At 46.6% G+C, this 115,343-nt stretch carries 112 protein-coding genes and 1 pseudogene (2 of these 113 running past the window's edge); 42 read left to right on the top strand and 71 right to left on the bottom strand.

All coding sequences use genetic code 11. The features are described 5' to 3' along the window. Positions 1–327, bottom strand: the beginning of a protein-coding gene (gene fabL / locus ACINLD_RS19375; protein WP_077735282.1) for an enoyl-[acyl-carrier-protein] reductase FabL. It extends 426 nt beyond the left edge of the window; the window shows 327 of its 753 coding nt (coding positions 1–327); it begins with the start codon at positions 325–327; the stop codon falls past the left edge of the window. Between the two features lie 82 nt (positions 328–409). On the opposite strand from fabL, the gene ACINLD_RS19370 reads away from it, so the two are divergent. Further along, entirely contained in the window at positions 410–634 is a 225-nt protein-coding gene (locus ACINLD_RS19370; protein ID WP_026589515.1) for a hypothetical protein, read from the top strand. Positions 635–659: 25 nt separating this feature from the next. Here the strand turns inward: ACINLD_RS19370 and mutY are convergent, their stop codons facing one another. Further along, entirely contained in the window at positions 660–1,742 is a 1,083-nt protein-coding gene (gene mutY / locus ACINLD_RS19365; RefSeq protein WP_410207122.1) for an A/G-specific adenine glycosylase, read from the bottom strand. A 216-nt stretch (positions 1,743–1,958) separates the two neighbouring features. Here mutY and ACINLD_RS19360 point away from each other — a divergent pair, with 216 nt between their 5' ends. Then, positions 1,959–2,942 carry a metal-dependent hydrolase gene (locus tag ACINLD_RS19360; protein ID WP_026589517.1) on the top strand — a complete coding sequence of 328 codons (984 nt, stop codon included), beginning with the start codon at positions 1,959–1,961 and terminating at the stop codon, positions 2,940–2,942. On the opposite strand, the gene ACINLD_RS19355 is transcribed toward ACINLD_RS19360, so the two are convergent. The 5 genes from ACINLD_RS19355 to ACINLD_RS19335 all read right to left on the bottom strand — a co-directional run bounded on the left by ACINLD_RS19355 (position 2,939) and on the right by ACINLD_RS19335 (position 8,455). Next, positions 2,939–5,524 (bottom strand): YfhO family protein, encoded by a 2,586-nt coding sequence (locus ACINLD_RS19355; protein WP_077735284.1) that lies wholly within the window; start codon positions 5,522–5,524, stop codon positions 2,939–2,941. The two genes, ACINLD_RS19360 and ACINLD_RS19355, sit on opposite strands and share 4 nt — an antisense overlap. Continuing rightward, the gene (locus ACINLD_RS19350) at positions 5,521–5,922 is read right to left on the bottom strand and encodes a GtrA family protein (protein WP_077735285.1); all 402 of its coding nucleotides are present in this window, start codon (positions 5,920–5,922) and stop codon (positions 5,521–5,523) included. The genes ACINLD_RS19355 and ACINLD_RS19350 overlap by 4 nt, the downstream gene beginning before the upstream one ends. Further along, the gene (locus tag ACINLD_RS19345; RefSeq protein WP_026589520.1) at positions 5,891–6,850 is read right to left on the bottom strand and encodes a glycosyltransferase family 2 protein; all 960 of its coding nucleotides are present in this window, start codon (positions 6,848–6,850) and stop codon (positions 5,891–5,893) included. Before ACINLD_RS19345 ends, ACINLD_RS19350 begins: the two co-directional genes overlap by 32 nt. Positions 6,851–7,062: 212 nt before the next feature. After that, the gene (locus ACINLD_RS19340) at positions 7,063–8,169 is read right to left on the bottom strand and encodes an FAD-dependent oxidoreductase (protein WP_077735448.1); all 1,107 of its coding nucleotides are present in this window, start codon (positions 8,167–8,169) and stop codon (positions 7,063–7,065) included. Between the two features lie 28 nt (positions 8,170–8,197). Then, positions 8,198–8,455, bottom strand: a complete 258-nt coding sequence (locus tag ACINLD_RS19335; RefSeq protein ID WP_026589522.1) for a YfhJ family protein — start codon at positions 8,453–8,455, stop codon at positions 8,198–8,200. Positions 8,456–8,584: 129 nt separating this feature from the next. On the opposite strand from ACINLD_RS19335, the gene ACINLD_RS19330 reads away from it, so the two are divergent. Both ACINLD_RS19330 and ACINLD_RS19325 read left to right on the top strand, forming a co-directional pair. After that, positions 8,585–8,734 carry a small, acid-soluble spore protein K gene (locus tag ACINLD_RS19330; protein WP_003179924.1) on the top strand — a complete coding sequence of 50 codons (150 nt, stop codon included), beginning with the start codon at positions 8,585–8,587 and terminating at the stop codon, positions 8,732–8,734. Positions 8,735–8,760: 26 nt separating this feature from the next. After that, entirely contained in the window at positions 8,761–8,931 is a 171-nt protein-coding gene (locus ACINLD_RS19325) for a YpzG family protein (RefSeq protein WP_077735286.1), read from the top strand. A gap of 28 nt (positions 8,932–8,959) precedes the next feature. On the opposite strand, the gene ACINLD_RS19320 is transcribed toward ACINLD_RS19325, so the two are convergent. Then, positions 8,960–9,274: a YfhH family protein gene (locus ACINLD_RS19320; protein WP_026589523.1), complete on the bottom strand. Its 315-nt coding sequence runs from the start codon at positions 9,272–9,274 to the stop codon at positions 8,960–8,962. A gap of 4 nt (positions 9,275–9,278) precedes the next feature. Next, entirely contained in the window at positions 9,279–10,070 is a 792-nt protein-coding gene (gene recX, locus ACINLD_RS19315; RefSeq protein ID WP_077735287.1) for a recombination regulator RecX, read from the bottom strand. Between the two features lie 65 nt (positions 10,071–10,135). Between recX and ACINLD_RS19310 the strand changes: the two genes are divergently transcribed. The 4 genes from ACINLD_RS19310 to ACINLD_RS19295 all read left to right on the top strand — a co-directional run bounded on the left by ACINLD_RS19310 (position 10,136) and on the right by ACINLD_RS19295 (position 12,255). Further along, positions 10,136–11,038, top strand: a complete 903-nt coding sequence (locus ACINLD_RS19310; RefSeq protein WP_410207121.1) for a TIGR01777 family oxidoreductase — start codon at positions 10,136–10,138, stop codon at positions 11,036–11,038. A gap of 234 nt (positions 11,039–11,272) precedes the next feature. Continuing rightward, positions 11,273–11,812, top strand: a complete 540-nt coding sequence (locus tag ACINLD_RS19305) for a GNAT family N-acetyltransferase (RefSeq protein WP_026589526.1) — start codon at positions 11,273–11,275, stop codon at positions 11,810–11,812. Positions 11,813–11,877: 65 nt separating this feature from the next. After that, on the top strand, positions 11,878–11,991 hold the full coding sequence (locus tag ACINLD_RS19300) for a YfhE family protein (protein ID WP_077735289.1): 114 nt from the start codon (positions 11,878–11,880) through the stop codon (positions 11,989–11,991). A gap of 69 nt (positions 11,992–12,060) precedes the next feature. Beyond that, on the top strand, positions 12,061–12,255 hold the full coding sequence (locus ACINLD_RS19295) for a YfhD family protein (protein WP_026589527.1): 195 nt from the start codon (positions 12,061–12,063) through the stop codon (positions 12,253–12,255). A gap of 31 nt (positions 12,256–12,286) precedes the next feature. Here ACINLD_RS19295 and ACINLD_RS19290 read toward each other — a convergent pair whose 3' ends face one another. The 7 genes and pseudogenes from ACINLD_RS19290 to ACINLD_RS19260 all read right to left on the bottom strand — a co-directional run bounded on the left by ACINLD_RS19290 (position 12,287) and on the right by ACINLD_RS19260 (position 20,370). Continuing rightward, positions 12,287–12,871 (bottom strand): nitroreductase, encoded by a 585-nt coding sequence (locus ACINLD_RS19290; RefSeq protein WP_026589528.1) that lies wholly within the window; start codon positions 12,869–12,871, stop codon positions 12,287–12,289. 87 nt (positions 12,872–12,958) lie between these two features. Next, complete coding sequence (locus ACINLD_RS19285) at positions 12,959–13,858, bottom strand: PhzF family phenazine biosynthesis isomerase (protein WP_077735290.1); 900 nt, start codon at positions 13,856–13,858, stop codon at positions 12,959–12,961. A gap of 353 nt (positions 13,859–14,211) precedes the next feature. After that, the gene (gene mprF, locus ACINLD_RS19280; protein ID WP_077735291.1) at positions 14,212–16,764 is read right to left on the bottom strand and encodes a bifunctional lysylphosphatidylglycerol flippase/synthetase MprF; all 2,553 of its coding nucleotides are present in this window, start codon (positions 16,762–16,764) and stop codon (positions 14,212–14,214) included. A 182-nt stretch (positions 16,765–16,946) separates the two neighbouring features. Then, the gene (locus ACINLD_RS19275) at positions 16,947–17,483 is read right to left on the bottom strand and encodes a YfiT family bacillithiol transferase (RefSeq protein ID WP_077735292.1); all 537 of its coding nucleotides are present in this window, start codon (positions 17,481–17,483) and stop codon (positions 16,947–16,949) included. A 7-nt stretch (positions 17,484–17,490) separates the two neighbouring features. Continuing rightward, positions 17,491–18,111, bottom strand: a complete 621-nt coding sequence (locus ACINLD_RS19270) for an NUDIX hydrolase (RefSeq protein WP_026589532.1) — start codon at positions 18,109–18,111, stop codon at positions 17,491–17,493. 11 nt (positions 18,112–18,122) lie between these two features. Further along, positions 18,123–18,697: pseudogene (locus tag ACINLD_RS19265) on the bottom strand (NAD(P)H-dependent oxidoreductase). 197 nt (positions 18,698–18,894) lie between these two features. Then, the gene (locus tag ACINLD_RS19260; protein WP_077735293.1) at positions 18,895–20,370 is read right to left on the bottom strand and encodes an extracellular solute-binding protein; all 1,476 of its coding nucleotides are present in this window, start codon (positions 20,368–20,370) and stop codon (positions 18,895–18,897) included. Between the two features lie 55 nt (positions 20,371–20,425). Here ACINLD_RS19260 and ACINLD_RS19255 point away from each other — a divergent pair, with 55 nt between their 5' ends. Next, positions 20,426–21,271 carry an AraC family transcriptional regulator gene (locus tag ACINLD_RS19255; RefSeq protein ID WP_051290468.1) on the top strand — a complete coding sequence of 282 codons (846 nt, stop codon included), beginning with the start codon at positions 20,426–20,428 and terminating at the stop codon, positions 21,269–21,271. Here ACINLD_RS19255 and ACINLD_RS19250 read toward each other — a convergent pair. The 4 genes from ACINLD_RS19250 to ACINLD_RS19235 form a co-directional block, all read right to left on the bottom strand. Continuing rightward, entirely contained in the window at positions 21,268–22,815 is a 1,548-nt protein-coding gene (locus tag ACINLD_RS19250; protein WP_077735294.1) for a glycoside hydrolase family 43 protein, read from the bottom strand. The two genes, ACINLD_RS19255 and ACINLD_RS19250, sit on opposite strands and share 4 nt — an antisense overlap. A gap of 1 nt (position 22,816) precedes the next feature. Continuing rightward, positions 22,817–24,388 carry a glycoside hydrolase 43 family protein gene (locus tag ACINLD_RS19245; RefSeq protein ID WP_236251154.1) on the bottom strand — a complete coding sequence of 524 codons (1,572 nt, stop codon included), beginning with the start codon at positions 24,386–24,388 and terminating at the stop codon, positions 22,817–22,819. Between the two features lie 157 nt (positions 24,389–24,545). Further along, a complete protein-coding gene (locus ACINLD_RS19240) occupies positions 24,546–25,415 on the bottom strand; it encodes a VOC family protein (RefSeq protein ID WP_077735295.1) in 870 nt (289 codons plus the stop codon). A 26-nt stretch (positions 25,416–25,441) separates the two neighbouring features. Further along, complete coding sequence (locus ACINLD_RS19235) at positions 25,442–25,864, bottom strand: DoxX family protein (RefSeq protein WP_026589539.1); 423 nt, start codon at positions 25,862–25,864, stop codon at positions 25,442–25,444. A gap of 224 nt (positions 25,865–26,088) precedes the next feature. Between ACINLD_RS19235 and ACINLD_RS19230 the strand changes: the two genes are divergently transcribed. Then, positions 26,089–26,424 (top strand): winged helix-turn-helix transcriptional regulator, encoded by a 336-nt coding sequence (locus ACINLD_RS19230; RefSeq protein WP_026589540.1) that lies wholly within the window; start codon positions 26,089–26,091, stop codon positions 26,422–26,424. A gap of 342 nt (positions 26,425–26,766) precedes the next feature. After that, on the top strand, positions 26,767–27,315 hold the full coding sequence (locus ACINLD_RS19225; protein ID WP_277692525.1) for a hypothetical protein: 549 nt from the start codon (positions 26,767–26,769) through the stop codon (positions 27,313–27,315). Between the two features lie 73 nt (positions 27,316–27,388). Here ACINLD_RS19225 and ACINLD_RS19220 read toward each other — a convergent pair whose 3' ends face one another. From ACINLD_RS19220 to glvA, 3 genes are all read right to left on the bottom strand, one after another. After that, complete coding sequence (locus ACINLD_RS19220; protein ID WP_026589541.1) at positions 27,389–28,981, bottom strand: alpha-glucoside-specific PTS transporter subunit IIBC; 1,593 nt, start codon at positions 28,979–28,981, stop codon at positions 27,389–27,391. 18 nt (positions 28,982–28,999) lie between these two features. Next, positions 29,000–29,767, bottom strand: coding sequence for a MurR/RpiR family transcriptional regulator (locus ACINLD_RS19215; protein WP_026589542.1), 768 nt, complete (start codon positions 29,765–29,767; stop codon positions 29,000–29,002). A 116-nt stretch (positions 29,768–29,883) separates the two neighbouring features. Then, complete coding sequence (gene glvA, locus ACINLD_RS19210; protein WP_026589543.1) at positions 29,884–31,233, bottom strand: maltose-6'-phosphate glucosidase; 1,350 nt, start codon at positions 31,231–31,233, stop codon at positions 29,884–29,886. A gap of 185 nt (positions 31,234–31,418) precedes the next feature. Between glvA and ACINLD_RS19205 the strand changes: the two genes are divergently transcribed. Beyond that, positions 31,419–31,745 (top strand): YnfA family protein, encoded by a 327-nt coding sequence (locus ACINLD_RS19205; RefSeq protein WP_077735297.1) that lies wholly within the window; start codon positions 31,419–31,421, stop codon positions 31,743–31,745. On the opposite strand, the gene ACINLD_RS19200 is transcribed toward ACINLD_RS19205, so the two are convergent. From ACINLD_RS19200 to ACINLD_RS19180, 5 genes are all read right to left on the bottom strand, one after another. Further along, positions 31,746–33,599, bottom strand: coding sequence for a sigma-54-dependent Fis family transcriptional regulator (locus ACINLD_RS19200; protein WP_077735298.1), 1,854 nt, complete (start codon positions 33,597–33,599; stop codon positions 31,746–31,748). 121 nt (positions 33,600–33,720) lie between these two features. After that, positions 33,721–35,097: a dihydrolipoyl dehydrogenase gene (gene lpdA, locus ACINLD_RS19195; RefSeq protein ID WP_077735299.1), complete on the bottom strand. Its 1,377-nt coding sequence runs from the start codon at positions 35,095–35,097 to the stop codon at positions 33,721–33,723. An 18-nt stretch (positions 35,098–35,115) separates the two neighbouring features. After that, the gene (locus ACINLD_RS19190) at positions 35,116–36,246 is read right to left on the bottom strand and encodes a dihydrolipoamide acetyltransferase family protein (protein WP_077735300.1); all 1,131 of its coding nucleotides are present in this window, start codon (positions 36,244–36,246) and stop codon (positions 35,116–35,118) included. Positions 36,247–36,269: 23 nt separating this feature from the next. After that, on the bottom strand, positions 36,270–37,304 hold the full coding sequence (locus tag ACINLD_RS19185) for an alpha-ketoacid dehydrogenase subunit beta (RefSeq protein ID WP_026589548.1): 1,035 nt from the start codon (positions 37,302–37,304) through the stop codon (positions 36,270–36,272). Positions 37,305–37,327: 23 nt separating this feature from the next. Continuing rightward, positions 37,328–38,302, bottom strand: a complete 975-nt coding sequence (locus tag ACINLD_RS19180; RefSeq protein WP_077735301.1) for a thiamine pyrophosphate-dependent dehydrogenase E1 component subunit alpha — start codon at positions 38,300–38,302, stop codon at positions 37,328–37,330. A gap of 205 nt (positions 38,303–38,507) precedes the next feature. Here ACINLD_RS19180 and ACINLD_RS19175 point away from each other — a divergent pair, with 205 nt between their 5' ends. The 5 genes from ACINLD_RS19175 (at position 38,508) to ACINLD_RS19155 (ending at position 44,537) form a co-directional block, all read left to right on the top strand. Continuing rightward, complete coding sequence (locus tag ACINLD_RS19175) at positions 38,508–39,059, top strand: DJ-1 family glyoxalase III (protein ID WP_026589550.1); 552 nt, start codon at positions 38,508–38,510, stop codon at positions 39,057–39,059. 272 nt (positions 39,060–39,331) lie between these two features. Further along, positions 39,332–39,706 (top strand): DUF2294 domain-containing protein, encoded by a 375-nt coding sequence (locus tag ACINLD_RS19170; protein WP_026589551.1) that lies wholly within the window; start codon positions 39,332–39,334, stop codon positions 39,704–39,706. Between the two features lie 174 nt (positions 39,707–39,880). Beyond that, on the top strand, positions 39,881–41,410 hold the full coding sequence (locus ACINLD_RS19165) for an NADH dehydrogenase subunit 5 (protein WP_026589552.1): 1,530 nt from the start codon (positions 39,881–39,883) through the stop codon (positions 41,408–41,410). Then, positions 41,410–44,022, top strand: coding sequence for a DUF2309 domain-containing protein (locus tag ACINLD_RS19160; RefSeq protein WP_077735449.1), 2,613 nt, complete (start codon positions 41,410–41,412; stop codon positions 44,020–44,022). The genes ACINLD_RS19165 and ACINLD_RS19160 overlap by 1 nt, the downstream gene beginning before the upstream one ends. A 14-nt stretch (positions 44,023–44,036) precedes the next feature. Continuing rightward, positions 44,037–44,537, top strand: coding sequence for a carbonic anhydrase (locus ACINLD_RS19155; protein ID WP_026589554.1), 501 nt, complete (start codon positions 44,037–44,039; stop codon positions 44,535–44,537). 44 nt (positions 44,538–44,581) lie between these two features. On the opposite strand, the gene ACINLD_RS19150 is transcribed toward ACINLD_RS19155, so the two are convergent. The 9 genes from ACINLD_RS19150 to ACINLD_RS19110 form a co-directional block, all read right to left on the bottom strand. Further along, a complete protein-coding gene (locus tag ACINLD_RS19150) occupies positions 44,582–45,424 on the bottom strand; it encodes a PRD domain-containing protein (RefSeq protein ID WP_026589555.1) in 843 nt (280 codons plus the stop codon). A 42-nt stretch (positions 45,425–45,466) separates the two neighbouring features. Beyond that, on the bottom strand, positions 45,467–46,846 hold the full coding sequence (locus ACINLD_RS19145) for a sucrose-specific PTS transporter subunit IIBC (protein WP_026589556.1): 1,380 nt from the start codon (positions 46,844–46,846) through the stop codon (positions 45,467–45,469). A 340-nt stretch (positions 46,847–47,186) separates the two neighbouring features. After that, positions 47,187–47,891 carry a hypothetical protein gene (locus tag ACINLD_RS19140; protein WP_051290472.1) on the bottom strand — a complete coding sequence of 235 codons (705 nt, stop codon included), beginning with the start codon at positions 47,889–47,891 and terminating at the stop codon, positions 47,187–47,189. 57 nt (positions 47,892–47,948) lie between these two features. Continuing rightward, on the bottom strand, positions 47,949–49,154 hold the full coding sequence (locus ACINLD_RS19135; RefSeq protein WP_077735302.1) for an MFS transporter: 1,206 nt from the start codon (positions 49,152–49,154) through the stop codon (positions 47,949–47,951). 107 nt (positions 49,155–49,261) lie between these two features. After that, entirely contained in the window at positions 49,262–49,582 is a 321-nt protein-coding gene (locus tag ACINLD_RS19130) for a YckD family protein (protein WP_026589558.1), read from the bottom strand. Between the two features lie 127 nt (positions 49,583–49,709). Beyond that, positions 49,710–50,924 (bottom strand): hypothetical protein, encoded by a 1,215-nt coding sequence (locus tag ACINLD_RS19125; protein ID WP_256860146.1) that lies wholly within the window; start codon positions 50,922–50,924, stop codon positions 49,710–49,712. A 111-nt stretch (positions 50,925–51,035) separates the two neighbouring features. Beyond that, a complete protein-coding gene (locus ACINLD_RS19120) occupies positions 51,036–51,497 on the bottom strand; it encodes a DUF6884 domain-containing protein (protein WP_026589559.1) in 462 nt (153 codons plus the stop codon). Positions 51,498–51,664: 167 nt separating this feature from the next. Next, a complete protein-coding gene (gene rlmD / locus ACINLD_RS19115) occupies positions 51,665–53,062 on the bottom strand; it encodes a 23S rRNA (uracil(1939)-C(5))-methyltransferase RlmD (RefSeq protein ID WP_077735303.1) in 1,398 nt (465 codons plus the stop codon). Between the two features lie 16 nt (positions 53,063–53,078). Continuing rightward, complete coding sequence (locus ACINLD_RS19110) at positions 53,079–53,942, bottom strand: DNA-3-methyladenine glycosylase family protein (RefSeq protein ID WP_077735451.1); 864 nt, start codon at positions 53,940–53,942, stop codon at positions 53,079–53,081. Positions 53,943–54,078: 136 nt separating this feature from the next. Here ACINLD_RS19110 and corA point away from each other — a divergent pair, with 136 nt between their 5' ends. Both corA and ACINLD_RS19100 read left to right on the top strand, forming a co-directional pair. After that, positions 54,079–55,038: a magnesium/cobalt transporter CorA gene (gene corA / locus ACINLD_RS19105; RefSeq protein WP_026589562.1), complete on the top strand. Its 960-nt coding sequence runs from the start codon at positions 54,079–54,081 to the stop codon at positions 55,036–55,038. 57 nt (positions 55,039–55,095) lie between these two features. Then, positions 55,096–55,623, top strand: coding sequence for a hypothetical protein (locus ACINLD_RS19100; protein ID WP_077735304.1), 528 nt, complete (start codon positions 55,096–55,098; stop codon positions 55,621–55,623). 105 nt (positions 55,624–55,728) lie between these two features. Here the strand turns inward: ACINLD_RS19100 and ACINLD_RS19095 are convergent, their stop codons facing one another. The 3 genes from ACINLD_RS19095 to ACINLD_RS19085 all read right to left on the bottom strand — a co-directional run bounded on the left by ACINLD_RS19095 (position 55,729) and on the right by ACINLD_RS19085 (position 58,075). Then, the gene (locus ACINLD_RS19095) at positions 55,729–56,832 is read right to left on the bottom strand and encodes a glycerol dehydrogenase (RefSeq protein ID WP_077735305.1); all 1,104 of its coding nucleotides are present in this window, start codon (positions 56,830–56,832) and stop codon (positions 55,729–55,731) included. Positions 56,833–56,993: 161 nt separating this feature from the next. Further along, positions 56,994–57,785 carry a delta-lactam-biosynthetic de-N-acetylase gene (gene pdaA / locus ACINLD_RS19090; RefSeq protein ID WP_026589564.1) on the bottom strand — a complete coding sequence of 264 codons (792 nt, stop codon included), beginning with the start codon at positions 57,783–57,785 and terminating at the stop codon, positions 56,994–56,996. Positions 57,786–57,889: 104 nt separating this feature from the next. Then, positions 57,890–58,075, bottom strand: a complete 186-nt coding sequence (locus ACINLD_RS19085) for an SE1561 family protein (RefSeq protein ID WP_026589565.1) — start codon at positions 58,073–58,075, stop codon at positions 57,890–57,892. 144 nt (positions 58,076–58,219) lie between these two features. Here ACINLD_RS19085 and yfkAB point away from each other — a divergent pair, with 144 nt between their 5' ends. Then, a complete protein-coding gene (gene yfkAB, locus ACINLD_RS19080; protein WP_026589566.1) occupies positions 58,220–59,341 on the top strand; it encodes a radical SAM/CxCxxxxC motif protein YfkAB in 1,122 nt (373 codons plus the stop codon). Between the two features lie 34 nt (positions 59,342–59,375). On the opposite strand, the gene ACINLD_RS19075 is transcribed toward yfkAB, so the two are convergent. From ACINLD_RS19075 to ACINLD_RS19065, 3 genes are all read right to left on the bottom strand, one after another. After that, positions 59,376–60,167: a YfkD famly protein gene (locus ACINLD_RS19075; RefSeq protein WP_026589567.1), complete on the bottom strand. Its 792-nt coding sequence runs from the start codon at positions 60,165–60,167 to the stop codon at positions 59,376–59,378. Between the two features lie 66 nt (positions 60,168–60,233). After that, on the bottom strand, positions 60,234–61,289 hold the full coding sequence (gene cax / locus ACINLD_RS19070; RefSeq protein WP_077735306.1) for a calcium/proton exchanger: 1,056 nt from the start codon (positions 61,287–61,289) through the stop codon (positions 60,234–60,236). Positions 61,290–61,400: 111 nt separating this feature from the next. Next, positions 61,401–61,781: an OsmC family protein gene (locus tag ACINLD_RS19065; protein ID WP_026589569.1), complete on the bottom strand. Its 381-nt coding sequence runs from the start codon at positions 61,779–61,781 to the stop codon at positions 61,401–61,403. Positions 61,782–61,870: 89 nt separating this feature from the next. Here ACINLD_RS19065 and ACINLD_RS19060 point away from each other — a divergent pair, with 89 nt between their 5' ends. Continuing rightward, the gene (locus ACINLD_RS19060; RefSeq protein WP_026589570.1) at positions 61,871–63,058 is read left to right on the top strand and encodes an MFS transporter; all 1,188 of its coding nucleotides are present in this window, start codon (positions 61,871–61,873) and stop codon (positions 63,056–63,058) included. 197 nt (positions 63,059–63,255) lie between these two features. Here ACINLD_RS19060 and ACINLD_RS19055 read toward each other — a convergent pair whose 3' ends face one another. The 3 genes from ACINLD_RS19055 to ACINLD_RS19045 are packed head-to-tail and all read right to left on the bottom strand — an operon-like array spanning position 63,256 to position 64,933. Then, positions 63,256–64,098: a YihY/virulence factor BrkB family protein gene (locus tag ACINLD_RS19055; RefSeq protein WP_026589571.1), complete on the bottom strand. Its 843-nt coding sequence runs from the start codon at positions 64,096–64,098 to the stop codon at positions 63,256–63,258. A gap of 5 nt (positions 64,099–64,103) precedes the next feature. Continuing rightward, the gene (locus ACINLD_RS19050; RefSeq protein WP_026589572.1) at positions 64,104–64,442 is read right to left on the bottom strand and encodes a hypothetical protein; all 339 of its coding nucleotides are present in this window, start codon (positions 64,440–64,442) and stop codon (positions 64,104–64,106) included. 20 nt (positions 64,443–64,462) lie between these two features. Beyond that, positions 64,463–64,933 carry a low molecular weight protein-tyrosine-phosphatase gene (locus ACINLD_RS19045; protein ID WP_026589573.1) on the bottom strand — a complete coding sequence of 157 codons (471 nt, stop codon included), beginning with the start codon at positions 64,931–64,933 and terminating at the stop codon, positions 64,463–64,465. A gap of 198 nt (positions 64,934–65,131) precedes the next feature. On the opposite strand from ACINLD_RS19045, the gene ACINLD_RS19040 reads away from it, so the two are divergent. Together ACINLD_RS19040 and ACINLD_RS19035 are read left to right on the top strand one after the other, a co-directional pair. Further along, complete coding sequence (locus tag ACINLD_RS19040) at positions 65,132–66,460, top strand: alanine/glycine:cation symporter family protein (protein WP_142246035.1); 1,329 nt, start codon at positions 65,132–65,134, stop codon at positions 66,458–66,460. A gap of 92 nt (positions 66,461–66,552) precedes the next feature. Beyond that, complete coding sequence (locus ACINLD_RS19035; RefSeq protein ID WP_003179785.1) at positions 66,553–66,768, top strand: DUF1128 domain-containing protein; 216 nt, start codon at positions 66,553–66,555, stop codon at positions 66,766–66,768. A gap of 39 nt (positions 66,769–66,807) precedes the next feature. Here ACINLD_RS19035 and ACINLD_RS19030 read toward each other — a convergent pair whose 3' ends face one another. Continuing rightward, the gene (locus tag ACINLD_RS19030) at positions 66,808–67,323 is read right to left on the bottom strand and encodes a type 1 glutamine amidotransferase domain-containing protein (protein ID WP_026589575.1); all 516 of its coding nucleotides are present in this window, start codon (positions 67,321–67,323) and stop codon (positions 66,808–66,810) included. Between the two features lie 228 nt (positions 67,324–67,551). Between ACINLD_RS19030 and ACINLD_RS19025 the strand changes: the two genes are divergently transcribed. Further along, complete coding sequence (locus ACINLD_RS19025; protein WP_035428769.1) at positions 67,552–71,859, top strand: multifunctional 2',3'-cyclic-nucleotide 2'-phosphodiesterase/3'-nucleotidase/5'-nucleotidase; 4,308 nt, start codon at positions 67,552–67,554, stop codon at positions 71,857–71,859. 44 nt (positions 71,860–71,903) lie between these two features. Here the strand turns inward: ACINLD_RS19025 and ACINLD_RS19020 are convergent, their stop codons facing one another. Beyond that, on the bottom strand, positions 71,904–72,587 hold the full coding sequence (locus tag ACINLD_RS19020) for an NAD(P)H-dependent oxidoreductase (RefSeq protein ID WP_026589577.1): 684 nt from the start codon (positions 72,585–72,587) through the stop codon (positions 71,904–71,906). Positions 72,588–72,718: 131 nt separating this feature from the next. Between ACINLD_RS19020 and ACINLD_RS19015 the strand changes: the two genes are divergently transcribed. After that, positions 72,719–73,099, top strand: coding sequence for a winged helix-turn-helix transcriptional regulator (locus ACINLD_RS19015; protein ID WP_077735307.1), 381 nt, complete (start codon positions 72,719–72,721; stop codon positions 73,097–73,099). Here the strand turns inward: ACINLD_RS19015 and ACINLD_RS19010 are convergent. After that, positions 73,096–74,007 (bottom strand): alpha/beta hydrolase, encoded by a 912-nt coding sequence (locus tag ACINLD_RS19010; RefSeq protein WP_236251286.1) that lies wholly within the window; start codon positions 74,005–74,007, stop codon positions 73,096–73,098. The two genes, ACINLD_RS19015 and ACINLD_RS19010, sit on opposite strands and share 4 nt — an antisense overlap. 156 nt (positions 74,008–74,163) lie before the next feature. On the opposite strand from ACINLD_RS19010, the gene ACINLD_RS19005 reads away from it, so the two are divergent. From ACINLD_RS19005 to ACINLD_RS18995, 3 genes are read left to right on the top strand one after another with little or no spacing between them, the layout of a single operon-like run. Continuing rightward, a complete protein-coding gene (locus ACINLD_RS19005) occupies positions 74,164–74,724 on the top strand; it encodes a TetR/AcrR family transcriptional regulator (protein WP_026589580.1) in 561 nt (186 codons plus the stop codon). Positions 74,725–74,736: 12 nt separating this feature from the next. After that, positions 74,737–75,066 carry a DMT family transporter gene (locus ACINLD_RS19000; protein WP_026589581.1) on the top strand — a complete coding sequence of 110 codons (330 nt, stop codon included), beginning with the start codon at positions 74,737–74,739 and terminating at the stop codon, positions 75,064–75,066. A 16-nt stretch (positions 75,067–75,082) separates the two neighbouring features. Beyond that, entirely contained in the window at positions 75,083–75,502 is a 420-nt protein-coding gene (locus ACINLD_RS18995) for a YvaD family protein (protein ID WP_026589582.1), read from the top strand. Here ACINLD_RS18995 and ACINLD_RS18990 read toward each other — a convergent pair. The 3 genes from ACINLD_RS18990 to ACINLD_RS18980 form a co-directional block, all read right to left on the bottom strand. Then, entirely contained in the window at positions 75,468–76,763 is a 1,296-nt protein-coding gene (locus ACINLD_RS18990) for a nucleotide sugar dehydrogenase (protein ID WP_026589583.1), read from the bottom strand. The genes ACINLD_RS18995 and ACINLD_RS18990 overlap by 35 nt on opposite strands. A gap of 86 nt (positions 76,764–76,849) precedes the next feature. Then, positions 76,850–77,914, bottom strand: coding sequence for a Gfo/Idh/MocA family protein (locus ACINLD_RS18985; protein WP_077735308.1), 1,065 nt, complete (start codon positions 77,912–77,914; stop codon positions 76,850–76,852). After that, a complete protein-coding gene (locus ACINLD_RS18980) occupies positions 77,911–79,017 on the bottom strand; it encodes a DegT/DnrJ/EryC1/StrS family aminotransferase (RefSeq protein WP_077735309.1) in 1,107 nt (368 codons plus the stop codon). The genes ACINLD_RS18985 and ACINLD_RS18980 overlap by 4 nt, the downstream gene beginning before the upstream one ends. Positions 79,018–79,388: 371 nt before the next feature. Between ACINLD_RS18980 and ACINLD_RS18975 the strand changes: the two genes are divergently transcribed. Together ACINLD_RS18975 and ACINLD_RS18970 are read left to right on the top strand one after the other, a co-directional pair. Beyond that, the gene (locus tag ACINLD_RS18975; RefSeq protein ID WP_077735311.1) at positions 79,389–80,285 is read left to right on the top strand and encodes an NAD-dependent epimerase/dehydratase family protein; all 897 of its coding nucleotides are present in this window, start codon (positions 79,389–79,391) and stop codon (positions 80,283–80,285) included. Positions 80,286–80,312: 27 nt separating this feature from the next. After that, on the top strand, positions 80,313–82,289 hold the full coding sequence (locus tag ACINLD_RS18970; protein ID WP_077735312.1) for a glycosyltransferase: 1,977 nt from the start codon (positions 80,313–80,315) through the stop codon (positions 82,287–82,289). A gap of 84 nt (positions 82,290–82,373) precedes the next feature. On the opposite strand, the gene ACINLD_RS18965 is transcribed toward ACINLD_RS18970, so the two are convergent. Further along, entirely contained in the window at positions 82,374–84,068 is a 1,695-nt protein-coding gene (locus ACINLD_RS18965; RefSeq protein ID WP_409445246.1) for a glycosyltransferase, read from the bottom strand. Positions 84,069–84,290: 222 nt separating this feature from the next. On the opposite strand from ACINLD_RS18965, the gene ACINLD_RS18960 reads away from it, so the two are divergent. Beyond that, on the top strand, positions 84,291–85,175 hold the full coding sequence (locus ACINLD_RS18960) for a sulfite exporter TauE/SafE family protein (protein ID WP_409445247.1): 885 nt from the start codon (positions 84,291–84,293) through the stop codon (positions 85,173–85,175). Positions 85,176–85,187: 12 nt separating this feature from the next. Here ACINLD_RS18960 and ACINLD_RS18955 read toward each other — a convergent pair whose 3' ends face one another. Beyond that, a complete protein-coding gene (locus tag ACINLD_RS18955; RefSeq protein WP_410207120.1) occupies positions 85,188–86,270 on the bottom strand; it encodes a glycosyltransferase in 1,083 nt (360 codons plus the stop codon). A 189-nt stretch (positions 86,271–86,459) separates the two neighbouring features. Between ACINLD_RS18955 and ACINLD_RS18950 the strand changes: the two genes are divergently transcribed. Then, complete coding sequence (locus ACINLD_RS18950) at positions 86,460–88,730, top strand: glycosyltransferase (RefSeq protein ID WP_410207119.1); 2,271 nt, start codon at positions 86,460–86,462, stop codon at positions 88,728–88,730. A gap of 222 nt (positions 88,731–88,952) precedes the next feature. Here ACINLD_RS18950 and ACINLD_RS18945 read toward each other — a convergent pair whose 3' ends face one another. From ACINLD_RS18945 to ACINLD_RS18905, 9 genes are all read right to left on the bottom strand, one after another. Then, positions 88,953–90,077 carry an NTTRR-F1 domain gene (locus ACINLD_RS18945; RefSeq protein ID WP_410207118.1) on the bottom strand — a complete coding sequence of 375 codons (1,125 nt, stop codon included), beginning with the start codon at positions 90,075–90,077 and terminating at the stop codon, positions 88,953–88,955. A gap of 227 nt (positions 90,078–90,304) precedes the next feature. Beyond that, a complete protein-coding gene (locus tag ACINLD_RS18940; RefSeq protein WP_077735317.1) occupies positions 90,305–91,486 on the bottom strand; it encodes an NTTRR-F1 domain in 1,182 nt (393 codons plus the stop codon). Positions 91,487–91,688: 202 nt separating this feature from the next. Next, positions 91,689–92,381 carry an acyltransferase gene (locus ACINLD_RS18935; protein ID WP_026589594.1) on the bottom strand — a complete coding sequence of 231 codons (693 nt, stop codon included), beginning with the start codon at positions 92,379–92,381 and terminating at the stop codon, positions 91,689–91,691. A gap of 105 nt (positions 92,382–92,486) precedes the next feature. Continuing rightward, positions 92,487–93,203, bottom strand: coding sequence for a trehalose operon repressor (gene treR, locus ACINLD_RS18930; RefSeq protein WP_026589595.1), 717 nt, complete (start codon positions 93,201–93,203; stop codon positions 92,487–92,489). A gap of 21 nt (positions 93,204–93,224) precedes the next feature. Then, positions 93,225–94,913, bottom strand: coding sequence for an alpha,alpha-phosphotrehalase (treC, locus tag ACINLD_RS18925; protein WP_077735452.1), 1,689 nt, complete (start codon positions 94,911–94,913; stop codon positions 93,225–93,227). A 72-nt stretch (positions 94,914–94,985) separates the two neighbouring features. Further along, the gene (gene treP, locus ACINLD_RS18920; RefSeq protein WP_026589597.1) at positions 94,986–96,395 is read right to left on the bottom strand and encodes a PTS system trehalose-specific EIIBC component; all 1,410 of its coding nucleotides are present in this window, start codon (positions 96,393–96,395) and stop codon (positions 94,986–94,988) included. Positions 96,396–96,741: 346 nt separating this feature from the next. Further along, entirely contained in the window at positions 96,742–97,800 is a 1,059-nt protein-coding gene (locus ACINLD_RS18915; protein ID WP_409445249.1) for an endospore germination permease, read from the bottom strand. A 349-nt stretch (positions 97,801–98,149) separates the two neighbouring features. Beyond that, the gene (locus ACINLD_RS18910) at positions 98,150–99,562 is read right to left on the bottom strand and encodes an alanine/glycine:cation symporter family protein (protein ID WP_409445250.1); all 1,413 of its coding nucleotides are present in this window, start codon (positions 99,560–99,562) and stop codon (positions 98,150–98,152) included. A 165-nt stretch (positions 99,563–99,727) separates the two neighbouring features. After that, the gene (locus ACINLD_RS18905) at positions 99,728–100,105 is read right to left on the bottom strand and encodes a DUF1992 domain-containing protein (protein ID WP_026589599.1); all 378 of its coding nucleotides are present in this window, start codon (positions 100,103–100,105) and stop codon (positions 99,728–99,730) included. 261 nt (positions 100,106–100,366) lie between these two features. Here ACINLD_RS18905 and ACINLD_RS18900 point away from each other — a divergent pair, with 261 nt between their 5' ends. From ACINLD_RS18900 to ACINLD_RS18885, 4 genes are all read left to right on the top strand, one after another. Beyond that, positions 100,367–102,328, top strand: coding sequence for an LTA synthase family protein (locus tag ACINLD_RS18900; protein WP_026589600.1), 1,962 nt, complete (start codon positions 100,367–100,369; stop codon positions 102,326–102,328). A gap of 127 nt (positions 102,329–102,455) precedes the next feature. Beyond that, the gene (map, locus tag ACINLD_RS18895; RefSeq protein WP_026589601.1) at positions 102,456–103,208 is read left to right on the top strand and encodes a type I methionyl aminopeptidase; all 753 of its coding nucleotides are present in this window, start codon (positions 102,456–102,458) and stop codon (positions 103,206–103,208) included. Positions 103,209–103,351: 143 nt separating this feature from the next. Further along, positions 103,352–103,507 carry a hypothetical protein gene (locus tag ACINLD_RS18890; protein WP_179115635.1) on the top strand — a complete coding sequence of 52 codons (156 nt, stop codon included), beginning with the start codon at positions 103,352–103,354 and terminating at the stop codon, positions 103,505–103,507. Between the two features lie 134 nt (positions 103,508–103,641). Next, complete coding sequence (locus ACINLD_RS18885; protein WP_077735322.1) at positions 103,642–103,773, top strand: YflJ family protein; 132 nt, start codon at positions 103,642–103,644, stop codon at positions 103,771–103,773. Positions 103,774–103,815: 42 nt separating this feature from the next. On the opposite strand, the gene ACINLD_RS18880 is transcribed toward ACINLD_RS18885, so the two are convergent. Further along, positions 103,816–104,466, bottom strand: coding sequence for an MOSC domain-containing protein (locus tag ACINLD_RS18880; RefSeq protein WP_026589602.1), 651 nt, complete (start codon positions 104,464–104,466; stop codon positions 103,816–103,818). Positions 104,467–104,576: 110 nt separating this feature from the next. Here ACINLD_RS18880 and ACINLD_RS18875 point away from each other — a divergent pair, with 110 nt between their 5' ends. From ACINLD_RS18875 to ACINLD_RS18865, 3 genes are all read left to right on the top strand, one after another. After that, positions 104,577–104,849 (top strand): acylphosphatase, encoded by a 273-nt coding sequence (locus tag ACINLD_RS18875; protein WP_026589603.1) that lies wholly within the window; start codon positions 104,577–104,579, stop codon positions 104,847–104,849. 115 nt (positions 104,850–104,964) lie between these two features. After that, on the top strand, positions 104,965–105,249 hold the full coding sequence (locus tag ACINLD_RS18870) for an autorepressor SdpR family transcription factor (RefSeq protein WP_026589604.1): 285 nt from the start codon (positions 104,965–104,967) through the stop codon (positions 105,247–105,249). Continuing rightward, entirely contained in the window at positions 105,246–105,884 is a 639-nt protein-coding gene (locus ACINLD_RS18865; protein WP_026589605.1) for an SdpI family protein, read from the top strand. The genes ACINLD_RS18870 and ACINLD_RS18865 overlap by 4 nt, the downstream gene beginning before the upstream one ends. Positions 105,885–106,026: 142 nt before the next feature. Here the strand turns inward: ACINLD_RS18865 and ACINLD_RS18860 are convergent, their stop codons facing one another. From ACINLD_RS18860 to ACINLD_RS18850, 3 genes are all read right to left on the bottom strand, one after another. Further along, the gene (locus ACINLD_RS18860) at positions 106,027–107,136 is read right to left on the bottom strand and encodes a nitric oxide synthase oxygenase (protein WP_026589606.1); all 1,110 of its coding nucleotides are present in this window, start codon (positions 107,134–107,136) and stop codon (positions 106,027–106,029) included. A 130-nt stretch (positions 107,137–107,266) separates the two neighbouring features. Next, positions 107,267–108,910: a M14 family metallocarboxypeptidase gene (locus tag ACINLD_RS18855; RefSeq protein WP_026589607.1), complete on the bottom strand. Its 1,644-nt coding sequence runs from the start codon at positions 108,908–108,910 to the stop codon at positions 107,267–107,269. A 181-nt stretch (positions 108,911–109,091) separates the two neighbouring features. Beyond that, complete coding sequence (locus ACINLD_RS18850) at positions 109,092–109,889, bottom strand: MBL fold metallo-hydrolase (protein ID WP_026589608.1); 798 nt, start codon at positions 109,887–109,889, stop codon at positions 109,092–109,094. Positions 109,890–110,013: 124 nt separating this feature from the next. On the opposite strand from ACINLD_RS18850, the gene ACINLD_RS18845 reads away from it, so the two are divergent. After that, complete coding sequence (locus ACINLD_RS18845) at positions 110,014–110,796, top strand: MBL fold metallo-hydrolase (protein ID WP_026589609.1); 783 nt, start codon at positions 110,014–110,016, stop codon at positions 110,794–110,796. Positions 110,797–110,802: 6 nt separating this feature from the next. On the opposite strand, the gene ACINLD_RS18840 is transcribed toward ACINLD_RS18845, so the two are convergent. From ACINLD_RS18840 to ACINLD_RS18830, 3 genes are all read right to left on the bottom strand, one after another. Continuing rightward, positions 110,803–111,375, bottom strand: a complete 573-nt coding sequence (locus tag ACINLD_RS18840) for a VanZ family protein (RefSeq protein WP_077735324.1) — start codon at positions 111,373–111,375, stop codon at positions 110,803–110,805. A gap of 61 nt (positions 111,376–111,436) precedes the next feature. Further along, the gene (locus ACINLD_RS18835) at positions 111,437–112,873 is read right to left on the bottom strand and encodes an anion permease (protein WP_026589611.1); all 1,437 of its coding nucleotides are present in this window, start codon (positions 112,871–112,873) and stop codon (positions 111,437–111,439) included. 108 nt (positions 112,874–112,981) lie between these two features. Then, entirely contained in the window at positions 112,982–113,329 is a 348-nt protein-coding gene (locus tag ACINLD_RS18830; protein WP_026589612.1) for a general stress protein, read from the bottom strand. Positions 113,330–113,513: 184 nt separating this feature from the next. Here ACINLD_RS18830 and ACINLD_RS18825 point away from each other — a divergent pair, with 184 nt between their 5' ends. Both ACINLD_RS18825 and ACINLD_RS18820 read left to right on the top strand, forming a co-directional pair. Continuing rightward, positions 113,514–113,876, top strand: coding sequence for a DUF3212 family protein (locus ACINLD_RS18825; RefSeq protein ID WP_026589613.1), 363 nt, complete (start codon positions 113,514–113,516; stop codon positions 113,874–113,876). 65 nt (positions 113,877–113,941) lie between these two features. Then, the gene (locus ACINLD_RS18820; protein ID WP_026589614.1) at positions 113,942–114,973 is read left to right on the top strand and encodes an NADP-dependent oxidoreductase; all 1,032 of its coding nucleotides are present in this window, start codon (positions 113,942–113,944) and stop codon (positions 114,971–114,973) included. A gap of 30 nt (positions 114,974–115,003) precedes the next feature. Here the strand turns inward: ACINLD_RS18820 and ACINLD_RS18815 are convergent, their stop codons facing one another. Beyond that, positions 115,004–115,343: the 3' end of a DEAD/DEAH box helicase gene (locus ACINLD_RS18815; RefSeq protein ID WP_026589615.1), read on the bottom strand. Its footprint extends 791 nt past the window's final position; the window shows 340 of its 1,131 coding nt (coding positions 792–1,131); its start codon lies off the right edge, out of view — the gene reads right to left on this strand; its stop codon occupies positions 115,004–115,006.

Here is a 115,343-nt window from a genome sequence, read left to right as displayed (position 1 = left end):
CGTCCAGTCCCAATGGCTTTCTTCAAGCTCCATGACAGGGCGCAATACGCCTGATGCGGCGTTATTGACGAACACGTCCAGTCTGCCGAATGTTTCCTCAATTTGCTGAAACATGTCTTTTATTTTCGCCGGCTGTCCGACATTCGCTTTGACGACCAATGTTTTGACACCAAGCTTTTCAATTTCTTCAGCCGTTTCAAGGGCCGCTTTTTTGCTTCTCGCATAGTTGATGACGATATGATAGCCGTTTTCTGCCAGCCTCAGTGCGGCTGCCTTTCCGACACCGCGGCTGCTTCCTGTAATAAGCGCACATTTTTTTTGTTCCATGTTATCCATCTCCTAGTATAGTTATTTGCTTTTGTTAAAAAATAATGGTCATGACATCAATCAAAAAGGAGGCTTGCGCCTTATGTACGTCGGACGGGACATGAGTGAGCTCGATCAGACCCCGAAGGATGAGTGGAAGGAATCGGAGCTTCTCTTTTTCCACAACGCCTTCCAGCAGATGATGCCTTTTTTAAATGAGGAAGGGCATGCCGAATATGTGGAAGTCGTCAAAGAAATAAAAGCAAGAGGCGGTTTGCACCGCCGTGAAGCCGACTATACCCACGGCACCGATATCCAGTACGACTAGAGGGCAGCATGCACAGTCAAGCTGCCTATTTCATATACATATTCCATATTTTCTGATGTGAAACCGGGAAGGCGTATTGTTCAAGCTCTTCTTTCGTAACCTTTTTCAAGTATGAATGATTAGGCTTGTGCAATGTTTTCCCGAAAAAAACGGAAATATTCCAGACAAGGTGGGTAAAAACGTGTTCAACGACCCCTTCGAGCGGACCGATTTCCGCCTCGACTCCTGCTTGTTCCTTTAAAAAAGCGGCGAGCTGCTCACGCTCAGGTTTAAGGCTTTTTATCGTTTCTGTGTTCGGGAATTCCCATAGATTCGCCAGCAGGCCGCGCTCAGGCCTTTTATGGATGTAAAAGCATCCTTCTTCATCCGTCAGGACAACGGCTGCAAGGCTTTTTAGCGCCGGCTTCTTCTTTTTGCTTTTGACAGGGAGTTCTTTTTCACAGCCTTCTGCAAAAGCTGAACAATGCTCGCGGACAGGGCAATGAAGACACATTGGCGATTTCGGCGTGCAGATGACAGCGCCAAGCTCCATCAGCCCCTGATTGAATTCGGACGGTTTGTCTTTGGAAATAAATGCGGCAACGATTTTTTCAAATGTGCTTTTCGTTTTTGGTTTTGCGATATCGTCCCAGATGGATAAAATGCGCGACATCACCCGCATGACATTGCCGTCGACCGCCGGAATCGGCTGGTTGTAGGCGATGCTCAGCACCGCCCCCCTTGTATAGGGGCCTACACCTTTTAAACCGCCAAATTCCTCTTTTGTAGAAGGAACAACGCCCCCGTATTGTTCATGGACTTCTTTGACCGCGCTTTGCAGATTCCGGACCCTTGAATAGTATCCCAATCCTTCCCAGGCTTTCAGGACTTTTTCTTCGTCAGCTTTAGCAAGCGCCGCAACGTTCGGAAATTGTTCAATGAAGTTGTTGAAATACGGGATGACCGTATCCACCCTTGTCTGCTGAAGCATCACTTCAGAAACCCAGACTTTATAAGGATCGCTGTCTGAACGCCAGGGCAGATCGCGCTTTTCTCTTTCATACCAGGAAATTAAATCTTCTTGAAATTGTTTAATGTTCTTTTGCTCTAACTTTTTTTCCAGATCCATGATGAAACTTCTCCTTGCCGGTCCTCGTCACATTAGCATACTTCACTTTTGTTGCATCGGCTTTTTGTTGTAAACTATATGCATATACGATAACATGTTACATTAAAAGTGAAGAAAGCAAAAGCGTTAAATATTTCAGGCAAGATCCATATTTATGCTCTCTTGGTTTTCGTTTTTGGAATTTGTTGATTCTAGCACCATTAGGGGAGGTCACCAATGGATACTGGCACACACGTTGTCATGGGGGTTGCCCTCGGCGGCATTGCGACATTGGATCCCGCCGTCGGTATGGATCCTTCCATGACCGAGGCCGTGATGATTGCGACAATCGTCGGATCACAGGCTCCGGATATTGATACGATTTTAAAATTAAAAAATAACGCTGTTTATATAAGACATCACAGGGGATTTACGCATTCCATCCCCGCTGTCCTCGCTTGGTCATTGATGATACCGGGCGTCCTGCTTTTGCTTTATCCAGAAGCCAATCTGCTGCATCTGTGGCTGTGGACGCTGGCCGCGGTTGCGCTCCATGTGTTCGTCGATATTTTTAACGCCTATGGCACACAGGCTGTCAGACCTTTTTCAAAAAAATGGGTGGCGCTCGGATTGATTAATACATTCGATCCGTTTATTTTCGTCAGCCACCTAGTGGCGATAGCCTTTTGGCTCGCGGGCGCCCATCAAGGTTATACGTTTTTAGCCCTTTACATCATCCTGGCGGGGTACTACCTGCTGAGATACATGATGCAAAGGCGAATCAAACAATCACTCCATGAAAAAATCGATGATATTGAAGAAATTATCATTTCGCCGACGATGAAGTTCAGACAGTGGCGGGTCGCCGTCAAGGCAAAGTCCGCCTTCCATGTCGGAAGAAGCATTGACGGAAACGTCGTCATCATTGACACATTCAACAGGGTGCCGGTGCCTGAATCGGCTGTCATGAAAGCGGCGAAGCAGGATAAAAACATTTCCGCTTTCCTGTCTTTTTCACCTGTTTACAAATGGGAAATTGACACGTATAAAGACCACTACGAAGTCCGTTTTATCGATTTGCGCTACCGAAGCAAAGGACACTATCCATTTGTCGCCATCGCCCATATCGACAGGGACTCTTTGGAATTAATCACATCCTATACCGGATGGATCTTCAGCGAAGAAAAGCTTCAGAAAAAATTAAAGCTTGGCTCTGTTTAAGAGCCAAGCTTTTTCCGTCTTCTCCTGCTGTACCATATTCCAGCGGCGAGGGCGATGATGGTCACCGCCAATGATTCTTTAAAGTACGGCGGATAATAAACGAGCTGAATATCGTTGTCCCCTTTGTCGATGGAAAAGCCGATAAAGGAATAATTCGCTTTTTGAACGGGTTGTTTTTTCCCGTTCACCGTAAGCTCCCAGCCTTTTTCAAACGGGATCGGCAGCATCATATAGCGGTCGCCGTTTTGGTTGTTGTAGCTGATGGTCAGCTTATTTTGCTGCCAGGTCATTTCAGCGTCCGGCGCTTTTTTCGCCGCCTCTTTTTTTAATGTTTGGTAATCTTCCTCATACAATGTCAAATGCTCCAGTTGATAGGTTCCTTTCGGGAGCCTGATCGCAATCTTTTTCGCCTTCTTCACCCTGATCGTCAAGTCGTAGACGCCTGTTTTATAAATCGACTGATTGGATTTCCTTGATGTGACATAATCATTGACCTGCAAATTGAAAAACTGGTCCTTTGCTAAGCTTTTCAAATAAAATCCGACATAATAGTCGCCTTCATCCGCAAGACTGCTTTGAGGCGGGATCAGATCGATTCCGCCCTTTTTTTCTGTTACTTTGAGCACACCGTTTTCATAAGAGGCGCCTTTCGTTTTCAGCTTCGCCTCCTTGATGATATTCCTCTCTTGTGGCGGCTCTGTGTTTCCTTTTCCGTTATCCAGCACGATCCCTTCAAGCATCGCATGCTCTCTCGCCAATACGGAGGAATCGGCTAAATCCTTTTCGGAAAAAACGGTGTCGGCCGTACGGATAAACGGCAGTGTGTACTTGTTTTTGTATACGTCATAATGCTCGGACTCGTCCATTTTTTCAAATCCGTAAGGGACGTCAGGGGCATTTTCTTTTTCCGTCATATAATATTTGCCGTACAACAAGCTGTACAGGTTGGCGCGGTCCCCCATCGTCGCATAGCGGCTGACGCTTTCCCGCCCCATATCGATTTGAAGGTCTTTCCAATAAAACAGGAGAAGATCCTTGTTCAGGATGCTGGAATAGGCGCTGAAACCGTTAAAGCGCTGGAGCATCGGCGTATTGTTGCGAACGCCGTTCATCCAGTCGATCCTTGTGTACGGATCGCCGCCATCATCTTTTTTGATGTTTTCCAAAAGTTCCCGCTGCTCTTTGCCGTTATACTCGTTGCTAGTCAAATAGCTTTTCGTCACGGATTGAATGTCGCTTCCTTCTGACAGGACATATTTCTCATACGTATTGGCGATCACCACACTAGATGCCAAAATACAGCCGTGGAAAAGCAGATGCCACCTTTTGTATTTGAGGCCGGCCGCCGCAAAGACGGCGATCGTCAGCATCAAAAGAGCAAGAATGCTCCAATTTTTCAGCAAAGACAAATCCAGATCTTTCTTCCACACCGTTGCGATATAAATGCAGAGGACGATCACGCTTGAACAGAAGATCTCTTTCAGCCTGATGCGTTTCAGCTCGGTGATTCCTACCGCAACGGCGCCGCCGATCGTAAAAGCAAGCAAGTATTCAAAACGGTTCTGCGGTGCGGAAAATCCGTTGAACGCACTTGCCGCAAGCGGACTGTAATGGAGAATGATCAGCACCATGCTGATCGCGGCAAACACCCTGAACGTCTTGTTTCGATAAAAGGAAAGCACGAATAAAAACAGCAAAAAGACTGCGGGCAGAAGTATGATGCGGCTGGAAAATAGAATGTTGTCCGTGAGATCGTACAAAGGAACCGCCTGATCATACGGAGGCCGCAGATTGTTCAAAAAGCCGTAAACAGCAGGCACAAAAGAAACGGCGCTGATCCCAAAGGAAATCAGGCAGGATACGGCAAACATCCTGAACTGCTTCCACCTTGCCTCTTCATGTTCATCAAGCTGAACCAACCAGCGAAAGATCACATAAATGGCGATGAAAATCAAATTGATATACGCAAAATAGAAATTGTTAAACAGCGTCACAGAACAGGCGGTGATAAACAGTCCCGGCCGCCTGTCCCTGATGATTTTCTCCGCCCCCGCCACAAGCAAAGGAAGCCACAGCATGGCATCGCTGAAAAATTCCCAAAACACCGTATGACGGAAATAGATGACAGATGTTCCGTATAAAACGGCCCCTGTAAAAGCGGCCAGTTTTTGCTTCACCAACATATGAAACGCGTATGAGGCGATAAAAATAACAAAGGTCAGTTTGATCACACTGATAAACACGGCGGCCTGCGCCCAGAACAAAGCATCCGCATTGTTCGTCATATGTAAAAGCTCCATGACAAAAACGGCGGCAAAAGAAGCGATGAATACAAAAGAAGTCGTAAAATAATAGCCAAGCTGACTGTAGATGCCGCCGCCAAGACCGAAGGAGTAGGCATAAAAAAAGTTGCCGTTTTTATATTGATCATAAAGAAATGATTTAAAAATAACCATTTGTGCGAGCCCGTCGCCGTTTCCGGTCATATAGCGGCCATGCGCCCATTCGATCAAGAAAAAGAAATGGGCGATTACAGAAATAACAAAACTTGAAATGAAAAATAGACATATTGTTTTCTTCATACTCTTCCCCTGTCTCTTTTCAAAATCTTCCCTGTCACTAAAAACGTCAGAGGAACCGTTAAAAACATGGAAGCCAGCGGAGCAGCCGAACTGTTCATCTTCAAAAAGTTTACAAAAATATACACAAACAAAGAAGACGCGGCCAAATTAAACAGCTGTGTCAACGGAAATTGCAAAAATTTAGAAAGTGTCGGCTTGATTTTAAAGGTAAAATAGCAATTCAAGAAAAAGGAAATGACAAGGCTGACGGCAAATGCGGCAATATGTGATGCCATATAATTCATCGCCAGCAAAAGATGCAGAAGCAAATAAACCGCGTAGTAATTCAAGGTATTCACAACGCCTACAGCGGCAAAGCGGATAAATTCAAGATTCATTTTTTTCATGAGTTTCTCCATTGCTGATGTTTGCCTCCTGTATCAAATAATGAGGCCGCTTTTTCGTCTCATAATAGATTCGTCCGATGTATTCACCGATGATTCCGAGACTGAGAAGCTGAACGCCGCCAAGAAAGAGAACCGCAGAAATAATGGTAAAATACCCTGGAACAATGACACCGTGTTTCAAAATTTGAATGAATGTCGCCACAATGTAGATCAGCGAAAGAAAAAGGATAAAAATTCCGGCGTAAAAACATATTCTCAAAGGTCTGTTGTTGAAGGAAACGACCCCGTCGATTCCATAGTTAAGCAAGTGGCGAAACGACCACTTGGACTTTCCGTTTTTCCTTTCGACATTCTCATAATAGATGATTTTCTGATCAAAGCCGATCCAGCAGAACAGCCCTTTAGAAAAGCGGTTTCCTTCGCTCAGCTTCAACAGCGCGTCAACCGCTTTTCTGCTTAACAGGCGAAAATCGCCGACACCGTCCCTTAAATCAACTTCAACCGCATTGTTGATAAAACGGTAATACAGTGACGACAAATAGGATCGTATCGGGTTGTCCCCTTTTCTGTTGCGTTGTGCGACCACTTGGTCATAGCCTTCCTCATATCCTTTGATGAAATCATGCAATAAGTATGTCGGATGCTGCAAATCGGCATCCATGACGACGACGGCATCGCCGCGGGCATGCTGAAACCCTGCAAGAATGGCAGCCTCCTTACCGAAATTTCTTGAGAATGAAATGTATTTGACACGTTCACTTTTTTGCGCCAGATCTTTAATTTCTTCAAGGGTTTCATCTGTGCTTCCGTCGTTTATGTAATAAATTTCATAATCATAATCAATGGTTTGAAATTCGTTCCTTAAATGTGAATAAATCAATTTAATGTTGCTTGCTTCATTATAAGAAGGAATAATAATTGAAACGAATCCTTTCTTCACTTAAAGGCACCTCTTTTGGACATAATAAAATTGCATCCGGCATACTAAAACGGCAGGATACTCAGACATTTTTCAGGAGCACCCCATCAAAAGGGATTCGTGGGCATGCTGCACTATTTTTTACAAGATTATTTTGTCATTATATCAGACATCTATGAACAAGTGGTAAAAAAATGATATTACAGAAAAAGAACAAGGGTTTGTTTCCCATTTTATAAGATTTGCCTTAATGGGCTGTATTTTTCCACAGCAAATTGCGGGTCTTCACCGCATGCTAAGGCAACGGCCAATAACCCCGCATAAGGGCCAAATGTCAAACCTGACGGCCCAAAGCCAGTCGCTGCCACCAGACCTGTGTCCTGAATGTTCCCGAGCAAGGGAAGCAAATCCTTGGTCAGGGGCCGAAAACCGACCCTGACTTCGCTGACTTCCGCGCTGTGCAGCCCAGGCGCAACAGATAAGGCTTCCTGAAGCACCTCCTGCAATCCTCCTGCCGTCATCCTGTAATCAAATCCCGAACCGGTTTCTCTTGTGGCTCCGGCGACAACGCGGGATCCGGCGAATGACACGATGTAATGGTCTGTATCCGGCAAAATAACCGGCCACTTGTCAGTGTCTTGATCAGGTATCTTTAAATGAACAATCTGTCCGCGCTGCGGCTCCAGATGAAGGTGTATCCCCAAAGGTTCCAGCAATCGATTCGTCCAGGCGCCGGCAGCCAGCACGACCGTATCGGCGGAAATCAACCGTCCGCCAGCCCTGACCCCTTTTATGCGCCCCTGTTCAAATGACAGCGCCGCTTTTTCGCTTAACATGACGGCTCCATGCTTCCTTGCCGCCTGCAGAAGGGCATTTCGCAGCAGATGCCCGTCAACGCGCGCGGCACCTGTTATAAGAATCGCTTCCATCCCGTCGGCAAGCGGAGGAAAAAGCTGTTTCGCTTCATCATTCGATAAGCGGGTGATTTCGCCGATTGCGGCCTTATCATCTGTTTGTTCTCTCAATTTTCTTTCAATTTGATCGAGTGCTTCGGCATCTCGAGTGACCCGCAGGGCGCCCGTTTTTTCATATCCCAAGTCACCCGCTCCGTCTTCTTTAAGTTGTGCAACAAGTGAGGGATAATATTCGGCCCCGGCTTTCGCCAAACGTTCCCAATCTTCACTTCTGGATGAAAACCACGGACAGATAATGCCCGCTCCCGCCTTCGTCGATTGGCCTTTATGCCCTTCATCCAGAACCGTCACGTCCGCTCCTTTTTTCACAAGATGATATGCTGCGCTTGCACCGGCAATCCCCGAACCAATGACGATCGCTTTCATCTCATCATTCCTTTCTAAAAGAAACGTTTTAATGGAGAAGTCCATGGTCTCCTGAGAACAAATTTTCAACTTCTGTTTCAAATAAGTGCAGATGGCTGCCGTAGTGATCAATCCAGTCCAAAACAACGCGCTCTGTCAATTCATTTCCTCCGGGCCGGCCGCTTTTGGCAAATGCCGCCTCGAAGTCATCCAACAGACATTCAATCCATGTTCTGGCTTGCGCATAGCTCAGCATATGATTCTTTTCCAGAAGCGCATTTGTCAGCCTTTCAACTTGTGCTTCCACCTTGAACTTTCCCCCCTTTCCTTAGGAAAAAACTTTCTTTTTGAAAACACCGTCCATTTCATATACTAACCTTACGTCTTCTGAAGAGAAGACGCAAACATTTTGGATTTATGGGAGGAGCCTATAAAGATGCGGAATAAATCGAGAGGCTTTCCGAATATGAACAACAACAAGTTTGAAGGCGAGCCCCGGGCCAAAGACGATTTTGCTTCAAAGCGCCCTGACGGAAGCACGAATACTCATCCGCAGGAACGAATGAGAGCTTCCGGCAAACGCTAAAATTTTCTCGGATGGAGTGATGTTCTTTGTGTGCCAACCGCAAACCGTATACAAACGATTTTGATCAGATGAAAAAGCAAAACTATCCGCAGCCATGGGCTAATACGAAACATGCGCGGTCACAGGTAAACGGTGAGACACAGCAGACACAGGACCTCATCATACTCGAGCGCAATACGAATATTCGCACAAGATAACAAAACGGGAAAAGGGTTAAGCCGTGTCTTAATCCTTTTCTTTTAACAAAGAAATCGGCAGAGCCTCTTCATGATCTGGTGTGCCCAGCCGGTGCCCCCAGGCGAAAACACCGTTTAAATAGCGGATGAAGAAGTCTTCGCCCGCATCTATAATGTCGTAAACGCGGCCCGGTTTAAAATCGGCCGGATCGAGAAGATAGGCTTTCGCCATCGCAATTTTACGCTCGTGAACGGCAAGCTCGTTTACAATGCCCATTTGCTCAGCCTTTCTCGCCTTTTCCGTTAAAATCCCGATCTCTCTCCGCAATTCCTGCTCCGTCATTTCGCTGTATCTTTTCTCCATGTTCTCATCCCTTTTCATCTAGAAATTGATCAATCATGTCTATGGAAAAGCCTTTTCTAAACAAATACTGCTTGACCTTCATTTTCGTTTCATATGAACCGTCATAACCGCAGCGTTTCATGGCTTTTTCCCCTTGTTTGTCAAGCGCTTCTCTTTCCGCGTCGTCATTGTTTTCATAATCCGTCTCCAGCAGAGCGGCCGAGATGACGTCGAAGGAGAACCCCTTTCGCATAAGCTGTTGTTCGATGGCCTGTTTCGTTTCTTTAGAGGAAAGTTTTTTTCCTTTTTTCAGCATCTTTTCAGCGTGCTTAACCGCGGTTGCAACCTGTTCGGAAAACGTAAACGAGCTTAACGCTTCCTGGATGTGTTCTTCATCAACCCCTTTTAATTTCAGCTCTCTGTATAGAACATCCGGCCCTTTGCCGCTCGTTTTCCGGTGAGTGCTCACGAAAGCTTGGGCAAATTCCCGGTCGTCCAAATATTTGTAGTCATTCAGCATATGAATGATTTCTGTGATCGCAGAATCCGCGACTCCCTTTTTCTTCAAGTGGTCTTTGACTTCTTTTGTCGAGCGCATTCTGTAGGACAAAAAATCAAGCGCTTTATGAAAGCCTTTTTTAATGTCGTCGCCATACTGGATTTCGATGATGTCCAGCTCATCAAGCTCTTTTCCTTTTCGCAGATCAAACTTGACGAGAACATCAAGGTCAACGCTGAAGGCGTATTTTTCATCAAGAAAAATATTGACCCGCTCTTCATTGTTTTTCTGGGCAGAAATTTTTGTTATATACGGCATAAAAGCTCCCTTCTTTCGTTTTCTTCTTTTAGAATAAGGTAAAGGATCTCCAAAAGGGAGTGATCATGGTGAACATTGTGATTGCCGGCGGGACTGGCTTGATCGGAAAGCATCTGACAAAGGCTTTGACCGCCGCGGGACATCACGTTTATATTCTATCAAGAAATCCGGAGGAAACCGAACAAAAAAACCTCTCTTATGCAGTTTGGCAAACTCGCGGCGCCAGACCCGAAACAGAACTGCCCGGCATCGATGTCTGGATCAATCTGGCCGGAAAATCGCTTTTTGGCCGCTGGACTGAAACCATAAAAGCGGAGATTGCCAACAGCCGCATCCGTTCTGTACAGGAATCGGCCCGGATCATTCAAAAGTTGAGTGTGAAGCCAAAAGTCTTTATCCAGGCAAGCGCCGTCGGCATCTATGGGACGAGCCTTTTTGACACATTTACAGAAAAAGCGCCCGCTTCAGATCAGGACTTTCTCAGCCGGACGACAGCCGCCTGGGAAAGCGAGGCAAAACAAATCGAAGCGCTTGGCATTCGCACCGTCTATGTACGTTTTGGCATGGTGCTCGCCAAAAGCGGCGGAGCACTCTCTAAAATGACGCTTCCCTATTCGCTTTTTGCAGGCGGGCGCATCGGTTCAGGCCGCCAGTGGATCCCCTGGATCCATATTGATGACGCCGTCGGGATCATTAAAACGGCGATCAACGATTCGGAGCTGTCGGGTCCGCTTAATGCCACGGCGCCGAACCCCGTCCGGATGGAGAGGTTCGGCAAAACAATCGGCAAAGTCAAAAAGCGGCCCCATTGGCTCGCGGTACCCGCATTCGCCATCAAAGCCGTTCTTGGTGAAATGAGTCTGCTTGAGTTAAAAGGACAGCGCGTCGTACCGGAAAAGTGCCTTTTAAATGAATACCGTTTCCTGTACCCCGATTTGGAAGACGCGTTGCGTGATCTTCTTCTATAGGGCTCAGGTTTTTCAGCAAAAGCCTTGTGGCTTTTTGTTTCCCCTCTGCGTAAAATGTAGAAATCGCCAGCATTGCTGTGAATAGGGAAGGCAAATGGTGCGCCGCCAGTTTTCTGGTTTAGTGGGTTCGATTCCCACCCCGAATTTTTTAATGTAAGCAAGAAACAGCGGATGTGATCCGCAATTAAAAAATTTCGAGGGTGGGTACCGCCCTCACGTTAAGGAGGGGCTGCCATGCTGAAAAAACGGGACTTGTCCGACTGTGCTGCGCTTTTTGAATTGATGATCCACCAGGAGGTCTTCCCTTTTGTAAAACATAAAGCAAAAACCGTTGAAGAATATATGTTTCACGTCAAAAATGTGATCGAAGAAGAGGAAACGGGAAAGCTGATCTCCAGAACGATTGTCGATGAGTGGGATAATCCGATCGGCTGTATCAGCTTGTATGAAATCGAGGAAAATGAAGGGTTTCTGGCTACTTGGCTCGGCAGGCCCTTTCATGGAAAAGGCTATAATCAGCAGGCGAAAAACTTATTCCTCTGCGAGCTTTTTTATGAAAAACACATTGAAACGGTATTGATGAAAATCAGAAAAACAAACACGCGCTCCCTCAAAGCGGCACAAAAGCTTCCATACGCGATTCAAGCGGATGCCGGAAGGCTGAACAGCGCACATCAAGACACATTTCATCTGTTTAAAATCCCCAAAGATTTGTACACGTTATACAGTATGCGAACCTTTGAAGACGAAAGCCGCAGCCTAAAAGAAGCTTAAACTGTATAAATGCCGCGGAAACGGACAGCCTGTGAATAGTCTATATGTGTTAGGAGGCAATAAACATGGCTGACAAGAAAAAACGGGAGCGCTTCAAAACCTCACTGAACAAAACGCAGGAAGTCAGATATTCGCGGGAATTCAAAAGAGCCGAACGCGCCGCCAGGGAAAAATCATAATGCATAGCGGCGGTCTGATCAGCGAACAATAATATCGACCGGCTGATTTTTGATTGAGGAGTGATCACTTTGGGCAGAAATGCAATCCACAAAAACCGGGATAAAAATAAACAAAAGCTTCCTCAAGTTCCTGATCAGTATAAAAAAGAAACAGACGGTGTTTATGAGGAATATTCAGCTGAGCTCGCTGATCAGGATGACCGCGAAGCGCGGGCCCGTATGGAGGCCGCTGACAAACGCGCAAAACAGAGGCAGTCAAAATAAAAATAAGGCCTGGGAACACCGGGCCTTATCTTTATGCTAATTCGGTCAGAAGCTGCTTTGCGGGTGTCCTTGTTTGCAATTTAGGAATTTCCGCCGGATAGCCGATCTGCAAAATCGCGGCAAACCGTTCATTGCTGTCAAGACCCATTAATTGCTGAAGCGTTCGATTATAAAGCACCTGTCCGCTTTTCCACACCATCCCGATCCCTTTTTCCCAGGCGAGAAGCTGGAGGTTTTGAATCAAACAGCTGACAGCTGCAAAATCATCATTTCTGACCCGTTCATTTTCATCTTCCTTCAAAATGACAAAGAGAAAAGCCGGAACACTCATAATATGGTCCCTGAATTTTTTGATTTGTTCTTCAGACCTATCGGGCTTAATCTCTTGGAATGCCTTATCTAAATTGTGGGCATGCTTCTGTTTTCCGCTTTCGGTCCCGACATAAATAAACCGCCACGGCTCTGTCAGCTTATGGTTTGGCGCATAAACCGCGTCTTCCAGCAGCTCGAGAACCAGTTCCTTCGACACCGGGTCTTCTTTGAATTTCCGAATCGTTCTTCTATTTCTGACGCAATCGCGAACACTATTTTTTTCCGTCTGCAGAGTGTCGTTCATTTTGCCGCCCCCTTAAGTGAAAATGATTATCATTGTTGATTATAAAGTTTTATATTCCTGTTTGCAACTCATTGAAAATGGCGGCGATCATACTTCAAACATTTTCTTTTCCGCAAAAACGGCTGTTCCGCTCATTTGCACCTTCATATGTCCGTTCTTTTCAAAAACCGCAATTTTAACCTTTCCGTCTTTGCCGATTTCCCGGCCTTGTTCGATTAAAAATTCCGTTTGCCCGTCCCGGCAGTATGCGCCTCCGTATGTCCTCATGTAAGCGCCCATCACTCCGGAAGCGGTTCCTGTAACAGGGTCTTCCGTGGTGCCGGAGTAAGGCGATGAAAAATGCCGGCCGTGAAGGTGACAGTCCTCGTGCATCGTTTCCAAGCAGAACGGATGGACTGACGCGCGCGGCATATCCGTTAAGATGGCGGGAAATTCAGCTTGATCCGGTTTCATCTTCCGGCAGGCCGCTAAATCTTTAACAGGCACTAGCAATGTCCAAATTCCCGTGCTTCCATATACGATGGGCAATGCTTCATGAAAGTCTGCTTCTGTGATTCCGAGGGCTTCCGCCAATTTGGCCCGGTTTCCCGTAAATGGCCGAAATTCCGGCTCAGCCTGCTCTAATGTGACAAAAAAGCGCTTCTCTCCGTCATCATCTCCCGTTTTGATGAAAAGATTGCCCGCTTTTGTTTCTATTCTCAGCTCCATTCCGGGTTTGACCCCGCCTTTTTCATAGAGCGCATAAAGCGATGCTACAGTCGCATGACCGCACAGATTCATTTCATGTCCGGGCGTAAAATAGCGGATCCGGATGTCGGCCGTCTCGCTCGGCAGTAAAAAAGACGTTTCGCTATATCCGGTTCTTTCGGCGATCTCCTGCATCTCACTTTCTGTCAGATGCTCCGCGTCAAGAACCACCCCGGCCGGATTTCCTTTATTCACCAGCTTCGAGAATGCATCATATCTAAGTACCTCGACAAGTTTCATTTTCATCCCCCATTTGTCCTGTCCTCGCCTTTCCAATCATTTGCAGTATACCTGCTTTGGCAGATTCCAACAACTTTTATGTACAAAAAAGAGCCGTTGCAAACGGCTCTCAGATTGTTGACAAAATCCCAAAACGGCTTTTAGTTTTGGGATTTTGTCATCCTTCTTTCAGCGTGACCCTCAACCCTTGCAGTCTAGGAAGGCCGAGCATCGGCACAGCACAGGATGTGATGACGGCGGCGTTCAGGCAGGACGCCTGCGCAATTAGCCGCCGGTCCTCGTTATCATTCGTGAGCACCGACGCGCAGAATGCGAGGGTTTATCGACACGCTGAGAGCCGCTGCAAGCGGCTCTTATTTCTTTCTCCTCCCAATCAGCCTTGTCACGAGAATCATCGTCACAGGAAGGGATCTGTTTTTTCGGTAAGCCAAATATTTTCCACGCCAAACCGGTTTATATTTTTCCTTAAAGGATCTCAGCCCGCTGAAGCTGTACATATAGCTGACATTGTTGAAAATGACGGCGGCGAGCCGCTCCGTCCAAAACGATTGAAAGGATGTACCCACATTTGAAAGCGGGGCCATCCCCATATTAAATGTCGTATAGTCCTCTTCTTTTGCCCATTGAAACAAATAGATGAACAGTGCGTCCATGATGCCTTTCGGCGCTTTTTCAGAGTAGCGCATCAGATCGATGGAGATTTCGCCTTCGCGGTACATCGGCATGATATTCATAAATGCGACGATTTCACCCGCTTCATTTTTTAAGACGGCGATTGACGCTTTTTGCAAATATTCTTCTTTAAAAAACCCTAATGAAAACCCTTTTTCCTTTTTTCGTCCGAGCCATTCATCAGAGATCTTTCTCAGTTCATCAAGGAATTCTTGCGAAAACGGCGGCTGTTCGACATGGAATGTATAGCCTTCCCTTTCAAAGCGGTTGTATATCGCTCTTAAGCCCGCCCGTTTTTTCCCGCTGATTGTAAATGTGTTGAGATCGATGATCGCCTCTTCGCCAAGCTTGAAAAAACGGTAGCCAAAATCGTGGTAGAGCGCCATGTGCTCCCGTTCAATCTGATAGAACGTAACAAGATAACCTTTTTGATCGGCCAAATGGAGAAACTCTTTTAAAATAAGCGGAAAGGATTCCTTCCGGCCGGAAGGATCGCCGAGAACAACGAAGCGCTGGCCGATCTTCGCAAATTGAATCAGGGCGTTTCCGTCGCTGGAATAAAAAAAGCGCTTATCCCCCAAAAAACCTAAATGGCTCAAAGCATTTCCGCCTTTTTCCTGCAAAAATGCCTCCAGCTTCCGAGGATCGGGTTCTTCGCCGACCTCTTTTGTTTTCCGATTGTACATCGTGATAAATACGGTGAAAAACAACGGAACAAAGAATAAGGCAAACCATGTCGCAAAGTTGACATGGCGGTCGCTGTGAATGAAATATTCTTTCACAAGGCTAGGACCGAGACCCTCCCAAATATTTGAGGCGATAATATTGTAATTCAACAAGGTAAAGAGAAAGATGAACGCTCCCCATGCAAGCTGTCCAAATGTGTAAACGGTCCGCTCCCTCGTAAATTGTCCCCTCAATAAAATAAACAGCATAAAAACGAGAGGAATCAGAAAAACCGCGCTGATGTTAAAACCTTTAAACAGACTGAAAATAAATCCAAACGCCAAAGCGGTCAGCGTCATATAATAGGAACGCTTTGTCCTCCTGTAAAGTTCCAGCGGAAGAATAAGCATGATCAAGGCAAAGCTGAGAGACAGACCATTGAAAAACGTCAGCATGTGTTTGGATATATATGGTATCAGCGTGATCCTGTCGATCGGCAGTGCCACCGAAGCAAGAACAATCACTCCGCAGCAAAATGTGATGACGGCAAGCGAACCATTCAGAAGCCTGAAAAGCAACGCTCTATGTAAAATCAGCAGAATGTTGGTCGTTTCAATTGCCGGGGCAATAATCGGTTTTTCCTCGAGTTTTTTCATTGTATTTCCCGTCAAATCGGCCGCGGCAAAAATAAGGCCGAGGACAAATGGAATAAATGAATATGCGATCCGATAAAGGACAACAGCGGTTAGCGTGATTTCCTGATCCACTCCCAATTGATTCATGCCAATTAAAAAGAGCAGGTCGAACGAACCGAATCCGCCGGGTACGAGACTGATCATTCCGCCGACAGAAGCGATCGCAAAAACGCCGAGCACCGTTCTGGCGTCCAAATCAATCCCCATTGTCACAAGGGCATAATACACGACCGTCCCGGCTGCGAGCCACTCGATAACCGATGCGCCTAAATACGAAAAAAAGACGGGCAGCTTCAAGCCTTTTTCAACGCCGCCGCTTCTTTTCTTTTTGATGATTAAAAAAACGGCTGCAGCCGGCGCAATCACAGCCATTCCGGCAACCGTCAGAAATATCCACGCCTTCTCAAAAAGCATCCCTCCTGAGGGAAGCAGCCTGACAAGGACGAATATACAAAGGACGGACAGCCCGAGGAGGAAGGATGATGCAAGCCAGGCGATTCCCTTGATCAGCTTCTTGACATCACTGACATGCTCTTTATAGAGAATCGTCCGCAAACCGGCTCCTGACAGCCCGCCGAAGCCAAGCACATTATTGAATGAGTTGGCAATCCATGAAACCTTGATTGTTTTCCATTTGGAAATCCGCATCCCGAGGGAGCGCACCAACACAAAATCGTATAAGGACATTGCCGCAATCGCGGCAAAGCCGAGCAAAACCAATATAAAAAGGTCGATTCTTTCCACATTGTTGATAATCAGAAATGTTTCTTTAAATGATAAACCAGCCAGTTCTTTTCTTGCCTGATAGATGACAAACAAAAGAACAGCCGCCGGAAATACAATTCTTAAAACGGATAGTGCATTTTTTTTCATGAAAACCTCTTCTCTCCATGGCAATCAACTCTTACCGAACATCGGGATTAGGACATAATACCCCTATTATCTTACTGCAAATCATCCGCAAAAAAAAGCGGCTCCACCTTAAAGCCGCTTTTCCTCAATTTTGACCACCTGTTTAAAATCAAACGAAAATACGCGAGAGAAGGCGTGCGTTTTTATCTCCATCCCATTCTGTCCCGAAGCGACGTGATATGGGCGATATGATGCTTCGAGTGCCATACATAGAGGGCCAGTGCATGATCAAGGCTGATCTTCTCATTGCTGTCAGGGTGAAGATACGCGTTTTCGAAATCGGCGTCTGTCATCGACTCAAAGAGGGCAGCCCAGCGATGATGCAGCGCATCTAAAAGCGCAATGGACAAATTGGGGTGCAATGTCCGGGCATCTGAAAGCTCAGCCCATTGTTGTTCATCAAACGTGCGGATCAGCGGCGCCTTCTCCGTCAGTGCCAGCTTGCAGCGGAGATAACCGTTCAAATGGCTGTCAGCGATGTGATGGACGACTTGCCTGACTGTCCAGCCTCCATCGCGGTACGGTGTGTCAAGCTGTGTTTCACTGAGGCCTGCCACCGCTTCCTTCAGCAATGAGGGCGCCTGCCTCAGCCTGTTAATGAATTCGGCCCGCCCGCTTTTGTTTGGCTGGAGAGGTGCGGTAAACGTTCCGATTGGATATTTGCGCCGTTCCATGTTCATTCCCCCCTTAATCACAGTACACCTGATGTGAATCGTTTTTTGTCTGAAACAAAAATTCAATCTGTTCATATGTATTTCTCGCTTCTGATAACTCAGGCAAATGCTCCAGCGGGAAAAAGCCGATGTTGTTCGTTTCCATTCCGGGTTCTGCCTTTCCTCCAACAATATCACAGGCGATAAACATTTTATAGACGTGGAATGCGGAAGGCGGATGATTGTGGCACTTTTTGTCCATAACGGCCAAAAGCTTTTGCGCTTTCACCTTCAGACCGGTTTCTTCAAACGCTTCCTTGACGGCGATTTCTTTCGGGCTCAGGCCAATATCGGCCCATCCGCCCGGGAGCGCCCATTTCCCATCCGCTTTTTCCTGAACGAAGAGCAGACGGTCATCTTTAAAAATGACGGCTCTCACATCAACTTTCGGCGTTGGATAGCCTGACTCTCCGGCAAAAACGTCTTGAACTTTTAAAAAATCGGCATCTGAATATTCGGCGATGATTTCGCAGCTAATCTGACGAAGCCGCTCAAAACGCTCTTGATCAAATTCATCCTTTGTATAAGCAAGACCCGCCTGGGCGATCGCCTGCAATTCCTTTGCCCAGTCCAGCCAGTTCAGATTCTTCCTCATGAACCGTCACCTCATCCTTTCAAGATAGACTGATATACACGGTCAAGCCATCTTTTGCGTTTGGCCTCTGAGTTGTATTTTACGCTTGGAAACAGCATGCGCCTGACCTGGCGAACACCGCAAAACTTCAATATGACATCTTTTACGGTCACCCAGTCCGCATTCCGCCGCCAAAACTTCAAATACCAGCCGGGAGCATCAGCCGTATAGTAAACCGAAGCGGTGCGGGCCTTGAGCAATCCCTTCGGCAGGCTTCCTTCGTATGTATAAGCCTCTCCGGCTGCAAACACGCGGTCGATGAAGCCTTTTAAGAGCGCCGGCATTCCGCCCCGCCACAGCGGATAAATGAAGATGAGGTGATCGGCGTTTTTGATGATCTTCCGGTATTCGGCTGTCTCAGGATCGTTTTTCATTTCAGAGCGCCTTTTCTTTTCATTAAATATCAGCACGGGATCAAACCCCTCTTTGTACAAATCGATGACGGTGTAAGAACGCCCTCCATCCTCGCGCTTTGACGACTTGATCTAAGATCGCTCCACCTGAAACTGTTTGGATTGGGATGCGCAAAAATGACCGCTGTCTGCACCATGTTTTCCTCCTTTGTGATTCCTTGATGGAATTATATTGCTTTTTCGCCGGGATTTAAAGAATTTTCACTTGATTTTTCAAAAGCTGTCTTTCATTTAGAAAGACGAGTTATTGAAGTCCTTCCACTCAAAAGCTGATAAAATACAAAAAACCCTCTCCTTTCATACAGTCGTCGGGAGAGAGGTTGTCTATATTTCATTCTTTGCTCTGCCGATCTTGATTCAGCTCCTTGATGATCTCTGCGCCGCCTCGCTCTTCCCATTTATCGACTGCTTGCTGAAAGCCGTTTTCATCGATTTCTCCGAGAATAAATTGAAATGTCGCATCATCAATGATCTTTTTCAACTCTGTGCCTCGTTCCGTCTGTGTCGCAGAGTAGAGCGGTTCCGCCGGATTTAAAACGGCGATTTTCCGGTTGTCTTCTTCAAGCTTTTCATTTTTGGCGCGCAGCGGATCTTCGGCGCTTTTTAAGGCTTGGCGATTGACGCCGATGAGCTGCTGAAGCGGCTGAATGTCCGCTTCCCATAAATGATAGTTTTCTTGTTTTCTGTGATATTGACGTGTCCCTTTCTTTTCATAGTGGACGCCTTCTATTCCATACAGCATGAGGTTATTGATATCTTCTTCAGCAATCCGGTCGAAAAACGCCAGTATGTTTCTGACCTCCTCTTCTGTTTTGACGCTTGATTTTGAAATGGCGAACATGCCTCCATGGCCGCCGAGCGCCCATGTATGCTCTTTTCCGTCAGGACCCTGGATTCGATTGACGATATCAAGCTGAAAAGCAGGATTTAAGCTAAGCCCCTGATCGCGCAAATTCATCGCATCGCTCATGGCTCCGATATAGATCCCCGCTTTTCCCTGAATCACGTGTTCCTGCTGCTGCGTTTTGCTTGTGACTGCAAAATCACGATTCATCAGTCCTTCGTCATAAAGCCTTTTCATATATTTCATCGCCTCTTGGTAGGCACGGCTTTTAAAATCGGGAAACAAGCTTCCATCTTGCCCTGTTCCCCACTCATTGGGCGCTCCTAAATAGGATGCCAATGTTTTGAAAGCCCCAAACGCCAGGTCATTGCGGTCGGCGAGGCCAATCGTGTCATCCTTTCCATTTTGGTCAGGGTCCTGCTCTGTGAAGGCTTTTGCGATTTGATAAATATCGTTGACTGTCTCAGGCATATCCAGTCCGAGATTGTCCAGCCAGTCTTTTCGGATTAAGACGCCCTGTCTCGCCAAAGGCCGTTCTCTATAAATCCCGTAAACTTTGCCATCAATCGAGATATTTTTTACAATGGTTTTATCAAGATTTTTTAAATTCGGGTAGTCTTTTAAATACGGACCGATTTCCCAAAACATCCCTGAGCGAAGCGCGCTTACAACCGCGGAGTCTTCAAGATTCGGCAATGTGATGATTTTAGGCATGCTGCCGCCGGCAAGCGCCGCATTGATTCTTTCTTCTTTTGTCGCATCCGGAACCCAAATCAGACGCAGCTTTGTATCTGTTTTTTCTTCAATGATTTTAAGCGCTTTATCTGAAGGCGGCTGCGGCGTATGAAGCGGAACAAGCCAGTCAAGCTCAAGGCGGGCGCCCTCTTCAGTCGCCGCCTTTTCTTGATTTGCACAGCCGGCTGATAAAGCGAAGAACAACATCAGACAAATCAGCTTTCTCATACCATCCCCTCCATATCCCGATTAGAAATCGCTTTCAAAAGGAGGAATGCCCGATATGCGTCATCCAAAATATTTTATAGACGAGCATTCTTTTTCGATTCAATATATGCATAGAAAAGGATTTACCGAGATGAACGCACCTCACGTCCATGAAAGCTATGAACTTTATTATTTGCTGAACGGAGAACGGACTTATTTTATCAATCAAAGTGTGTATACCGCTGAAAAAGGCAGCATGATCATCATCAATCCCCATGACCTGCATAGAACCTCCAGTACGGAAGTTGAGGAGTTCGAACGCATCCTCGTTAACTTTTCCCACGATTTCATCGAGCCTTTTCTTGACTCAAGCACTTATCCGCTCCTTCCGTTTCCCGAGCATACAAATTTCATCTCCTTCACGCTAAGGGAACAGACGTCTGTTGAGCAGTTGCTGATGGAGATGAAAAAGGAATGCAGACTGAAACAAGAAGGGTTTGAAGATGTCGTCAGAGCTTTGCTGCTTCAATTGCTGTTTACCATATACCGCACCTTGGCGAGCGGCAGACAAAGTGAAACCCGGCCGCTCCACCCAATGGATGAAAAAATCTCGGAAATCGCTTCATACATTCAGGCAAACTTCAAGGAAACGCTCACATTAACCAGCCTTGCCGACCTTTTTTATATCAGTCCGTCCTATTTAAGCAGGGTCTTTAAGAAAGTGACAGGCTTTCACCTTCACGAATATATCCGGCACATCCGCATCCGTGAAGCCAAAAAGTATCTGCGGGACACCGATGAAAAAATCTTGAATATTGCTGAAGAAACCGGGTTTAAGCACATCAGCCATTTCAATAAAACCTTTAAAGACATCGTCGGCATCCCCCCGCTGCAATACCGAAAAAAAAGCGGGGACGGTTAAAACGGCGTATAGCGGAACCAGTCAAAATCAGCGGAAATCCTTCTCCCGCTGCCGCCATTGTTTGCATACATCCCGACCATCGTTCCGGTATGACCTTTTGCATCGCGGGAGCCTTCATCGCTTAGAAAGCTCGCGTTTTCTTGCGATCCCGCGTGATGCCAATGCTTTTCTTCATAGCTGTAATAAAAGTCTCGCTTCTGTTTATTGACGACAGCTTTTAAGACTATCGGACCTTCTTTTGCATGATTTTCGCCAAGCGTCTTTCGGACGCCGTATCGGTTTTCAATCACCTTGATTTTCAGGCCGTCATCATAGATCAGACAGCATTGCAGATAATTGTTCGTGCTGTAATAGCAGGTGAGGCCTGCCTGCTCGCCGTTTTCCGATGGCGCAAAATCCAGTTTCACCGCCGCGCTGTATTGGTGATGCTTTTCTCTTCTGACGATTGTATTTTTCGCACATATCTCGTGTAAATCGGCATCATCCGTCCACAATCTGAGAAACCCCGGCCTTTCTGTCAACGACCAGCTGGAATGGTCGGGATTTCTGACAAACTGCCACTCAGGAGCGAGCGAAGAACCTTCGAAATCATCTAGATTCTTTTCAGCCCATTTGGCTTCCGGAAGGTTCGGGGCTGATTGGATGACGCTCGGGCCGTGAAGATCGTTGATGACAAACCAGCCGTCTTTTGTCCAGCGAACAGGATCGAGTGCCGTTTCCCTGCCGAGGGTTGTGAACTTTCCTTCATTGGGCCGGCCGCAAAGGTAGACCGCCCACCATTCGCCGTTTTGCGTTTTGACAAGCTTTCCATGGCCCGCTCTTTGAAGCGGAGCATCGGGATCAGGCTGGGTTAAAATCGGATTGTACGGGCATGGCTCATATGGGCCGTACAAATGCTTGGAGCGCGCCGTCGTGATCGAGTGGCCATAACCGGTGCCTCCTTCTGCCAAAATGGCGTAATAATATCCATTCGTTCTGAGAAGGTGCGGGCCTTCCGGAGCCCTTTTCCCTGTTCCTTCCCAAATCTGCACAGGTTCGCCGATGATGTCTGTGCATTCGTCATTTAAAGGAAAAAGCGTGCAGGCCGGGCTGAGCAGCATGTAATGCTTCCCGTCATCATCGACGAAATGCGACGGATCGATGCCGCTTTCTTCATCAATGAATACAGGCTTTGAATACGGCCCTTCCGGACGGTTTGACTTGATCATGATCTGCCTGCGGATCAGCTTTTTGCCATTGATCACCGTCGGGCCGTTCAGTCTGTGCGTCGCAAAAATGTAGTACGTTCCGTCATGATACGATATGTCAGGCGCCCAAATGCCGTGTGAATCATAGATTCCGGAAAGATCCAACCCGTCGTTTTCGGTAATGCCGTGGCCGATGATCCTCCAATTGACCAAATCCTTTGAGTGGGAAATGACAATCGCCGGGAAATACTGAAAGGTGGAGTTCACCATGTAATAATCATCCCCGACTCCGATGATGGAAGGGTCGGGGTGAAAACCGGTTAAAACGGGATTTGTATATGTTTTGCTATGATTCAGGTTACCTCACCGCCTTTCCGGCGCTGACGGTGAACCAATCGATGTCACAGCAGCTTCCATCCGCTCCATCTGTACCGATATCGGTGCAAAATACGCCGACTTTGGCTCCCGTCCACACACCGGGAACGGCCTGAAATGAGCCGCCAATTTGTGTGAAATGGTGCTGATCAACGCTGTAGCTGAAGCGGCATAGTGCTTTTTCATCTGCGGTCACGCGAAGATAAACCGTCTCTTCAGTCACCGGGTGCTCCGCTGTTTTCGCGTCTTCTTGAACATCACTGATCCCGCCTTGATAAACCGCAAGTTTGTACATACCGTTTTCTTCTTTTGAAAAGCTGAGGGCTGCATATTGCTTCCCTGTGACGGCCAGTCCGGCCCTGATCGTTTCCGACAAGGCGTACAATGACAGTTTTACTGTAGCGGTAAAGCTCGGTCCCGGAAACTTCTGTGTCAGAAGATTCGGAACACTCCCAAACTTAAAGCCGTTCGACAAAGGGCGGCTGTAAAGGCGAAGGTGGTCGGGTCGAGCGTCAAGGGAATACCAATCGTCTTGCGGATTTGCTTCCCATTGCCACCAAAGCGCAAGATGTTCGGACACAAAATCATCGCTTGTTTGTTGAAAGGGCTCTTTTACATCGTCGCTGTCCGTTCCCGGCTTTTCCCATTCCAAAACCGGCTCGCCGATTCCGTCTTGATTGATATCCTCGCCCATCAAAGGCCAGCCGTCTTCCCAGCGGACAGGCTGAAGATGAACGACTCTCCCGAATGCGCCGCGGTCTTGAAAATGGATGAACCATGATTCCCCTGATTCGAGTTCCACCCAGCCTCCTTGATGCGGTCCGTTAATCGACGAGCTTCCTTGATGAAGAACAACCTTATCTTCATACGGGCCGTAAATATGCCTGCTTCGCAAAACCGTCTGCCAGCCTTTCTTCACACCGCCCGCCGGGGCAAAAATATAATAATAGCCGCCTTTCTTATACAGCTTTGGCCCTTCAATCGTCGGGTGGTTCAGCGTCCCGTCAAAGATCGTCACCCCATCGTCCTCCAAAGCCGTCCCGTCGCTTTTCATCCTGCACAAGTTCAATTTGCTTTTGATGCCGATCCTGCTGTTGGCATACGCATGTATCAAATAAGCATTTCCATCATCATCCCAAAATGGGCACGGATCGATCCAGCCTCTCGTTTCTTTCACATGTACAAGGGGTTCCCAACCTTGAAACGGATCATTTGTTTTGCTCATGAAAATTCCTTCATCAGGGGCGGCGAAAAAGACCCAAAATTCGCCGCCGTGAAAACGGATGCTCGGCGCCCATGCCCCTTTTCCGTGGGCAGGCGTCTCATACTCTCTAAAAGGAAGCTTGTCAAACACATGGCTGATCAATGTCCAATTGACCAAATCTCTCGAATGTAAAATCGGGATGCCGGGAAAACACGAAAAACTTGAAGCCGCCATGAAATAATCGCTGCCTTTCCGAACGACATCAGGGTCCGAGTAGTCCATAAACAGAACGGGATTGCGATAGCGTCCATTCCCAATGTTTGGATTCCAAACGGGCTGATGTTTTGCCACAAGTTCTCCCCCTTCGTTTTTCCAAATAAGTGAAATTCACAATTTATGTTAGCACAGGTGCTGACGCCGAATCTTTGTTATTGATGTCTGTTTTTCTCATTCTTTGCTTTTTTTGTCCTCTGTTTTTACCCACTAAAAAAGGTGAAACAGCATTGTTTCACCTTTTTTGAATCGCTAATCTGATATCAACGCCTGAAGACGGGTCTTTGACAAACCATGCGTCCGCTTTTCTCTCAGCCATATGACCGGAGCTTTCCAGCTTTTTTAATGTCCTGGCAAGCTCGGCTTCATCAGGCAGAAGGATGGTGTAGTAAGCCATTCCGGCAGCCTCGGCGGGAGCAAATGGAGCATATCGTCCGGCCCAGAGATTCAAACCGATATGATGGTGATAGCCGCCAGCAGAGACAAAAAGCGCTGACATGTTTTGATAATCCCCTGCAATACCGAACCCCAGCACAGAGTGGTAGAAATCCTTTGCCTGTTGCAGATCCCTGACATGAAAATGGACATGGCCGATTTTGGTTTCCGGGGGAAGACCTTTCCACTCCTGACTCCCGGCTTCCTCAAGAATCCCTCTCACATCAACAGGTTCGGTTCCCATCACATAATTTCCTTGTTCATCACGTTTCCATCCTTCCCGCGGACGGTCCCGATAGATTTCGATTCCGTTTTGATCCGGATCTGACAGATAAAACGCCTCACTGACAAGGTGGTCTCCCTGGCCAATGTCCATACCAATACGGAGCAGATGCTTTACCGCAAGTCCAAGCTCTTTGCGGTTTGGCAGCAAAATAGCAAAATGATAAAGGCCTGCCGCCGATCTTTCAGGCAGTACGACGGCATTCGGAATTTCTTCCAGCACCACGAGCGGATGCGCGCCGTCTGCCGTGAGTTCTGCCGTTTTGAGATCACGTTTTAGGATTTGAAATCCGATCATGTCTCGGTAAAAAGAGATCGATTTTTCAAGGCTTTTCACCTTCAGTTTGACATATCCTAGCTCTGTTTCTGGATGGATTTGCTGGATCATCGGTTTTTTCCTTCTTTCTCGCTGTTTTATTCCACAGACAATCCTTCTTGACGGTTTGCGCGGAACAAGCGGTCCAAAGCCAGCATGCCGCTTCCGTTTAAAGCAAGGTAAACAGACATGGCAAGCAGCGCTACATCAAATTCATAGCCTGCTCCTCCGTCAGATCCCATAAATCCGGCAGACAGCTTCACTGTGAAAATCGCACCGAGCATCACAAGCGCAAATAAGATTCCGATGACCCGTGTACCAAGACCGAGAATCATCAAAGCTCCTCCCAGAAGCTCAATAATGGCCACGACATAAGCAAGAAACCCCGGAATCCCGACGCTCGTGAAAAATCCTGCAGTGTTTTCAATACCGCCTTGAAACTTGGAAATACCATGAAGCAAAAATGTAAGACCTGTTACCAATCGTAAAATGAATGCGCCAATTTCGTATTTGTTGTTCATTATAATCTCCTTTTTTTCATGTTTTATGAAGAAAACAATACCTCCCGACAAGCATCGACTTATCAATCTAGCAACACATCATCACCATGTGATCCTCCTTTTTTCGTTCGTTACTTACTTTGTGTAAGTTAGTATATATAAATAACAAACTTACGTCAAGTCATTTTATGACCTTTGCTCAATTATTGATCTACGTTATAATAGACCTAGAGAGGTGAGGAATAGTGAGCCTATCATCTTTATGTCCCAAATTTGAAAAAGGAATGAAAATGATAAGTCAGCGCTGGAACGGATTGATCATTTACCAGCTTCTAAACGGCCCGCAGCGGTTTTGCCATATAGAATCGTCCCTTCCCATCAGCGGAAGGCTGTTGTCAGAAAGATTAAAAGAACTGGAACATGAAGGCATTATCCACCGCCATGTATATCCTGAAACCCCGGTGCGGATTGAGTATTCTTTAACTGAAAAAGGACAGGCTCTTGAATCGGTCCTTAAAGGAATGGAAACGTGGTCACATGAATGGGTCAAGCTTGATGACCCGAAAGAAAAAGAATCATAGCGCAAAAAAGGCAAGCATTTTCATGCATTGCCTTTTTTTTGTCCGTTTTTAATTTTTCCTTAAGTCAATTATACGCTTTCAAACCGCAAAAATACCGTTTCCCCTTTTCTGCGGTTTTTCAATTCATGGTATATTGAAAGAGCAAAAAGGGAGGTGAAAAAGATGAGCGCGGCGCTCGAACAAACCATCCGAACCATATTCAAAGAAGAGCTCCATCCCTTTAAAAAAGAGCTGGTATTGATTAAAGATGAGGTTTCTATGATCAAAAAGGACATGACTTCCCTCAAAAGCGAGGTCAGCGGGCTGAAAAAAGAGGTTTCTTCTCTTAAAAGCGAAGTCGGGGTGATCAAAAATGACCTCGCTTCTGTTAAAGAAGAGGTCAGCGGACTGAAAAAAGAGGTTTCCTCTCTTAAAAACGAAGTTGGACAACAGAAAAAAGAGCTATCCTCTCTTAAAAATGAAGTTGGACAACAGAAAAAAGAGCTTTCTTCCTTCAAACAGGAATTTAACTCTTTTAGAGACGAGACCTTATCACATCAAGAACGTGTTAAGTCTTTTCAAGCCGAAACTTTATCACATCAGGAACGTGTTAAGTCTTTTCAAGCCGAAACTTTATCACATCAGGAACGTGTTAAGTCTTTTCAAGCCGAAACTTTATCACATCAAAAGAACTTTCAATCTTTTAAATCCGAAATCGTCTCAATGTTTCATTCGATTAAAGAGGCTCAGGAGAAGACCCATTCGGAGCTGACTGCATTCAAAAAAGATACGGAAAAAAAATTCAAAGAATTATTTAAAAGAACCGGCTTTTTTGATCAAAACCTGGCGGAAATGACCAAAGAATTGGCGGTATGCAAACGCGATATAGCGAAATTAAAATTTGAAGCTTAAATATATAAAATAAGCTGCCTTTTATCACCCGGCTTTTCTTTTCAGGCAAAAGGCAGCTTTTTTCACTGAAACGTCAGACTCTCAGCAGTTTCTCAACCCTTTCACGGACCTGCGGAACCGAAAGGCCGATGATGATTTGCAAAGCTTTTCCGTTTCTGACGACACCATGGGCGCCAAAGGACTTAAACACGCTGTCCGGCTCCACTTTTGACTCGTCATAGACGCTGACCCTCAGCCTTGTGGCACAATTTGTCACTTCGGCAATATTATCTTTCCCGCCAAGCGCCTGAATGCAAAGGAACGCCTGATCCTGATTTACGTCGACTTCCTTTGTAGCAGAGACCTCTTTTTCAGAATGCTTTTTTGCCTTGTAGTCTTGTTTCGAATAAAACTTTGTTTCCTGCTGCTGATCTATTTCCCGTCCCGGTGTGGCGATATTCATTTTTAAAATCAGAAACCTGAAAACAAAGAAGTAAATGGCTGTGAATGAAAGGCCGATTAAAATTTGAAAAAGATAAGTGCTGCCATGCGAATGAAAAAGAGGGATCCAGTTGAGCGTGAGAATTTCAATCAAGCCTCCGCCCATATTTCCGACCACCCCTGAAGCATACATGAGCGTCGCCATTGTCGCGGCCAACAGACTGTGAACAAAAAACAGGAGAGGAGAAATGAATAAAAAGGTAAATTCAATCGGCTCGGTGATGCCCGCTACCATAGCCGTCAAGGTAATCGGAATAAGCAGACCCGCTACGATTTTTTTCTTCTCCTTTTTGGCCGTCACATAGATGGCGAGCGCAATCCCCAAAATGCCGAAAATCTTTGAGTTGCCATGAAGCGCAAACCCGCCTTGCGGGAACATCTCCTTCAGGGACTGTGTGCTTGCAGCGTATTCACCGAGGTGCTGGGCCCAATGGGTGACGATCCCGCCCTCGACAACGGCCGGACCGAAAAGAAAAGGCGTATAGATAAAATGGTGCAGCCCCGTCGGAATCAAAATCCTTTCAAGAAATGTATAGACCCATACGCCAAATGCCCCCGATCCGACAAGGAAGGTTTGCAGAGAGGCGATGCCGCCTTGTACCATCGGCCAAAAGTATGCTGTCGCAAGTGCAACCGGCAGCATGACGAAAAAAGATATGATGACAACGAATGAAGAGCCTTGAAAAATCCCCAAAAAGTCAGGCAGTTTTTTATCAAAATATCGATTGTGAATATAGACGACGATCGAGGAAATGATAATGGCGCCTATAATGTTTGTATCGAGTGTTTTGATGCCGGCAATTTCCGCGAGTCCGCTTGTTCCCCCAGCTTCCTGGCTCATGTCCACTCCGAAAAAATCTCCCCATACCGTCAGGATGGCGCTGACAAAGTAGTTAAAGGTCAAATACGTAGTAAGCGCTTCCAAACAAGCGCGCGCTTCAGCTTTTTTAGCCAGCGCGATCGGGATGCCCACTGCGAACAACAGCGGCATTTGCCTGAAAACCGTCCAGCCTCCTTCCTCAAGGATATACCAGAATTGATACCAGAAGGTGTCCGGCTTGGCGATGGCCCCCATCAGCTGTTCATTTTTAAATAAAGTGCTCAAGCCTACGACGATTCCCGCAAAAGCAAATAATAAAACCGGTACAAACATAGCGCTTCCGAACCGCTGTACTTTTTGCATCAATGTGAATCCCCCCTGTGTTTACTGAATTTTCTTTTCTTCAGCATAGTCGACATAACTGCGAAACAGCGCTTCCCCGACGAGAAAAAAGGGTGCAAAAGCGGTCAGCTCTGTTTTCGGATAAACCGTGACTGGCTGGCTTGTCGCATAGAGATTATAAGGTGTCAATTGGGCGAGCAGGTTGTTTTTCAAATTGGTCAAAGAGATAAATGGAATCCCTTTTGCAGACAGCGTCTGTGCCTGCGGGATCAGCGCCGGGGTTTCACCTGAAAGCGAAATGATGATGATCAGATCGTCCGTATTTAAATCCGGAAGTATCAAATCAAATTCAATCTGATCCCTGATGATCGTCAAATAGCGGTGCTGGGAAATAAACATCCGCCGCAGTTCACAGGCGACCGACGTTTGCGCAGTTCCGGAGCCGTAGACAAAAATGCGGTCCGCTTCATCAATGAGCCTGCACATATTTCTCATATCCGTATTTTTCAAATATTTCATGCAAGCCTCTATATCTCTCATCAAGCTTTCAAAGGATCGGCAATCTTCAGGGTCCTCCTGCTGCCTTTCCGCCTCCCATTTCAGAAACACCCTAAATTCGCTGTACCCGCTGAAATCAAGCTTTTGGGAAAGCCTCAATATAGATGTGCGGGATACATTGCACTTTTTAGCCAGCTCATTAATCCCCAGCTTGTAGCAGGTATCTTGATGATTCAAAATATATTTCAAAATATGAAAGTCATTGTCATTCAACTTTTTATAATGCTTGTTCATCAGTTCTTCCAATTGCATATCTTCACCCCATTCGTTCTCTATCTCTATTATATAAAATACGAGAACAAATGGGTGGATATGCCTAGGTTTACCGCCGCCTTCCGTTTGGAACAGGCGGCGGCATTCTGAAATCGTTACAATGACGGCTGAAGTTTTTCCGGCTTAAGCTCCGGCCAATAATCTTTGTTCGCTTCAATCAGGTCATCCAAAATCAGCCTGGCGGTTCTGGCATTCGGAACCGTCCGCGATAAGATCAGCGCCTGCCACAGCTTTTGATATGACTTTTCGATCCATGCTTCAACGACAAGCTTTTCAACAGATACTTGCTGTTCCATCAGTCCCTTTTGGAATTGCGGAATCCTGCCTATTGTGATCGGTTCCGGGCCATTCTTTCCGACAAGACAAGGCACTTCCACCATCGCCGTAGGATCAAAGTTTTCGATCGCTCCATTGTTCTCGACAATTAAAAGCATCCGCTCCCCGGTATTATATGCGAGCGCCCTTGCAAGGTCGACGATATATGAAGCATGATCATCGATTTTTATTTGGCTGTCTGCGCTTGATTGCGCTTTGACAATTTTTTCGCATTCCCTGAAAATGAATTTTTCCCGTCCCTCCATGACCTCATTGGCTCTGGTATATTCAGGATTGGATTTTTTGACCATGTCATCCGGATAAAAATAATACTGCAGATAAGTGTTTGGAAGTGTTTCCGGGTCAAGCTCGTAGACTTCACGCGCTTTTTTGAACGTATCATTCCAGCTTGCTTCAGCCTGTTCATGCTCATCTTTCGGAATGTAGCCGTACTCCCGGACATGCTCCCGAATCGCCGGCATCAGGTCGTTTCCGTCCTTATCGTAAATCGACGTCCACCAGCCGAAATGATTGAGACCGTAATAACGGACTATCATGTCTTTCCGTGAAGACAGACCGAGAATCTGAGCCATTCTGTCTTCGATTCCGATCGGCATATCACAAATATTCAACACTTTTGAATCAGGACGGAGCCTTCTGGTCGCCTCTGCGACAATCGCAGCCGGGTTTGAATAGTTCAGCATCCATGCATCAGGTGAATAAGTTTCCATATAATCAATGAGTTCAAGCACGCCCCCGATTGATCTCATTCCATAGGCGATACCGCCGGGTCCGCATGTTTCCTGGCCGACGACACCGTATTTAAGAGGGATTTTTTCATCAAGCTCGCGCATTGCGTATTTTCCGACTCTGATATGGGCCATAACAAAATCAACGTCTGAAAACGCCTCTTCTGGATCAGTTGTCGCCAAAAATTGAACATGCGGCGCCCTTTCTTTCATGAATATTTCACAGGCATCCGCTATTTTCCTTTGACGCTCTCCGTCATTGTCATAAAGCTTCAGCTGACGGATGGGAAAATCGTCGAGATTGTCCAAAAGCATCAACACAATTCCCGGGGTAAATGTGCTTCCTCCGCCTGCGATGACAATTGAATACGTTTTCTTCATTTTTAAAGCCCCCTTATTAGTGTTTACAATTTACTTATATCACGCTTACATACGCCATCCAACAGGTTCAGAGAAGACAGTTCCATAACCCGTGTTCTGTTTATTTTCCCAGAATGCGGGAACTTTCCCGGCCTTTTCGTGTCATGTACAATAAATAGCATGATATCGGAATTGGAGTGTTGTGCATGATGATCACCATCGTTTTATTTTTGCTGGCGGGGTTGGCTGAAATCGGCGGAGGCTATTTGATTTGGCTGTGGTTGAGGGAATCGAAACCGTTTTGGTACGGGGCTTTGGGAGGCCTGATTTTAATTGTGTACGGCGTGATTCCGACATTGCAAAAGTTTCCGTCATTCGGGCGCGTTTATGCAGCTTACGGAGGGATTTTTATCATTCTTGCGGTACTCTGGGGCTGGTGGGTCGATAAAAAAACCCCCGACCTCTATGACTGGGTCGGGGCTGTGATCTGTCTGGCAGGCGTCAGCATCATGCTCTGGGCGCCGCGCGGCTAATTAAAGGTTATACTTCCGCAGCCTTTTGTAAAATGTGCTCCGCGGAATTCCCGCAAGCTTTGCCGCCTCAGAGACATTGCCTTTTGTTTTTTGCAGTGCATCCATCATGATGTGTTTTTGTATATGCTCCCGGAATGTCAATCCGCTTGCAGATGGCTGGCCATCATCCTCAGGCGGCCTCCCGCCTGCCGGCTCAAGGGCGTTTATGACAGGAGCGTATTGTGAAGGACTTATCATTCCGCCGTCCGGAAACAACACCCGTAATCGCTCAAAAATATTGAAGAGCTCGCGAATGTTCCCAGGCCAATGGTATTCGCGAAGACTCCGAAAAAACGCCTGGGGAAAATCGGCCTTCCAATCATGCTTCTTTTTGTAATAGCGGAATAACTCGGGTATGTCTTCCTTTCTTTCACGAAGCGGCGGAATCTTTACCGGATAAACATGAAGGCGGTAATAAAGGTCTTCGCGTATCTTCCCTTGCTGCAACAGGTCATTCATATCCCGGTGGGTGGCGGAAATGATTCTGATGTCCAAAGGGACTTCACGGTTCCCGCCGATCGGAGTGACCTTTCGCTCTTCGATGATTCTAAGCAGCGCCACTTGCATCGCAAAAGGGATTTCACCGATTTCATCCAAAAAGATCGTTCCTTTATGTGCCTGTTCAAACTTTCCTTTTGAACCGCGGCGTTTCGCCCCTGTAAACGCGCCTTCGGCATAGCCGAACAGCTCGCTTTCCATTAATCCTTCGGGGATCGCACCGCAGTTGACGGCAATAAAGGGTCCGTTTCTTCTCGCGCTGGCCTCATGGATCGCTCTTGCAGCAAGTTCTTTTCCTGATCCAGTTTCCCCCCATATGTAAACATTTGCATCCGTTTGGGAGGCGAGCTTCATTTCATGAATTGCCTTTTGAAACGCTTTGCTTGTGCCCTGTTCTCCCGGAAAGCTGAAATGGGAGATCAATATTTGCGCTGGATTTTTGCGGGGGGCTTCCGCCAATGAGATCGACGTCCCGAGCGGATGGCCATCTGTTTCTGAAAGGATGGTCTGCTCGTGCAGCACGTTAAACCCCCCTTCTGTCAGCTCATCGATCTTCATGCCGCGCCAGTCGGAAAACCGCTCTCGAACAGGCCTGCTCGCCGATACAATCCGCTTTTTTTCATTACAGACGACAAACGGTTCATCTGCTTCGATTTTCTCAAGGTAGCGGCTGACAAGCTCCATTTCTTTTCTTTTGGCGGAGACTTGCACATCCCGTTCGATGGCGTGTGCGGCTGTTGCCGCCATTCCCAGCATGAAAGGGTGCCTCCTGTCAGTCAGACAGGAAATGTCGATCACGCCGAGGGTCATGCCGTCTTCATCCTTGATCGGCGCAGCTGAACAGCTCCAATGGTGGGAAGCGACCGAAAAGTGTTCAGAGCCGTTAATCGTAACCGCCTCGCCGATTTCAAGCGCTGTTCCGATTGCATTCGTCCCAACCTCCGCCTCCGTCCAGCGCACACCTTCGACAAAATTGATTTTTCCCGCTTCAGCAAGCGTCCTTTGACTTCCGGCCAAGCTTAAGACATAGCCGTCCGCATCGATCAGGAGGGCCATCATTTCCGATTCCTTTAATTCCTGGCTGATGTTTTTTAAAAAGGGAAGAGCCGCCTCAAAAAATAATGAATGCTTTTTCTTCTGCGCGTTTAATAATTCCTTTTTTAAAATCGACTGTCCTTTATCTAAATACGGATCCACATTTGCTTTTTTGCAGCGGTACCATGACTCCATCACTCTTTTGTTCAGGCGGGCCTGATCGAGAAGCCCCTCCTTGACAAAGCGTTTCCACGTATTTAAATAGCAGGGCGTCGGATTCATTCCATCCTCTCCTAAGGGCTTTTTTCTCATTATAGATAATTATAAAAGCGCTTTCAACATGGTTGATTACCCTTAGGAAAAAACTTCGCATCATGACATGCGAAGTTTTTCGGAACTGTTTTTAACAATGGACTGCTTGGCCTGTTGTGTTCAGCAATGCTTCGTGAATGGCCTCTGATAGAGTCGGATGTGCGGCAATAAAGTGCTCCATCGAATCTGCGGTCAGCTCGGCATGCATCATGACGGACGCCTGCCCGATCAGTTCGGTGGCGCCCGGACCGACGATCGACACCCCTGCGATTTCTTGATATTCCGGGTCCGCAATGATTTTCACTTTACCGGCAGGCTGGTTCAAAATAAGCGCTTTTCCATTGGCGGAAAACGAAAACTCCCCAATCCGAACATCCCCGTACTGTTCCCGTGCTTGTTGTTCGTTTAAGCCAACGCTGGCGATTTCCGGAGACGTATAAATGCAGCGCGGAATAACCTGATGATTGACCTGCACGTTTCGGCCTGATGCATGTGAAGCGGCAATCGTTCCCTCATGAAATGCCGCATGGGCAAGCTGGACACCTCCGGCGATATCCCCGCACGCATAAATATGGGGCAGGTTCGTCTGCATGTGCTCATTGACATGTATGCCTTTGCTGCTGTATTTGATTCCGATCTGGTCAAGGTTTAAACCGGTCAGTCTCGGCTTCCGGCCGATCGCTGTTAAACAAAGATCCGCACGGATGTCAAAACGTTCATTCCCATTTTTCAAGAAAACTTTTTTTGCTGCCTGATCAAGCTGCTCTACGGCAACTGATGTCATGATGTTTACTCCCGATTCTTCAAGCCGGCTGCGCAAGTATTCTGCAATATCCGGGTCCTCACCGGGCAGTATCTGTTCCGCCTGTTCGGCCATGACCACCTTTGTGCCCAATCTGCCGAAAATGCTGGCAAATTCGCAGCCGATGATGCCTCCGCCGATGATGAAAAGCGAGTCGGGAATAGACGGAAGCGACATCGCGTTACCGCTGTGGATGATCCATTTCCCGTCAAAAGGTGCAAATGGCAGCCCGGCCGGTTCTGATCCTGCCGCGATAATCATTTGCTCGGCCTTGATCACCTCGGACTTTCCGCTGTCCTCAATTAAGACATCGTGTTCGGTAAGAAAGGACGCTTTTCCTTTCTTCAGTTTGATTCTGTTTTTATCCATCAAATACCGGATTCCGTCTGCAAGCTGTCTGATGATTTTATTTTTACGGTTTTGAACAGCCTGCCATTGAATCACCGGGTTTTCCTCTGTGAGGTCGATTCCGAACTCACCGGCCGACTTGATCTTTTCGTACATATCCGCGCTTTCCAAAAGCGCTTTGGTCGGGATGCAGCCTTCATTTAAACATGTTCCTCCTAAAGGACCTTGATCAATCAAAATGACTTCCCTGCCGGAGCGAGCGGCTGTAATCGCCGCCACATACCCCGCTGGCCCTCCTCCGATAACGGCGAGTGTCACGGTTTATTCACCTTCTTTCTATAAAAGAATCGATGCCGGATCTTCTAAATAGCTCTTGACTTCAGCAAGAAACGCCGCCGCCGGCGCTCCGTCCAAAGCGCGATGGTCAAAGGTCAGGCTGAGCGGAAGAATGACGCCTCTAGCCAATTCCCCTTCTTGATAAACAGGTGTTTCATACATCTTGCCGACGCCGAGAATACCTGTTTCCGGCGGATTCAAAATCGGGGTGAAGTGCTCTACACCGTATGAGCCGAGATTTGTGATGGTAAAAGTTGAGCCTTCGATTTCATCGGGAAGCAGTTTGCCTTCACGCGCTTTTTTGGCGTACCATTTGATTTTCTTCGCCAGTTCAAGCAACGGCAGCCGTTCGGCATGCCTGACAACCGGAACAGCCAAGCCGTGATCAAGCGCAGCCGCTATTCCTAGATGAACATGCTTCAAAACGGTCAGTCTTCCGTCTTGATAGACGCTGTTCATGTCCTGATGCTCCAACAGCGCAAGCGTCGCTGCCTTGGCGACAAAGTCCGTCAGCGTCAGCTTCGTATCATATTTTGTTATAGCTGTTTCATTGAGCTGCTGCTGCAAGTCGGTTAGCTTTGTGACATCCGCTTTCATGGTGATCGTCAGCTGGGCGCTCTGCTGGAGGCTTTCCGTCATCCTTTGAGCGATCGTTTTCCGCATCATGCTTACAGGCTGTCTATCCGCCTCGTTCGTTTGTTGCTTCGGCTCTTCCGGAAGCGCCTTCAGTACATCCGCTTTCGTGATTCTTCCCCCCGGTCCGGTGCCTTTAAGCGTCTTGATGTCCAGACCGGCTCCTTCGGCGATTTTGCGGGCTGCGGGAGATATTTTAATCCTTTCTCCCGTCTTTTTTTGCCGAGCCTCTTTTTCATCGGTTTTTTCAGCTTGTTCGTTTGCTTCACCGATATAGCAGATGACGGTTCCGGGCGGCACCCCCTCTCCTTCAGGCACTTTAATATCCAAAATGGTTCCTTCAGCAGGAGACTCGATTTCCATTTCGATTTTTTCAGAATTGATGCTTGCAATGCTTTCGCCTTGCCCAACGGTTTCTCCGACTTTTTTGTTCCAGACGGAAACCGTGCCTTCCTTCATCGACATTCCCAATTTCGGCATGACAACCTCGACAGCCATGTTTCTCTCTCTCCTTTCGTTAGTTAAACACCTTGAGGCGATGTTTCCCCGAGCATCTCCAATACGGTGTTGATGACTTTTTCCGGAGTCGGCAAATAAATATCTTCAAGCGGCGGGGAGAACGGAACAGGCGTATGCGGCGCTGTCACCTTTTTAATCGGCGCATCGAGCAAGTCAAAGCCCTTATCAGCGACCAATGAGGCGATGTCTGCTGCAATGCCGCATCTTGGATTCGCTTCATCAACAATGACAAGCCTGTTCGTTTTCTCCACCGAAGCCAAAATCGCTTCTTCATCAAGCGGCGACAGGCTGCGCGGGTCTATGACTTCGGCTTCGATTCCCCTTGATGCAAGCTGTTTTGCCGCTTCCAGGGCTGTATAGATCTGTTTGCCGACCGCAAAAACCGTGACATCAGCGCCTTCCCGCTTCACGTCCGCTTTGCCGATCGGCAGTGTGTAATATCCTTCCGGCACATCACCGGTAATGTTGTACAATGTTTTATCTTCAAAAAAGATGACGGGATCCTGGTCTTCAATCGCAGCCAAGAACAGCCCCTTGGCATCATACGGAGATGAAGGCACGATGACCTTCAGGCCGGGAATGCTTGTAAAAAGGGCATACAAGCTTTGCGAATGCTGGGCAGCCGCTCTGAAGCCCGCTCCGTGCGTCGTTCTGATCGTAATCGGGACCTCCGCCTTTCCGCCGAACATGTAGCGGAACTTTGCCCCTTGATTGAGCACCTGGTCAAGACAGCTGCCGATAAAATCGTTAAACATCAATTCCGCAATCGGCCTGAGCCCCGTTGAAGCTGCCGCCATCGCTGCGCCGATATAGCCCGCTTCACTAATCGGCGTATCAAGGACGCGCTCGCGTCCGAACTCCTGAACAAGCCCTTTCGTAACGCCGAGCACACCGCCCCATGCTTCATCATCCTGCAAATGATCGACAGCTGCTCCGCCGGCAACATCTTCACCCATTAAAATGACATGGTCGTCTTTTCTCATCGCCAGTTTGATCGCTTCATTCAGGGCAGCTGATATACTTAATTCTCTCGCCATTTTTTCTTCCCCCTTCTATTGAATTAATAAGAGACATAAACATCTGTCATGAGCTCACTTTGATCCGGATAAGCGCTTTTCTCGCTGAATTCAACCGCTTCCTCTATCGCTTCCGCCACAGCCGCTTCAATATCGGTCAGCTCTGCTTCAGTTAAAACCTGCTTTGTCAGCAGTTCATTTCTGAAAGCGGTGATTGCGTCTTTTTCTTCCTGATGCTCTGTTTTTTCCTCATTGGTTTTATAGCGCTGGGCATCTCCTTCAAAATGTCCGTAATTCCGGTATGTCATACACTCGATTAATGTCGGCCCCTCACCGTTTTTCGCCCGTTCTACCGCTTGTTGGGCGGCCTGATAGACGGCCGTCACATCTTTGCCGTCGACCTGGATGCCCGGTATGCCGTAGCCGGCTGCCCGGTCGGCGATCGATTTGCAGCTTGACGCATAGGAAAACGGAGTCGCCTCTCCATATCCGTTGTTTTCGGCGACGAAGATGACAGGGAGCTTCCAAATGGCGGCGAGGTTGATTCCCTCGTGAAATGTGCCTTGATTGTTGGCCCCGTCACCAAAAAAGCAAACGCTTACATTTTTTGTATTTTTATATTTTGCTGTCAAAGCTGCGCCGCATGCCAGCGGAAAGCCGCCGCCGACGATTCCGTTGGCGCCGAGCATGCCTTTGTCAAAATCGGCGATATGCATTGATCCGCCTTTTCCTTTGCAAAGGCCTGTGGCCTTTCCGTAGATTTCCGCCATCATTCCCTTTAGGTCACAGCCTTTTGCGATACAGTGTCCATGTCCGCGGTGTGTGCTTGTGATGCTGTCTTTGTCATTCAAATGGGCGCAGACGCCGACCGCGACGGCTTCTTCTCCCGCATAAAGGTGGACAAATCCCGGCAGAATCCCCTGGGCAAACAGCTCATGCACCCGGTCTTCGAACCGGCGAATCTCCAGCATTTTTCTGTACATCCAAACCGCTTTTTCTTTTGTCAATGCCGCTTCCATGTTGCAAAACCTCCTGTCTTTTTTTCGTCACGCCCTTATTTCTTGCAAAAATCGTGCCAACGGAAAAAATGAATACGGCAGCGTTTTTTTGTTGATGGCAGTCTCTAAAAAAGAGACAAAATGAGACAGTGTCTCACTTTGTCTCCGAATGAGTTGCGGGAATCTCTGAATCATCGGTAAAATGAACATACAAGGAGGGTATACGATGAAAAAAGCGTTCGTCTTTTTAATCGATGGATTTGAAGAAATTGAAGCCATTACAACGATTGATATTTTAAGAAGGGCTGAAGTGGATGTCGTCACGGTCTCACTTGACGGGACGCGGCGCGTGAAAGGCGGGCACGAAATTGTCGTGGAAGCCGACCAACTGTATGAGGACTCAGACTTTCGTGAGGCGGCCATGCTGATCCTCCCCGGCGGAAACGTCGGAAGCAAGAAAATGCTGGAGCATCAAGCTCTGCACAAGACATTACAAGAAGCCGCCGCTGCGGAAAAATATGTCGCCGCTATTTGCGCCGCAACAATGACCCTCGGTAAAGCCGGCCTTGTCAGCGACAAAAAGGCAACCTGCTATCCTGGAGTTGAAAAAGAATTGACGGGTGCGGATATCATCACAAATGAGCCGGTCGTCACAGACGGAAAGATCATCACCTCCCGCGGACCGGCGACAACGATTCCGTTCGCCCTTAAACTTGCAGAACTTTTAGGCGGAAAAGAAAAAGCCGATGAGGTGGCAAAAGCAATGCTCGTCTGCTAAGGCGGGCATTGCTCTTTTTCATCCAATAACAATACGGTATTGACATGAGAAATCTTAAAAGCTATGATATAAAAAAGTCATTCCGTAAAGTCAATAATCGTAATCTCATGCAAAAGAGCTTTAGCATTCGGCTATAACGGCATTATGGCCGCGTGAAAAAGTCATCTTTACCGTGCATGACATTAACATTTTGATAGGACGGTATATTTCATTTTCCCTATATTTGTGTATATGGAAAAGAAATATACCGTTTTTTTTAGGAGGATATAACATTGGAAAAACAGAAATTGACGAAGGGGTCTTTGGAGGCTGAAATCAGCAAAGCCTTAACCCAATGGGAAAAAGACTATTTGGGACGGGGATCCGTATCTGTCAAAACAGACATTCTCAGAAATATGGTCATCGTGTCCTTAAACGGCATTTTGACGCCCGCCGAGTACGAACTTTGCAGTACAAAAGAAGGGCTGTTGTCAATCAAAAGAACCCGCTCCGGCTTGGTGGAATCGGGACGGGAACAATTGAGCCGCATCATGAAGGAGCTAACCGGTGAAGATACGGTCAGCTTCCATACGGATATCAGCACGCACACAGGCGAGCGGATCATGGTGTTTAAATTGGCAAACGACCTGCAAAAGAAATTATCATAGAAAAACGGAAGATCTTTAAAGCATGAACATGAGTTAAAGATAAGCCGGTATCATTCAGAAAGATTGGCTGAAAATGGGCCAAGCCTGAATATACCGGCTTTTTTACGTTTTAGAAAGGAAGGCCAGACATGAAACAGTATGTTTTTTTCCATCATGCCGACGGAGGGATGCCGGGTGTTTGATCTGCTAGATTCTTTATTTTGGCTGAAAATATTTTTCGCGTCGCTTGCGCTTTGTTTATTCAGCGCACTGCTCGTGATGCATCCAAAGGTTCCATTGCCCTTTGTACGGGTCCACGCCAAGATCATTGCTCTGCCTCCGCTCGCCGCGCTAGCCGGGGTGATGACGGCAAGTACCGGTCATACTGCAGCTCCTTGGCGCTTGGATTCGCTGGCCTGGCTGATCGCCTTGTTTGTCTTGACCATCGGCTTTATCGTTCAGCGCTACTCCGTCCGGTATTTGTTCGGGGACCGCTCCTATCGTAAATTCTTTTTGCTGCTGACGCTTACGACGGGAGGCGCTTCATCCGCCTGGCTGAACGATGATCTTCGCTGGCTCCTCATTTGCTGGGGAATCACTCTGCTCGGCTTGACTGCGCTTATCGGTTTAAACAGCGCTTGGCAGGCCGCGAAAAATGCCGCTTTGTATGCGGGCCGGATCTTTGCGCTCAGCTGGCTGGCTATAGCGGCGGCGGCTCTTTGGCTCTCTCTCTCGACAGGGCACTGGCAGCTCTCATCCGCCATCGCGGAAGAGAGCCTGGCACAGCTCAGCTCATGGGAGAAAATCGGAATCGGTCTCCTTGTCATTTTAACGGTGATGATTCCTGCGGCGCAGTGGCCGTTCCATCGCTGGCTGCTCGATTCGGCGATTGCGCCGACTCCCGTTTCCGCGGTCATGCACGCCGGACTCGTAAATGTCGGCGGGGTTATGCTGACCCGTTTCGCACCGATGTTCAGCGGTGACGGGCTGCAGCTTATTCTGCTTGTTCCCGCCGTTCTTTCAGTCTTACTCGGAACGGGCATGATGATCGTCCAAACGGACTACAAGCGGCAGCTCGCAGCTTCAACGGTCGCGCAGATGGGCTTTATGCTTGTCCAATGCGCATTAGGCGCCTATATCGCCGCTATTATTCATCTCGTCTTGCACGGCCTGTTCAAAGCCGCCCTTTTCCTGCAAGCCGGATCAGCGGTGCGCCGTTATGAATCGTTCGCATCTAAACCGGGCAGGCCGGCTCTTTTTTGGAACATCATAGGCGGCGTCTTCGCTCTTACTCTCGTAACCGGAATCTGGGTCACAGCTGCGGATGATGGCTATCAATTGATCAGCGCCCTTGTATTAGGCTGGTCACTGTTTGTTGCTTGGCGACAGCTTGTCACAGGCGGGCACGGACTCATCACACGAATGGCCGGACTTTTCATTTTAACGGGGGCTTCTCTCGCGTTTGCCGTCATTCATTCCGTTTTACACGGGCTCTTGAAGGAAGCCGTTGTACAGGGGGCGCAGTCGTCCGCTCTGGCGGCTGTTTTAACAGCGGCCGTGTTGTTATTCGGCACTGCGGTCGGCGCTTTGATCATTCGGCAACGCTTTGCATGGGCCGGCGCACTTTATCTGCTTCTTGTGAAAACGGGTGAGCCCCATTCCGATTCGGTCGAAGAACGGCCGAACTATCTAGACCAATATCTTACAGAAGGAGGTCGTCAATGATGAAAGCAGCATCCACATTGTCTAAACAATTGATCTTCAAATCCGAACATCAGGCCGATGACCTTAATATCGACGAATTGGTGCAAGCGGCAGCACGGGTCATTGCGCCGCTTTGGCCTATCGAAACCTTTGCCGCGCGCCATCCGTGGATGGGTCTTGAAGAACAAACATTTGAACAGACAGCGCGGCGGCTTAAACAACAGCTTCATGTTGACATCTACCCAAAGCCCTCGATTTTCCGCTCTGCAAAACAACGGGGGGAAATTGATGAGGCGATTCTTGAAAAAAAGCTGCTGCATTGGCTTGATTCGCACCCGCCCGGTATGCAGAGGGAAACAGCAGAAGCGTTTTGCAAAGCCGCGCTCAAGCTGGACGAAATACCTGAAAAGCTTATGTCATCCCCCCATGTAAAGAAGCTTGCCAAACAAGGCTCCAGCGGGGTAAATGCTGACTGGGAAACGAGCTTTATTAAACCGCTAAGTGTTTTTGCCGGACAAAAAACCGCTCACCTCCTTGACCATCAGGTGATTAAATGGTCTAAGCTGTACCTTGATGAGTCACAATCGGCATGGCGGCTTCCGCATCGTGAAAAAGGGTTTTACAGTGCATGGCGGCAGCTTGTCGAGCACGACCCCGCCCTGTCGCGCGCGGAACGCCAACGGCTGAATGGGTGGCCGGAAGAACCGAAAGACGCATTAAAAAGATCGCTCGCAGCACTTGATATTTCTAATGGAGACATGCAGGACTATCTCGAAGCTCATTTGCTTTCTTTGCCGGGATGGGCCGGGATGATGCTCTGGCGCTCCCAGCATTCGCGGGAAGAAGAAGGGCTGTTGCTCGAGTATCTGGCTATCCGGCTTTCAATGGAATGGATGCTAGTTGAGCCTTATTTGCCGCTGTCTAAGCCAAAACCTGAAAAAGAGATGCAGCTCGTTCCTTTGATTGCGGCCTGGCTGCATTGGGGCGGCCTCACTCCTGACGCATGGCTCAAACTTTCTCCGGCAGAGCAAAAAGCGCGCTTAACACTCGCTCACCGCTTTGATGGCATGACGTGCAGGCGCCTCTGGCTGGAAGCGTGGGAGGAAACATATGCCGCCGAGATCAAGAAGCTCACGGCTGACAAACCGGCAGCTGCCGAAACAAGTGAACCGGTGCTCGCCCAGCTTGCATTTTGTATCGATGTCCGTTCAGAGCCGTTCCGCCGTGCATTAGAGAAATCAGGACCTTTTGAAACGTATGGGACAGCCGGCTTTTTCAACCTGGCAATCGAAACGTGTGAACTTGGCAGCCAACATAGCCACAGCTCTCTGCCGGTCATTCTCAAACCGCAGCATCGAGTAAAAGAAACGGCTGAAGAATCGAGTTTTAAAACATTTCAAGAACATAAAAAAGCGGCAGCTTCGCTAAGCTCAGCCTTTAAAAAAATGAAACAGAATCTTTTGGCGGGTTTACTGCTTCCCGAAGTAAGCGGTCCTTGGCTGAGCCTGCAAATGACCGCGCGCAGCCTGGCTCCCCGCAAAGCAGGAGAAGCTTTCCGGAAAGCGCGGAAGGCATGGCTGAAGAAGCCTCAGGCAAAGCTCTCGCTTGATCGCATAGAAACACCTGAAGCCGACATTCCGGTCGGATTTACGGAAGAAGAAAAAGCCGCCTATGCCAGACAGGCATTACAGATGATGGGGATCACAGACCGGTTCGCTCCGTTGGTTGTCATTTGCGGACACGGCAGCAGAAGCACGAATAACCCTTATGCCTCGGCATTGGACTGCGGCGCCTGCGGAGGCGCATCGGGTGCTTTCAACGCACGCGTCCTTGCCGCTATATGCAACCTTCCCAGCGTCAGACGAAGGCTCCGCTCCGACGGCATCTTCATACCGGATGATACGGTGTTTACCGCCGCAGAGCACATTACAACATTGGATGAATTGCATTGGCTCTATGTACCTGAGCTGTCGGAAAAAGCTCAAAAGGCGTTTGACCGCATTCAGTCAGCGCTCCCCGATGTCAGCCGCACTGTCGGAGGAGAACGCTTAGCCGAATTGCCTCAGTTTGGATATAAAAATCCGCGCAATGAGATTGAGCGCTTTGCCGAAGATTGGAGTGAAATCCGTCCCGAATGGGGCCTGGCCCGAAACGCTTCATTCATTATTGGCACACGCCGGCTTACACGGGGAGCCAACCTTGAAGGAAGGGCTTTTCTGCACAGCTATGACTGGCGGAATGACATAGACGGTTCCATCCTTAGCGGCATCATTTCAGGGCCTGGGACGGTGGCCCAATGGATCAATCTGCAGTATTACGCATCAACCGTTGCACCGCATTATTACGGAAGCGGAAATAAAGCGACTCAAACCGTCACTTCCGGCCTCGGCGTTATGCAGGGAAATGCAAGTGATTTGCTGACAGGTCTCCCTTGGCAGTCTGTCATGCTGTCAGATCAAGAGATTTATCATGCGCCTCTCCGGCTGCTTATTGTCATTGAGGCGCCCCGGGAACATATCGAACGGCTGCTTGAACAGGATCAATCTTTTCGGCAAAAAGTGGAAAACGACTGGATTCTCCTTGCTTCAATCGATCCGCACGGAAACTGGGAGAACTGGACAAAAACAAAATGAATGAGGTGAATGGAATGGAAGGAACGAAAAATAAAAATGTGTTGTTGATTACCGGGATGGAGGATCAGCTTGAACAATCAATCTGCCATGCGGCATCTATTCAGCCGGAAAACACGGTTATTTTAAAAAGCGTATTCCCTCATATTTCACAGCCATACAGCGATTTAATGAGGGACATCATCACGCTTGTCATCCAGAACAAAACGGAGGAAATATTGATTGTCCGCTCCAAAAATGAAGATCCGGCTGATATCGATCTGGACAATTACATGCTTAACAACCCGCATGTAAGCGATAGATTAAAGACCATCGATTATCTTTTTCAGCATGGCAATCCAGAGTTTCCCTTCAGCAATCTGAATGAATGGCTGAACGGGGGAAAACCCGTTGATTTAGGGATAAAACAAAGTGTCGACATGATTCGGCAGCACCCATTCATCCCCTCACATGTCAAAGTCCGCGGCTTTTTAATAGATACGGAACATGAGGTATTAACAGAAATTAATGCTGAATAGAAAAATGGAGCCGAAGACTACTCGGCTCCATTTTTCATTCAATGTTAAACAAGCGCAGAGCGCTGATAAAATCTCTGGATATGCATGGTGATATAGCAAAGCTCTTTTTCCGGAAATTCAAACCCGTACTCATTCTTGACGAATTCTCCGATTTCCCGCGCACACAAATAAGCTTCTTTAAACTTCTTTTTGATCAGGCTGATCATGTCTGCATCCAGTTCGTAAAACGATTCCCCCGTTTCGATATGCTGAATCGCAAAACGGAGATGGGTGACGAGCCGCTCATATGAAATGGTTTCATCTTTAATGGTGATGTTCAATTTGTTTTCGATGACCCTGATGATATCGCTGATCATCGTTGTCAAATCAAGCGTCTTTGTCATGTCACCGGCGTTTGTTTTGGCTGTGTGAATATGTAAGGCGATGTTTGCGACTTCATCTTCGGGGATCTCGATTTTCAGTTTTTCTTTAATAAGGGCTTGTGCCCAGCGGCCGATTTGGAATTCTTTCGTGTAAAGGACTTTGACTTCATCAAGCAATGGATTTTTAATCACCATTCCCTTGCTCAAGCGTTCAATCGCAAATGAGAGGTGATCGGAAAAGGCGACATGAATCCGTTCATTGATTTTAATCCCCAGCTCTTTTTCCGCGTGAGAAATAATATCCTCTGCAACCTGGATGTGGTCTTCCGGCAGTGTTTTTAAGATTTTCTCAAATTGGCGGTATTCTGATGAGTCTTTCATGACAAATATTTTCTCGATTTTCGACCTGTCGACAACATCATTTTTCTTCTTCTGAAATGCGACCCCAGACCCTAATACAATTTTTTCTTCATCCTCATCTTTTACAACTAGCGCATTGTTATTTAAGATTTTCTTTATTTTCATAGCTGCCTTCCTTTCATCCTGTTTTGACGAATGAAAACGGAATTATTCTTTTTCTTCTTGGAACCCGAGACATAGAGCTGCAATGAACGCGGAAACCGCTGCAATCGCAAATCCGATTAAGTAATGAATCAGATTAGCCGGCCCGAGAGGAAGAACAATCGAAATCATCGGTATGCCGGAAAGTCCGTATGAATTTGCCGCTACATTCATGACGACGACATATGCGCCGCCAAGCGCGCCTCCGATCGATGCCCCGATAAACGGACGAATCAGTTTCAGATTCACACCAAACATGACAGGCTCGACAATTCCCAAAAAAGCAGTGAGTGATGCAGGGATGGCGATCTTTTTTACTTCCGCGTTTTTTGTCATAAGAAAAACGGCCAGACCCGCACCCCCTTGAGCGACATTGGCCATCGACCAAATCGGAAGCAAAAAGTTGACACCGTATTCGGGATCTGCGAGCAGGGACGCTTCAATCGCATAAAAGCCGTGATGGAGGCCGGTCAAAACAAGCAGTGAATAAAGCCCGCCAAATAAAAATCCGGAAGCCGCCCCTGCATTTTGATAAATAAACCCCAAACAATCGCTCATCAAGTGGCCGATGAAAAGAGAAGCCGGCCCCATGATAAACAGTGCGGCAAATCCGGAAGCCATCACCGTCAGAAATGGAATGGCGATCAAATCCAATGACCGGGGAACGATTCTTTGCAAAAACCGCTCAATTTTGCTCATGATATAGACAGACAAAAGAATCGGGATAACCGTCCCCTGATAGCCGATGAGAGGCACTTGAAATCCAAGGATCTCTGCAAAGGACGGTGTTTGGCTGCCAAGCATTTCCGGATCGAGCAAATCCGGGTGAGTCAGGATTCCGCCGATGACGGCCCCTAAAAACGGATTCGAGCCGAACCGTTTAGCCGCGCTGAACCCGAGCAGCACAGGCAGAATGACAAATGCAGCGCTTGAAAAAATATCGAGCATTTTCATGACGGGACCGTCGTAGGCGGCCAGGCGGAATTCCTTTATGACACCGATAACCCCCATGAGCAACCCGCTTGCAACGATCGCCGGGATGATCGGAACAAAAATATCAGACAATGTTTTTGCAAATCTCGTCAATAGATTGATTCCAGACTGCGCTTCCGGCGTGTTCTCTTGATCCATAGGAGCGGGATCGCTGTACTGAGCCATTTCTCTATAAATTTTATTGACGATGCCCGCACCGAAAATAATCTGAAATAAACCATATCTAAAAAAAGTCCCCTGTACAGCCGCCATCCTTTCAATGGCCTCTATATCTATTTTTTCCTCATCTCTGACAGTGAAGCGCAGCCTTGTCGTGCAATGGCTGATGCTGATGATATTATCCGCGCCTCCAATGAGGGGCAACAGTTCTCTTGCAATCTCTTGATGCTGCACAACGGTGACCTCCTCTAATTTTTCTATCCTATCAAATCACTAAAAAACGATCAAAATGAAAATCGGACCATATTCTTAAAGAAAAATAGCTTGGTCATCTCTTTTGGCCTGCAACAACAAAAGACCTAAAATGTGCGAAAGGACATCAACCGATAGGCGCAAAAAAGCACACTAAAGGCGCGGTTCCATTTAGCACATTCTAGGTCTTGCCTGCTTCACCAGTAACAATCCCGACATTATTCGTTCTTAATATGATTCTATTCCCTTCACACCTTGACATCAATAGTACAAATCACCCATATGTTTTCAAGTAAAAAAGAGAAGGGATTCACTCCTTCTCTCATTTCTCATGATTTGCTAAAACTTGAACTTCTTGAAGCGCTGTATCCTTACCGTTTTCAATCCATACACTGTATTTGACATATCCCGGCCGGCCTTCCCCGTCCAAGCCCATACCTGTTATATCCAGTTTGTCATATCGATAGCCCATTAAGCGTTCTCTGACGGCCTTCGCTTGTTGATAAAACTCTTCTTTGCCGCCCCGTCCGGAATTTAAAGTGACGGAGACCGCAACCGTTTGCTCCTGTTTCATCGCCTTGTTCCATTTGCTGTTCTTTTTGAAAGGCTTGTTTCCGGAGAGGTCAACCTGAACGCGCATGACATTTTCCAATGCTTCATCAAGGTGTTTCTTCATTTCCTCGGCCGCTTCCCCGCTTATCCGGGCTGCCGTTTTTTGATGCTCAGCTTCGATGATGCCGTCTTCGGTGACTTCTGGATGGATAAACCCTTTGACGGTGAAAATCAACTCATCCGTCCGTTTGTCTGTTGGATTTGATATATGAAAAACGTATTCTGCATATTTAAAATTGTAAAAGCTGTTTTTGATTTGCAAATGTCGCTCAGGATATGTTTCCTCTAAATATGAGAGCAGCTTTTTTTCAGCCAGCGCGCGGCTGAGCGGATTCCCGTTGAAACCGTTATAAATAGAGCCGCCGATGACGAGCAGCAAAAACAGGATACCGATCCAAATTGCTTTTTTTCTCATTTATATCAGCTCTTTCCAGACTCTCGTTTCCTTCCATTATGAAACAGAGCCCTCAACCTATACAAGCTCTTTTTGCTTCGTCTCCGATCCCAAAAAGAAAATGGCGGCGACCGCAGCTAAAACCGCAATGCAGAAGATGAAGAAAATCATGGAAAGCGCTGTGCCTTGACTGACAAGATAACCGACAAGAAGCGGTCCCAAAATACCGCCGATCCTGCCGAATCCCGCTGCCATACCCGCACCGGTTCCCCTGATCGCTGTCGGATACTGTTCGGGTGTATAAGCATAAAGCGCTCCCCAGGCTCCGAGGTTGAAAAACGATAACAGCATCCCGGACGCCAAAAGAAGAGCCAGTGATTCGGCGTTTCCGAAAAAGTAGGCGCTGACAGCAGTGCCCAATAAATAGATCATCAGCACCATTTTCCGTCCGGCTATTTCAATCAGCCAGGCCGCTGAAAAATAGCCGGGCAGCTGCGCCAACGTCATGATCAATACATATTCAAAGCTTTTAATCATGCTGAATCCCTTCATCACCATCACGCTCGGCAGCCATAAAAACATGCCGTAATAGGAAAAGACCACGCAAAACCAGACGATCCACAGCATGGCCGTAGGGCGGGCGTAGCGGCGGGACCATACGCTTTTCACATTTTCCAGCACAGTCGTTTTTTGTTGTTGGTCGAGATTTTCGTATTTTGGCGAATCCGGCAATGCCAGACGCAAATACAGCGCATAGAAAGCCGGAACGGCGGTGATGAGAAGGGCAACCTGCCAGCCGTAGGCCGGGATAATAAAATATGAAATAAGTGCTGCCGCCAGCCAGCCAAACGCCCAGAAGCTTTCCAATAAGACAACAATTCTTCCCCGCCGCTCAGGTGCGACCGTTTCCGAAACAAGCGTCGAAGCGACGGGAAGCTCTCCTCCCAATCCCATGCCGACAAAAAACCGCAAAATCAAAAATGCCGTTAATGTCGTTGTGAAAGCGGATAAACCGCTGCCGACCGAGAAAAACAGCAGCGTGATCATAAACACATGCTTCCTTCCGACGCGGTCAGCCAGCAGCCCAAACACAAAAGCCCCGACGGCCATCCCGATGGAATTGACACTGCCGATCCAGCTCATTTCCTCAGGCGACAAATTCCATTCCGCGTGCAAAGCCGCGATGATAAACGATAATATGCCGACGTCCATTGCATCAAACAGCCAGCCCAGACCGGCGATGCCAAGCAGCTTCCGCTCTGAGATCGGACGATTCTTCTTCATACTCACAACACCTCTTTATCTCTTAGCTGATTTACATGAGTATTAGTTTACACCTGTCTTTACACTTTTGTCACGAAGAAATTGGGCTGGCAGTGTAAGAAACGGGGTTAATAATGGATGCGATGATGAAACTTTTTTTGATGATGCCCCCATTTCGGCATGAATCCTTCTTTTTTCTCTTTTTCATACCGCTGTTCCATATGTTTTTTGATGTCGCTTCCTTTTTTTTCATCCATCATTCCATATTCCACATATCTGTCGATCAGCTGTTTTTTCTTTTCCATAATGTCTTTTTGCAAGGTTGACAGCTCATTCTTTTGCTCTTCCGTTAAATCTTGATATTCCTGCGTCTTCCCATGTACGGAAGGAATGCCCGCGGCAAAAGCCATTGGAATGATCAGCACAAGGCAAAGCGATAATTTTTTCATCACACAACATCCTTTCTTATGATAGATCAATTGCTATTTTTTTCTTATTTGTGTGATTTTATGCAAAAAATAAACCGCTCTTTTTTTAAAAAAGGAACGGCAGGGTTTAGCAACCCCGCCGTCATTTTCATATCTCTTTTTCCACATCCTTCAGTTTGATCTCCGTGTCTTTTTCAAAAAATGCGCTATATTTTACATATCCGTCTTTGACGTTGTCATCAAATATGTTGGCATTGATATTGACCGTTTCATAGTCATATCCTTCTGTGTTTAACACGTGCTGGATCTTTTTGGCCGCGCTGAAGACGGATTGTTGATCGGCATTTTCGGCATCAAGTACAATATCAATTTGCATCGGCTGATCCAGCTTAATGTCTTTGCCCCATTTTGCATCTTCCGGCAGCCGGCCTTTTAAAACTTCGACGTAAACATCGACAGCCGCCACGTTTTTCACTTGTTTGGATAAAACAGTCTTGAGTTCGTTTGCGGCTTCTTCGCCGAGCCGCTCCATCAACGGTTTATTGAGATTCGCCTCGCGGATGCCGTCAAAGGTGATTTCAGGATGGAGCCAACCTGCTACTGTAAAGTCATAGGCGAAGGATTTTGTTTCATCACCTGCTTCAATGACATCAAACGAGTAGTCGGCGAACTTAAAGTTATAAAAGCCATCCCCTAACCGCAAGTTTTTCTCTGGGTAGCGGTCCGTCAAATAGCGCTCCAGCGATTTCTTAGCAAGCATTTCGCTAATCGGGTTTCCATTAAAAGCATTGTATATGGAAAGGATGCATACCGGCACCGCCAAGAGCAGTGCACCATGGCCGACTTTCTTTTTCAACACACCCCTGCTTTCATTCAGCTTTAAGCAGAGCCAGCCAAGCAAACAGCCGGCCATAGCGAATAAACCGTGAAACACAGCGAGCAGCACGGCTCCAAACACGGAGCTTGCGAATCCCTCATCCCAGCCTGTGATGGCATCGGCAAGCCCCCAAATCAACATCGGAACAAAGGAAAGAAGGAGAACGACTTTCACCTTCCGATAGAACAGATAAGCCAGGATGCCAAGCACTGTATACCATAAAATAAAGCCGAAGCTTCCGTTTAAAAGCGATGTTTTGATCGCGAGGAAAAGCGATATCGCAGTCAATATCAATTGATAAATGGAGAGCTTGCGATTCATGCGTTTATGTATTGTTTCAGGAGGTGTCTCACACACCATAAGCTTTCGATATTCTTCATTGTTTGCGGCCTGTTCTTCAAGCCATTCAGCCGTCTCTTTACTTAACTTCCCCTCATGATATAAAGGCAGCAAATCTGTGATAACAGAGCGGTTCTTATCCTCCATCATTCCCCTCCCAGGTTGAGCGCTCCCGCATGTAGCAGTTCACTGATTTTCCATTCATATATTAGTAGTGAAAACACAGAATTTGTTACAAAAAAAGAGACAAAATGAAAATCATTTTGTCTCCAGTTCACGGCCGCAAGCGACGGCTTTTTGCAGCGCCTGAAGCATATAGCCGATTCCCCGGTATCCACCGAGCGGATAGGTGATAAGCTGAGGATCGCCAAACACGCTTCTTAAAACCGGACGATATTTTTTTCCGCCGAGCATGACAACCTCGTCAAACCCAAGCAGTTTTTTCTCTGCGGCCTGTTTTTTAAGCGCCTCCGCTGTCATGATCTCAGGGTGACCCGTCCCAAAGGTGACATCATAGTTTTCAGGAACGATATCGCAAGCGCTCAGAAAGCCGTGTTTGGCTGAAAGGATCACCCAGTCGTCAAAAAAGTTCTGCGCATATGTACGACAGGCTTGGTGAAACGGACTCATATAAACATCCTTCGCGGGAGACGGCCCTCTTTCCGGATCGACATCCCAGATTTTTTTCGCGCCGCACGGGATGATGCAGAGTCTTTTCATGGGCGGTTCCTCCTTTGAGATTTTTTACGCCTTGATGATAGCGGGGATGATGCATTCCCTGAAGATGAGCTGGCCTTGAATGATAAAGACAGTGTTTAAAGCGGCCAATCAACGGCCGCTTTTTTGATAATGATTTCTCTTAGGGAAAAAACTCAATTTTCACAGGTTCAATGATTTTTTAAAAGCAACTGTACAACGCACTCCACATGCGCCGTCTGCGGAAACATATCGACAGGCTGGATGTATTCGGCACGATAGTCCTTCGCCAAGTACTGCAAGTCTTTGGCAAGTGTCGACGGGTTGCAGGAGACATATACGAACCGCTTCGGCTTGACCTTTCGGATCGTGTCCAAGAACATGCGGTCACAGCCTGTTCGCGGCGGGTCGACGATGACGACGTCGGGGCGGAAGCCTTCGTTCGTCCATTTTGGCAGCCAATGTTCGGCCGTGCCTGTGACATATTGGGCATTTTTGATTCCGTGCTTTTTAGCGTTTTTGTTAGCGTCAGCGATCGATTCTTTGATCACGTCCATACCGCGGATTTCGCCTGCGCCGTCGGCGATCCACATGCCGATCGTGCCGACCCCGCAGTAGGCGTCAACGACTTTTTCGCGCCCTGTCAGCTTAGCCGCTTTTTTGACTTCGTCATAGAGCTTGACCGTCTGGATCGGATTGAGCTGAAAAAAAGCCCGGGAACTCAGCTCAAATGAGACGTCGCCGAGAAATTCCTGGATGACCATGTTTCCCGCTAACAGCCTTGTATCTTCGCCGAAAATGACGGATGTTTTCGCTTTGTTGACGTTTTGGATGACCGATGTTACTTCTGGCAGGCGTTTTTTGATTTCTTCTGCGATCAGCTCCTTGCGGGGGAGTTCGTTTTTTGCCGTGACAAGCACGACCTGCACTTCGCCCGTTTCAAAGCCGACTCTTGTGACGATCGTGCGGACATCGCCGGTCCGCTTCCGTTCGTCATAGACGGTAATCCCGAAGTCTTCGAGAATCTGTTTAACGGTCTGCGTCGTTTTGTTCGTCGCCGGGTGCTGGACGATGCATTCCGTGATCGGAACGAGCCGGTGGGAATCAAGTCCGTACAAGCCGGCCACCATTTTCCCGTTTTTTGTGCGTCCGAGCTGGAATGAGCTTTTATTCCGGTAATGCCACGGATTTTCCATTCCGATTGTCGGCCGGATATCCATTTTGCCGATATCGAAACGGGTGTGGCGTTCAAGCGATTGAATGACGATATCGCGCTTTTCTTTCAGCTGCTGGTCGTAAGCCAAATGCTGCAGCTGGCAGCCGCCGCACTGTTCATAGATGATGCAGGGCGGTTTTACGCGGTGCTCGGAGCGTTTGCGAACCTTTTTGACCCGCCCTTCGGAAAACTTCGGATGCACCTTTGTCGCCTCGACGACGACTTCCTCTCCGGGCAGGGCCCCGGGAACAAACACGACCTTTTTCTTAAAATAGCCGACGCCTTCGCCATTGATGCCGAGGCGTTTGATCGTCAGCGGAAATTGCTGCCCCACTTTTAATTCTGCTGATGATCGTTTTCTTTCCTGTTTCAATCACGTTCTCTCCATTCTATTCAATGCTTCTCCATAAATATAAGGAAGCATAGCTTAAATAAGGCTCCCACGCCTTGCTCATATCAAGCATTTCTTCTTTTGCCGGTTTATCTTTCAAGCCAAAATGGTGTTTGATGGCATTTTGCAGGCCGATATCGGCGATCGGAAAAAGGTTGGGACGGCCGAGCCCGAACAGCAGAACATTTTGCACTGTCCACGGTCCGATGCCTCTGATTTTCACCAGCTTTTTCATGACATCTTCATCTGATAATAGTGTAAGTTCATCAAGGTTTAAGTCTCCACCGGCAATCATTCTTGATGTATCGATCACATATTCGGACTTCCTCATGCTGAACTGGAGCTCGCGCAAATCGCTGTAGTCAAGCTGTGCAATCGTTTCGGGAAGCGGATAAAACCAGACGCCGTCTATTTGTTCGCCGAATGTGTGCACGAATCGCTCGGTCAGCGTATATGCGAACGAGAGATTGAGCTGCTGGTGGATGATGCACTTCATCAGGCAATGATACAAATGAAAATCAAGCACTAAAGGCGTCCCCGCGTGCTCTTCAAACAGCTTTGACAAGCTCGTATTTGAAAAATGATCAAGCACCGGCTGGAGGCTTTCTTCCCACCTGAAGATCCGTTTGACTTCTTTCATCATGCCGGCTTGATCTTCTGTTCCGCTGACGATAAATTCCGGAGCTTCCGCAGTGCCTGTTGCCTGAACCGTGACGACGGACGGCTTTTTTTCGCGGCTGCGAAGCGGGAGCCTGACTTCCCTTTTCTCAAGGTCGACGGCGTTGAGCGGATCAAGCGATAGCCTGTCCAACACCCGGTCAAAATGATATGGCGGTGATATGCTTACTTTTTCCTTCCACATGGCTTCCCATCCCTTTTCTTCTTTGTCCACAGTATACCATGTTTGCTTTTTTAGTGAAAAAAGAGCGAAAATGAGTAAAAAGCCGAATGATTCAAGTTCCAAGGCAGCATGCTATGATGAAGGTGGAGGGTTGCCAATGCTCAAAACTATGGCGGTTACAAAAGACGGAAAGCTTTTATCGGATGTCCCGGCAGAACGGCTGAAAGATCAGGATATCGAATGGTATTGGACCGATTTTGACCGGCCGACAGACGAAGAAGCAACTCTACTGCAAAATCATTTTCACTTTCACCCTTTGTCAATCGAGGACTGCTTCCATTATTTGCAGCGTCCTAAGCTTGATCAATATGAACAATACGTGTTTTACGTCATACATGCCTTAAACCAAAAGACATTGGCGTCTGAAGAAGTGGATTTATTCGCCGGAAAAGACTTTATCGTCACATTTCATCTCCATCAATCGGACGGCATTGAAAAAGTGCGAAAACGGTTTTTAGAAAACAAGGACATGTGGAAGAAAGGGCCGAACCATATCGCTTATATGGTCATGGACCAGCTTGTTGATGAATACTTTCCGATCCTTTATCAAATTGAAGACAGGCTCAATGAAATCGCTGAAAGCGACAGCAGGAAAACGTTTGGCACACTGATGAATGAAGTGTTTGATATCAGGGGGGATCTGTTGAAGCTCAGAAGAACGATCATCCCGATGCGCGATTTGCTCTACCGAATTTTAAACATCGAACATACAAAGGAAAACCGCGAAAGAAAAGCTTATTACAACGATATTTATGACCACCTGCTGAAGCTGACTGAAATTGTGGAAAACAACCGGGACATGACCGCTGATTTAAGGGACAGCTACCAGACGCTGAACTCCAATCGAATGAACGCCATCATGATGACGCTGACGATCGTCTCCACGATTTTCATCCCGCTGACCTTCATTGTCGGCGTATACGGCATGAATTTTGACAACATGCCTGAACTTCATTGGCGCTACGGCTATTTTTTCGTCCTCGGAATGATGGCTGCCGTTGTCATCGGAATGATCATCTGGTTCCGTCATAAAGGATGGTTTGACATTTTCAAGTAAACAAGGAAACATTTTGTGATTCCCTTCGACTATTTCTATAGATAAAGAGGGAATCATATGAAGCTGCACAAAGGCTCGGCCGGCATCTGCCTGATGGTTTTCGGTTTGCTGCTTTGCGCCAAAACCCATCGGCAAGTATCGGCAGGTGAAGCGGTTTTACATTTTTGGGGCGGCCCCGTCCAAAGTTCGGCCGGACTGCATTACGTTTCTTTGGCCGGGCTTTTGCTCATGATCACAGGATTTGCGCTGACCTCGCTCTATTACAGAGAGGTGGCTTGGATTCGCTTGAAGCTATTCCTGCTCATTATCGGATTTACAGCGGTCTACCCGCTTTTAACAGAGCAATTGATGTTCTTGCTGAAATGGAACGCGTCAGGAAGAGACACGGTGGAATATATTCAACAAGCAAGTTCATGTGAATATGATGGAGATGAAGAAGGCGGAAACATGGACTGCACGGTCAAGCTGAACAATGATGGAAAAGAGACTGAGCTTGTCATGCTCACGCCTCGAATTGTCGATGGATTTGCCTTTAAAGCGGAAACAGTCGACTTCGCAAAAGACATACAGCATCGGGTTTATTAGAAGAACCCGGCATAAGGGTTAAGGTCTGCAAATAGACCGAGAAGGAAATCATCACCGATTCAAATAAAAAAGCCGCATCCATGGAGGAAGCGGCTTTTTTCATGATCAATCATGATAAGATTCTGCAATCGCATTGGCGGCAATAATGGCGCTGTATACGTCGTCAGGTGTGACAGGGAATGGCATGTTGCCCATTGTGTCTCCTTCCGCACAGGCGCTTTGAGCGACTTGACGCCATTCTTCCTCGACAAATTCGTCGACACCCAAATCTTTCAGTGTTAATGGGAGGCCGACGCCTTTGATGAAGTTGATGACGGTTTCGAGCTCTTCGGCCGGGGCGTTTTCAAGGACGAGCTGTGCCAGAAGGCCGAACGTCACTTTTTCCCCGTGCTGGGCGTTATGAAGAGCGGGAACTGCCGTCATGCCGTTGTGGATCGCATGGGCTGCGGCGAGCCCGCCCGATTCGGCGCCGACTCCGCTTAAATAAATCGTCGCTTCGATCGTGTCTTCAACGGCTCGGGTTGAGACATTGCGCTGAACGGCCTGCATCGCTTTCACGCCGTTTTCCAGGAGCGTGTCATAGCAGAGGCGCGCAAGGCCCAAGCCTGTTGTTGAAGGCTTCATCAGCACGAGGTTATCACCGTTTGCACGATAGCATGCCCGCGCTTCAAAATACGTCGCCAACGCGTCGCCGATACCGGCTGCGAAAAAGCGCGCCGGCGCACCTGATAGAATTTCTGAATCCGCCAGAACAACATCCGGGTTCGTCGGCAAAAACAGATAGCGGTCAAACGACCCGTCGTGTTTATAAATCACGGCAAGCGCCGTACATGGAGCATCTGTGGAAGCGATCGTCGGGAAAATCACAACAGGCAGCTTTTCATAATAAGCGGTCGCTTTCGCGGTATCAAGCGTTTTTCCGCCGCCGATGCCAACGATGATATTGGCGCCTGCCTCGCGCGCCAGCCCGCGGTTGCGGTCGATTTCTTCCTGTGTGCATTCATAATTGAACTTTTCAAAAACGGCTTGATTACCGGCTTTTTGAATCGAATCTCCGGCTTCTTTCTGAGCCCGCTCTAAAATAAATTCGTCGCAAATGATGTAAGCCTTGTCGCCAAAATCTTTAATGTAGTCGTTTAAATGTTCTAGCAATCGTTTTCCTGCTATAAATTTTTTGGGTGATGTGACTGACTTTACTGTATTTGACATGGTTTACTCCCCCTTCATTTCTATCATATACCTATTACGTCTGCAAATCTAGTAATATATGTATATAAAATGGTTTTTTATTCTATGGAATTGACTAGGGGAAATATAAAAGATGAAATAAACAAAAAACCCCCTCAGGTAATTTCAGGAGGTTTTTCCTTTTAAAGGGTCTTTAGCATCATATATTTTTCAAACATCAAATCATCAAGGCTTTTAAATGTGTACCCTTCTTTTTTTAAGTCTGTGATGGCTTGATCAAGCGCTTCCGCATTGTCTTTTGATACCGTATGAAGCAGATAGATGGCACCGGGATGAGCCTGCTTCATCATATTGTCGTAAGCGTATTTCCATCCTCTTTGCGCGTCGATTTTCCAATCGACAAAAGCAACTGACCAAAAAACGGTTTGATAGCCGAGTTTTTTTGTTTCTTTAAGCACACGCTCGCTGAAGACACCGCGCGGCGGCCGCAGGTAGAGATTGTCCTTTTTGCCGGTGATCTTCTCCACTTCTTCTGTGACGGATTCCAATTCTTCCTGAATGACGCGGCTTGTTTTTGTCGTTAAATCAGGGTGGTGATATGAATGGTTGCCGATAATATGGCCCTCTTCAGCCATGCGTTTAATCAGCTCCGGTTTGTCTTTGACAAAATGCCCCGTTACAAAAAAGGCCGCTTTGACGTTTTGTTTTTTCAAGACATCAAGCACCTTGGGCGTGTAGCCGTTTTCATAGCCGTTGTCAAAGGTTAAGTAGATCGTTTTTTCTTTTGTGTTGCCCAAATAAAAAGCATCATACTGCTTTAACAGGCTGTTCAGCTCTTTTCCCGCATCTGCCGGCTGATGGTTTTTGCTTTTGGAAAAACCCCAATGAATCGCCTTGTTGGATATCGCCTCGGCATCGGCCGCAAAGGTCAGCATCAGCAGGAATCCGCAGCATGCTGCACAGATTCGTTTCATGATTTTCGCTCCCAACCTCATTTTTTCTTATTGTGCAAAACCGGTCATCTTTTCATACCAAGCAACACTTGGAAAACAAAAAAACCGCGGCGGGATGCGCGGTTTTATTTCCAGTCTTTTTTAAAGCGTTCATATTTGGCTTCCAAATCGTCAAGCATACTGATCAGTCTGTCAATATCTTCAATGTCCGTCGATTCAGGGTCTAACGAATCGATGACAGACATAAACATATCCAATCTGTTTTTCAAATAATTGACTTGCTGTTCTTTGTCATGTACTGCGTTACCCATGCTTCTCCTCCTTTTGTTCCTTTATGGTAGCCTATAAACAGCCTTTTTTCAATGATCCGTCACTTGCAGAGCTTGAAGATGAGGTCTAAAATGAATAGTTGGGCTATATTAGTATGTCCTATCAATAAAGGAGTTAGATATGCGATGACAGAAAAAACGCAGGTTCGTCCGATTACCCCGGAATATGATCCGTGGGAAGCATATATGGACGTTGACCAATATGGAGATATACAGCTGACAAATGTTGAATTTACAACGACAACTCTTTGCAATATGCGCTGTGAGCACTGTGCCGTCGGATATACGCTCAGGCCGAAGGATCCGAATGCACTGCCGCTCAGCCTTCTTCTCAAGCGGCTCGATGAGATTCCGCGGCTCCGTTCATTAAGCATTACCGGCGGCGAGCCGATGCTTTCATTAAAATCGGTCAAGGAATATGTTGTTCCTTTATTAAAATATGCGCACGAGCGCGGCGTACGGACGCAGATCAATTCAAACCTGACGCTCGATATCGGCCGCTATGAGCTGATCATCCCTTACTTGGATGTGCTTCACATCTCACACAACTGGGGAACCGTCGAAGACTTTGCCGAAATCGGCTTTGCGATGATGGATAAAAAGCCGACGTTTGCCCAGCGAGCCCGCTATTTTGAGAAAATGATCGAAAACAGCCGGATTCTTGTTGACGAAGGGGTGATGGTCTCCGCTGAGACGATGCTCAATAAGCGAACACTGCCTCATATTGAACATATCCACCGTCAAATCGTCGACGAAATGAAATGTCAGCGGCATGAGGTGCATCCGATGTACCCGAGCGATTTTGCAAGTGCCCTTGAATCCTTGAGCTTGAAGGAGATGAGAAAAGCGATCCATCACCTTCTCGACATCCGCGATGAGCAGACGTGGATGCTGTTCGGCACTTTGCCATTTTACGCCTGCAGTCCTGATCCGGAAGATCAGCTTCTTTTAAAAAGGCTGCGCGATGCGAAAAACGTCACGGTCAGAAACGACCCTGACGGCAGATCACGCCTGAATGTCAATATTTTTGACGGCGATATCATCGTGACCGATTTCGGCGACACTCCGCCGCTCGGCAACATTCAAACAGACAGTCTGCAAAGCGCCTATGCGAAGTGGAGAAATACAGAGCTGGCCCAAGAGCTGAACTGCCATTGTCCGAATGTCAAATGCCTCGGCCCTAATGTGCTCGTCAAAAACAGCTATTATCAAGATGTTGATTTTTCTTCCCGGAAAGCGAGAGTATAAAGAAAAAGCAAGCCTGAACCGGCTTGCTTTTTCTTTATCTCGGCTGGTGGCTCAGCTGAAAACCGAATGTCAGGTGATCCTGTACAGGAATCCACGCTCCGATCCCTTGAGATGTGATGTTTTTGACGACAAGCTTTCTTTTATTGCCTTTTAAAACGAGATAGACCTCGCCATATGTGACCTTTCCTTTTTCATTCACTGCCGGTGCATACGCGTTTAGAAGGCCGAGTTTTTTCGGCGGCACCTTGTAGACCTGATCGCGCTTTGTACCGGCTCCGACCACCGTTTCAAAAGCGAGCGGCAGCTTCGTTTTTTCCATGGCTTTGAGCATCATCATGTTTTTGACATCTTCTGCTTTCGGCACTTTTGCCGTTAAGCCGCCTTTGATTTTGCTTGTCTGTTCTTGTGCATAAGTGATTTCGGCCGGCGCTTTTCCGCCTCTGTTGTCAAAGCGGTTTGTGTTAATTTTGCGGTATTCCCAATTCGCAACGGTTTCATTCGATGTATATCCCAGCGCCCATTTTCCCAAATAGATCGTCGCTCTGTACCCGATCGCCAGCGGTGTACCGGATATGCTTGACTCATTCAGCATCTTAATCAGATGAGGGTTCTCAATCGCGATATCGGTTGTTTTCAGCAGCTCTTCGGCTAGCTCGCTCGGCTGCAGCCGCGGCTGGTCCTGTGAAGCGTTCGGGTATGTGTTCTCTTTGGAAATGTTTGTGACAGAGCTTGGAATTTTGATCGGCTTGGCTGCATCAGCTTCCTGTACAGCGAAAAAACTAAAGGATAAAAACGCAGTCAGCGCAAAATACAAAAGCTTTTTCATACTATCACTCTTTCTGTTTCTTTTCCCTTATTGTTTTCCGGATAGGACGCCTTTATCCCAATTTTTTTAAAGAAGAAAAAACCCGATCCCCATGATGATATAGGCCGCCAGCAATGTCGCTCCTTCAAACCAGTTGGTATCCCCGTCATTGGAAATCACAACCATTAACAGAACGGCAGACGCCATCGCGACGAGTTCAGGCAAAGTAAAGACAAGCGGCATGCTCGTTTCAAAAAACAAAGAAGCGATCACGAGCACTGGTGCGACAAACATCGCAATTTGCAGCGTTGACCCGATCGCGATTTCGACCGCGACATCCATTTTGTTTTTATAAGCCATAATGACGGCGGAAGCGTGTTCCGCTGCATTGCCGACAATCGCAACGATGATGACACCGATAAACAGCTCGGTCCAGCCGAATTGTTCAGCCACCGTATGAAAGGTGTGGACGAGATTTTCGGAAATGTAGGCGACGGCAATTGTGGCCAAAAGCAAAATCAATGTCGCGCGCTTTCCATTCCATTCCGGGTCTTCGTGCTCTTCTTGAGCCTCGGTTGCGTTCGTCTGGTAGACGCCGCGATGGCTGACAAGCTTGAAATAAAGCGCCGCTACATAAAGCAGAATCATAATGACGCTGATACCGACGCTCATCGACAGCTTCCGCGGCTCCGTCATGTCCGCCGCGAACACTTCAGGGATGACGAAGGCGACGATGATCGCAAACATCAACAGTCCCGAATTATGTCTGGCATCATACACGTTAAATTCCTGGCGTTTATATTTCAAACCGCCGATGAAAAACGACAGGCCGGCGACAAGCAGCAGGTTGCCCAGAACAGAACCTGTCAAAGATGCAAGCACAATGCCGACCAGCCCTTCCCTTAAAGCAAAAATCGAAATGATCAGTTCAACGGCATTGCCGAATGTGGCATTGAGCAGTCCGCCGATTCTGGGGCCGGCAATAATCGCAAGGCTCTCGGTCGCCCTGCCCATATAGCTTGCCAGCGCGATGATGGTCAGACAATAAATGATAAACAGCAAAGTTGACGGCCAATGCAACAGGCTCCCCGCAATGGAAAGGGGAACACCGGCAGCCATCATCAAAAAGAAGATACGGCCCATTTTCAATTCCTCTTTTCTTTACTTTTTTCGTTGTAGGTTATTGTTGTACGAACCTTTCGGATTATATGCAGACATACTTATTGATTCCGCATTGCAGAGTGCTCTAAACATTCACTCAATCTCAAACGTTTCCTTGATGTCGATACAGTTTTCAACAGACCTGGCCATCGAACAGTTTTTCAAGGCGATCCTGAGCGCTTTTTTCATGTGCTCAGCCTTCAGATTTTTCCCTTTTACAATAAAGTGAAGATGAATGCTTTTGATGCGGCCCGCTTCTTCGGGAACCCGCTCTTCCTTTGTCTGGATGGTCATCTCCTCAAGCTGTATCCGTTTCTTTTCCAAAATGTTCTGAAGAACGGTTCCGCTGCATGCGGCGATGGAAGCCAGCATAAGCTGATAGGGTCTGAAGCCTGCTTCTTCATTGCTTGATATATCGAGGCCGCCAAATGCCAAGTCCGCGTGAAAACCGTTTTGATTCCATTTGATGTTCATGTTTTCCACCTCTTGTTAAAAACCATCTTGCCTAAAAACTTCCTAAAGTTTACGATCAAAGGAGGATGAAGGAATAAGGAGAATAGGCGATGAGACGATTTCATTTTTTTATACTCGTATTGATAGTCAGTATATCAGGTTTTTCCCAGGGGATGCTTTTGCCGGTTATCTCTGTCATTTTCGAGCAGGAGGGCCATTCGGCGGCAATGAACGGCCTGCATGCGACAGGGCTTTATATCGGCGTTTTGCTCGCTTCCCCGTTCATGGAGGCGCCGCTTCGGAAGCTCGGCTTTAAACCGCTGATCATGATCGGCGGTGTGACGGTTGTCGCCAGTCTCTTCAGCTTTGTTTTTTTTCAGTCTTATATCGTGTGGTTTTTTTTAAGGCTCTTGATCGGCATCGGCGATCATATGCTTCACTTTTCAACACAGACATGGGTGACCACATTATCTTCCGGGCAAAACCGCGGACGGAACATTTCGCTGTACGGGCTTTCGTTTGGATTGGGGTTTGCCGCCGGACCTTTTTTAACGCCGCTTGTTGAGATTTCGCCGTCACTTCCGTTTATCATCTCCGCCTCTTTCAGCCTTTTGGCTTGGATGTTTGTTTTTTGCCTCAGCAATGAATTCCCTGAAAAAAGCGCTTCTGACACGCGTTCCGATAATAGTCTGAAGCGTTTTCTCCAAGCATTTTTGCTGGGCTGGGTCGCCTTTTTGCCGACGTTCGGCTACGGTTTTTTGGAAACGGCGCTGAACGGGAATTTTCCGGTCTATGCGCTCAGATCGGGGATTACGGTTGAAGGCGTCTCACTGATTTTGCCAGCTTTTGCGATCGGCAGCATCATCTTTCAGTATCCGCTTGGGATTTTGAGTGATACATACGGCAGAAGAAACGTTCTTCTCGTCATTTTGGCTGTCGGGGCAAGCTGTTTTTTCGCGTCCGGTTTTTCTGATTCCGTGCTCTTTTTGTCCATCTGTTTTTTTGTGGCGGGAATGGCTGTGGGGTCGACATTTTCTCTCGGCATCAGCTTCATGGCCGATTTGCTGCCTAAGCACCTTCTTCCCGCCGGTAACTTGATGTGCGGGATGACCTTCAGCTTCGGCAGCATTTTCGGTCCTGTCGCGGGCGGCTGGTATATGCAGACCTTTGAAAACGGAAACCTGTTTTTTTTGATCACCATTGTCATGATCTGTATATGGACCGGAGTGCTGTTAGGCAAACCGAAAACCGCGAAAAACTTCGCCGGCCAGTCGGAAGCGGACGCTCACAGGATGTGACGGCTTTGCCTGCGCCCAAAAAATGAGCCGTCTCAAAGAGACGGCCCTTTTTGATGAAGCGCCTTAATGATATCCGTTTTGCCCGTTGGCGCTTCCGCTCGTTTTATGCTTCGAGCTTTGCTTTGAATTTTGTTTATTATGGCTTCCGCCTTTTTTCGTATGCTTTGTCATGATCATCCCTCCGCTCCTTGAACGATTCACTCGTTCTTTTTTAGATTGCTCAATTCTCGCGGATTTTCATCAGGAATGATTTTACGTTTATGTAAAAGGGCGTTGATTTCCCCTCCTACTATAATCATCATACCGCTTAAGTAGAACCAGATCATTAAAGCGATGATGCCGCCGAGGCTCCCGTATGTGGCACTGTAGTTGGCGAATTCGTTGACATAGTAAGAAAACACGACACTGACGAGAATCCAGCCGACGGTTGCCGCCGCGGCCCCGGGAAACACATATTTGAACGAAAGCCGTTTATTCGGGGCAAAATAGTATAAAGCCGTAAAGACAATCAGCAATATCAGCGGACTGATCCCCCAGCGAAGCGCCGACCAGGCTGTCAAAAACATCTCAGGCGTTCCGTCGAGATTGGCGATAAAATGGCCGATCGCCCTGCCGAATACCGGAAGAAGCAGCGCAATTAAAATCGTGAAGACCATCGCGGCGGTCAGAAGAATAGACGTCAGCCGGACCATAATAAATGAGCGGTTTTCCTCGACTTCATATGCATGGTTGAAGGCCCTGACAATCGCGTTCAATCCGTTTGATGCAGACCAGAGCGCGGCGATGATCCCGAAAGAAAGCAGCCCCCTGTTGCCTGTATGTAACGTTTCTTTGATGACAGACATCGTATTCTCAGGTGCATACTGCTCGATCAGCCCGATGACATCCCCCGTTTTGATTGGCAGATAGCCGATCAATGTCAATAAAAAAATCATAAACGGGAACAGGGACAGGAGAAAAAAGTAGGCAAGTTCCGCCGATTTGCTCGGCCCTTCATGGAGATAGTAGCGCCACACAAGCTCTTTTAAAAAGCCGAACATTTTTCTCACTCCAGACGATTGGTGGACCCTGCCGAGAAGTGGTCCTTTGTTTCCTCGATCAGTTCCATCACTTTCGGGGTCGTTTCCTTCAATTCTTTAATCTGTTTATTCAAAAAGGTCAAATCGTCCGAAATAGACGCCGTCAGCCTTTTCGTCTTTTCGATTTTCTCTTTTACACATTCGGTCAGCATACCGGGATTCTCGCGGTAAAGACTGATTTTGTTTTGGCATGCCGAGAGTTTCTCACAGCATGCTTTTCTCGTCGGTTTGTGCAGCAAAGACAAGACAGCCCCGACCGATGCGCCGAGGAGGATGTTTCTGATGAAAACGCGTTCGCCTTTCATAAAAATCTCTCCCTCCATTTTTATAAATTGTGTGTCTTTTGAATGTCTTTCAGCAATTGGCGGCAGCCTTCTGCCACGAGTTCGTACACCTCTTCAAAATTCCCCGTATAGTATGGATCAGGGACATCATCCGTCGGACAGTCATCAACATAATCAAGCAGACGCCGGATGACGGCCTTTTGCTGATATCCCGCCAGGCTTCTGACATTCCCGGCATTTTCCGCATCCATGGCGATGATGTAGTCGAATTCTTTCAGATCCTTCGCAGTGACCTGCCTTGCGTACAATCCTTCACAGCTGATCTTTTTTTCGGCCAGCAATGTCCTTGTGCCTTCATGTGGCGGTTTGCCGACATGCCAATTTCCGGTGCCGGCTGAATCAGCTTCAATCTTGCCATCCAGCCCGTTTTTCCTGAGCATGTCATGAAATACCGCTTCCGCCATCGGCGAACGGCAAATGTTGCCGAGGCAGACAAATAAAACTTTGATCATGGTGCAGCCTCCTCTATTCTTTCCCCTCTTTTCAGAAAGAAAAACGTACTTGATTTTATACTAAAGATTTTTTTCGTTTTTTCAACTTCGGGAAGAAAATCTAACTAGGCTATTGACAAATCTAACAAACTTTCAGAATATTCTAGTTAGACACAAAACGAAGGGGGATTGAAATTGCTCTCAAATATAGTCGATCAAATGAATGGTTTTTTATGGGGGCCGCCGCTGTTGATTCTCATCGTCGGCACAGGTGTTTACTTGACATTCAGGCTCAGCTTTTTGCAAATCAGACTTTTGCCTTATTCTTTAAAGCTGGCCTTTAGCAAAAATCAGGATAAATCTTCAGAAGGAGACATCTCTCATTTTCAGGCGTTGATGACCGCACTGGCCGCCACTGTCGGCACGGGAAATATCGTCGGGGTCGCTTCAGCTGTTATCGCCGGGGGCCCGGGCGCCGTGTTTTGGATGTGGCTGGCCGCTTTTTTTGGAATGGCGACGAAATATGCCGAAGCCGTGCTCGCCGTCAGATTCCGCGTAAAAGACAAAAACGGCGAAATGTCAGGGGGCCCGATGTACTATCTGGAACACGGGCTTAAGCAAAAATGGCTCGGTGTTTTATTTGCTATTTTCGGGGCCTTGGCTGCCTTCGGAATAGGCAATATGGTTCAGGCGAACTCTGTATCGGGAGTCATGAAATCAACGTTTTCCGTTCCTGTCTGGATCACGGGTATCATTGTCACCGTTTTTACAGCGCTTGTCATTCTCGGAGGGATCAAGAGCATCGGAAAAGTCACCTCCGTATTTGTTCCGATTATGGCCTTATTTTATGTGATCGCCGGGCTGATCATTCTTGTGACAAACTTTGAGCTTGTCCCCGGCGCCATCGGCTTAATTTTTTCCGACGCCTTTACCGGTCAGGCCGTGGCCGGAGGAGCCATCGGAACCGTCATCCGCTGGGGCGTTGCCAGAGGAGTGTTCTCAAACGAAGCCGGGCTCGGTTCAGCGCCGATCGCTGCCGCGGCTGCGAAAACCGATATGCCGGCACGGCAGGCGCTCGTTTCGATGACTCAGGTTTTCATTGATACACTGGTCGTCTGTTCTATTACGGGTATTTCGATCGTCATGGGTAAAATGTATTTGTCAGAGCAGAATGATGCGCTGACATCGATGACATTTGAACATTTTCTCGGTCCCGCCGGCTCCACGATTGTCGCCATCGGCCTGCTTCTGTTCGCCTATTCGACCATTTTGGGCTGGTCCTACTACGGAGAAAAATGCTTCACTTACCTGCTCAATGAAAAGTATGCGATTTACTACCGCATCATCTTTGTCATCGCCGTCTTTTTCGGAGCGATCTTTAAGGATAATTTCGTGTGGGCGCTCGCGGATATGCTGAACGGCCTGATGGCGATTCCAAACTTAATCGGCCTCCTCGGCTTAACAGGCGTCGTCATCTATGAGTCAAAACAGATTCTTGGAAAAATCAAAGCGGAAAAACAAGAAAAAGAAAAGTCCCTTTCCGTTTGATGCCGCTCGCTTTGGCGATAACGGTTCTTTTCTTCTCGGACATTTCTGTTACAATAAAGACTACGAAATCGTCAGAGAAAGGAAGTGCCTTATTGTCTGATCAGAAAACAGCCGAGCTGAACAAAATGATCGAAGAGATCTCCCAAAAATTAAACATGCTGAACATCGGCGTGATCAAAGCGGAAGACTTTAGCAACGAAAAGCTTGAAGATCTTGAATATCTCCATCAAATGGTGATGAAAAAGAAATCTTTCAGCCCGAGTGAAATGCAGGCGATCGCAGAGGAACTCGCTGCACTCCGAAAATAAACATAAAAAAGACCGGAAATCTGTTCCGGTCTTTTTTCATCAGCCGAGCAGCTTCAAAGATTCGCGTGTAAAAGCAGGGATGTCGTCAGGCGTCCGGCTTGTGACAAGCTGATTTTGGCAGACGACAACTTCCTCGTCTTTAAATTTAACCCCGGCGTTTTCCAAATCGACTTGAATCGATGTGTAGCCTGTCGCACTGCGCCCGTCCAGAGCCTTGGCGGTGATTAAAAGCTGAGGCCCGTGACAGATCGCAAACACCGGTTTTTTGTCATCCATAAAGGCTTTCGCAAACGATACGAAACGCTGGTCGGCTCTGAGAATATCCGGCGAAAATCCGCCCGGAATCAACAATGCGTCAAAATCAGCAGGGCTGACTTCATCAATGGACACATCTGTTTCCACTTGCGCCTCGCCTTGCTTGCCTTTCAGCGTTTTGCCTGTCTCTTTTTCAATAACCGTAAGCTGGTGTCCGGCGTCTTTGAACGCTTTCGCAGGCTCGGTATACTCCGAATCCTCAAAGTAATCTGTCAGAACAACTGCAATTTTTTTGCTCATATTGATCACCCTCCCGGAAGCTTCTGTCTACATAAATCCATTTACCCTTGCCACACTAAATAAAACATCCCCACATCCTCGCGACAAAGTACCTAAGTCATCCAGCAGACAGAGACAGACTTTGGAATCATTTTCTGAGTGTTTACAATATTCGCAACGAAAGTTCTACAAAACTTTACAAAAAGTTCTTACAATAGAAATTGTTACTCTAATCTGAAAGGTGGAGAAATGGTGGGAATACAGAAAAGACGGTTTTCAAGGAAAAACATTCTCCGTATTCTGCTAACCTCAGTGATGATACTCAGTTTACTCATGCCAAACACCCAGACATATGCAGAAGAACAAAATGAACACCCGCTGATCAACCTCAGCATCTTGGGTACGACAGATATCCACGCCCATATGATGGATTATGACTACTATGCCGACAAAGAAACGGCTGAATTCGGACTGGCACGAACGGCTCAGCTGATCGAAAAGTACCGGAGCCGAAATCCGAACACAATTCTTGTCGACAACGGCGACTTAATTCAAGGAAACCCTCTAGGGGAATACATCTTCAAACATGAACGTGAATCGATTATCTCCGGAACGAAAACACACCCGATCATTGATGTCATGAACAAACTGCATTATGACGCCGGCACGCTCGGAAACCACGAATTCAACTACGGCCTTGAATTCCTTGACGGCACGATAAAAGGGGCCGAATTTCCCATCGTCAATGCCAATATTAAAACACCGGACGGAAAGAACAAATATACCCCATATCATATTGAAGACCGGACGGTGACGGATGAAAGCGGCCAAAAGCACCAGCTTAAAGTCGGCTACATCGGCTTCGTTCCGCCTCAGATTTTAACATGGGATAAAAAGCACCTGGACGGCAAAATCACAGTGCAGGACATCACCGAATCAGCGAAAGAAACGATTCCAAAAATGAAACAGGAAGGCGCCGACGTGATCATCGCGATCGCCCACTCCGGAATTGAAAATGGCGAACAGGCGGCGGGAGCCGAAAACGCCGTTTATGACCTGGCTCTCAAGACGGAAGGAATAGATGCGATCATCTCCGGACATCAGCACGGTCTGTTCCCCGGCACCGACTATCCCGGTAACGGCGTGATCGACAACCAAAAAGGAACGATCAACGGCATTCCTGTCGTCATGCCGAAGAACTGGGGCAGCCATTTAGGAATTATCGATATGCAGCTTGAACAGGACGGCGGCAAATGGACAGTGAACAATGCCAGCGCAAAAACGGAAGCGATTGCCGGAAATGTGACGTCGCGAAACGAAACCGTCGTTTCCGCGATTAAAGACACGCACGAAAAAACGCTTGAATATGTCCGCGCGCCGGTTGGCCAAACGGAAGCCGATATTAACAGCTTTTTCGCACAGGTAAAAGACGATCCTTCAATCCAGATTGTCACAGACGCACAAAAATGGTATGCGGAAGATGTCATGAAGGGAACGGAATACGAAAACCTGCCGATTTTATCAGCGGGCGCGCCGTTCAAAGCAGGAGGACGCAACGGTGCTGATTATTATACAAATATTAAAGCAGGAAACCTTGCGATCAAAAACATCGGCGATTTGTATTTGTACGACAATACGCTCTATATCGTCAAACTGACGGGAAGCGAGGTGAAGGACTGGATCGAAATGTCGGCCGGGCAGTTCAATCAGATCGATCCTTCAAAATCGGGTGAACAGGCGCTCCTCAACCCCGATTTCAGGTCGTATAATTTCGATGTCATTGACGGTGTGACCTACCAGATCGATGTCACACAACCGGCAAAATACAATGCCTCAGGCGGGGTGAAAAATCCGCAGGCGAACCGCGTCAAACTGTTGTCTTACAACGGAAAACCCGTCCGCGACGACCAGGAATTCCTTGTCGTCACAAATAATTACCGCGCCTCCGGGGGCGGCGGATTCCCGCATCTGACTCAGGACAAAGTCGTTTATGCGGCGGCAGATGAAAACAGGCAGGTACTCATGAACTACATTATGGAAAAGAAAACGGTCAATCCCGCCGCAGACAACAACTGGTCGATCGCTCCGATTAAAGGAGCCGACGTGACATTCGAGTCTTCCCTCCTCGCCAAACCGTTTGCTGAAAAAGCGCAGGACATCGATTTTGTCAGGGAATCCGAAAACAAAGGATATGGCGTCTATAAGCTGAACTTTGACGGTTCAGAGCCTCCAGTTGATGATGAAAACTGGACATTAACAGTCATGCACACGAACGACACGCATGCCCACCTTGATGGAGCGGCAAGGCGCGCTGCCAAAGTGAAAGAAATCCGCAGTGAAACAGAAAACAATGTGCTGCTCGATGCCGGCGACGTCTTTTCCGGCGATCTGTATTTTACAAAATGGAACGGGCTCGCCGATTTGAAACTGATGAACATGATGGGCTATGACGCCATGACTTTTGGCAACCATGAATTTGATAAAGGACCGAAAGTGCTCGCAGACTTTCTCAGCGGAAACGGAACCGCGGTTGACCCGGAAAACACATACCGGTTTGAAAAGCCGGATTTTCCGATCGTCAGCTCTAATGTCGATGTTTCAAAAGAACCTGAACTGAACAAATTTCGAAAAGAGCCGTCTGTCTTAAAGGCGGGCGAAAAGAAAGAAAGCGGAATCTACCCATATATTCTGCTAGATGTAAACGGGGAACAAGTCGGCGTCTTCGGGCTGACGACGGAAGATACGTCATATACGTCAAGCCCGGGGCCGAACATTGTGTTTCATGACGCTTATCAGTCAGCGGAGAAAACGGTCAAGGAACTGAAAGAAAAAGAAAAGGTCAACAAGATCATCGCCCTCACCCATCTCGGCCACAACCGCGACCTTGAGCTCGCCAAAAAAGTGAAGGGGATCGATCTGATCATCGGCGGGCATACACACACACTCGTCGATCATTTGGAAGTCGTGGAAAATGAGGAGCCGACGATCGTCGCACAAGCAAAAGACTATGGGCAGTTTTTAGGGAGAGTCGATGTTACATTCGATAACAACGGTGTCATCCAAACGGACAAGTCAAGCTCTCATTTGATCGCGATTGATGAAAATACCGCGGAAGACAGCGCCGCCAAAGAGGATCTCGACCGTTTTAAAGAAGCCATTGAAGACTTAAAGACAAAGGTCGTCGGCTATGCCGATGTCCCGCTTGACGGAAAGCGCGAGCATGTCCGCTCAAAAGAAACCAACCTCGGGAACTTCATCGCTGACGGTATGCTGAGGAAAGCGAAACAAGCCGGCGGCGCTGATATCGCGATCACAAATGGCGGCGGAATCAGAGCAAGCATTGACAAAGGAGAGATTACACTCGGCGAAGTGCTCACCGTCATGCCGTTCGGCAACACGCTTTATGCCGCTGATTTGACGGGAGCGCAAATTAAAGAAGCGCTCGAGCACGGCGTCAGTCAGGTCGAAGAAGGCGGAGGCGCTTTTCCTCATGTAGCGGGTTTAACCTTTACATTCACATTGAGCAAGCCTGAAGGAGAGCGTATCCTTGATGTCAAGCTTGTCAATGAAAAAGGAGAATCTGAGCCGCTCGATCCGAAGAAAACGTACCGTGTCGCAACCAACAATTTCATGGGCGGCGGCGGTGACGGCTACTCCGTCTTTAAAGAAGCGAAAAACGGTGTAGACCTCGGGTTTACAGATTACGAGATTTTCACCGAGCAGCTAGATTCGTACGATGCGGTTTCGCCGAACATCGAAAACAGAATCACTGAAGTATTCCTGCCTGAAAAGCAGGCGGACGGCATCTGGACACTTGCTGAAAAGCCGTTTCAAACATACGCGGCAAACGCCAACCAGGCGATCGTCTATTTCCCTGACACAGAAAAAGAAAACATCAAGCTGAGCATGACAAAAGCACAGACTGATCTAGTAAAGAAAAGAACAAATGATCCAAACATTACATTGAAAAACGATAAAATCGCCATGCATCTCCCGGCCGTCAATCTGGCCAGCGAAGAAGCAAAGATCGCAATCAAGATCACAAAAGACATCAAACAGGCTGTCACAAACGTCTACGACTTCAGCATTCGGCAAAAAGGAAAAGCCGTCAGCACGTTTAAAGAGCCGGTCGGACTGTTTTTCCAAGTCGATCAGCCTGACAAAAAAAACAGCGTTTATTTTGTCGACCGGAAAAACAACCGCTTCACAAAGGTGAAAAACGGCTATAGCAAAGGGCATACGGTTGCCGGATATGTGAATCATTTCAGCGAGTATACCGTGTTGAATGCCAAACATGCCGGAACGCCTCCCGCAGCCCCGGGCGACGGCGGAGATGGCGGCGAAAAGCCTGCAGGACCTGACGGCAGCAATGGCGGGTCCGGCACTGATGGAGACGGCCATGATGACGGTCAAGCCCCACCGGATTCGTTCAACGGACAATTGCCTGATACGGCGACGAATATCTATAACTGGCTGATGCTCGGTTTTCTGCTGGTCGCATTCGGGGGCGTCCTTTACCTTTATCAGCGGAAAAAACGCAGCCTCAAGCAAATGTGAACATAAAAAAAGCGATTCCGCCCGAGGCGGAATCGCTTTTTTCTTTAGTTTACCCATTTAACGACTTGATCAAGCTCCTGTCTTGTTTTCGGACGCGGCTCTTTGACGCGGTATCCGAAGGCGACCATGACGGAAACGTCAAATTTTCCATCTTCAAGCAGCCCTTCTTTTTCCAAGATGTCGTGGACTTGGTCATAATCGAAGCCTTCGATCGGGCAGGAGTCGATGCCGATCATCGCTGCCGCCGTCATCATATTGCCGAGCGCGATATAAGTTTGCTTAGAGACCCAGTCAAACATCGCCCGATCGCTTTCAAGCAAATGAAAATCGGATTCTTGAAATTTACTCAATACACCGCCCTTTTTAATCATGTTTTCCTTAATTTCAGGCGGCATTTTTTTGACATTGTCCAGATGCTCTTCAATATAGTCGGAATCATACTTCATTTCCTGAGCGGTACGGCCGAGCAGCAATACGAAATGGCTCGCTGTCGGAAGCTGCCCCTGTGCTCCCCATGAGACTGCACGCAGCTTTTCGCGCAATTCTTCGTTTTGAATGACAAGAAATTTCCACGGCTCAAGACCGAATGAACTCGGTGACAATCTGCCCGTTTCTAAAATAAAATGAAAATCTTCGTCTGAAATCTTTTGATTCGGGTCAAATTCTTTCGCGGCATGTCTAAATTGATATGCAGCAAGTATATCTTGTTTTTTGGATTGATCTGCCATGATGGTTTCTCTCCTTTTGCTCTTTAGTGTATTTTCCTTTTTCAATTCCATTCTAATGATTATAATGAGAATAAGAAAGTACGCACATTTTTGTGGTATAGTATCATTTTTTATACTAAGGAGAGAGAAAAATGAAAAAATATCCGGGAGCATGCGAAACAGCGGGAGGCTATTCGTGTCCGGTGGAAGCGACGATTGATATTATCGGCGGCAAATGGAAAAGCGTGATTTTATTTCATTTGATCGATGAAAAAAAGCGATTTAATGAACTGCGGCGTTTGATGCCCGGTATAACGCAGCGGATGCTGACCCTGCAGCTTCGCGAACTGGAGCGCGACGGAATCGTTCATCGCGAAGTGTATAAACAGGTTCCGCCGAAAGTCGAGTATCGTTTAACAGAATTCGGCAAGACCCTGATCCCGATCATTCATCAAATGATGAACTGGGGATTGTCATATGCCGCTAAGATCGATGAGGCGCGCACTAGATCGGCGGCGGCTGAAAAGATTTAAACAGAGTGGACCGGCTCAACTTTCAGCAAAAAGTCTCTTATGTTGTTAAAATACGCCTCCGGATTTTGGCTGAACCCGCCGACATGTCCGGCTCCTTCAATGACATAGAGCTTTTTGATTCCTTTTTTGCGTTCATACAGGCTTTTAGCCATTTGCAGCGGGACAAGCTGATCATTTGTCCCGTGAATAATAAAAAGCGGCGTCTCTGTCTCTTCAAGGTTTTTGACAGGTGAAATATCAGAAAGGCTCCAGCCGTAGCGCTGTTTGATCAGACGGCTTGTCAATGGAATCAGAAACGGAACAGCCCATTTGACAGCCGCTTTCAGCTGGAACCGGCATAGTTCGGTTAAATCGCTGAAACAAGAATCGGCAATACAGAACTTGATTCTCCTGTCTTGTTTCATCAATTCAACGGCAGCCGCCGCTCCCAGCGATTCGCCGAGGACGCCGATATAAAGGTCTTTGCCGAACTTTTGTTCAAGCTCATCCGCCCACATTGCCAAATCGTGTTTCTCAAAAAATCCGTAGGAAACGTGCGATCCTCCGCTTAAGCCGTGGGCTCTGCTGTCGCACAGGAGAACGTGGTAGCCGAGCGACTGAAACAGTTCGACATATTTGTAGCCGCCAAACAGCGACCATTTGATGCCATGGGCGATCATGACGGCTTTCCTGCTTTTTGGAACAGGAAAAAGCATCGCATGCAGCTGACAGCCGTCCTTAGACGTCAAAAACAGCTCCTCTTTTTGATGTGAATCGAAGACATCATCAATGATTTCCCCATTTTTGACACCGCTAAAGAAAGTTTCTTCATAACTGCTCCTGTGCGGCAGTACAAACAAATAACTGACAATCAAACTGGCGGCGAAAATGCTGAGCCCCAGCCCCAACATGATCAACAGAATTCCCATCCACACGGTCCTCACCCTTTTCGTCCTGTTTAATCACATTGTATTCTCAGGTTGATTTGGGCGTGAGTGTGAAGAAGTTTACATATGTTTGATTTCGGTATACAATACCATTGGTACCAAAATGTTTCCCTAAGTACCAAAAAGGAGGAAGCAGGATTGAAAGAACGGATGATTCAAGAAACAATTCAACTGATTCAGCAAAAAGGGTTTACCTTTACGATGAGCGATTTAGCAAAACAATTATCCGTCAGTAAACGCACGATTTATGAATGTTTCTCTTCAAAAGACAACCTTGTTGAGCAAGTGATCGATCATGTAATCCAGCAAATTAAAGAAAAGGAGAAAGCCATCACGGCTAATGAACAGCTCGGGGTAATCGAAAAAATCGAACAAATCTTGATTTCCGTACCGGCTGATTTTGAGTTAATGGATATTCGCTTATTGACGGAATTGAAAAAATTCCATTATGAACAATGGCTGAAACTTGATGTGTTTTTAAAGGAGGATTGGTCTGTTGTTGAAGATCTGTTCAAACAAGGGATCTCGCAAGGAATGATTAAAGAGATCCATTTGCCGCTATTCATTCAAATGTACACAGGGAGTCTGAGTCAGATTTATGATCCCTCTTCTTCTCTGAAAAACCGGTTTACAATGGGAGAAATTTTGACATCAGCCGTCGATATTCTGATCCACGGCATCAGTGCGAAACAAAAATAGGGGGAAACAGCTATGCATTGGCTTTACTTATGTTTGGCAATCCTTTTTGAAACGGCGGGTACAATCAGCATGAAGCTTTCAAACGGTTTTTCAAAGATTATTCCGAGCATTCTGCTGCTTGTTTTTTATGCTGCGAGCCTGGTGTTTTTAACGCTTACCTTGAAAACAATGGACATCGCGGTCGCCTATGCGGTTTGGTCCGGATTGGGAATCGTCTTCATTTCCGTTATGGGGTTTCTTTATTTTGGTGAGAGTATCAGTCTCCTCAAAGTGATTTCGATCATTCTGATTATCACAGGAGTCGTCGCTTTAAATGTTGCAGAGCATCGGCCAATTAATTGAAGCTGGAGGAAAAACTGTGAAATATGTAAAACCACTAATGCTTATTACAGATATCGGCTTTATTTTATACTGGTTTGTTACACTTTTTCACCTCATTCCGGAAGAGGCGGCCTTCAAGGATTATCACAATCCGGTCATCGTCGCTTGGAATTGGTCGTTTTTGCCGCTTGATATTTTGATTTCAATCAGCGGCCTGATCAGCTTATATTTGCATAAAAAAAAGCGGCCGCTATGGAAAAACGCCGCTCTCATTTCTCTTGTGTTAACGTTCTGTTCCGGACTGCAAGCCATCGCTTTTTGGGCGTTCAGAGGGGATTTCGATCCGGTCTGGTGGTCTTTCAATCTGTTCTTAATGATTTACCCTCTATGTTTCATCCGCATTGTGATGACCGATAACACAGCTACGAAAGACCATTTCCAAGCTGGACGACTTTAGCTTTCCCAGAGTCGTCTCTTAAAACGCCCCTCGTATCAAAGACGACTTTTGCATGTTCTAAGAACAAATCTTTCGGAAGTTCGGCATGGTCTGTTAACACGACGACACAGTCATATTGTTTCAAAGTCTCGGAATTGATCGGTTTGCTGGAAAGCTTTTGACCGTGAAGATCAAGCTCCGGCACGTACGGATCGTGATAGGAAACAGCGGCCCCCATGCCGATCAGCTTCTCGATGATATCGAGCGATTTCGATTCGCGCATATCGGCCACATTCCGTTTATATGTCACACCGTAGATGAATATATTCGCCTCCGTCGCTTTATCCTTGCCCGCCAATTGCAATGAGCGCTCGGCAATATAGCGGACGATTCGATCGTTCGTCGCCTCCGACAGCTGGATAAATTCGCTTGAGAGGCCGATTTTTTTAATCATAAACTGCAAATATAAAGGGTCAACTGGTATGCAGTGGCCGCCGATGCCCGGTCCGGGATAAAATGCGGAAAATCCGTAAGGCTTCGTGCTTGCCGCTTCGATGACTTCCCAGACATTGACGCCGAGTTTGTCGCAAATCATCGCGAACTCGTTAATAAATGAAATATTAATAAATCGATACGTATTTTCCAGCAGTTTTGTCAGCTCGGCAGTTTCCGGAGATGTCACCGGCACGACCTCTTGGTAAATCCCGCTGTATAATCGATAGATGCGGTCAAGACATTGAGCCGTCGTTCCTCCGACCACTTTCGGAACGACTTCGATCGGGAATTGATTGCCTGGATCGACCCGCTCAGGCGAATAGGCCAAATAAAAGTCTCTTCCGCAAGTCAGACCGCTCCGCTCTAAAATCGGTTTGACGATGTCTCTTGTCGTGCCGGGATATGTCGAGCTTTCCAAGACGACGAGCTGGCCTTTTTGCAAGTGTTCCGCGATCGATTGCGCCGCTTTTTCCACATAAGCCAAGTCGGGTCCGGACTGATCATCGAGCGGTGTCGGCACGCAAATGATGACCGCGCCGGCTTCTTTGATCATCCGATAATCCGCAACAGGGCGAAATAAGCCGGACTCTATGCCGCTTTGCACCGTTTCGCCTTTAATATCGGATATATAGCTTTTTCCCCTTTTTAAACAATCGATTTTTTCTTCGTCCAAATCAACGCCGATGACCGGCATTCCTTTTGCGATTAACAACATCGCCAAGGGCAGGCCGACAAACCCTAGGCCTATGACTGCTATCGTTTTGTTTTGACTTTCCTGATCCTTCATTTATAAAACCGCCCCTTCTATACATACCTTTAATAAAATATGATTCATATCTTTTTTTGAAAGGGACGATTTACTATTTCACAAACCTATTTCTTGTTCATGTCAGCCGTTTGAAATGATGGAAGCGGCAGTTCGACGACTCTTTTGGACAGTGCAGATTGATAGATGCCAAAAATGGTTTGCAACGCTTTTTTTCCTTCATATCCGTCAATCAAAAGCGGTTCATCTGATTGCACGGCGCTGATGAAATTTTGGTACATGGCGGTTTGCTCGCCCTCTTGATCAATCAGCTTTTCCGCTTCTTTCCTATCCTTCTCTTTCCCGGCGATAAACCAGCGGTTGATCTTGTTTAAAGATGGTCCCTCCAATGAAATCGCTCCGTTTTCCGCAAAGATCGAAAGCGAACTCCCCAGATTGTTTGGCTGTGTGACAATATTGGCTTCGATAACCCCCTTTGCCTGCTTGCCAAAAGTCAGGACGCCAAGGGCCACATCTTCCGTTTCCTTTGCGGGTGAAACGGTCAGCATATCACCGTATACGCTTTTTACATCGCCTAAAAACCATTGCAAAAGATCGATCAAATGTATGCCCTGGTTGACGAGCATACCGCCGTCCTTTTCCCAGCTTCCCCGCCATGCGGCCGCCTCATAATACGCAGGAGAGCGGTTCAAGCGAAGCGAAACGGCGCCTAAGTATGGCTTTCCCAATTTGCCTTGTTCGATCGTGTCTTTTATTTTTCTCATGATCGGCCGGTGGCGCATTTGATGGCAGACCATAAGCTTCAGACTTTTCCGCTCCGCCAGCTCAATGATGTCGTCGGCATCTTTCAAAGACAGTGTCATTGGTTTTTCCAAGACGACATGCTTTCCCGCCAGCAAAGACTTTTTCGCCATTTCCGCATGAAGTCCGGAAACGGCGGCAATGATCACGGCTTCGACGTTCTCATCAGCAAGCAAATCGTGATATTGTTCATAGCGCGCGATGTTTCGTTTCGTGCTGCCCATCGCTGCATAGTATTCAGCCGCTTCCGCCATTCTTTCGTTTTGTACATCACTGACTGCCGATAGTTCCGCCCCGTCGCACAGATTGAGGGCGCGCAGATGTTTTCTGGACATGTAGCCGCAGCCGATCAGGCCGAAATGAAGCTTCACTTTTGCCCGCCTCCTGTGCCAAGCAGGACGGAGATGACCTGTTCTTGTTCTTCGTTTGTCAGGAAAGGATCCATCGGGACGGCGAACAAAGTTTCCGATAAAGACTCTGCGACAGGAAAATCTCCTTTTTTGTATTTCAGAGAAGCGTAAACATCCTGCAGATGAAGACAGCACGGATAGTAAACACCTGAGTGGATGTCCTCGTCCTTCAGCAATTGCATGATCTCCTGGCGGTTTTTCGCGCCGATACAATAGAGATGATAGATATGTGTGCGGTCCTCCTTTTCCGCCGGCAGTGTAAATGAAGCTTCTCGCAATGATTCATTGTACTTTGCAGCGATTTTCCTTCTTTGTTCATTCCAGCCGTCGATCTTTTCAAGAAGAATCAGCAAAATGGCCGCGTGCAATTCATCGAGCCGGCTGTTATAGCCGATTTTGTCGTGAAAGTATTTTTTGCTCGTGCCATGCGTTCTGAGCGTTTTGACCCGTTGGGCCGCCTTAGAGTCCGAGATGGTCACCATGCCTCCGTCACCCAAGGTTCCCAAATTTTTCGTCGGAAAAAATGAAAAGCAGGCTGCATCCCCAAGACTGCCGACAGGGCGGCCTTTATATGTGGCGCCGAACGCCTGGCAGGCATCCTCGATCACAATCAGTTCATGCCGTTTGGCCACCGCCGTGATTTCAGCCATATCAGCCGGCTGGCCGAAAAGATGAACGGGAATGATCGCCTTTGTCGCCGGTGTGATTTTTTCCTCTATTTTAGCCGGATCAAGATTGTAGGTTTCCCGATCGACATCGGCAAACACTGGAGTCGCACCGACTCTTGAGACGGCTTCGGCGCTGGCGAAAAACGTAAACGGCGTTGTGATGACTTCATCTCCCTTGCCGATGCCGAATGCTTCGAGCGTCAGCACTAACGCGTCCGTACCGTTCGCAACCGCTACGGCTTCTCCCGCGCCGAGCTTTGCGGCTATTTTTTTCTCCAGCTCCGCGACTTTCGGCCCCAATATATATTGGCCGCTGTCTAATACAAGTTCGACTTCATGTAAAATGTCGGCTTTCACCTTTTGAAACTGCTTTTTTAAATTGATTAGCGGAATCATCTATTTTCCTCCTTGTTCGGCAAAAATCCCAAGATAATGTATGATCCCAGATGACAACTTGCCACGGCTGATGTTTTTTAAATGTCAATTTCGGCTTATAGCAGTAAACAGACAGCCTATAGCAATCAAAAAAGAAATTCATAACATATTAAGACAAATAGAATAAGGATTTACAGCGTTTTTCATCATGAAAACGAGATGAAGCCGGCATTCAATCCATTCTGCATTTTCAACCATAAAATGAAAAGAAAGGAAGGTTGCTATCATGCAAAGCAAAATCATTTCCAGAAAGAGAATTTTGATAATATGACATTCTATTTCTTTTTCTCCAATCCGCAAAGGCATATCGTACTAGATTGGATGAAATATCAATGAGTCAGCTCCCTAAAATATTAATCACCGGAGCGGGCGGATTTACCGGCCGGCACGCATGCCGGCACTTTTCGCAGGCGGGATTTGATGTTACGGCCATAACAAGGGTCAAGGCACCTGAAGGGAATATTAAAATTGAACGCTGCAACCTGACAGACAAAGACGCGGTAGCAAACTTAATCAAAAAAACAAAACCTCAGTATCTCCTTCATTTAGCCGGACAAAACCATGTCGGGCAGTCTTGGCTTGATCCTGTTTCAACACTGGAAAACAATCTTTTATCCACTTTGTATTTAATAGACGCTCTTCGTCAGGAAAGTCCCGAATGTAAAATCTGTGTTGCCGGTTCCATTTTGCAGTTTGATTTAAAAGATCTGTCTACTCTTCAACATCCATACAGCCTCAGCAAAACACTGCAAGTCTTGGTTGCTCAAACATGGGAACATCTTTACAACATGCAGATCATCATTGCCAAGCCGTCGAATTTAATAGGACCTGGATTTTCCAAAGGCGTTTGTTCGGTTTTCGCTCGCAACATTGTCGACATGGAAAAAAATAATGGAGAAAAGGTCCTTGAAGTTGACAATTTAAACGTTCAGCTCGATTTTTTGGATGTACGGGATGTGGTCCGTGCTTATGAAATCCTTTTAACAAACGGCGAACCAGGAGAAGTTTATGTAATTGCCACAGGCAGGAGCCATTCTCTTAACGAAGTGGTCCATATTTACAAAAAACTGACAGCAATCGAATTTGAGATCAAGTCGCGAAACAATGAAAAAACATCAGCAAAACCGGATCTGGCCCCTGCCAAAATAATGAAATTAGGATGGAAACCGGTTATTTCGCTGGAATCATCACTAGCTGATATTTTGAAATTTTATCGTTCAAACATGTGATTGAAAAATCATACATTTGAAAGGTGGATGGAAATGAGAGATGTAGGGATAGTGATGCCCGTTTATAAGCAAACTCCTGAATATTTGACATTAGCCCTGCAGTCGATTCTGCTGCAAAGCTATCAGAACTTTTATTTTGTCATCGTTTCAGACGGCGCTCCCCCTGAAACTGTAGCTGTCATCAAAGATATAACAAAACAAGACGACAGGGTTCACATTATTCTTAAAGAAAAAAATGAAGGAGTAGCAAAAACCTTAAACATCGGGTTTGACTATTTGATGAAAATAGAAGAAGTTAAATATTTCACATGGGTTTCAAGTGATAATATTTATTATCCTGATTTCATTGAAAAGCTTCGGCATGCATTGGAAACAGCCCCGGCCAATGTCGGGCTGTCTTTCAGCAGCTTTCGGCATATTGACCATAAAGGGGATTATTTAAAAGAGCCAAGCTTAGAAGAATTTTACAAGTATCAAAATCAACCGAAAGAAAACCTTCTTGATGTTTGTTTTATCGGTGTATCTTTTATGTACAAGAAACAATTTGCAGCTATGATAGACGGATATCACCTCGAACCTGTTGAGGATTATGAGTACTGGCTGCGCCTGACAGAGCATTGTGATATTGTTTTTATCGAAGAAGTGCTGATGGAATATCGAACCAATTCCCCGCTGAGTGTATCTGCTAAACTAAGAAACTCAAAAGAAGAGCACCGCAGATGGAGATATGCTTTTAACCTCGCTAGACATCAAGCAAGAAATCGAAGAAACATTCCTTATCTTTTAACCATTATTTATCCTGTTCAAGACGGGTCTGAAAAAACAATCGAAAAATTAGAGCAATTGTTAGAGCAATCATTTAGCAATTATAAGCTGATCATTATCGATCGAACATTGGATCAGTCTGCTATCCAAACAATGAAAAATATTGAAGATCCGAGGGTTGTCCTGATTGAATTACCGGGCGCCACTGAAAAAGACGCTATACGTAAAGGTATGCTTGGTGCAGATACGCCTTTCTCTTTAATTTATGGCAAAGGTGCATTTCCGTCTTCAATCCTCGCATTGTACGATATGATTATTAAAGGCTGTGACACGAAAGAAGAATCAGAACAAGCTCCGGTTGCCATTATCGATAATGGATATCGTCTTGTGAGCACCCGTTCTGTCATATTGGGAGAAGATTACGAGTTCGGGGAACTTTATGACACAACAATTTTGAAAATCAACTTATTTCAAAACAAGCAGCAGATTCGTTTACCGAAAGTATTAGTCAATTCCGTACCAAAAAGCGGAACTCATTTACTGCTGCAAATTATCCTCGGAATTCCGGGAATGAGACGGACCGATTTCTGGGTTTTCGAAGAAAAGCATTTAAAAGATCTTAAACCAGGATACGTAGCCACAGGCCACTTTGCACACTCTGCAGATCGGGAAAAAATATTAAATGAAACAGATATCAAAACAATATTTATCTATAGAGATTTAAGAGATATAGCCATTTCACTCGTCCATTTTGTCATGATCAACAAATATAATCATCCATGGAATCCATATATGAAACATCATTTGAAAAATCACGAAGAACGGCTGATGGCGATCATAAAAGGTGCTTCACTAAATCAAGAAGAACAAGCTGAATATGGAATTGGCTTGCTGCCAAATATACTTGACTTCACAAAAAACTTTTTACAATGGGCGCAAGCTTCCGGAATCTGCATCGTGACGTTTGAAGACCTTATGCGCGATGAAGCTTCGCAAAATAAAACGATCATGCACATCATCGATTTCTTATGGGAAGATCTTCAGTCATTACAATTATCAAAGCAGCAATTGCTTCAAAAAATGAAACAAAATATTCATTCCAGCGCTTCAGATACATTTAGAAAAGGAAAAATAGGAGATTGGCAAGAGGAATTTAATGAAAGCCACAAGCAAGCGTTTAAAGAAATAGCGGGAGAAGCACTGATCCAATTAGGGTACGAAAAAGATAACAACTGGTAACAAGAAAGCAAAAAATCGCCGGGAATCGTTCAGATCAGGTTCCCGGTTTTTATAAAACTAAAAAATCCCTTTCAAAGGGATTTTTTAAATGACATGTTTTAACTCATGAATCATATTCAAGAAGCGTTCCGCGTATTTTTCCGGCGCGAAATGGTCTTCAATGTGTTTCAGAGCATTCCGTCTAATCTCTTCTCTTAAAACACCATTTGCAATGAGTTCTTTCCCTTCTTGTACCGCTTGATGGATGTCTCCAAGTTCAAAAAACTTCCCTGTTACATTATGGGTAATAAAACTGCGCACTCCGTCGGAATCGGTTGTCAGAACGGGACACCTGCAAACCATCGCTTCAAGTACGGCATATCCGAACCCTTCTACTTTAGAGGTGGAGCATAAAAATCCCCCCGAATCGCCGATGATGGAAAAGTATTCGGCCATTTTTTGATGCGGCTGGTTTGCATAAACGGTCAGATGCTCTTTCAGATTCAGCTCGTTTATTCTTTCTGCAAATGCGCTCCTTTCTTCTTCTTCCGCCAATGTACTGTCTTCAAACATCCAAAGTTGAATGGAATCATTTTTCTGGATCAGCTTTGCTCCGATAGAGAGAAAATCCCTCCAATTTTTATTTTCTTCCAGCCTTCCCACCCAGCCGATAATCGGGTTGTTTTGTTTCGGAAGCGTCTGATAGTGGAACTCCTTTGTGTTAAAGCAATTATGAAAACAAAATTTCTTTTTTGCAGGAAAATACTTTTCAAACGCTTGCTGGAGATGCGGTGTTTGCGGATATAAAATCGCATCACTGCATTCATTGACGATAGAATAAGCATGGATCTCCAAAAACTCATCTACATACTCTTTATTGTTGCCCAGCCCTTGCACTTCATAAATCAACAGCCCTTGATATCCAAATTCTCTTATGGTTTTCAGCAAAAGAAGGTCTGAACCGACTACAATGGCATCATAATTTTCTCTAAAGATGATCTCTTTAATTTCGTCTTCATAATTTGTTATAAAAATAGAGGTATTCACCTTGTTTTGCAGCCCTGTTCCTTCTTGTAAATATAAAAAATCACATTTTACACCGAATTGGTGAAGAGCATACAAACGCTGTCTGTTTAATGTTTCCACACCTCCGCTCGGCACAAAAAAAGTAAAGAGAATCTTTAGGTTTGTTTTTTTCACTGCGGGACCTTTAATTGTTCCATCAGCAGCCTGGACCATCTTTTTGCCGCCTTCACTCCATTTCCAGCAGCCAAACAGACCGGGTTCGTTTTGAGCCGGTTTTCTGTTCATGTGTTCCAAAATTTCAGATTGTGTTTTTGCTTTACTCCAAATTCTGATTTCATCAAGTTTTCCGTTAAAGTCACGGGTGCCAGATCCCTTGAAAACTCCCGATGGAACAACCGTTTTGAAGGTGCTGACATTCCCCTTTTTAACAAATTGCCCGTTAATATAGAGAGATGGCGTTTTATCATGGTATACCAGTGCAATATGTGTCAAGTCGTTTAAAGGCGAGGGAAAGGTAAAAGCCAAAGCCTCTGTTAGAACCGCTTCATGTTCGTATACTGTAATACCGTTTGCTCCAAGTGAAATCCCAACACCGGCCAGAAAAGATCCACCGCCTTCTCCATTTACGCCGGAAACTGGTATCACAGCATACCGTTCCTCCTTTACTTCCGGAACTGGCTTGGCCCAAAACTCTATTGTGAATGTATCTTGAATGTTCTCGAATAAATGTTTTGTTATGCTTTTATGCTGATCATGAAATGTATGGTATAACATCGCTTAGATCCCTCCAACATTCTTTTTATCATCATATGCTCATTCCGGTTTTCGGAGTAGACCTCTGTCCTTTCGCCCATTAAAACCGCCGAATCTCTCAGACAGCTTCATTATTTAACAGAGTACCTCCGGTGTTTAACCACACCGCGAAGCGATCGAAGCATAGAATAACTTAGATATCATATATTTAGTCCTCACCTATTTTTCACAAGGGGTATGGCTATGAGAAAACTGATGATCTTTGCAATGATAGGCTTTTTCGCTCAGCTCATTGATGGTGCGCTCGGAATGGCTTACGGCGTTACTTCGGCATCGCTTTTACTGACGTTCGGAATCGCCCCGGCAGCAGCTTCGGCATCGATTCACTTTGCAGAAGTCGTGACCACCGCCGCTTCAGGTGTTTCCCATATGAAATTTGGAAATGTCGACCGATCGGCTTTATATAAATTGATCATCCCCGGTTCTGTTGGTGCATTTACGGGGGCATGTTTTTTGAGCAGCCTGCCGGGCGATGTTGTTAAACCTTTTATTTCTTTGTTTCTATTCATATTAGGGATATATATCCTGTTTCGTTTTCTATTTAAATTTCATCCAAGCTGTCAGAAAAAATCGATTGATTTGACAAGAAAACAGTCAATCGCTTTAGGGTTAGCCGCGGGTTTTGCCGATGCAACCGGAGGCGGCGGATGGGGACCGATTGCAACCCCTGTATTGTTATCGAAAAAGGGAGCTTCCGTTAGAAAAACCGTCGGTACAGTGGATACAAGCGAGTTTGCAATTGCGGTTTCCGCTACTGCAGGTTTTTTGATCTCATTAGGCTGGGAAGAAGTGAATTGGACATGGACGATTGCCCTGATGTTAGGCGGAATTGTTGCAGCTCCTATTGCAGCCTGGCTTGTGCGGATTTTGCCGGCATATTTGCTGGGAGTCCTTGTAGGAGGCTTTATTATCGTCACCAATGTCCGGAGCCTGATTCTCTTCTGCTCTATCACCGCTTTATGGAGTGCCGCTATTTATGCCACCTTATTGATCGGATGGGGGGTTTCCATTTTTTACGCGATACGCCGTCATCGTAAAAATAAAAACAAAAGCCTACTTGACAAGTAAGCTTTTGTTTTTTTATTTGTTTATTCCTAATTTTCCTTCTAACAATTGTTTATTATGAAGAACTGACTTATCATTTGGACGATATATCCGCGCCGCTTCGTTATGCTGGTACGATTTTTCAAAATCTCCTAAATTATAATAGCAGACACACATTTGCAGATGAGGATACCAGGTGTAGTTGGCCGGATAGCTGAAACTCCATTTATTGGAGTCCGGAACGAGTTTTGTCGCCTGATCATACCAATAGATGGCCGCATGGAATTCCCGTCTGCGCTGAAAATTGTAGCCGATTCGGCTGCACGTCTCAGCACGCGGCGTTTTCGAGAATTCAAAAGACTGGAACAGCGATCTGAGCTCGTTTTCCATATCTCCGAGAAAGCGGTAGCAGTCCGCTTTATTAATACAGGCGTACACTTTATCTTCAATCCAGCCTTCTTTCATGGCAATGTTTTGATCATAGCTTTCGATCGCTTTTTCGTAATGGCGGTTTTCTCTCAATTCATTTCCATAGTAAAAGTAGTCTCGCGGTGAAAACTCGTCGCCCCGATCAATTTTCTGCTGGTAAATATTCAAGTTGCGTCCGACGGAATGGCGGATTTTTTTATGTGTGACAGAGATATCGGCATTGATGATATTCCCGTAGACTTCAAGATACTGGTGACAGTCGCCTCTCCATTTAAAGTTTCTCTCCCTTTTCACTAAACGGTTGCGGCGGTATCTCAGCGTCACATTTCCGTATTCGTCTGTACCGGCGTCATAGTACATTGAAACCGAATCAACCGATGGGTCAAGCGTTTCCTTCAATTCTTTTAATTTCTTTTGATCTTCTTCAAGCAAAACATCATCCGCATCTAAATAAAGAATGTAATCTTTTGTGGCATGCTTAAATGATTCATTTCTGGCCGCCGCAAAATTGCCGATCCATTCAAAGAAAAAGACGCGGTCTGTGTACTCTTTCGCGATTTCGACCGTTTTGTCAGTCGACCCTGTATCGACAATATTGATCTCATCTACGATGTCTTTCACGGTATCAAGACATCTTGCCAATACTTCTTCTTCATTTTTGACTATCATACATAGGCTGATCGTGACCAAATATGTTCACTCCTTATCATTATATCTTCTATATCTTCACTTCAATAGATTATGAGTGAAGCAGGTTTCTTGTTTGTACCATTGCCATAGTTCAAAAAGAGTAGGGATGAATATCACGGCAACTTCGCATTCTTCGGTGAATATAGATAGTACTAGAGAAAATTTCGTTCATATAGGAGGATGCTTGAGGTGGCTCAAAATCATGAACTTGATGTACTGTTGCGTTCACTGGATCTCGCCGGTGAACATGAAATGACCCGGGTGACGGCTGAAGAAAACTGGGAGGAAGCCGAACAAATCATCAAAGATAGACTGAAAGCAGATCCATTTAATCCTGTCATACTCGTCAGTTTAGGTTTGATTTATGAAAAGAAAGGACGGATTCAACAAGCTTGTGAACTGTATGATGATGCTGCTTTTTTTATGAATCACACACAGAAAAAGAAATTGTATATGGAGAAAAGCAGTCTTTTCCACAGCATTGAAAAAGTTCGGCCGAAAATCGTTTTCTTTGTCAAACCGAATTTGGATACGTTTATCAACCCTGTAATCGACCATCTTTCCGATTCATACAGAACAGTAAAAGCGGTGGTTACAGATCTGAAACAAGTCGATAAAGGCATGAAATGGACGGATATTTGCTGGTTTGAATGGTGTGACAACCTGATCGTTTATGGAAGCAAGCTGCCTTTCGCACAGCAAAAAACATTAATTTGCAGGCTTCACAGCTATGAAGCTTTTACAGCGTATATCCATCAAGTTCGCTGGAATACGGTGGATCAAGTGATTTTTGACGGAAAACACATGGAGCAATTCGTGGTGAATCAAGTGAAAAGTCTGGAAAATACACAGGCCGTCACCATCCCAAATGGGGTAAACTTAGACCAGTATACGTTTACTGAACGTGAAAAAGGGTTTCATATCGCATGTGTCGGCTATATCAATTATAAAAAAGGGCCGATGCTTTTATTGCACGCGTTCAAAGCGATTCATGACAAAGATCCAAGATACAAATTGTTTATCGCCGGTCAGTATCAAGACATCCGCTATCAATTATATTTTAAACAAATGATTGAAGAGCTGGATTTGCAGGACAGCGTCCAGATGGACGGCTGGCAGAGCGATATCAACCGATACTTGGAAGATAAGCATTATCTCATTTCGACAAGCCTTTTGGAAAGCCAGCAAATGTCGGTTATGGAAGCGATGGCAAAAGGAATCAAACCACTTGTTCACAATTTTTACGGTGCAAAAACGATTTACGATGCGGCATTTGTATGGAACACGATTGATGAACTGGTCGAAATGGTCACTGAACATGACTATTCCTCCGTTCAATACCGGGCTTATATTGAAAAGCATTATTCGTTTGACAAACAAATGAAGCAAATCGAAGAAACCATCTCAAAGCTGGCAAAACCGGCAAAAACGAGTGTACACACAGCCATTCTCAATCCGCCTAAAATCACAGTCGGAATCGTCAATTACAATTACGCCCGTTTTTTGGACCAATGCGTTCAGTCTGTCATGAATCAGACGTATCCGAATATGGAAATCATCATTGTGGATGATCATTCCACCGACGGTTCAATTGAAATAATAAATGCTTATAAAGAACAGCATCCAAACATAAAAACGATATGCCATCAAGAAAATTCAGGCATGGCAGATACGGCATTCACAGAGATTTTCGAAGAAGCTACAGGTGAATATGTAATGCCTGTCAGCGCAGATGATTTTTTGGCGTATGACAATGTGCTCTATGATTTGATGGAATGTTTTTATGAACAAGAGAATTTAGATTATGTTTACGGAGACTTTTTATTAGTCGATGCTGATAGCAAAACGATCGGAAGCTGGACTTACCAATCATATACGGATGATGAAGTGATACGTCGTGTGTTTGAAAGAGGCGGGTCCGGTGTGTATCCAATGGTAGGATTGTTCAAATTGTCTTTTTATCGCAAGCATAACTACTCCTGGGTCGCCGATTGTAAGAATCTATATGCCGGTGACACATTGAATAGTATCGTCAATATTAAACGCGGCTGGAAATACCATTATTTAAATAAACCTGTTTATTGCTATCGGAGACACCAAAAAAATTTCACTTATCATATAGACAAACGAATACCGTCTATCATTCATGTGATGGAATATATTATTGAGCATTTTAGTGAAGATGTATATTTGCCTTATATCAATTGGAACGAACTTGAGGAAACCCACAGAAAGGAATTGAAATATTTTACCATCGGCAAAGTCTATGCAGCTATTGCAAAGGAGTATCAAAAGAACGGATTTACACGGCACCTTGACGAAGAAGCGAAGAAAAAGTGTGTCCGGCCTTTGCTAGAAAAAATGCTTAGTTATTTTCATTTGAGTTTGGTTTCCGGAAAAGAAATATATAGGGAAGATATTGATCACCTAAAAGAGGAGATGGATCATTTGCTGATATAAATCTAACTAAACTGCATTTGAATGTCATGTGAATTAGAGGGCTGTCTGATAAGCATATACTTATCGGCCAGTCCTCTTATTTTTGAACTCCTTTTTTCATAAAAAAGAGGCGCATGAAAGCCGACGGCTTTCATGCACCCCTCCTAAAAACACTGTAGGTCTTAGATGCTATAGTTATAGCTGCTGCCACAATAATAATTGAGTCCCAGAAACAAAGTGAAGTTAACTCAGTCTTGACTGATTAAGGAACTTTCGGGATTGTTGCAATGCTGCACCGCCAGTTGGGCCGGTTGGGCCAGTTGGGCCGGTTGCTCCCGTTGCTCCCGTCGGACCTGTCGGGCCGGTCGCTCCCGTTGCTCCTGTTGGACCTGTCGGACCTGTCGGACCTGTCGCTCCTGTTGGACCTGTCGGACCTGTCGCTCCTGTTGGACCTGTTGGACCTGTTGGACCTGTTGGACCTGTCGCTCCTGTTGGACCTGTCGCTCCTGTCGGACCTGTCGGACCTGTCGCTCCTGTTGGACCTGTCGGACCTGTCGCTCCTGTTGGACCTGTCGCTCCTGTCGGACCTGTCGCTCCTGTTGGACCTGTCGGACCTGTCGCTCCTGTTGGACCTGTCGGACCTGTCGGGCCGGTCGCTCCTGTCGCTCCTGTTGGACCTGTCGCTCCTGTCGGACCTGTCGCTCCTGTTGGACCTGTCGGACCTGTCGCTCCTGTTGGACCTGTCGGACCTGTCGCTCCTGTTGGACCTGTCGGACCTGTCGCTCCTGTTGGACCTGTCGGACCTGTCGCTCCTGTCGGGCCTGCTGGGCCTGCTGGGCCTGTTGGACCTGTTGGGCCGGTCGGACCTTGTGGACCTGTTGGGCCTACTCCTCCGCCTTCTACATCTAATAGAGCTACATCATCTACTATTACATCAGCTGTTCCTGCCTGCGGCAAAGTATTAATTAAAATAAAAGCCATAGTAGCACCAGCTGGAGCCGGGGTCGTTGTTTGATAGACTTCAAGCCATGTATTGTTTTCGACAACTGGTAATCTATTGAAAGGAATATTAACCAAGAGTCCTTGGCCTAGAAAGTTAAATGAACTATCAAAATAAGAGACTTGAATCTGAACTTGAGGAGATGGGGCAAAACCAACCTTAGCCAGGGAAACAAGAAATTCTAAACCTTCTCCTGCGTCGACTGGAGCGAATTGAGCGATATATGAAACTACATTCCCTCCCAGCAACCTCGCCGACCAAAAACCGGAGTGAGAAAATTGAGTTGTGACTGTAGCATTTTGCCCAACCCAAGGTGCAAGTGTCCCGTTTTCAAAACTTCCATTAATGACCACATTTTGAATCGACATCTAGGATTTAAACCTCCCTTTTTTCTATATTTGCTTTAACTCTTTTTCAAGGTTAAAGCTAACATATACTATGTTTTCTACAATAATGCGGTCACGTTATTTAACTCATTGCTTCAACACATTTCCCATCAATTTTGAATCTCATTACCGAACCCTACTCTCTCCAAACCTGAGCTTTGAGAATATCAATTGATAAAATCTCTTATTCAGCTCGGAAAATTATTTAATCAACCGTATATTACAGCGGTTAATGACCTGGTGTTGGCTGAAGCCGTTAAAATGTTATTACCGGTAACCGTTATTCTAAGCTCATAAGTTTGCGTCCCGGATCCCGGATTATCAACCCAAGTTAGATTAGGAATATCACTATACAGACGAATCAATCCTGTTGATTTTTCACCTTGATTATCTTCAGTAACTTGTGCAATAACTTCCCCATTTCTATAAAAACTAAAGACAATACTATATTGGAATAACCCAGCTGGGCCTACTATTATATCTACTTCAGCCATTGAATCGAGCTTTACACTTTGCCCATCTGAAGTGGAAACTGTTGTTGCTAAAACCGACAACTCTGTATCAATTGTTAATGCTAGAGGCATGTTTGATTGTGTTGGTGAAGCCAATATACTGCCTGGACCAGTTGCTCCCGTCGGACCGGTCGCTCCCGTTGGGCCGGTTGCTCCTGTTGGACCGGTTGCTCCCGTCGGGCCGGCTGCTCCTGTTGGGCCGGCTGCTCCTGTTGGGCCGGCTGCTCCTGTTGGGCCGGTTGCTCCTGTTGGGCCGGCTGCTCCTGTTGGGCCGGTTGCTCCTGTTGGGCCGGTTGCTCCCGTTGGGCCGGTTGCTCCCGTTGGGCCGGTCACTCCCGTTGGACCGGCTGCTCCCGTTGGGCCGGTTGCTCCCGTTGGGCCGGTTGCTCCCGTCGGGCCTACACCCCCATCTACATCTAGCAATGCAACATCATCAATTAAAACATCTGTTGTTCCCAATTGCGGCAAGTTAATGATTAAAATAAACGCTTGTGTGGTGCCTTGTGGCGCCGCTTCGATTGTTTTGTAAATCTCAAGCCATGTCCCATTTTCTGCAGCAGGAATCCTGCTTGATGGAATAGTTGCGAATAAGCCAAATCCAAGAAAATTAAACGCATCGTCAAAATAAGTGATCTGTATTGCCACAGAAGGAGCAGGAAGTAACTCGGGCTTCGCTAAAGAAACAAAAAACTCCCCGCTTTCTCCCTGCTCAATCGGAACAAACTGAGCGATGAACGAAGTTGAAGTCCCACCCAACATCCTGGCAGAGAAAAAACCCGAATGTGAAAATTGGCCGTTCACAGACGAATTGCTTCCGCTCCAAGGAGACAGGGTTCCGGACTCAAAGCCTCCGTTCACCACTAAATTTTGAATTGACATAATATTTTTCACCTTCGATCATATTATGTGTGCTCCACTGCTTATCTTGTGAAGCTTAAATATAATATGACCGCCATCATCAGTAAGCCACGTTATTTAACTTGTGAAAAACACCTCTTTTTATTAAGAATGGACCCTGACGATATGATTTTCTGTATGCCTCATAACATCTATTAAACTTCCGTAATTACAAATAAAAATCTTATTTCACAACTCGCCCCGGATTGCCCACAGCCGTTTTGCCGGCAGGAATATCTTTCGTGATGACGGCGCCGGCCCCGATGACCGCTTGCTCGCCGATGACAACCGCCGGCAGCAATGTCGCATTATTGCCGATTTTCGCGCCCCTTTTAATCACCGGACCTTGATATGGATAATTGCCCATCCCCATATATTTGTCATTTGATGTTGAACAGCGCGGACCGATAAACACTTCATCTTCAATCTCCATATCCGCGGTGATATAGCATCCCGTTTGAATCGTCACCCGGCTGCCGATCGTCGTGTTGTTCTCAACCATGGCGTTGCGCCCGATGATGCTTTCTTTGCCAACCGTTACATTTTCGCGGATGCTTGCCATATCTCCGACGAACACCCCTTGATCCAAAAGCACGGCCCGATAAATCACAACATTTGAACCGATAACCGCATCGGCTTCAATCTTTAAAGGTGCTCCTTTCTTTTTCGGCTTTCGCGCCATTTTTTTGTTTGATGAAGCCGCTTTGCCTAAGACGGCCAAATCGCCGATCTTCACTCTGTCTCCAATCTGTGTATTCTTTTTAATGACGGCATGGTGGCCAATTTCCACATCATCTCCGATCATCACGTTTTCCTCAATCACGACATGTTCTCCGAACACGACATTCTTTCCGATTTTCGCTGTTTCATGAATCATTCCTACAGCCTCCCTTTTTACGTTACACGTATCACATCATATTCAATCGGCACGGGAGCAGAAACGGCTGCACAAAAAAACACGGCCGCCGACAGGCGGACCGTGCTATTTCTCTCTTCTGGCAAAATCGACAAACCGAAATTTATCAAGGCGGTGTCTGCTTTCCGTGTATTGGAACAAAGTCGTATCATCGAGAAAAACGAAATTTTTCACCACGACGATATGGTCATATCCGTTGAGATCCAAATACTTTTGATCCGCTTCCGTACACGGCTCCACGACGATTTCTTTATGGGCGTAGCTGATAACAAGCCCGAGCTCGCCTTCGAGGTATTGATAGATCGAATCCTCGCATATCTCTTTTGTTAACAGCGGTACGTTTTGGCGGATAAAATAATCCTTGTCCAGAATGACACGCTCGCCGTTGATGTTTCTCGACCGGACGACACGCCATATGTCTTCATCAGCGGAGATCCGAAGCTGTTTTTGTATATATGCGTTCGGGAGCGTCAAGCCGAATTCATGCACCGTCGTCTTTGTTTCTTTGCCGAGCGTTTCGGAAAGCTCTTTAAAACTGACGAGGCCGGAAACCGGGAACTGCATTTTTTCCCTGTTCAGCACAACCGAGCCTTTTCCCTTAATTTTTTGAATGTATCCGTTTTGCGCAAGCACATTCAGCGCTTTCCGGACGGTTTCTCTTGACGTCTCATAGTGCTCGGCCAGATCATTTTCCGATGACAAAATATCACCGGCGTTTAACACGCCTTGATCGATTTGGTCTGCGATTTCTTTGTAAATCATCATATATTTGTTGACTTTCATTTTTTTACCACCAAGCTTAGTTTAGCATGGTTTGCGAAGATGATAAACAATCGATTGATAAGGTTTCACCTTAAAGCTTGTCAAACGCTCCGGAATGTCGGGGTCGTTGGAAATGAGAACATTGGCTGTATATCCTTCAACATCAAGATCATCCGGCAGGCGGAATTCGCTTTCTCTGCCGTAAAAATTATTGATGACCAAAAGCTTTTCATTTTCCCCGTTTCTCACATATGCGTAAAGATCCGGATCGTCTTCAAGAATGAGCTGATAATCGCCTGTCGTGATGATATCGTATTGTTTGCGCAGCTCATTTAACTTTTTATAATGGTAGAAAATCGAATCAGGATCGCGGAGCGCTTCTTCGACATTGATGTGTTTGTAATTGTCAGGCACCGGAATCCACGGTGTTCCCGTTGTAAATCCGGCATTTTCCCCATCATTCCATTGCACAGGCGTCCGCGAATTATCGCGTGACTTTGCCTGCAAAATCTTGAGGATCTCCGCTTCGGATTTTCCCTCTTCTTTCATCAGGCGGTACATATTTAAAGACTCTACATCCCGATAAAGTGAAATATCGTCAAACTTCGGGTCTGTCATACCGATTTCTTCCCCTTGGTAAATGTATGGGGTGCCTTGCAGCATATGAATCGCGGTTGCCAGCATTTTCGCCGATTTTTTGCGGTATTTCCCGTCATCACCGTAGCGCGAGACGATGCGCGGCTGATCATGGTTGCACCAGAACAGCGCATTCCAGCCGCCCCCTTGATTCATTTCAATCTGCCATTCAGACAGAATCTTTTTCAGCTTGAGAAAATCGAAATCAGCAAGCGCCCATTTTTCGCCGTTTGGATAGTCCGCTTTTAAATGATGAAAGTTAAAGACCATATCGAGCTCCCGGCTTTCCGGGTTTGTGTAGCGGATGCAATCGGCAATCGTCGTCGATGACATTTCCCCGACCGTCATGCTGTCATATTGAGAAAAAACCTCTCTGTTCATTTCGTGCAAAAATTCGTGCACCCTTGGCCCATCCGTATAAAACCTTCGTCCGTCTCCCTTGTCGTCATCGGGAAAACGCTGATCTTTTGAAATGACGTTGATGACGTCAAGCCTGAAGCCGTCAATTCCTTTTTCAAACCAAAAATGCATCATCTCATACACTTTTTTTCTGACCTCTTCGTTTTCCCAATTTAAATCAGCCTGTGTGACATCGTAAAGGTGCAAATAATACTGCCCCGTCTTTTCATCAAACTGCCAGGCGGAACCGCCGAATTTTGACTCCCAGTTTGTCGGCGGCGAACCATCCGGCTTCATATCTTTCCAAATGTAAAAATCGCGGTAAGGATGATCTTTCGAAGACGATGCTTCTTTAAACCATTTATGCTCTGTCGATGTATGGTTGACGACAAGGTCCATAATCACCTTGATTCCGCGTTGATGGGCTTCCTCGAGAAGCTCCTCAAAGTCGGCCATAGTTCCGTATTCTTCATGAATCCGGTAATAATCGCTGATGTCATACCCGTTATCATGCTGCGGGGATGCATAAATCGGCGTCAGCCAAATCACATCACACGCCAGCTCTTTGATATAATCGAGCTTTTCGATGATTCCCTGAATGTCGCCGACACCGCTTCCTGTCGTATCGTTAAAGCTTTTCGGATAAATTTGATAGACTGTCGCTTTTTTCCACCATTGGTTTTGTTTCGTTCTCATCATTTTGCACCACCGTTTTCTTCTATATAAAATGGGAAAAGGGAGCGGCAAAACACGCTCCTTCCCCTGCTGTTATTTTTGTTTTAATTTAGCATAAGCGTATGTTCCGGCGAACGGCACCACAAGCACGATCGCCATCCCAATCGCGAATGCGCCCCAATACTGGGCCATGATAGAGAAAATGCCGGGCACACCGCCGACTCCGACAGAGCTTGCCAGAACCCCTTGTGAGGAAATATACATTCCGGCCAGCCCTGAACTGATCATCGCGATCACAAACGGGAAACGATATCTGAGATTCACACCGAACAGCGCGGGTTCGGTAATGCCGAGATATGCCGAGATGCCCGAGGTTAAAGAGAGACCTTTCTGCTTCTCATCCTTGACGATAAACATCATGGCAAGCGCTGCTGATCCTTGTGCGATATTGGAAAGCGCCAGCATCGGCCATAAAAATGTGCCGCCGAGCTTGGAACCGATCAGCTGAAGATCGACTGCAAGGAATGTATGGTGCATACCTGTGATCACGAGCGCCGCGTATAAGCCGCCATACAACAGTCCGCCCAGTATGGCAAATTTGCCGAAGACAGCAATCAGGCCTGATGTCAGCAAATTGCCGATCGCAAATGTAATCGGGCCGATCACGATAAATGAAGCAAATCCTGTGACAAGAAGCGTGATCGGTGCAACAACCAAGAGCTGTATGCCCTCAGGTGTCCGCTTTGTTAAAAACAGTTCAATTTTGGCCAGCATATAAGAAGCAAGCAAAATCGGCAGCACCTGTCCCTGGTAGCCGACTTTCTGAACCTCCAGACCGAAGAGATTCCAGACCGGGATCTTTCCGCTTTGCTCTGCTGCGCCATATCCCCACGCATTTAACAGGTCGGGATGAACGAGCATCACACCAAGCACAATACCGAGCAGCGGATTGCCGCCAAAGCGTTTGACAGCTGACCACCCGATTAATGCAGGCAGAAAAGTAAAAGCCGTGCCCGCAATCAAATTAATCATATTGGCGAGATCCGCCCACTGCGGATAGACTTCGACAATCGATTTGCTGAAGAAAATGCCCTGCGCCGTTAAAATATTATTGATCCCCATCAGCAATCCCGCTGTCACAATCGCAGGCAAAATCGGAATAAATATATCCGCAAGCGTTTTCACAGCACGCTGTAAAGGATTCATATTTTTTTCAGAGGCCTTTTTCACCTCATCTTTACTCGACTCGCCAATACCGGTTTCTTCGACCAGCTCCGCATATACTTTATTGACTGTTCCTTGGCCGATCACCACTTGAAACTGTCCATTTGTTGAAAATGAGCCTTTGACTACATCAATTTGATCAAGCAACTCTTGATCAACCTTGCTTTCATCTATCAATGCAAACCGCAGGCGCGTCACACAGTGGGTTGCTGCTGCAATATTATCCACACCGCCGACTGCATCGACGATTTGACGCACTGGTTGTTTGAAATCCCCCATTCCAAACCCTCCTTCTCTCGTTTAACCTGTATATACATTTTATGCTTATATTGTAATCCTGTATATACAAGTAGTCAACATATTTTTTGTAGCGCTTTCATAAATAAAAAAACCGACCGCTCCATGTAAAAAACAAAAAAGCAGGAGCGCTTCTCTCGAGAAGGCCTGCTTTCAAACTGCTTGTCATATACGTGCAAAAAAGCCGCACCGCACTCTGTACGATGGGAATTCTAACAAAAGCGGATCAAGGTCAATGGTTTTGCCTTCTAAATTTTGATACTCCCAATACGAATATCGGAATGACAAACCCCATCGTTCCAAAATAAAAAAACATCCATTTAATAAACTATTTAATAAACTCACTGGTATACACGATGTTCGGGTAAACGATGATGGAGAGAACGACCAATATCATACCTAAAGGGAATGTCAAAACCCTGTAATTCTTGAGCTTTAAGGTATGAGCAAGGGACAAAGCGGACGCATAGAAACAAACGGCTAATTTAAAGAAGATAGAAACAAACCAGATGCCCGCCATGACGGGCTCAAGACGCTGCAGAAAATCGCCGATATTAATTTTTTTTGACAGCGCATAAGTCGGATAAAAATGCCTTGCTGTCATATCTACACCAAGAACGACTATGGAAATGACTGTAATCAGAATTAATAGTATTCCTGCTTTACACGTTCCTAAAAAGAAATTCTTTTCGACTTCTTTCCTCTTTTGAACATAAGGAATGATCATAAGAAACGCAGAAAATTGAAAAAAGGGGACTGCAATAAACGGAAAACTCGCGCGAACGGTGGCTTTTATTCCGCTCTCAAAAAAAGGCTGTATATTGGAAAGTTGAAACTGAGGCGTTAGTGCAATCAAAAGTAACAACAGCAAAAGGATTAACCACGGATAAAATATTTCCGCCGCCCTGGCCAATGTCTCAAGCCCTAAACGAATACCTATAATCACAACGATAATAAACATGATTAAAATGGATGGCAGAGGCGTTTCCGGGAGAATGAGCGTTAATAGAAAGTCACCAACATCCCGAAGAACAAAGGCGGAAATCAAATAAAAATTAAAGAAAAAGCCCAAATTAATCAACGTTCCCAGCCATTTTCCGAAAATCACTTCCGTATATTGAGCAAAATTCAAATTAGGGTAAGGTTTTGCAACTGAAGTGATAAGTTTCACAATCAACAGCCCAATCCCCACTCCAAATACGGATGAAATCCAGGCATCTTGTTTGGCTTCGGCAGCAAGTGACGCAGGGATATACAAGACAGAGCTGCCTATGGTAAATAAAAAAACCAATACCTGAAATTGTCTTGCTGAAATCACACCATTTTCAAGCATATTTATACCTCTTCCAGCAATTTTCTTTCCAATAGTATGATCGCGAACAGACATTTCTATCCTGCAATGATAAATGTATGATATATGATCAAACATTACATATTACAGAAATGATTTTTGCTTTCAGTGCAAGTTTATGCTGGACTCACCTCTTGTTGGAGCAAGATAAAAAACGGCGGGGCACCGCTTAAACGCCCCAGCCGTTTTTTATCTTTACAAAAAGCGGACACGGGCTTGGAAACCGAGCCTGCCGAGCTAAGCTCACGCCCGCGCTGTTTTCATCCGCACATTCTGTTCAGCGCCCCTTCGACTCCTGCCATGCCAACGTTATTCATGATTCTCTATGCTTAAACTCGTAAAATCCATGGCTAAATCCCTTTTTCATTTTCCGTCTCGCCGATCGCTAAGAATTGTTTACCTTTTGCTGCGTTTCGTAAACGCTCTCTTGCTTTCCGATATCTTTCAAATAGTACTTTTCTGATGTGAAAAACTCATCGTATAAAGATCTGACTTTCCTGCTTAAGAGCAGCACCGCTATGATATTCGGAAACAAAATGAACGCAAGCGCAAGGTCAAGAAAGCCCCAAATCGCCTTCGCTCCGCCTGCCGCGCCGATGATAATGGCCGCCAGATAGACCAGCTTAAGCACATGTCCCGCGATCTTGCCAAACAAAAACTCGGCTTGCTTAACCCCGTAAAAAATAATCACCGTAATCGTTGATAAAACGAAGAAGACGAGCGAAATCGACACGAAATATTCCCCGCCGCTGCCAAAATAGCTGCGAAAAGCATCCGCGGTCAGCGCCGCCGGGTTTTGCAGGGCGTTTTCCCCTGTCCATACCCCTGATGAGAGAACGACAAAAGCTGTCGTTGTGCAAATCAGCAGGGTGTCAACGACAATGCCGATGACAGACCAGAAGCCCTGCCTCACCGGGTGGTCGGTCATTGCCGCTGCATGGGCGATCGGGGCTGTGCCCATTCCGGCTTCATTTGAATAAAGGCCACGGGCAAACCCCCAGCGGACGGTTTCGGCAATGGCTGCTCCTGCAAATCCCCCCAATGCCGATGAAGAGGTAAACGCATTCGAAAAGATGAGAGAGAAAAAAGCGGGCACTGCTGACACATTCGTGAGGACAATGAGGAGACCCGCCCCCACATATGCCCCTGCCATAAGCGGCACCACCAGCTCTGTCACTTTTCCAATCCGTTTGATCCCCCCGATGACAACCAGGCCGATCAAAAAGGCAATTCCGATTCCGGCGGAGATTCTATTGAGAGAAAAGGTTTGCGCCAATGAAACAGAGGCCGAATTTCCTTGCACCATGATGCTTGGAACCAGCTCAATGATCAGTGCGACGGAAAAAAAGACGCCAAGCCATTTCATCCGCAAGCCTTTTGTGATGTAGTACATCGGTCCGCCGACAAACTCGCCGTCTTCATTCTTTTCTCTGTAATGAACAGCAAGCACGCTTTCCGAGAACTTAATCGCCATAGCAAACAGCGCGATCAGCCACATCCAAAAAACCGCTACCGGACCGCCGAACATAATGGCCGCCGGCACACCGACAATGTTTGAGGCGCCGACCGTCGAACTGAGAGCGGATGTCAAGGCCTGCAGCGGTGTGACCGTCCCTTCTCCCTTCGGCTTTTTCCCTACGCTTGCGATCGTCTGTTTGAAAATGTATAAAGGATAACGAAACTGAAAAAATTTCAGCAGGACCGTCAAATACAATCCTGTCCCCGTCAGCAACACAATTAAAGGCGGCCCCCAAAGCCAATCAGATATACGCTGTACCCATGTTAACAGTATGTCCATCCTATCACCCTTTGTTCGTTTATGTGTCATTACCACAAATGAAGAAACATAAACCTTTTTTGCAGCAATCACATATGAATAGGGTTCGTCATCATACCTATCGATTCCTTCGACTTCCAGATCGAAAGAGGTGGAGCAGACATAAAAAAACGGCGGGGCTCCGCCTTATGAACGCCCCAGCCGTCCGTATATTTTATCTTTATAAAAAGCGGACGCCGGCTTGGAAAACATTCCTTTTTTGTCGGCGAGCCTGTCGAGCTTGAGCTGGTTTTCCGTTTTTCTCTTCATTAAACGCTCGCGCTCGTTTTCATCCGTGCACTTGGCTATCAGCTCGTCAATCGTCATCATCTCTTTTTTCAGCGCCCCTTCGTCTCCTGCCATACCGGCGCTTTTCATGATCCGGTATGCCATGCGAAGATGCTCGGGCACATGCTGGGCCTCATCTTTTCTGAGCGGCTTGCCCATTCCGGGAAGATTGTCAAATTCCCCGTCCTTCATCGCCTGCTTAATTTTGTCCTCCGATATGATGCTCGCAAAATCCATGGTCTAATCCCCCTTTGTCGTTCATATACTATGATCAGTCTGCCACAAAAACACCCTTCCGCCAATATATGTGAAGCACAAAATATTTCCAGATCACCTTTCCGGACGTGAAAAATGCAATATTGCCGGGCGTTTTGCTGATATTTAGGCCGCTTGAGTTTCCGCTTTTCTAAATCGGCATTTCATGGTATATTTTATACATTCGTTTTTTTCTTTCGTTCCGATGGTTTTATACTGATCCGGAAAAAAGGAGTGTAACAATTGAAAAGATTTATTAAGGAGAGGGGCCTTGCCTTCTTTCTGATAGCCGCCATATTGCTATGGCTAAAAACTTATGCTGCGTATGTAATTGAATTTAATTTAGGAATAACCAACACAGTTCAACAGATTTTGCTTTTTGTGAATCCGATTAGCTCAAGCTTGTTCTTTCTTGGATTGGGACTCTTGTTCAAGAAAAAAATACAGCAGACAGCGATTATAGTGATTCATTTTTTAATGTCTTTTTTGCTTTATGCAAACATCGTATACTACAGATTTTTCAGCGACTTTATCACATTGCCTACGATCATGCAGGCAAGAACAAACGGGGGGCAGCTCGGAGACAGCATATTCTCGCTGATGCACCCGCTTGATGTGTTTTATTTCATCGATACTATCATTTTAATCGGTTTGGCCGTATTTTATAACAGGCCTTCTGAAACAAGCACGAAAAGACCGTTTAAAATTGTCATGGGTGCAAGCGTCCTGGTCTTTCTCGCCAATCTCGCGGTTGCGGAGATGGACCGTCCCGAGCTCCTCACCCGTTCTTTTGACCGCAACTATCTTGTGAAATACTTGGGAACTTATAACTTCACGATTTATGATGCGGTGCAAAACATTAAGTCAAACAGCCAGCGCGCCCTGGCCAGCTCCAGCGACGTGACGGAAGTTGAGAACTATATTAAAGCCAACCAGGACAAACCGAATGCCGAATACTTCGGCAAAGCGAAAGGCATGAACGTCGTATACATTTCCATGGAATCGCTGCAGACGTTCCTGATTGACTATAAGCTTGACGGCAAAGAAGTGACGCCGTTTTTAAACTCGCTGGCTCATGATGATGAAACATTTTATTTTGACAACTTTTTCCACCAGACTGGACAAGGTAAAACATCAGATGCCGAATTTATGATGGACAACTCGCTGTATCCTTTAGCACAAGGGTCTGTCTTCATCAATAAAGCGCAAAACACGCTGCAGTCGGCACCGGCCATTTTAAAATCCCAAGGCTATACATCAGCGGCGTTCCATGGCAACTACAAAACGTTCTGGAACCGCAATGAAATGTATAAAGCCATCGGATATGACAAGTTCTTTGACGCTACGTACTACGATATGAGCGAAGATAAAACGAAAAACTACGGCATGAAGGATAAGCCGTTCTTTAAAGAATCAATGCCGCTGTTAAAGAGCCTGAAACAGCCTTTCTATACGAAGTTCATTTCGCTGTCAAACCATTTCCCATTCGAAATGGATGAAGGCGATACAGACTTCCCGGCCGGTGACACCGGAGACAGTGTCGTCGACCACTATTTCCAATCGGCCCACTATATGGATCAGGCGCTTGAACAATTCTTCAACGACCTGAAAAAAGCCGGATTATACGACAATACGATTGTTGTCATGTACGGGGACCATTACGGCATTTCGGAAAACCACAACAAAGCGATGTCCAAAGTATTGGGCAAAGAGATCACGCCATATGAAAACGCGCAATTACAGCGGGTTCCGCTGTTCATCCATGCGCCTGGGGTCAAGGGAATCAAATCCCATAAATACGGAGGCGAAGTCGATGTAGCCCCTACTCTGCTTCATTTAATGGGCGTGAACACGAAAGATTACTTGATGAGCGGTTCAGACCTTCTGTCGCCTGAACACCGCGAAGTGATTCCGTTCAGAAACGGCGACTTCGTTTCTCCGGAGTACACGAAAACGAACGGACACTACTATGATACGAAGACAGGAGAGCTTCTGAACGAGAAAGACATCGATCCGAACATCGAAGAATCGGTGAAAAAAGAGCTCGAAATGTCCGATAAAATCGTCGACGGAGATTTGCTGCGCTTCTACAAACCGAAAGGCTTCAAAGCAATCGATCCGAGCGACTACGACTATACAAACCATAACCCGAAAACATCGGAATCTGATGCATCGAAAACGACAAATTCAGATTCAGGACAGTAATCGGCAAGCGCCCGCTTTCCTCATGGAAGGCGGGCGTTTTTTTGTCTTGAAGCCGGAGCTGTTCCTTTTTCGTGAACAGATATGGTAAGCTTGATTTGGAATATAAAAAAGAAAGCGGGAATGAATCGTGATTGTAACGAATGACCAAGAGCTTGAAGGGCTCAAAAAAATCGGCAGAATCGTCGCTTTGGCACGGGAGGAAATGAAGGAAAAAGCAGCTCCCGGCATGAGCACAAAAGAGCTTGACCTCATTGGAAAACAAGTGCTTGAAGCCCACGGAGCAGCTTCAGCTCCGGAAAAGGAATACGATTTCCCGGGAACGACATGCATCAGTGTAAATGATGAAGTAGCCCACGGCATCCCGAGCAAATCGACCATTTTACAAGAAGGCGATTTGATCAATATCGACATTTCGGCAGAATTCGGCGGCTACTACTCAGATACCGGCATTTCTTTTGTTCTGGGAAAAGGGGATGAAACGCTGCACAAGCTGTGCGAATGTGCTGAGAGCGCATTTCAAAAAGGCCTATTGCAGGCGCGGGCCGGCAAAAAGCAAAACCAAATTGGCAGAGCCGTATACAATGAAGCGAAAGCAAACGGATTTACCGTCATTAAAAATCTGACGGGACACGGCATTGGCAAAAGCCTCCACGAAGCGCCGAACCATATTTTAAATTATTTCGATCCGTTTGATAATGCATTGTTTAAAAACGGAACCGTCATCGCCCTGGAGCCGTTTGTTTCAACAAAAGCCGAACATACTATAGAAGCCGGTGACGGTTGGACGTTCAAAACGCCCGACGGAAGCTTCGTCGCGCAGATCGAGCATACGATCGTCATCACAAAAGACGAACCGATCATTTTAACACAGCTTGATTGATTTTCTCATACTGTCAGTATAATTCCTTGCAGGCCTCGCAACGAATGCGAGGGTTTGCCGAGACGCTTAAGGCCCGGACCCGGAGAGGTCCGGGCTTTTATGTTAAAATAAAAAACAGAATGTGCGAAAGGAGCCCTTTTGTTATGCTGTTTGCCATCATCGGGCTGATCTTTTTGATCGAGAGCGTGTTCTTAACGGTATACGCCCACAAAAAAAAGAACGGCTATTTAAAATACATCGGAATCGTTCTCAGCATTTCGATTGCTGTGATGATCATCGTCAGCCTGACACACCAATGACACCATGCGCAGACAAACTCCCGAATTAGGACGAAAGACTCAGTTTTAGAAAATTGTCGCCCACCCCTTTTCAACGTTTTTCTATAGATGTTAGAATGCCAATTGCATCGAATCATAGAAGGGAGTTTTCTGCCATGCATTACGGAAGCAAAGGCTGGTATGTAGAAGAACTGAAAAAGCTAGGGATGACGAAGTATGAAGGAAGAAAGCTTCAAAGCTATAAAGCACACTTTTTAGCCAATCTGCTCGACAGCATGAAAAAATAAACGTTTCGTTTGAAATAGCCGTGCCACTGGGCACGGCATTTTTTAAGCTGTGAGCTGCTTTAAAAAGGAAGCTCTCCAGCTGTCTGACAAAGCTTCGACCTCCAAAATCCTCTGGATGGCGGGCTTGTTATTCCTGTCATGATACATCAGATGGTTGGCGTATGAGACGGTCATCTCGTGTGGATCGCGGGAGACGAGCTCCAGCTGCGCTCGGGGCGCGACGATCCCTTCTTGCAATACCCTGAAATAAAATCCGCTGTAACCTGTTTCTCTCACTCTCAATACCATATCTTTTTCATTCAGTTTTTTGGCAAGCTTAAAGCACGGCTGCCGCGGCTGGCTGATCTGCACAAGAGCTTCTCCAAGCTTAAAAGTATCGCCGATGCACACATCTTTTTCTGTTAAGCCTTGTACGGTCACATTTTCTCCAAACGCCGCCTGAGGAAGCTTCTTGTTCAGAACCTCCTCCCAGTATGCATAATGAACCGCCGGATAGACGCAAACCGCTTTATCGGCTCCGCCATGGTGGACGAGATCGGCCTGCCTGTCTCCGTCAAAGTTCGTGCGGCCCAAAAACACGGGCTTGTCGACGGCCTGTTTCACAATCGCCGTCTCTACCTTTTTTCCGGCAAATTCGTATGTATCCGGCTGTCCAACGTAAATCGACAGAATCTCATATTTCTGATTTTCCAAAACCTCACGCCCTTCCTTTATTTTCATATTGTAACGATTCAATTCGATCATGTCTATGCCGTGATCTGAAATTGGGAAATATGATAGCATAGAAGAAAAGGGGTGTTCCTATGCTTCAATATCGAATCATCGTCGATGGAAGGGTCCAAGGCGTCGGCTTTCGCTATTTCGTGCAAATGGAAGCAGACAAACACAAACTAACCGGCTGGGTGCGGAATCTTGACGACGGTGCTGTGGAAATCCGTGCCGAAGGGCCTGAGGAAAGCCTGAAACATTTCTTAAATGCCGTACAAAAAGGAAGTCCATTCTCAAAAGTAACGAACGTGAAAGTGGAAGAAACAAAACACATCGATGGCTATCAAAAATTTAATATCAGCTATTAACCCCCATACAACATCCGCCGCCAATGGCGGATTTTTTATTGATGTATTGACTTCATCGCCTTTTTATTTTAGTATTTAGTTAATTAACTAAATATCGAATTAAGGAATGCTTGACATGAATCAAACTTTTAAAGCTTTAGCTGATCCGACGAGAAGACAAATATTGAATCTTTTAAAAGACCGGGATTTGACCGCCGGTGAAATTTCCGGGCATTTTCAAATGTCAAAGCCGAGTATTTCTCAGCATTTGAAAATCTTAAAACAGGCCGAATTAATCCAGGATGAAAAAAAAGGCCAGTTCATCATTTACTCATTGAATACCACCATGTTTCAAGACATCATCAGCTGGGCATTCAGTTTTACTGAACAAACAGATCAGAACGAAGGGGATACAAAATGAAGAAGCACTTATTTCCACTGTCTATGATTTTAGCTAACCTTTTGATGTGGGCGATCACTTATCCGCGCATGTCCAATCAAGTTCCCATCCATTGGTCATTCTCGGGCGAGGTTGACAGATACGCTTCAAAAACGGAAGCGATGCTCACCATGATGGCCTTGCTTGTTTTTATGTATATCTTAATGATCCTGACGCCAAAGATCGACCCGCGCCGAAAAAACTATCAGCTTTTTGCAAAAACGTATCATCTCATCATCAACGCCATGCTGCTGATCTTTTCCCTGATCAACCTGCTGCTCGTGATGACCGGGCTCGGCTATGACCTGCCGACGGGAAGCATCGTGCCGGTACTGGTGGGCGCTCTTCTCATCGTCATCGGCAATTACCTTCCGAGAGTCCGCTCCAATTTCTTCTTTGGAATCAAAAACCCGTGGACATTGAGCAGTGATGCGATTTGGAAAAAAACCCACAGATTTGCGGCGAAGGTATTTACCGCAGCAGGGCTTCTAATCGCGGCAAACGGCTTGTTTTCTTTAAGCGAAAATCTGATACTGCCCATCATTTTGCTTACCGTTTTTGCACCTTATCTCTATTCCTATATGCTGTTCCGGAAAGAAAACGGCATGAATGGATAAAGGCTGGATGATGGACATCCGGCTGTTTTAAAAATTCATGCCGAATAGTTAAAAGCAAAACATCAGGCTGTCCGTACTCCCGGACAGCCTCTTTTATTTGCTTCCCTGATCTTCAGCGAATATGCATAAGCTGACAACGTCCTTATTCTTCCCATTTCATTGTTTCATAGGGCTTTTCCTGATAGAAATAATTTGGTTTGACTTCTCTATCCTCATAATAGCTGTGAAAAATATGGGTCGATGCCGGCGATAGCGGCGGAATCAGCCATGTCCAGCTTGCAGCAAGCTCCCTTCCCTCTGCGGCTTCCTGTTCTTCAAACCGTTTAAACTGGCTGGCCGCGGTATGGTGGTCAACGATGCTGACACCTGCTTTTTTATAAGAATGGAGGACTGCCCTGTTCAGTTCAACAAGCGCTGTGTCTTTCCACAGCGAAGCATTCCGCACTGTATCAAGCCCCATAACGGCCGCGACTTTTTCGAGCACATTGTAGCGATCCGTATCCGCGAGATTGCGCGCGCCGATTTCCGTTCCCATATACCAGCCGTTAAAGGGGGCGGCATTATAATGAATCCCCCCGATTTCCAGCTTCATGTCCGCAACGATCGGGACGGCATACCATTTCAGGCCCAGCTCTCGGAAAGCGGCAATCTCAGGGTGTGTGAGCGCCACCTCTTTCACAATCGCCCTTGGCAGTTCATACCAGACTGGCGGACGGTCTTCGACTTGAAACACGAGCGGAAGCGGATCAAAAGGCGTTCCCTCGCCTTTCCAGCCAAGCGCCTGACAGACTTTTGTCAGCTTCAAGGAAGCCGGGTCGCCGATCACGCCGTCTTCCGTCTCATATCCCGCATACCTGATCAGCTGATGGTTCCAAATGGTCACTTTTTTCTTCCCGTCTTGCTCAGGCGGAAAAATGGTAATAAACGGTTTGATTTTCCCGCTGTTTGTCGCCAATTGAATGTGTTGAAAGAGCGCATCCCTTACCTCTTCCTCTGTTCGGACGTCCCTGTGATCAAGGACGTTTAGAGAATGCCAAAACAGCCTGCCGATGCAGCGGCTGCTGTTTCTCCAGGCCATTCGAGCGCCGTGTTCGATTTCTTCCCGCGTGTGTGTGTAGCTTCCCGTTTTCTTGATTTCCTCTTGTATGTTATGTAAACGGAGCTTTTTTTCCTCTTCGGATTTTGCCAGCTCTCCGTAACATTGCTCAATGAAGGCCTTTGCTTCATTCCATCGTTCTTCATGTGCCTCCAACCGGATTCTCTCCTTCCTGATCTAAAGAACTGATACTTATTGTATAGGTTTCCGGCAATGTTTAAAACCTTTCTGTATGAAATGACAAAAAACCGCTAAAAAGCATCCGTCAAATGACGGATGCCGCTTTTTATTCTTGAATATGAAGCGTCTTTTGCTCGGACATAAAGCGAAAGATCGGGAGCTCTTTGCCTATTTCAGACGAAATATAGCCTGTGCTGACAAAGCTGTCCACCGATTCAGGCTCAAGCGCGATCGATAAAAGGTTGGTTTGCGGCTGAGCGGTGAAATAGATTTTTGTTCCCTTTGGAAACTCTTTTGTCTTCAGTTTAAGTTTTGTGTCCACTTTTACGACAGGCCGGCCTTCGGATTCCCCCGCCGTTTCCTTGGAGACAACCTGATAAGCTTCGGCGGTGAGCTTTTGCTTAAACTTCAGCGTCACGCCTTTAAGCCCCTGATCTTGCAGTTTCTGATCGATTTCCTCATGCCCCGGCAGAACGAGATAGGCCGTCGGCCGTGTACGCGACAGCGTTGGAACAGATTGGCTGGCGCTGTAATATTGAACTGGCACATCGATGGCTTGTCCTGAGGCGATATCAGCCATTTTGAGCGTATCTGCAAATGGTCCGGCAAATTCGCTTTTGATGACGACCTGATCCTCGTCATTTGCCTTTATCGCTTTTTGGATGAGCCTTCGTTTTTCTGCGGCGACGAGATGCTTGACTTCGGCCGCATGCTTGACCGTCGTATCAATGATGGTCTCATGCGCGGCCACTTGGGCGGCGACTCTGCGTGCGAAATTTTCGCGGCCAATGTCGATTCCCCTGCTTTCAACCAGGAAGGAAAGAGCTGGCTGAAGGGCAAACGCGTTCCGCCCGATTCTCGCCTCTGTACCGCCTTCATAAATCTCTATTTTCCCGGCTTTGCTTTTGCCGGTCGTATAATAGGAATCATTTGAGAACCCTTTTTCATCAAGCTTTTCCTTGACTCCATCCACATAGAGGCTGTCAGCTGCATCCCTCAGCGGTTCCGGGATATTCAGATTTTTCCCTGATAAAATCAAAATATCGTGGTATTTTAACGCCCCTTTGTCACCGATTTGTTGGAATTCGTTTTGTCCGACGCCGTATTCATGAGCGTCAATCGCGACCTCAGGCGAGAATTTCGCGAATTCCTTATGGATGGCGCGCACTTCGGGAGACTCAAGCTTTACATGGTCTCTGTTTCCGTCGATTCCGCTCGACAGCCTCCTGTTAAAGTGATAGGAACCGTCAGGATTCACTCGCGGCACGATGATGACATTGACCTTCTCAAGGACTTGCTCACCGTATGGCCCGGCTAATTTCTCGGCCATTGCCAAAGCCGCTTCTCCGGCGGCTGGTTCATTTCCGTGAATCTGCCCCTGAAGCCAAACGGTCGGCTTTTTGGATATCGTGCGAATGCGCTCGTCTTTCGTAAAATAAAGCACCGGAATCTTTCTTTTTTCAATTGAAGAACCAAGATTTTTCATTTTGACATACGGGCTTTTTTTTGTCAGTCTGTGTATAAACTTCATCATTTCTTCCTGTGTCGTAAAGGCTTCCCCTTTTTTCACAAAAGCAGGTGTTTGAAAGGTTTCTTCAGGCTCTGGATACAGTGAAGACAATTGATCTGGCTGAGTGTAGTTTTTTCCGTAGTAAGGGGTTTCGGCGGCATGAACCGCATCGGAGAGCAGCAGTCCGGCAAACAAAATCGTCATCCCCAGAAAAGCTTGCAGACGTTTTGGCATGTTCATCTTTCCTCAGCTCCTTTCCTGAATACCTGCATTATAAATGAAATGTGCGCATTTTTTGTCTAAAATTTCAGAAAATGAATCATTTGGTACACATATACAGACGGGACCTTGATGAATTGCGATAAATGAAATGGTCCATTTTTCACTAAAAAACATTCGGCAGAACCGAATGTTTTAGCCTTTACGACTGTGAAGCAGGCAGGTGGTCGGACAGGCTGAACAGCTCCCGGGAAAAGTCGTCTCCCTTCATCGGTACGCCGTGTCCGGTCAACAGAGACGCCGGTCCGAGATCAGCCAGCTTGCGTATCGAATCGGCCGCTTGCGGCCAATCCATCGTAAAATATGCGGGCGGTCCGTTTAGCTCCTGCTTTTGGATCGCCACCTCAAAAAGGGATTCTTGCTCAACGGTTGTAATGGCATCACCCGCGATCAATGTTCTGTCTGACTGCCGGAAAAGCGAAACATGTCCAGGTGTATGACCTGGTGTCTCCACCCATTTCCATCCGGAAAGGAATGGGACGGAGCCGTCTTCGTCAAGCGGCTTGACATGGGATGAAATATTGATGGAATGCCGTGGAAACAATGGTGAAAGCTTGGCGACCAGCCCGCTTTTTACTTCCGGCTTGGCGGGCGGATAATCCGCTTTTCCCGTTAAATACGGCATTTCTTTCGGATGGGCGTATACGGGAACCGGCCATTTGTCCAACAGCTCTTCCAATGCGCCGACATGATCGAAATGCCCGTGTGTCAGAATGATCGCTTTCAGGCGAAAATCACTCCCAAATCGCTCCTCCGCCTCCTTTAAGATGGACGAAGCAGATTGAGGCATTCCCGCATCGATCAAAATGGCTTCACGCGTATCAGGATCAAAAATAAAATAGACGTTTACAATCTGAACGGTTAACCCGTAAACTCCTTCAGCATACTCCTCTAAAACACCGCTTTTAATCGAAGTCAGCGGCATATAAGGATCACTCATGATTTCACCACGCTTACTGTTCATATAACCATTAGTGTGCGCCTTTTACACCTTAATATGTGCTTTTTCTTTTAGATACCCCATGATACATTTAAAAAAACGATATCCAAAAGGAGGAAAAACGGTGATTGATGATTCATGGTTTACCGTGACAGATCTGGGCGGGGATACATTTGCGATCAGCGAGGACGGCCATTGGGAGCATGTCCATTCCTACTTGCTTCTGGGAGCGGATGAAGCGTATTTAATCGATACAGGCCTTGGCATTTCCAGCATTAAAAAGATAACGGACAAGCTGACAAGCCTGCCCGTCAAAGTAATTACAACCCATGTGCATTGGGACCACATCGGAAGCCACGGGGAATATGACTGCATTTATGTTCATGAAGCCGAGAAGGAATGGCTCACAGACGGAATCAAAGGGCTTCCCATTGAACAGATCCGCCGCGATGTCTCACGTGACATTACAAAACCGGTGCCTGAGACCTTTTCCCCTGAAAGCTATACTCCGTATCAAGGAGAGCCGACAGCCGTTCTAAAAGACGGCGATGTGCTCGGCAGGAGCTCAAGGCCGCTGATCATTTATCATACACCAGGGCATTCTCCAGGGCACATCTCTGTCTTCGATGAAACGACGGGCTTTTTATTCACCGGCGACCTTCTATATTCGGGAGCCCCCGTCTACGCTTTCTATCCAACGACTGATCCCTGCCAGTTGGTTTGCTCTCTTGAAAAAATATCCACCCTCAGGCAGGTCAAGAAAGTATTTGGCGGACACCATCAGCTTGGACTTGCCCCCGATATTTTAAAGGAAGCCGGGCGCGCCGCACATCATCTAAAAAAACACCGTTTGGCCAGGCATGGAACAGGCATTCATGAATTTAAAAGCTTCAGCGTTCAGTTTTAGCTCAAACTAAATATAGAGATTTTTCGCAGGAAGCCTTTTCCCGATGACGCGAAGCATATATGTACAGAGGCAAAAACCGATGACACCGCCAAGCGTGTTCAGGATTAAATCATCAACATTAAACGTTCTCACCGCGATCATTCCCGCCGCTGACAGGACTAGCTGCAGACATTCGATGAAAAAGCTCGTCAAAAACAGCAGGATGGCCGCGCTTTTAATAGATAGATGTCTCCATAAAAGCGAAAGATAAACACCTAAAGGTGCGAGGAGCAATACATTGTAAAACGTGAGGCGGGCGGCATGCCAAAAAAACCAGTCGAATCCGGCCGCCTGATACATTTGAAACAAGTCGCCCACAAAATAAAACGGAATGAGCTGAGCATCGATCGCTGCGAATTCCTGATCAGGAACATGAATTCCGCCCATCGTCAGCTGAAAGACGGCGCACAAGTAAACGAGGAAACTGGCAAAAACGATTTTTCTGAAAAAGCTTGTCCTTTTTCGATTTTTGACAACGTCATACAGAAAGTAGATAAAAGATAAGATGATACCGGGAATCAACAAATCAACAAACAACATACACTACACACCTTTCAAGTTCAAAAACAAAGAAGACAGGATGTCTCCCGTCTTCTTCATTTTACCATATACCCAGCACTTTCCACCATAATCCGCCGACAACGAGCCATGTCACGATATGAACGATCGACAGGATAAAGCCGATGAACCACCATTTTCCTTCCGGTATATAACCGGCTCCGAAAAAAACAGGGGCTGCCCCTGCGCCATAATGCGTCGTACAGCCGAAAAGGTTGCTGAAAAACGCGAGGGTGAGAGCCGATAAGAGCGGCGGCGCACCCGCGGCGACGATGACGGCGAAAAATGCCGAGTACATCGCGCTGATATGGGCTGTAGCGCTGGCAAAGAAATAATGCGAGTAAAAATAGACTAGAATTAAAATCAGGAATGCGCTGATCCAGGAAAAACCGGAAACAAAAGATTTCATCATATCGCTGAACCAGCCGACCATACCCAGCTTGTTCAAAAATGTCGCCAGCATTAACAAAGTCGAAAACCATATGAGCGTATCCCATGCACCCTGCTCTTTTTTAATATCGTCCCAGGTCAAGACCTGGGTCAAAAACAAGACCGACAGCCCGATCAAAGCCGTTGTCGTGGCGTCTATGTGAGCATTGCCTCCAAAGATCCATAAAAAAAGGACAAGGAAAAACACGATGACCATAAACAATTCCGAGCGTTTAAAAGGCCCCATTTCCTTCAGCTTGTCGGTCGCAATCCCAGCCGCATCCGGCGTCTCTTTAATTTCGGGCGGGTACAGTTTGTAGATGACAAGCGGTGTCACGATCAGGCTCACGAGTCCCGGGACAATCGCCGCAACGGCCCAGCTTGTCCAGGTCAAATTGACGCCCGCCACATCGTGAGCAAGCTTGGCGATTAACGGATTCGCCGCCATCGCCGTCAAGAACATCGCTGACGTAATCAAGTTCCCCTGGAAGCCGACATTCAGCAAAAATGCCCCGATTTTACGCTCTGTTCCTTTCCTCGGTGTTGAACCGAACGTCTCGGACAGCGAGTGGATGATCGGAAAAATGATGCCCCCCGCTCTTGCGGTGTTGCTGGGGATCGCGGGAGCGAGAAGCAAATCGCTGAAAAGCAGCGAATACGATAATCCGAGCGTTTTTTTGCCGAAGATCCGCACAAATAAATAGGCGATTCTCGCGCCTAAACCGGTTTTAATAAAGCCCCGTGAAATAAAGAATGCGATCACGATCAGCCATATCGTTTTATTGCCAAACCCGCTGAGCGTGTCTTCAATCGACAGCGTTCCGGTAAGGGCCGTCATCGCCAAAGCGAATATCGCGACTGCCCCCATCGGCAGCGGCTTGGAGATAAAGCCGATAATCGTTGCTACAAAAATAGCGAATAAGTGCCATGCTTTCGGATCCAATCCGCCTGGTGGCGGAATCAGCCAAATGACCGCTCCGGCTAAAATCGTAACGGCAAGAGGAAGGATTTTAACTGCTGGTTTTTGTGCTGTGTCTTTTTCTGTAGCCACAAGTTTCTCCTCCTATTCATATTTTCCGCTTATTATTCTACTCCTTTCACGATACCATTCAAATTTTATTTTATTAAAAAAACTGCCGACTTATGTCGGCAGCCTACGTTACACCCAGGATTTCACTTTGTCATGGTCTGTGACAAACAGGAGCACTTTCCCTTCATCGAGCCGCTTTTCAAACTGCTCGGCCTCCTGCTTTGAAAAGCCGATCTCATGCATTTTATTGCGGAGCTCGTCCCCTTTTTTCTGGAACAGATTGCCGACTGCATTTTTAATCCCCGTCTCCTCTGGTCCGATTGTATTGATCTCCGTGTTGCCTGCGAGTCTTTCCGTCCGGTCGTCGTCATGTGAAAGTACATAAATGTCTTCCCTGGCGACGCCGATCCTTTTGAGCTCCCCAACATCCTTCATAAGCTGTTCATCATTTGTATATTCCCGTACTACCGGTTTCATCCGAATCTCCTCCTTTTTTGATGCTGTATTTGCCAAATACCCGCTGTCATCAGCAGTAAACAAGCCAATGCTCTGCCGTAACAATATTACAATTGTGATACATTTTCAGGATCAGGTTTCGTCGGGCCGCTGTTTCAGGTACATGTTTAAAAAAGGACAAGGCATTCAAGGAGTGATGTTTCGCTTGAATTATTTTTCACAGGAGCAGCAATACAACGCGTGGATCATCAGCGATTTAGCCAAGCAGATTTTTTTAAGCGAAGGGCATCAAGAGACGGATACGCATATCTTTGAAAGCTTTGCGGCCCGCAAGTTCGGCATCAATATTGATTATGTCTTCTCGATCATCATGAATATCGGCGATCCGGAAAACAGAACGGCACACAGTACGGAAGACGTTTTAGCGTCTTATCTTTTTTCACTGCTTCCCTTCATTACAAAAGAAATGATTAAGGCCTCCAGAGAAGATGCCAAGCAATATGTAAAAAACGCCGCGGATTACCACCTTTTTCTTCCGGATTCAGTCCTGCGGCAGTCCTTTTTTTAACCGGGGGATGTTTTGCAATAGCGCAGTTTGGAATGATAAGGTTATGAAGAAAAGGAGGAATCATGATGCTGCAAAAACAAATTGAGCTTGCCAGACGGCCGCAAGGGCTTCCTGTCATCGATGATTTTCGATTTAAAGAAACAGCCATTCCGGAAGCAAAAGACGGGGAAGCGCTTGTCAAAACGCTGTATGTCTCAGTCGATCCCTACATGAGGGGAAGAATGCAGGATGCGAAATCGTATGTAGAGCCCTTTGCCCTTGATGAGGTCATCACCGGAGGCGTGATCGGCGAAGTGATAGCTGCAAAAGGAGACAAGCTGCAAAAGGGAGATGTTGTACTAGGGAATTTGGGCTGGCGGGAATATTCCGCAGTACCGGAAACAAACCTGCGGAAAATCGATCCTTCCCTCGCCCCTGTCACAGCCTATCTTGGCATCCTCGGCATGACAGGTTTGACGGCTTACTTCGGGCTTCTTGACATCGGCCGGCCGCAAGCAGGAGAAACAGTTGTCGTCTCAGGAGCAGCCGGAGCGGTCGGCTCAGCCGTCGGACAAATCGCCAAAATCAAAGGCGCACGGGTCATCGGTATCGCCGGTTCTGATGAAAAGACCGCATATTTGAAAAAACAGCTCGGATTTGATGAAGCGATCAATTATAACACGGCGGAAAACATCGCGTCAGCACTTGAAGAAGCATGCCCGAACGGTGTTGACGTCTACTTTGACAATGTCGGCGGCCGCATTTCAGATGCCGTGCTTACCCTAATCAACAAATTTGCGCGGATCCCGGTCTGCGGAGCGATATCTTCCTACAATGCCGAAAGTGCAAAGGATGACATGGGCCCGCGCGTTCAAACGGCTTTAATTAAAGCAAGCGCCCTGATGAAGGGATTTGTCGTCAATGATTACCGCGAACGTTTTCCGGAAGGCGCCAAACAGTTAGCCGAGTGGCTGAAAAGCGGACAGCTTCAATATGAAGAAACGATTACCGAAGGCTTTGAGCGCATACCAGAAGCATTTTTGGGCTTGTTTAAAGGACATAACCTCGGCAAACAGCTCATTAAAGTCGCCGAACCTGAAATGGCTCAGCTTCAATAAAAAAAGGAGGCTTTTCAAAGCCTCCTTCTGCTATTTTTCAATAATTCGTCCTCTTTCATAGACAATCCGCTGAAGATCGATCCCCAGCTTCTTCGCGAGTTTTTTCAGCCTTTCTTCCTCCACTCGGTTGACGAGGCTGATCACCGTTCCTTCATTTCCGGCCCTGCCCGTTCTCCCCGAACGATGGATATAGCCATCTTCATTGGGCAAATCGGCGTGGATCACAAATGGCAAATCTTGAATATCAATGCCGCGCGCTGCGATGTCCGTCGCCAAAAGCAGCGGAAACTCGCCTGCTTCAAACGCTTCTAGGATCTTGGCCCGTTCGATTTTTTTCGCTTCACTGTGCAGGACGCCGACATCAACATGG

Origin of the sequence: Bacillus sp. z60-11, assembly GCF_046464135.1 — a bacterium.
GTDB classification, from domain to species: domain Bacteria; phylum Bacillota; class Bacilli; order Bacillales; family Bacillaceae; genus Bacillus; species Bacillus sonorensis_A.
This window is presented reverse-complemented; position numbering and strand designations above follow the sequence as displayed.

Bases quoted from the DNA above. Each gene is read 5' to 3' on its own strand.
- ACINLD_RS19370 (WP_026589515.1), top strand. From the start codon at position 410: ATGTACGTCGGACGGGACATGAGTGAGCTCGATCAGACCCCGAAGGAT.
- mutY (WP_410207122.1), bottom strand. From the start codon at position 1,742: ATGGATCTGGAAAAAAAGTTAGAGCAAAAGAACATTAAACAATTTCAA.
- ACINLD_RS19360 (WP_026589517.1), top strand. From the start codon at position 1,959: ATGGATACTGGCACACACGTTGTCATGGGGGTTGCCCTCGGCGGCATT.
- ACINLD_RS19355 (WP_077735284.1), bottom strand. From the start codon at position 5,524: ATGAAGAAAACAATATGTCTATTTTTCATTTCAAGTTTTGTTATTTCT.
- ACINLD_RS19350 (WP_077735285.1), bottom strand. From the start codon at position 5,922: ATGGAGAAACTCATGAAAAAAATGAATCTTGAATTTATCCGCTTTGCC.
- ACINLD_RS19340 (WP_077735448.1), bottom strand. From the start codon at position 8,169: ATGAAAGCGATCGTCATTGGTTCGGGGATTGCCGGTGCAAGCGCAGCA.
- ACINLD_RS19330 (WP_003179924.1), top strand. From the start codon at position 8,585: ATGCGGAATAAATCGAGAGGCTTTCCGAATATGAACAACAACAAGTTT.
- ACINLD_RS19320 (WP_026589523.1), bottom strand. From the start codon at position 9,274: ATGGAGAAAAGATACAGCGAAATGACGGAGCAGGAATTGCGGAGAGAG.
- recX (WP_077735287.1), bottom strand. From the start codon at position 10,070: ATGCCGTATATAACAAAAATTTCTGCCCAGAAAAACAATGAAGAGCGG.
- ACINLD_RS19310 (WP_410207121.1), top strand. From the start codon at position 10,136: ATGGTGAACATTGTGATTGCCGGCGGGACTGGCTTGATCGGAAAGCAT.
- ACINLD_RS19305 (WP_026589526.1), top strand. From the start codon at position 11,273: ATGCTGAAAAAACGGGACTTGTCCGACTGTGCTGCGCTTTTTGAATTG.
- ACINLD_RS19300 (WP_077735289.1), top strand. From the start codon at position 11,878: ATGGCTGACAAGAAAAAACGGGAGCGCTTCAAAACCTCACTGAACAAA.
- ACINLD_RS19290 (WP_026589528.1), bottom strand. From the start codon at position 12,871: ATGAACGACACTCTGCAGACGGAAAAAAATAGTGTTCGCGATTGCGTC.
- ACINLD_RS19285 (WP_077735290.1), bottom strand. From the start codon at position 13,858: ATGAAACTTGTCGAGGTACTTAGATATGATGCATTCTCGAAGCTGGTG.
- mprF (WP_077735291.1), bottom strand. From the start codon at position 16,764: ATGAAAAAAAATGCACTATCCGTTTTAAGAATTGTATTTCCGGCGGCT.
- ACINLD_RS19275 (WP_077735292.1), bottom strand. From the start codon at position 17,483: ATGAACATGGAACGGCGCAAATATCCAATCGGAACGTTTACCGCACCT.
- ACINLD_RS19270 (WP_026589532.1), bottom strand. From the start codon at position 18,111: ATGAGGAAGAATCTGAACTGGCTGGACTGGGCAAAGGAATTGCAGGCG.
- ACINLD_RS19260 (WP_077735293.1), bottom strand. From the start codon at position 20,370: ATGAGAAAGCTGATTTGTCTGATGTTGTTCTTCGCTTTATCAGCCGGC.
- ACINLD_RS19255 (WP_051290468.1), top strand. From the start codon at position 20,426: ATGCGTCATCCAAAATATTTTATAGACGAGCATTCTTTTTCGATTCAA.
- ACINLD_RS19240 (WP_077735295.1), bottom strand. From the start codon at position 25,415: ATGATCCAGCAAATCCATCCAGAAACAGAGCTAGGATATGTCAAACTG.
- ACINLD_RS19235 (WP_026589539.1), bottom strand. From the start codon at position 25,864: ATGAACAACAAATACGAAATTGGCGCATTCATTTTACGATTGGTAACA.
- ACINLD_RS19215 (WP_026589542.1), bottom strand. From the start codon at position 29,767: ATGCAATTGGAAGAACTGATGAACAAGCATTATAAAAAGTTGAATGAC.
- glvA (WP_026589543.1), bottom strand. From the start codon at position 31,233: ATGAAGAAAACGTATTCAATTGTCATCGCAGGCGGAGGAAGCACATTT.
- ACINLD_RS19205 (WP_077735297.1), top strand. From the start codon at position 31,419: ATGATGATCACCATCGTTTTATTTTTGCTGGCGGGGTTGGCTGAAATC.
- ACINLD_RS19200 (WP_077735298.1), bottom strand. From the start codon at position 33,599: ATGAATCCGACGCCCTGCTATTTAAATACGTGGAAACGCTTTGTCAAG.
- ACINLD_RS19190 (WP_077735300.1), bottom strand. From the start codon at position 36,246: ATGGCTGTCGAGGTTGTCATGCCGAAATTGGGAATGTCGATGAAGGAA.
- ACINLD_RS19185 (WP_026589548.1), bottom strand. From the start codon at position 37,304: ATGGCGAGAGAATTAAGTATATCAGCTGCCCTGAATGAAGCGATCAAA.
- ACINLD_RS19180 (WP_077735301.1), bottom strand. From the start codon at position 38,302: ATGGAAGCGGCATTGACAAAAGAAAAAGCGGTTTGGATGTACAGAAAA.
- ACINLD_RS19175 (WP_026589550.1), top strand. From the start codon at position 38,508: ATGAAAAAAGCGTTCGTCTTTTTAATCGATGGATTTGAAGAAATTGAA.
- ACINLD_RS19160 (WP_077735449.1), top strand. From the start codon at position 41,410: ATGAAAGCAGCATCCACATTGTCTAAACAATTGATCTTCAAATCCGAA.
- ACINLD_RS19155 (WP_026589554.1), top strand. From the start codon at position 44,037: ATGGAAGGAACGAAAAATAAAAATGTGTTGTTGATTACCGGGATGGAG.
- ACINLD_RS19150 (WP_026589555.1), bottom strand. From the start codon at position 45,424: ATGAAAATAAAGAAAATCTTAAATAACAATGCGCTAGTTGTAAAAGAT.
- ACINLD_RS19140 (WP_051290472.1), bottom strand. From the start codon at position 47,891: ATGAGAAAAAAAGCAATTTGGATCGGTATCCTGTTTTTGCTGCTCGTC.
- ACINLD_RS19135 (WP_077735302.1), bottom strand. From the start codon at position 49,154: ATGAAGAAGAATCGTCCGATCTCAGAGCGGAAGCTGCTTGGCATCGCC.
- ACINLD_RS19130 (WP_026589558.1), bottom strand. From the start codon at position 49,582: ATGAAAAAATTATCGCTTTGCCTTGTGCTGATCATTCCAATGGCTTTT.
- ACINLD_RS19125 (WP_256860146.1), bottom strand. From the start codon at position 50,924: ATGGAGGATAAGAACCGCTCTGTTATCACAGATTTGCTGCCTTTATAT.
- ACINLD_RS19120 (WP_026589559.1), bottom strand. From the start codon at position 51,497: ATGAAAAGACTCTGCATCATCCCGTGCGGCGCGAAAAAAATCTGGGAT.
- ACINLD_RS19110 (WP_077735451.1), bottom strand. From the start codon at position 53,942: ATGTGGAAGGAAAAAGTAAGCATATCACCGCCATATCATTTTGACCGG.
- corA (WP_026589562.1), top strand. From the start codon at position 54,079: ATGCTCAAAACTATGGCGGTTACAAAAGACGGAAAGCTTTTATCGGAT.
- ACINLD_RS19100 (WP_077735304.1), top strand. From the start codon at position 55,096: ATGAAGCTGCACAAAGGCTCGGCCGGCATCTGCCTGATGGTTTTCGGT.
- ACINLD_RS19095 (WP_077735305.1), bottom strand. From the start codon at position 56,832: ATGTCAAATACAGTAAAGTCAGTCACATCACCCAAAAAATTTATAGCA.
- pdaA (WP_026589564.1), bottom strand. From the start codon at position 57,785: ATGAAACGAATCTGTGCAGCATGCTGCGGATTCCTGCTGATGCTGACC.
- ACINLD_RS19085 (WP_026589565.1), bottom strand. From the start codon at position 58,075: ATGGGTAACGCAGTACATGACAAAGAACAGCAAGTCAATTATTTGAAA.
- yfkAB (WP_026589566.1), top strand. From the start codon at position 58,220: ATGACAGAAAAAACGCAGGTTCGTCCGATTACCCCGGAATATGATCCG.
- ACINLD_RS19075 (WP_026589567.1), bottom strand. From the start codon at position 60,167: ATGAAAAAGCTTTTGTATTTTGCGCTGACTGCGTTTTTATCCTTTAGT.
- cax (WP_077735306.1), bottom strand. From the start codon at position 61,289: ATGGGCCGTATCTTCTTTTTGATGATGGCTGCCGGTGTTCCCCTTTCC.
- ACINLD_RS19065 (WP_026589569.1), bottom strand. From the start codon at position 61,781: ATGAACATCAAATGGAATCAAAACGGTTTTCACGCGGACTTGGCATTT.
- ACINLD_RS19060 (WP_026589570.1), top strand. From the start codon at position 61,871: ATGAGACGATTTCATTTTTTTATACTCGTATTGATAGTCAGTATATCA.
- ACINLD_RS19055 (WP_026589571.1), bottom strand. From the start codon at position 64,098: ATGTTCGGCTTTTTAAAAGAGCTTGTGTGGCGCTACTATCTCCATGAA.
- ACINLD_RS19050 (WP_026589572.1), bottom strand. From the start codon at position 64,442: ATGAAAGGCGAACGCGTTTTCATCAGAAACATCCTCCTCGGCGCATCG.
- ACINLD_RS19045 (WP_026589573.1), bottom strand. From the start codon at position 64,933: ATGATCAAAGTTTTATTTGTCTGCCTCGGCAACATTTGCCGTTCGCCG.
- ACINLD_RS19040 (WP_142246035.1), top strand. From the start codon at position 65,132: ATGAATGGTTTTTTATGGGGGCCGCCGCTGTTGATTCTCATCGTCGGC.
- ACINLD_RS19030 (WP_026589575.1), bottom strand. From the start codon at position 67,323: ATGAGCAAAAAAATTGCAGTTGTTCTGACAGATTACTTTGAGGATTCG.
- ACINLD_RS19025 (WP_035428769.1), top strand. From the start codon at position 67,552: ATGGTGGGAATACAGAAAAGACGGTTTTCAAGGAAAAACATTCTCCGT.
- ACINLD_RS19020 (WP_026589577.1), bottom strand. From the start codon at position 72,587: ATGGCAGATCAATCCAAAAAACAAGATATACTTGCTGCATATCAATTT.
- ACINLD_RS19015 (WP_077735307.1), top strand. From the start codon at position 72,719: ATGAAAAAATATCCGGGAGCATGCGAAACAGCGGGAGGCTATTCGTGT.
- ACINLD_RS19010 (WP_236251286.1), bottom strand. From the start codon at position 74,007: ATGGGAATTCTGTTGATCATGTTGGGGCTGGGGCTCAGCATTTTCGCC.
- ACINLD_RS19000 (WP_026589581.1), top strand. From the start codon at position 74,737: ATGCATTGGCTTTACTTATGTTTGGCAATCCTTTTTGAAACGGCGGGT.
- ACINLD_RS18990 (WP_026589583.1), bottom strand. From the start codon at position 76,763: ATGAAGGATCAGGAAAGTCAAAACAAAACGATAGCAGTCATAGGCCTA.
- ACINLD_RS18980 (WP_077735309.1), bottom strand. From the start codon at position 79,017: ATGATTCCGCTAATCAATTTAAAAAAGCAGTTTCAAAAGGTGAAAGCC.
- ACINLD_RS18975 (WP_077735311.1), top strand. From the start codon at position 79,389: ATGAGTCAGCTCCCTAAAATATTAATCACCGGAGCGGGCGGATTTACC.
- ACINLD_RS18970 (WP_077735312.1), top strand. From the start codon at position 80,313: ATGGAAATGAGAGATGTAGGGATAGTGATGCCCGTTTATAAGCAAACT.
- ACINLD_RS18965 (WP_409445246.1), bottom strand. From the start codon at position 84,068: ATGTTATACCATACATTTCATGATCAGCATAAAAGCATAACAAAACAT.
- ACINLD_RS18960 (WP_409445247.1), top strand. From the start codon at position 84,291: ATGAGAAAACTGATGATCTTTGCAATGATAGGCTTTTTCGCTCAGCTC.
- ACINLD_RS18945 (WP_410207118.1), bottom strand. From the start codon at position 90,077: ATGTCGATTCAAAATGTGGTCATTAATGGAAGTTTTGAAAACGGGACA.
- ACINLD_RS18940 (WP_077735317.1), bottom strand. From the start codon at position 91,486: ATGTCAATTCAAAATTTAGTGGTGAACGGAGGCTTTGAGTCCGGAACC.
- ACINLD_RS18935 (WP_026589594.1), bottom strand. From the start codon at position 92,381: ATGATTCATGAAACAGCGAAAATCGGAAAGAATGTCGTGTTCGGAGAA.
- treR (WP_026589595.1), bottom strand. From the start codon at position 93,203: ATGAAAGTCAACAAATATATGATGATTTACAAAGAAATCGCAGACCAA.
- treC (WP_077735452.1), bottom strand. From the start codon at position 94,913: ATGAGAACGAAACAAAACCAATGGTGGAAAAAAGCGACAGTCTATCAA.
- treP (WP_026589597.1), bottom strand. From the start codon at position 96,395: ATGGGGGATTTCAAACAACCAGTGCGTCAAATCGTCGATGCAGTCGGC.
- ACINLD_RS18915 (WP_409445249.1), bottom strand. From the start codon at position 97,800: ATGTCTGTTCGCGATCATACTATTGGAAAGAAAATTGCTGGAAGAGGT.
- ACINLD_RS18910 (WP_409445250.1), bottom strand. From the start codon at position 99,562: ATGGACATACTGTTAACATGGGTACAGCGTATATCTGATTGGCTTTGG.
- ACINLD_RS18905 (WP_026589599.1), bottom strand. From the start codon at position 100,105: ATGGATTTTGCGAGCATCATATCGGAGGACAAAATTAAGCAGGCGATG.
- ACINLD_RS18890 (WP_179115635.1), top strand. From the start codon at position 103,352: ATGCTGTTTGCCATCATCGGGCTGATCTTTTTGATCGAGAGCGTGTTC.
- ACINLD_RS18885 (WP_077735322.1), top strand. From the start codon at position 103,642: ATGCATTACGGAAGCAAAGGCTGGTATGTAGAAGAACTGAAAAAGCTA.
- ACINLD_RS18875 (WP_026589603.1), top strand. From the start codon at position 104,577: ATGCTTCAATATCGAATCATCGTCGATGGAAGGGTCCAAGGCGTCGGC.
- ACINLD_RS18870 (WP_026589604.1), top strand. From the start codon at position 104,965: ATGAATCAAACTTTTAAAGCTTTAGCTGATCCGACGAGAAGACAAATA.
- ACINLD_RS18865 (WP_026589605.1), top strand. From the start codon at position 105,246: ATGAAGAAGCACTTATTTCCACTGTCTATGATTTTAGCTAACCTTTTG.
- ACINLD_RS18855 (WP_026589607.1), bottom strand. From the start codon at position 108,910: ATGAACATGCCAAAACGTCTGCAAGCTTTTCTGGGGATGACGATTTTG.
- ACINLD_RS18850 (WP_026589608.1), bottom strand. From the start codon at position 109,889: ATGAGTGATCCTTATATGCCGCTGACTTCGATTAAAAGCGGTGTTTTA.
- ACINLD_RS18840 (WP_077735324.1), bottom strand. From the start codon at position 111,375: ATGTTGTTTGTTGATTTGTTGATTCCCGGTATCATCTTATCTTTTATC.
- ACINLD_RS18830 (WP_026589612.1), bottom strand. From the start codon at position 113,329: ATGAAACCGGTAGTACGGGAATATACAAATGATGAACAGCTTATGAAG.
- ACINLD_RS18820 (WP_026589614.1), top strand. From the start codon at position 113,942: ATGCTGCAAAAACAAATTGAGCTTGCCAGACGGCCGCAAGGGCTTCCT.